Origin of the sequence: Nonomuraea sp. NPDC050328, from assembly GCF_044459405.1 — a bacterium.
Lineage (GTDB): Bacteria > Actinomycetota > Actinomycetes > Streptosporangiales > Streptosporangiaceae > Nonomuraea.
Window position 1 is genome coordinate 220,171 of sequence record NZ_JBITIW010000004.1, and the last position, 112,107, is coordinate 332,277.

Annotated in this window: 106 protein-coding genes, 2 tRNA genes and 3 pseudogenes (2 of these 111 cut by a window edge); 69 read left to right on the forward strand and 42 right to left on the reverse strand. The window is 70.9% G+C overall.

What is annotated here, in order from left to right; translation table 11 throughout:
* The 6 genes from ACIBG7_RS17260 to ACIBG7_RS17285 form a co-directional block, all read right to left on the reverse strand.
* Positions 1-367: the start of an ABC transporter ATP-binding protein gene (locus ACIBG7_RS17260; RefSeq protein WP_397336833.1), read on the reverse strand. Its footprint begins 395 nt before the window's first position; the window shows 367 of its 762 coding nt (coding positions 1-367); the start codon lies at positions 365-367; the stop codon falls past the left edge of the window.
* Positions 368-369: 2 nt separating this feature from the next.
* Positions 370-1,650 carry an ABC transporter substrate-binding protein gene (locus ACIBG7_RS17265; protein WP_397336834.1) on the reverse strand — a complete coding sequence of 427 codons (1,281 nt, stop codon included), beginning with the start codon at positions 1,648-1,650 and terminating at the stop codon, positions 370-372.
* Positions 1,640-2,698, reverse strand: coding sequence for a branched-chain amino acid ABC transporter permease (locus ACIBG7_RS17270; RefSeq protein WP_357928748.1), 1,059 nt, complete (start codon positions 2,696-2,698; stop codon positions 1,640-1,642). Before ACIBG7_RS17270 ends, ACIBG7_RS17265 begins: the two co-directional genes overlap by 11 nt.
* Positions 2,691-3,581, reverse strand: a complete 891-nt coding sequence (locus tag ACIBG7_RS17275) for a branched-chain amino acid ABC transporter permease (RefSeq protein WP_357928751.1) — start codon at positions 3,579-3,581, stop codon at positions 2,691-2,693. The genes ACIBG7_RS17270 and ACIBG7_RS17275 overlap by 8 nt, the downstream gene beginning before the upstream one ends.
* Complete coding sequence (locus ACIBG7_RS17280; RefSeq protein ID WP_357928949.1) at positions 3,578-4,330, reverse strand: ABC transporter ATP-binding protein; 753 nt, start codon at positions 4,328-4,330, stop codon at positions 3,578-3,580. Before ACIBG7_RS17280 ends, ACIBG7_RS17275 begins: the two co-directional genes overlap by 4 nt.
* Positions 4,331-4,395: 65 nt before the next feature.
* Entirely contained in the window at positions 4,396-5,172 is a 777-nt protein-coding gene (locus ACIBG7_RS17285; protein WP_357928754.1) for an ABC transporter ATP-binding protein, read from the reverse strand.
* A 187-nt stretch (positions 5,173-5,359) separates the two neighbouring features.
* Here ACIBG7_RS17285 and ACIBG7_RS17290 point away from each other — a divergent pair, with 187 nt between their 5' ends.
* Together ACIBG7_RS17290 and ACIBG7_RS17295 are read left to right on the forward strand one after the other, a co-directional pair.
* Complete coding sequence (locus ACIBG7_RS17290) at positions 5,360-6,565, forward strand: helix-turn-helix domain-containing protein (RefSeq protein WP_357928757.1); 1,206 nt, start codon at positions 5,360-5,362, stop codon at positions 6,563-6,565.
* 13 nt (positions 6,566-6,578) lie between these two features.
* Positions 6,579-7,796, forward strand: a complete 1,218-nt coding sequence (locus tag ACIBG7_RS17295) for a low temperature requirement protein A (protein WP_397336835.1) — start codon at positions 6,579-6,581, stop codon at positions 7,794-7,796.
* Here ACIBG7_RS17295 and ACIBG7_RS17300 read toward each other — a convergent pair.
* Together ACIBG7_RS17300 and ACIBG7_RS17305 are read right to left on the reverse strand one after the other, a co-directional pair.
* Positions 7,793-8,644, reverse strand: coding sequence for an aldo/keto reductase (locus tag ACIBG7_RS17300; RefSeq protein ID WP_357928762.1), 852 nt, complete (start codon positions 8,642-8,644; stop codon positions 7,793-7,795). The genes ACIBG7_RS17295 and ACIBG7_RS17300 overlap by 4 nt on opposite strands.
* Positions 8,645-8,675: 31 nt before the next feature.
* Positions 8,676-9,263 carry a TetR family transcriptional regulator gene (locus ACIBG7_RS17305; RefSeq protein WP_357928765.1) on the reverse strand — a complete coding sequence of 196 codons (588 nt, stop codon included), beginning with the start codon at positions 9,261-9,263 and terminating at the stop codon, positions 8,676-8,678.
* Positions 9,264-9,294: 31 nt separating this feature from the next.
* On the opposite strand from ACIBG7_RS17305, the gene ACIBG7_RS17310 reads away from it, so the two are divergent.
* Together ACIBG7_RS17310 and ACIBG7_RS17315 are read left to right on the forward strand one after the other, a co-directional pair.
* Positions 9,295-9,882 carry a DUF2867 domain-containing protein gene (locus ACIBG7_RS17310; RefSeq protein ID WP_397336836.1) on the forward strand — a complete coding sequence of 196 codons (588 nt, stop codon included), beginning with the start codon at positions 9,295-9,297 and terminating at the stop codon, positions 9,880-9,882.
* On the forward strand, positions 9,879-10,160 hold the full coding sequence (locus tag ACIBG7_RS17315) for an antibiotic biosynthesis monooxygenase (RefSeq protein WP_357928771.1): 282 nt from the start codon (positions 9,879-9,881) through the stop codon (positions 10,158-10,160). The genes ACIBG7_RS17310 and ACIBG7_RS17315 overlap by 4 nt, the downstream gene beginning before the upstream one ends.
* Here the strand turns inward: ACIBG7_RS17315 and ACIBG7_RS17320 are convergent.
* Both ACIBG7_RS17320 and ACIBG7_RS17325 read right to left on the reverse strand, forming a co-directional pair.
* Positions 10,138-10,407: a hypothetical protein gene (locus ACIBG7_RS17320; protein ID WP_397336838.1), complete on the reverse strand. Its 270-nt coding sequence runs from the start codon at positions 10,405-10,407 to the stop codon at positions 10,138-10,140. The genes ACIBG7_RS17315 and ACIBG7_RS17320 overlap by 23 nt on opposite strands.
* 150 nt (positions 10,408-10,557) lie before the next feature.
* A complete protein-coding gene (locus ACIBG7_RS17325; protein ID WP_357928776.1) occupies positions 10,558-11,640 on the reverse strand; it encodes a LacI family DNA-binding transcriptional regulator in 1,083 nt (360 codons plus the stop codon).
* Between the two features lie 183 nt (positions 11,641-11,823).
* On the opposite strand from ACIBG7_RS17325, the gene ACIBG7_RS17330 reads away from it, so the two are divergent.
* The 3 genes from ACIBG7_RS17330 to ACIBG7_RS17340 are packed head-to-tail and all read left to right on the forward strand — an operon-like array spanning position 11,824 to position 14,994.
* Positions 11,824-12,705, forward strand: coding sequence for a sugar ABC transporter permease (locus ACIBG7_RS17330; RefSeq protein ID WP_357928779.1), 882 nt, complete (start codon positions 11,824-11,826; stop codon positions 12,703-12,705).
* 2 nt (positions 12,706-12,707) lie between these two features.
* Positions 12,708-13,601, forward strand: coding sequence for a carbohydrate ABC transporter permease (locus ACIBG7_RS17335; RefSeq protein ID WP_397336839.1), 894 nt, complete (start codon positions 12,708-12,710; stop codon positions 13,599-13,601).
* Positions 13,602-13,659: 58 nt separating this feature from the next.
* The gene (locus tag ACIBG7_RS17340; RefSeq protein WP_397336840.1) at positions 13,660-14,994 is read left to right on the forward strand and encodes an ABC transporter substrate-binding protein; all 1,335 of its coding nucleotides are present in this window, start codon (positions 13,660-13,662) and stop codon (positions 14,992-14,994) included.
* 52 nt (positions 14,995-15,046) lie between these two features.
* Here the strand turns inward: ACIBG7_RS17340 and ACIBG7_RS17345 are convergent, their stop codons facing one another.
* Both ACIBG7_RS17345 and ACIBG7_RS17350 read right to left on the reverse strand, forming a co-directional pair.
* The gene (locus ACIBG7_RS17345; RefSeq protein WP_397336841.1) at positions 15,047-17,059 is read right to left on the reverse strand and encodes a beta-galactosidase; all 2,013 of its coding nucleotides are present in this window, start codon (positions 17,057-17,059) and stop codon (positions 15,047-15,049) included.
* A 100-nt stretch (positions 17,060-17,159) separates the two neighbouring features.
* On the reverse strand, positions 17,160-18,329 hold the full coding sequence (locus ACIBG7_RS17350) for an FAD-dependent monooxygenase (RefSeq protein WP_397336842.1): 1,170 nt from the start codon (positions 18,327-18,329) through the stop codon (positions 17,160-17,162).
* Positions 18,330-18,389: 60 nt separating this feature from the next.
* Here ACIBG7_RS17350 and ACIBG7_RS17355 point away from each other — a divergent pair, with 60 nt between their 5' ends.
* Positions 18,390-18,959, forward strand: coding sequence for a TetR/AcrR family transcriptional regulator (locus ACIBG7_RS17355; RefSeq protein ID WP_357928793.1), 570 nt, complete (start codon positions 18,390-18,392; stop codon positions 18,957-18,959).
* Here the strand turns inward: ACIBG7_RS17355 and ACIBG7_RS17360 are convergent.
* On the reverse strand, positions 18,956-19,894 hold the full coding sequence (locus ACIBG7_RS17360) for a helix-turn-helix domain-containing protein (protein ID WP_357928795.1): 939 nt from the start codon (positions 19,892-19,894) through the stop codon (positions 18,956-18,958). The two genes, ACIBG7_RS17355 and ACIBG7_RS17360, sit on opposite strands and share 4 nt — an antisense overlap.
* 71 nt (positions 19,895-19,965) lie before the next feature.
* Between ACIBG7_RS17360 and ACIBG7_RS17365 the strand changes: the two genes are divergently transcribed.
* Entirely contained in the window at positions 19,966-20,988 is a 1,023-nt protein-coding gene (locus tag ACIBG7_RS17365) for a saccharopine dehydrogenase family protein (RefSeq protein ID WP_397336844.1), read from the forward strand.
* Here the strand turns inward: ACIBG7_RS17365 and ACIBG7_RS17370 are convergent.
* Positions 20,972-21,589 carry a TetR/AcrR family transcriptional regulator gene (locus tag ACIBG7_RS17370; RefSeq protein WP_357928800.1) on the reverse strand — a complete coding sequence of 206 codons (618 nt, stop codon included), beginning with the start codon at positions 21,587-21,589 and terminating at the stop codon, positions 20,972-20,974. The genes ACIBG7_RS17365 and ACIBG7_RS17370 overlap by 17 nt on opposite strands.
* Positions 21,590-21,695: 106 nt before the next feature.
* Between ACIBG7_RS17370 and ACIBG7_RS17375 the strand changes: the two genes are divergently transcribed.
* Positions 21,696-23,120 carry an MFS transporter gene (locus tag ACIBG7_RS17375; RefSeq protein ID WP_397336845.1) on the forward strand — a complete coding sequence of 475 codons (1,425 nt, stop codon included), beginning with the start codon at positions 21,696-21,698 and terminating at the stop codon, positions 23,118-23,120.
* 5 nt (positions 23,121-23,125) lie between these two features.
* Here the strand turns inward: ACIBG7_RS17375 and ACIBG7_RS17380 are convergent, their stop codons facing one another.
* From ACIBG7_RS17380 to ACIBG7_RS17390, 3 genes are read right to left on the reverse strand one after another with little or no spacing between them, the layout of a single operon-like run.
* Complete coding sequence (locus ACIBG7_RS17380) at positions 23,126-23,749, reverse strand: response regulator transcription factor (RefSeq protein ID WP_357928805.1); 624 nt, start codon at positions 23,747-23,749, stop codon at positions 23,126-23,128.
* Positions 23,746-24,990, reverse strand: coding sequence for a histidine kinase (locus ACIBG7_RS17385; RefSeq protein ID WP_397336846.1), 1,245 nt, complete (start codon positions 24,988-24,990; stop codon positions 23,746-23,748). The genes ACIBG7_RS17380 and ACIBG7_RS17385 overlap by 4 nt, the downstream gene beginning before the upstream one ends.
* 13 nt (positions 24,991-25,003) lie before the next feature.
* Entirely contained in the window at positions 25,004-26,146 is a 1,143-nt protein-coding gene (locus tag ACIBG7_RS17390) for a DUF418 domain-containing protein (RefSeq protein WP_397336848.1), read from the reverse strand.
* A gap of 172 nt (positions 26,147-26,318) precedes the next feature.
* Between ACIBG7_RS17390 and ACIBG7_RS17395 the strand changes: the two genes are divergently transcribed.
* Positions 26,319-27,743: a serine hydrolase domain-containing protein gene (locus ACIBG7_RS17395; protein WP_397336849.1), complete on the forward strand. Its 1,425-nt coding sequence runs from the start codon at positions 26,319-26,321 to the stop codon at positions 27,741-27,743.
* A gap of 34 nt (positions 27,744-27,777) precedes the next feature.
* Entirely contained in the window at positions 27,778-28,497 is a 720-nt protein-coding gene (locus ACIBG7_RS17400; protein WP_357928816.1) for a MerR family transcriptional regulator, read from the forward strand.
* A gap of 2 nt (positions 28,498-28,499) precedes the next feature.
* Here the strand turns inward: ACIBG7_RS17400 and ACIBG7_RS17405 are convergent, their stop codons facing one another.
* Positions 28,500-29,378: a phytanoyl-CoA dioxygenase family protein gene (locus ACIBG7_RS17405; protein ID WP_397336850.1), complete on the reverse strand. Its 879-nt coding sequence runs from the start codon at positions 29,376-29,378 to the stop codon at positions 28,500-28,502.
* An 89-nt stretch (positions 29,379-29,467) separates the two neighbouring features.
* Between ACIBG7_RS17405 and ACIBG7_RS17410 the strand changes: the two genes are divergently transcribed.
* Positions 29,468-30,322, forward strand: a complete 855-nt coding sequence (locus tag ACIBG7_RS17410) for a helix-turn-helix domain-containing protein (RefSeq protein ID WP_397336851.1) — start codon at positions 29,468-29,470, stop codon at positions 30,320-30,322.
* A gap of 2 nt (positions 30,323-30,324) precedes the next feature.
* Here the strand turns inward: ACIBG7_RS17410 and ACIBG7_RS17415 are convergent, their stop codons facing one another.
* From ACIBG7_RS17415 to ACIBG7_RS17460, 10 genes are all read right to left on the reverse strand, one after another.
* Complete coding sequence (locus ACIBG7_RS17415) at positions 30,325-31,503, reverse strand: cytochrome P450 (RefSeq protein ID WP_397337125.1); 1,179 nt, start codon at positions 31,501-31,503, stop codon at positions 30,325-30,327.
* Between the two features lie 97 nt (positions 31,504-31,600).
* Complete coding sequence (locus ACIBG7_RS17420) at positions 31,601-32,362, reverse strand: ABC transporter permease (protein WP_357928827.1); 762 nt, start codon at positions 32,360-32,362, stop codon at positions 31,601-31,603.
* The gene (locus ACIBG7_RS17425) at positions 32,362-33,141 is read right to left on the reverse strand and encodes an ATP-binding cassette domain-containing protein (RefSeq protein WP_357928830.1); all 780 of its coding nucleotides are present in this window, start codon (positions 33,139-33,141) and stop codon (positions 32,362-32,364) included. The genes ACIBG7_RS17420 and ACIBG7_RS17425 overlap by 1 nt, the downstream gene beginning before the upstream one ends.
* 49 nt (positions 33,142-33,190) lie before the next feature.
* The gene (locus ACIBG7_RS17430; RefSeq protein WP_357928833.1) at positions 33,191-33,583 is read right to left on the reverse strand and encodes a DUF1048 domain-containing protein; all 393 of its coding nucleotides are present in this window, start codon (positions 33,581-33,583) and stop codon (positions 33,191-33,193) included.
* A complete protein-coding gene (locus tag ACIBG7_RS17435) occupies positions 33,580-33,915 on the reverse strand; it encodes a PadR family transcriptional regulator (protein WP_397336852.1) in 336 nt (111 codons plus the stop codon). The genes ACIBG7_RS17430 and ACIBG7_RS17435 overlap by 4 nt, the downstream gene beginning before the upstream one ends.
* Before the next feature lie 968 nt (positions 33,916-34,883).
* Positions 34,884-35,867, reverse strand: coding sequence for an aldo/keto reductase (locus tag ACIBG7_RS17440; RefSeq protein WP_397336853.1), 984 nt, complete (start codon positions 35,865-35,867; stop codon positions 34,884-34,886).
* Between the two features lie 92 nt (positions 35,868-35,959).
* Entirely contained in the window at positions 35,960-36,796 is an 837-nt protein-coding gene (locus ACIBG7_RS17445; protein ID WP_397336854.1) for a sugar phosphate isomerase/epimerase family protein, read from the reverse strand.
* A gap of 11 nt (positions 36,797-36,807) precedes the next feature.
* On the reverse strand, positions 36,808-37,617 hold the full coding sequence (locus ACIBG7_RS17450) for a carbohydrate ABC transporter permease (RefSeq protein WP_397336855.1): 810 nt from the start codon (positions 37,615-37,617) through the stop codon (positions 36,808-36,810).
* A gap of 20 nt (positions 37,618-37,637) precedes the next feature.
* A complete protein-coding gene (locus ACIBG7_RS17455; protein ID WP_357928847.1) occupies positions 37,638-38,525 on the reverse strand; it encodes a sugar ABC transporter permease in 888 nt (295 codons plus the stop codon).
* Between the two features lie 4 nt (positions 38,526-38,529).
* Positions 38,530-39,837 (reverse strand): ABC transporter substrate-binding protein, encoded by a 1,308-nt coding sequence (locus ACIBG7_RS17460; protein WP_397336856.1) that lies wholly within the window; start codon positions 39,835-39,837, stop codon positions 38,530-38,532.
* 229 nt (positions 39,838-40,066) lie between these two features.
* Here ACIBG7_RS17460 and ACIBG7_RS17465 point away from each other — a divergent pair, with 229 nt between their 5' ends.
* From ACIBG7_RS17465 to ACIBG7_RS17485, 5 genes are all read left to right on the forward strand, one after another.
* Positions 40,067-41,071, forward strand: coding sequence for an SIS domain-containing protein (locus tag ACIBG7_RS17465; protein ID WP_397336857.1), 1,005 nt, complete (start codon positions 40,067-40,069; stop codon positions 41,069-41,071).
* 76 nt (positions 41,072-41,147) lie between these two features.
* Complete coding sequence (locus ACIBG7_RS17470; RefSeq protein ID WP_397336858.1) at positions 41,148-42,065, forward strand: PfkB family carbohydrate kinase; 918 nt, start codon at positions 41,148-41,150, stop codon at positions 42,063-42,065.
* A 12-nt stretch (positions 42,066-42,077) separates the two neighbouring features.
* On the forward strand, positions 42,078-43,175 hold the full coding sequence (locus ACIBG7_RS17475) for a LacI family DNA-binding transcriptional regulator (RefSeq protein WP_397336859.1): 1,098 nt from the start codon (positions 42,078-42,080) through the stop codon (positions 43,173-43,175).
* A gap of 278 nt (positions 43,176-43,453) precedes the next feature.
* Positions 43,454-43,993: an RNA polymerase sigma factor gene (locus ACIBG7_RS17480; RefSeq protein WP_397336860.1), complete on the forward strand. Its 540-nt coding sequence runs from the start codon at positions 43,454-43,456 to the stop codon at positions 43,991-43,993.
* On the forward strand, positions 43,990-45,147 hold the full coding sequence (locus ACIBG7_RS17485; RefSeq protein WP_397336861.1) for a CU044_5270 family protein: 1,158 nt from the start codon (positions 43,990-43,992) through the stop codon (positions 45,145-45,147). The genes ACIBG7_RS17480 and ACIBG7_RS17485 overlap by 4 nt, the downstream gene beginning before the upstream one ends.
* A gap of 329 nt (positions 45,148-45,476) precedes the next feature.
* Here ACIBG7_RS17485 and ACIBG7_RS17490 read toward each other — a convergent pair whose 3' ends face one another.
* Together ACIBG7_RS17490 and ACIBG7_RS17495 are read right to left on the reverse strand one after the other, a co-directional pair.
* Entirely contained in the window at positions 45,477-45,776 is a 300-nt protein-coding gene (locus ACIBG7_RS17490; RefSeq protein WP_357928895.1) for a hypothetical protein, read from the reverse strand.
* Between the two features lie 222 nt (positions 45,777-45,998).
* On the reverse strand, positions 45,999-46,445 hold the full coding sequence (locus tag ACIBG7_RS17495) for a helix-turn-helix domain-containing protein (RefSeq protein ID WP_397336862.1): 447 nt from the start codon (positions 46,443-46,445) through the stop codon (positions 45,999-46,001).
* A gap of 595 nt (positions 46,446-47,040) precedes the next feature.
* Between ACIBG7_RS17495 and ACIBG7_RS17500 the strand changes: the two genes are divergently transcribed.
* Entirely contained in the window at positions 47,041-49,965 is a 2,925-nt protein-coding gene (locus ACIBG7_RS17500; RefSeq protein WP_397336863.1) for a YbhB/YbcL family Raf kinase inhibitor-like protein, read from the forward strand.
* Between the two features lie 1,111 nt (positions 49,966-51,076).
* On the opposite strand, the gene ACIBG7_RS17505 is transcribed toward ACIBG7_RS17500, so the two are convergent.
* A tRNA-Leu gene (locus tag ACIBG7_RS17505) sits at positions 51,077-51,161 on the reverse strand.
* A gap of 130 nt (positions 51,162-51,291) precedes the next feature.
* Here ACIBG7_RS17505 and ACIBG7_RS17510 point away from each other — a divergent pair.
* From ACIBG7_RS17510 to ACIBG7_RS17520, 3 genes are all read left to right on the forward strand, one after another.
* Entirely contained in the window at positions 51,292-52,566 is a 1,275-nt protein-coding gene (locus ACIBG7_RS17510; RefSeq protein WP_397337126.1) for a M20/M25/M40 family metallo-hydrolase, read from the forward strand.
* Positions 52,567-52,681: 115 nt separating this feature from the next.
* A complete protein-coding gene (locus tag ACIBG7_RS17515; RefSeq protein ID WP_397336864.1) occupies positions 52,682-53,269 on the forward strand; it encodes a hypothetical protein in 588 nt (195 codons plus the stop codon).
* Between the two features lie 276 nt (positions 53,270-53,545).
* Positions 53,546-55,510, forward strand: coding sequence for a chaplin family protein (locus ACIBG7_RS17520; RefSeq protein ID WP_397336865.1), 1,965 nt, complete (start codon positions 53,546-53,548; stop codon positions 55,508-55,510).
* 64 nt (positions 55,511-55,574) lie between these two features.
* On the opposite strand, the gene ACIBG7_RS17525 is transcribed toward ACIBG7_RS17520, so the two are convergent.
* Complete coding sequence (locus ACIBG7_RS17525; protein ID WP_357928919.1) at positions 55,575-55,760, reverse strand: DUF5703 family protein; 186 nt, start codon at positions 55,758-55,760, stop codon at positions 55,575-55,577.
* 195 nt (positions 55,761-55,955) lie between these two features.
* On the opposite strand from ACIBG7_RS17525, the gene topA reads away from it, so the two are divergent.
* From topA to ACIBG7_RS17580, 11 genes are all read left to right on the forward strand, one after another.
* Positions 55,956-58,649: a type I DNA topoisomerase gene (gene topA / locus ACIBG7_RS17530; protein ID WP_357928921.1), complete on the forward strand. Its 2,694-nt coding sequence runs from the start codon at positions 55,956-55,958 to the stop codon at positions 58,647-58,649.
* 94 nt (positions 58,650-58,743) lie between these two features.
* On the forward strand, positions 58,744-59,955 hold the full coding sequence (locus ACIBG7_RS17535; RefSeq protein ID WP_357928924.1) for a metallophosphoesterase: 1,212 nt from the start codon (positions 58,744-58,746) through the stop codon (positions 59,953-59,955).
* Between the two features lie 88 nt (positions 59,956-60,043).
* Complete coding sequence (gene tmk, locus ACIBG7_RS17540) at positions 60,044-62,086, forward strand: dTMP kinase (protein ID WP_357928927.1); 2,043 nt, start codon at positions 60,044-60,046, stop codon at positions 62,084-62,086.
* Between the two features lie 62 nt (positions 62,087-62,148).
* Positions 62,149-63,327, forward strand: a complete 1,179-nt coding sequence (locus ACIBG7_RS17545) for a DNA polymerase III subunit delta' (protein WP_397336866.1) — start codon at positions 62,149-62,151, stop codon at positions 63,325-63,327.
* 113 nt (positions 63,328-63,440) lie between these two features.
* The gene (locus ACIBG7_RS17550) at positions 63,441-63,920 is read left to right on the forward strand and encodes a SigE family RNA polymerase sigma factor (protein WP_357928932.1); all 480 of its coding nucleotides are present in this window, start codon (positions 63,441-63,443) and stop codon (positions 63,918-63,920) included.
* On the forward strand, positions 63,917-64,516 hold the full coding sequence (locus ACIBG7_RS17555) for a permease-like cell division protein FtsX (RefSeq protein WP_397336867.1): 600 nt from the start codon (positions 63,917-63,919) through the stop codon (positions 64,514-64,516). Before ACIBG7_RS17550 ends, ACIBG7_RS17555 begins: the two co-directional genes overlap by 4 nt.
* A 119-nt stretch (positions 64,517-64,635) precedes the next feature.
* On the forward strand, positions 64,636-65,460 hold the full coding sequence (locus ACIBG7_RS17560; RefSeq protein ID WP_397336868.1) for a stage 0 sporulation family protein: 825 nt from the start codon (positions 64,636-64,638) through the stop codon (positions 65,458-65,460).
* Positions 65,461-65,569: 109 nt separating this feature from the next.
* Complete coding sequence (locus tag ACIBG7_RS17565) at positions 65,570-66,985, forward strand: alpha/beta hydrolase (protein ID WP_397336869.1); 1,416 nt, start codon at positions 65,570-65,572, stop codon at positions 66,983-66,985.
* A 57-nt stretch (positions 66,986-67,042) separates the two neighbouring features.
* Positions 67,043-67,116: transfer RNA gene (locus tag ACIBG7_RS17570), tRNA-Thr, on the forward strand.
* A gap of 302 nt (positions 67,117-67,418) precedes the next feature.
* Positions 67,419-67,979, forward strand: coding sequence for an RNA polymerase sigma factor (locus ACIBG7_RS17575; protein WP_397336870.1), 561 nt, complete (start codon positions 67,419-67,421; stop codon positions 67,977-67,979).
* Positions 67,980-67,999: 20 nt separating this feature from the next.
* Positions 68,000-68,656 (forward strand): hypothetical protein, encoded by a 657-nt coding sequence (locus ACIBG7_RS17580; RefSeq protein WP_397336871.1) that lies wholly within the window; start codon positions 68,000-68,002, stop codon positions 68,654-68,656.
* Between the two features lie 864 nt (positions 68,657-69,520).
* On the opposite strand, the gene ACIBG7_RS17585 is transcribed toward ACIBG7_RS17580, so the two are convergent.
* Positions 69,521-70,171, reverse strand: coding sequence for a hypothetical protein (locus ACIBG7_RS17585; protein ID WP_397336872.1), 651 nt, complete (start codon positions 70,169-70,171; stop codon positions 69,521-69,523).
* A 132-nt stretch (positions 70,172-70,303) separates the two neighbouring features.
* On the opposite strand from ACIBG7_RS17585, the gene ACIBG7_RS17590 reads away from it, so the two are divergent.
* The 9 genes and pseudogenes from ACIBG7_RS17590 (at position 70,304) to ACIBG7_RS17630 (ending at position 79,616) form a co-directional block, all read left to right on the forward strand.
* Positions 70,304-72,343, forward strand: coding sequence for a sensor histidine kinase (locus ACIBG7_RS17590; RefSeq protein ID WP_397336873.1), 2,040 nt, complete (start codon positions 70,304-70,306; stop codon positions 72,341-72,343).
* 19 nt (positions 72,344-72,362) lie between these two features.
* A pseudogene (locus tag ACIBG7_RS17595) lies at positions 72,363-72,632 on the forward strand (response regulator transcription factor); the annotation flags it as partial.
* 244 nt (positions 72,633-72,876) lie between these two features.
* Positions 72,877-72,987, forward strand: a complete 111-nt coding sequence (locus tag ACIBG7_RS17600; RefSeq protein ID WP_397337127.1) for a LuxR C-terminal-related transcriptional regulator — start codon at positions 72,877-72,879, stop codon at positions 72,985-72,987.
* Positions 72,988-73,448: 461 nt separating this feature from the next.
* Positions 73,449-73,700: a hypothetical protein gene (locus ACIBG7_RS17605; RefSeq protein ID WP_397336874.1), complete on the forward strand. Its 252-nt coding sequence runs from the start codon at positions 73,449-73,451 to the stop codon at positions 73,698-73,700.
* 139 nt (positions 73,701-73,839) lie between these two features.
* Entirely contained in the window at positions 73,840-74,244 is a 405-nt protein-coding gene (locus tag ACIBG7_RS17610) for a hypothetical protein (protein ID WP_357929451.1), read from the forward strand.
* A gap of 68 nt (positions 74,245-74,312) precedes the next feature.
* Positions 74,313-75,413, forward strand: a complete 1,101-nt coding sequence (locus ACIBG7_RS17615) for a serine hydrolase domain-containing protein (RefSeq protein ID WP_397336875.1) — start codon at positions 74,313-74,315, stop codon at positions 75,411-75,413.
* Positions 75,414-75,525: 112 nt separating this feature from the next.
* Positions 75,526-78,669 carry a BTAD domain-containing putative transcriptional regulator gene (locus tag ACIBG7_RS17620; RefSeq protein ID WP_397336876.1) on the forward strand — a complete coding sequence of 1,048 codons (3,144 nt, stop codon included), beginning with the start codon at positions 75,526-75,528 and terminating at the stop codon, positions 78,667-78,669.
* Positions 78,670-78,687: 18 nt separating this feature from the next.
* A complete protein-coding gene (locus tag ACIBG7_RS17625; protein WP_397336877.1) occupies positions 78,688-79,029 on the forward strand; it encodes a hypothetical protein in 342 nt (113 codons plus the stop codon).
* Positions 79,030-79,073: 44 nt separating this feature from the next.
* Positions 79,074-79,616: a TIGR03086 family metal-binding protein gene (locus ACIBG7_RS17630; RefSeq protein WP_397336878.1), complete on the forward strand. Its 543-nt coding sequence runs from the start codon at positions 79,074-79,076 to the stop codon at positions 79,614-79,616.
* Between the two features lie 31 nt (positions 79,617-79,647).
* Here ACIBG7_RS17630 and ACIBG7_RS17635 read toward each other — a convergent pair whose 3' ends face one another.
* From ACIBG7_RS17635 to ACIBG7_RS17650, 4 genes are read right to left on the reverse strand one after another with little or no spacing between them, the layout of a single operon-like run.
* Positions 79,648-80,277: a response regulator transcription factor gene (locus ACIBG7_RS17635; protein ID WP_357929439.1), complete on the reverse strand. Its 630-nt coding sequence runs from the start codon at positions 80,275-80,277 to the stop codon at positions 79,648-79,650.
* Positions 80,274-81,473, reverse strand: coding sequence for a sensor histidine kinase (locus ACIBG7_RS17640; protein WP_397336879.1), 1,200 nt, complete (start codon positions 81,471-81,473; stop codon positions 80,274-80,276). The genes ACIBG7_RS17635 and ACIBG7_RS17640 overlap by 4 nt, the downstream gene beginning before the upstream one ends.
* A 1-nt stretch (position 81,474) precedes the next feature.
* A complete protein-coding gene (locus ACIBG7_RS17645) occupies positions 81,475-82,179 on the reverse strand; it encodes an ABC transporter permease (protein ID WP_357929435.1) in 705 nt (234 codons plus the stop codon).
* A gap of 30 nt (positions 82,180-82,209) precedes the next feature.
* Positions 82,210-83,115: an ABC transporter ATP-binding protein gene (locus ACIBG7_RS17650; protein WP_397336880.1), complete on the reverse strand. Its 906-nt coding sequence runs from the start codon at positions 83,113-83,115 to the stop codon at positions 82,210-82,212.
* 96 nt (positions 83,116-83,211) lie between these two features.
* Between ACIBG7_RS17650 and ACIBG7_RS17655 the strand changes: the two genes are divergently transcribed.
* From ACIBG7_RS17655 to ACIBG7_RS17680, 6 genes are all read left to right on the forward strand, one after another.
* Positions 83,212-83,817, forward strand: coding sequence for a hypothetical protein (locus ACIBG7_RS17655; protein ID WP_397336881.1), 606 nt, complete (start codon positions 83,212-83,214; stop codon positions 83,815-83,817).
* A 10-nt stretch (positions 83,818-83,827) separates the two neighbouring features.
* Complete coding sequence (locus tag ACIBG7_RS17660) at positions 83,828-84,712, forward strand: sigma-70 family RNA polymerase sigma factor (RefSeq protein ID WP_397336882.1); 885 nt, start codon at positions 83,828-83,830, stop codon at positions 84,710-84,712.
* A 145-nt stretch (positions 84,713-84,857) separates the two neighbouring features.
* Entirely contained in the window at positions 84,858-85,709 is an 852-nt protein-coding gene (locus ACIBG7_RS17665) for a lytic polysaccharide monooxygenase (protein ID WP_357929426.1), read from the forward strand.
* The gene (locus ACIBG7_RS17670) at positions 85,709-86,242 is read left to right on the forward strand and encodes a DUF305 domain-containing protein (RefSeq protein ID WP_357929425.1); all 534 of its coding nucleotides are present in this window, start codon (positions 85,709-85,711) and stop codon (positions 86,240-86,242) included. Before ACIBG7_RS17665 ends, ACIBG7_RS17670 begins: the two co-directional genes overlap by 1 nt.
* Before the next feature lie 77 nt (positions 86,243-86,319).
* Complete coding sequence (locus tag ACIBG7_RS17675) at positions 86,320-86,784, forward strand: hypothetical protein (RefSeq protein WP_397336884.1); 465 nt, start codon at positions 86,320-86,322, stop codon at positions 86,782-86,784.
* 9 nt (positions 86,785-86,793) lie between these two features.
* Positions 86,794-88,257, forward strand: a complete 1,464-nt coding sequence (locus tag ACIBG7_RS17680; RefSeq protein WP_357929420.1) for a peptidase S10 — start codon at positions 86,794-86,796, stop codon at positions 88,255-88,257.
* Here ACIBG7_RS17680 and ACIBG7_RS17685 read toward each other — a convergent pair.
* Positions 88,247-89,350 carry a methyltransferase gene (locus ACIBG7_RS17685; protein WP_357929417.1) on the reverse strand — a complete coding sequence of 368 codons (1,104 nt, stop codon included), beginning with the start codon at positions 89,348-89,350 and terminating at the stop codon, positions 88,247-88,249. The genes ACIBG7_RS17680 and ACIBG7_RS17685 overlap by 11 nt on opposite strands.
* Positions 89,351-89,429: 79 nt before the next feature.
* Between ACIBG7_RS17685 and ACIBG7_RS17690 the strand changes: the two genes are divergently transcribed.
* The 7 genes from ACIBG7_RS17690 (at position 89,430) to ACIBG7_RS17720 (ending at position 96,619) form a co-directional block, all read left to right on the forward strand.
* A complete protein-coding gene (locus tag ACIBG7_RS17690) occupies positions 89,430-90,050 on the forward strand; it encodes an NAD(P)H-binding protein (RefSeq protein ID WP_357929414.1) in 621 nt (206 codons plus the stop codon).
* 48 nt (positions 90,051-90,098) lie between these two features.
* Positions 90,099-90,626 carry a hypothetical protein gene (locus ACIBG7_RS17695; protein ID WP_357929411.1) on the forward strand — a complete coding sequence of 176 codons (528 nt, stop codon included), beginning with the start codon at positions 90,099-90,101 and terminating at the stop codon, positions 90,624-90,626.
* Between the two features lie 63 nt (positions 90,627-90,689).
* The gene (locus ACIBG7_RS17700) at positions 90,690-92,300 is read left to right on the forward strand and encodes an ATP-binding cassette domain-containing protein (RefSeq protein ID WP_357929408.1); all 1,611 of its coding nucleotides are present in this window, start codon (positions 90,690-90,692) and stop codon (positions 92,298-92,300) included.
* A gap of 65 nt (positions 92,301-92,365) precedes the next feature.
* The gene (locus tag ACIBG7_RS17705) at positions 92,366-93,151 is read left to right on the forward strand and encodes a hypothetical protein (RefSeq protein ID WP_357929405.1); all 786 of its coding nucleotides are present in this window, start codon (positions 92,366-92,368) and stop codon (positions 93,149-93,151) included.
* Between the two features lie 152 nt (positions 93,152-93,303).
* On the forward strand, positions 93,304-94,788 hold the full coding sequence (locus tag ACIBG7_RS17710) for a hypothetical protein (protein WP_397336885.1): 1,485 nt from the start codon (positions 93,304-93,306) through the stop codon (positions 94,786-94,788).
* Entirely contained in the window at positions 94,785-95,450 is a 666-nt protein-coding gene (locus tag ACIBG7_RS17715; RefSeq protein WP_397336886.1) for a hypothetical protein, read from the forward strand. The genes ACIBG7_RS17710 and ACIBG7_RS17715 overlap by 4 nt, the downstream gene beginning before the upstream one ends.
* A 56-nt stretch (positions 95,451-95,506) precedes the next feature.
* A complete protein-coding gene (locus tag ACIBG7_RS17720) occupies positions 95,507-96,619 on the forward strand; it encodes a C40 family peptidase (RefSeq protein WP_397336887.1) in 1,113 nt (370 codons plus the stop codon).
* 24 nt (positions 96,620-96,643) lie between these two features.
* Here ACIBG7_RS17720 and ACIBG7_RS17725 read toward each other — a convergent pair whose 3' ends face one another.
* Positions 96,644-97,144 (reverse strand): inorganic diphosphatase, encoded by a 501-nt coding sequence (locus ACIBG7_RS17725; RefSeq protein ID WP_357929396.1) that lies wholly within the window; start codon positions 97,142-97,144, stop codon positions 96,644-96,646.
* A gap of 71 nt (positions 97,145-97,215) precedes the next feature.
* On the opposite strand from ACIBG7_RS17725, the gene dacB reads away from it, so the two are divergent.
* The 13 genes and pseudogenes from dacB to ACIBG7_RS17790 all read left to right on the forward strand — a co-directional run.
* Entirely contained in the window at positions 97,216-98,616 is a 1,401-nt protein-coding gene (dacB, locus tag ACIBG7_RS17730) for a D-alanyl-D-alanine carboxypeptidase/D-alanyl-D-alanine-endopeptidase (RefSeq protein WP_397336888.1), read from the forward strand.
* A 22-nt stretch (positions 98,617-98,638) separates the two neighbouring features.
* Positions 98,639-99,718, forward strand: a complete 1,080-nt coding sequence (locus tag ACIBG7_RS17735) for a zinc-dependent metalloprotease (protein WP_357929391.1) — start codon at positions 98,639-98,641, stop codon at positions 99,716-99,718.
* Positions 99,719-99,915: 197 nt separating this feature from the next.
* Positions 99,916-100,896 carry a tRNA lysidine(34) synthetase TilS gene (gene tilS, locus ACIBG7_RS17740; RefSeq protein ID WP_397336889.1) on the forward strand — a complete coding sequence of 327 codons (981 nt, stop codon included), beginning with the start codon at positions 99,916-99,918 and terminating at the stop codon, positions 100,894-100,896.
* A 10-nt stretch (positions 100,897-100,906) separates the two neighbouring features.
* On the forward strand, positions 100,907-101,464 hold the full coding sequence (gene hpt / locus ACIBG7_RS17745; RefSeq protein WP_357929385.1) for a hypoxanthine phosphoribosyltransferase: 558 nt from the start codon (positions 100,907-100,909) through the stop codon (positions 101,462-101,464).
* Between the two features lie 211 nt (positions 101,465-101,675).
* Positions 101,676-103,676: an ATP-dependent zinc metalloprotease FtsH gene (gene ftsH, locus ACIBG7_RS17750; RefSeq protein WP_357929382.1), complete on the forward strand. Its 2,001-nt coding sequence runs from the start codon at positions 101,676-101,678 to the stop codon at positions 103,674-103,676.
* Positions 103,673-104,242 (forward strand): GTP cyclohydrolase I FolE, encoded by a 570-nt coding sequence (folE, locus tag ACIBG7_RS17755; protein ID WP_357929379.1) that lies wholly within the window; start codon positions 103,673-103,675, stop codon positions 104,240-104,242. The genes ftsH and folE overlap by 4 nt, the downstream gene beginning before the upstream one ends.
* 105 nt (positions 104,243-104,347) lie before the next feature.
* Positions 104,348-105,223 carry a dihydropteroate synthase gene (folP, locus tag ACIBG7_RS17760; RefSeq protein ID WP_357929376.1) on the forward strand — a complete coding sequence of 292 codons (876 nt, stop codon included), beginning with the start codon at positions 104,348-104,350 and terminating at the stop codon, positions 105,221-105,223.
* Between the two features lie 30 nt (positions 105,224-105,253).
* A complete protein-coding gene (locus tag ACIBG7_RS17765; protein ID WP_357929373.1) occupies positions 105,254-105,694 on the forward strand; it encodes a nuclear transport factor 2 family protein in 441 nt (146 codons plus the stop codon).
* Complete coding sequence (gene folB / locus ACIBG7_RS17770) at positions 105,684-106,046, forward strand: dihydroneopterin aldolase (protein ID WP_397336890.1); 363 nt, start codon at positions 105,684-105,686, stop codon at positions 106,044-106,046. The genes ACIBG7_RS17765 and folB overlap by 11 nt, the downstream gene beginning before the upstream one ends.
* Positions 106,046-106,549 carry a 2-amino-4-hydroxy-6-hydroxymethyldihydropteridine diphosphokinase gene (gene folK, locus ACIBG7_RS17775; RefSeq protein ID WP_357929367.1) on the forward strand — a complete coding sequence of 168 codons (504 nt, stop codon included), beginning with the start codon at positions 106,046-106,048 and terminating at the stop codon, positions 106,547-106,549. The genes folB and folK overlap by 1 nt, the downstream gene beginning before the upstream one ends.
* Positions 106,546-107,004: a DUF3180 domain-containing protein gene (locus ACIBG7_RS17780; RefSeq protein WP_357929365.1), complete on the forward strand. Its 459-nt coding sequence runs from the start codon at positions 106,546-106,548 to the stop codon at positions 107,002-107,004. Before folK ends, ACIBG7_RS17780 begins: the two co-directional genes overlap by 4 nt.
* Positions 106,932-107,243: pseudogene (locus ACIBG7_RS17785) on the forward strand (alpha/beta fold hydrolase); the annotation flags it as partial. The gene ACIBG7_RS17780 and the pseudogene ACIBG7_RS17785, both read left to right, overlap by 73 nt.
* 19 nt (positions 107,244-107,262) lie before the next feature.
* Positions 107,263-107,595, forward strand: a pseudogene (locus ACIBG7_RS17790) (alpha/beta fold hydrolase); the annotation flags it as partial.
* Here the strand turns inward: ACIBG7_RS17790 and ACIBG7_RS17795 are convergent.
* Both ACIBG7_RS17795 and ACIBG7_RS17800 read right to left on the reverse strand, forming a co-directional pair.
* Positions 107,552-108,655: an acyltransferase gene (locus ACIBG7_RS17795; protein ID WP_357929363.1), complete on the reverse strand. Its 1,104-nt coding sequence runs from the start codon at positions 108,653-108,655 to the stop codon at positions 107,552-107,554. The pseudogene ACIBG7_RS17790 and the gene ACIBG7_RS17795 sit on opposite strands and share 44 nt — an antisense overlap.
* Positions 108,652-109,809, reverse strand: a complete 1,158-nt coding sequence (locus tag ACIBG7_RS17800; RefSeq protein WP_357929361.1) for an NADH-quinone oxidoreductase subunit D — start codon at positions 109,807-109,809, stop codon at positions 108,652-108,654. The genes ACIBG7_RS17795 and ACIBG7_RS17800 overlap by 4 nt, the downstream gene beginning before the upstream one ends.
* Positions 109,810-109,930: 121 nt before the next feature.
* Here ACIBG7_RS17800 and ACIBG7_RS17805 point away from each other — a divergent pair, with 121 nt between their 5' ends.
* Positions 109,931-110,704 carry a DoxX family protein gene (locus tag ACIBG7_RS17805; protein ID WP_357929358.1) on the forward strand — a complete coding sequence of 258 codons (774 nt, stop codon included), beginning with the start codon at positions 109,931-109,933 and terminating at the stop codon, positions 110,702-110,704.
* 566 nt (positions 110,705-111,270) lie between these two features.
* Here the strand turns inward: ACIBG7_RS17805 and ACIBG7_RS17810 are convergent.
* A protein-coding gene (locus tag ACIBG7_RS17810; protein ID WP_397336891.1) for an aminotransferase class V-fold PLP-dependent enzyme crosses the window boundary here: on the reverse strand, positions 111,271-112,107 show its 3' portion. The gene runs 462 nt beyond the window's last position; 837 of the gene's 1,299 nt are visible here — the last part of the coding sequence; its start codon lies beyond the right edge, outside the window; its stop codon occupies positions 111,271-111,273.

Sequence of the window (112,107 nt, forward strand, 5' to 3'; positions counted from 1 at the left end):
CCGCCCCGGCCCGCCCAGCCGCCGCGGCCCAGAAGCCGGCCCGCCCGTGCCGGTGCGCCCCGGCCAGCACGTTCTCGCGCACCGACAGGCCGGGAAAGACGACCGTGGTCTGGAACGTCCGGGCGATCCCGCAGGCCGCGACCTGGTGCGGCGCCACCCGCGCCAGGTCCTGGCCGGCCAGCCGCATGAAGCCCTCCTGCGGGGTGCACCGCCTGGTCAGGCAGTCGAACAGGGTGCTCTTGCCGGCCCCGTTCGGTCCGATCAGCCCGACCAGCTCGCCCTCGCGAACCACGAGGTCGATCTCCGACAGCGCGCTGACGCCGCCGAAGCGCATGCTCAGCCGGCCGATCTCCAGTAAGGCGTCCACCGTCAGCCGGCCGCGGGCACCGCATACCCCTTGGCCAGGTCCGACTCGGCGGCTTCCTTGAAGATCGTCGCGCCGCCGACCGCGTCCTTGTCCGGCTTGACGACGTAGGAGGCGCGGGAGGCGGGCTTGTCGTAGACGCTGAAGTCCATCGGGGTGCCGCCCAGGCCGCCCTCCCAGGCCTTCTGCGAGCGGTGGGCGGCCAGGATGCCCTCGCGGCTGAGGTCCTTCGCCTCGCACGCCTTCTTCAGCGCGTCCCCGACGATCATGGCCGCGGTCCAGCCCGCGGCGACGCCGCTGTCGAGCGGCTGGCCGGCGTACTTGGCCTGGTAGTCGGTGATCAGCTTCTGGTAGACCGGCAGCGGCGCGCTGATCGGGGCGCCCGCGGTGACGTAGTAGAAGTCCTTGAGCAGCGCGGGGGCGGCCGGGGTCTGCAGGAGCTGCGGGCTGTAGGCGGAGTTGCTGCCGACGAAGGGCACGTCCATGCCGCCGGCCAGCGCGACGCCGACCAGGGAGGCGGTCTGCCGCGGCCCGACCGAGACCAGCACGGCCTTGACCCCGGCCTTCTTGAACGCGGCGACCTGGGCGGTCATGTCCTGGTCGGTGGCCTTGATCTTCTGCTCGACCAGGGTCAGGCCCTGCTTCTCGCTGGCGTACTTGGAGCCGTCGAGCGCGCTCTGGCCGTAGTCGCCCTCGAAGTAGAGGTGGCCGATGGTGTCGCCGGACTTGATGCCCTTCTCGGCCATCAGGAAGTCGACCGCGTTGACCATGTCCACGTCGTAGGTCGTGCCGGTCACCTGGATCGCCTCGCTGCCCAGCAGGCCGGTCGCCCAGGCCATCGGGATGGTGAGGATCTTGTCCGTGGTGATCTTGTCCTTGAGCGCGGTGACCATCGGGGAGCCGATGAACTGCGGGATCGCCGCGGTCTTCGGCGCGACCTCGGCGTAGGAGGCCATCGCCTTCTGCGCGTCGTAGCCGTGGTCGCGCACGACCGTCTCGATCTTGCGTCCGCAGACCCCGCCGGCCCGGTTGAGCTGCTCGAAGTAGAGCTGCTGCGCCTGGGTCAGGCTCTTGCCGAGCGAGGCGTACGGGCCGGTCAGGTCGGTGAGCAGGCTCAGCGTGACCGTGTCGGCGGTGACGCCGGGACCGGTCTTGACGCCGTCCCCGCCCGCGGCGGCCGACGGCTGCGCCGAGGCGCCCCCGGTGGCCTTCTCGCTGGCGCAGGCCGAGGCGGCCAGGGCGAGCACCGCCACCGCGGCGGCGACTGCTGTGCGGTTAACCGGCATGAGAGCTCCTCGTTTCAGGGATGCGGGACACGACGCGGGGCAACTTCGGACGCAGGGAGCGGAACAGGCCGAGCAGGCCGCCCGGCAGGAACAGCACGACCGCCACGACCGCAGCGCCGTAGAGGATGCGCGCCGCCTCGGCGGGGGACAGGCCGCCCGAGCCGGGCGCGGCGACCAGGGGGATGGCGTCGCTGTAGCGGGTGAGCAGTTGCGGCAGGAGCGAGACGAAGACGGCGCCGATCACCGCGCCGCCGACCGAGCCCAGGCCGCCGATGACGATCATGGCGAGGTAGTCGAGGGAGAGCAGGATGCCGAAGTAGTCGGGCACCGTGCGCTGGAAGACCAGCGCGAGCAGCACGCCGGCGGCTCCGCCGTACATGGAGGACAGGACGAACACGCCGGCCCGGTAGCGGGTGACCGGGACGCCCATCACGCCGGCGGCCAGCTCGTGGTCGCGGATGGTGTTCATGGCCCGGCCGGGCCGGCCGCGCAGCACGCCCCGGGCGAACAGCGCCGCGCCGAGCAGCAGCGCGCCGCCCAGGAACCACAGCCGCTCCAGCACCCCGAAGGGCACGTCCAGCACGACGAGCGCGGGGGCGTCGGCGAAGGTCAGGCCGAACAGCTCCATCGGCGGGACGGCCCGGCCGTTGAAGCCGCCGGTGACCGGCTCGGCGTTGAAGAGCAGGTGCTGCCCGCCGAAGATGAGCGCCAGGGTGGCGATGCCGAGGTAGGCGCCCTTCAGCCGGCCGGCGATCGGGCTGAACAGGCCGCCGGCCGCCCCGGTGAGCAGGACGGCGAGCACCGCGGCCAGCGGGGTGGGCAGGCCGAGGTCGGCGGAGAAGGCGACGTAGGCGTACGCGCCGACCGCCAGGAAGAAGGCGTGGCCCATCGAGAGCTGGCCGGTGGCGCCGGTCAGCAGGTTGATGCCGATCGCGCCGACCGCGGCGGACATGGCGAACAGCCCGGTCTGCAGCCAGAAGCCTTCGAGGTAGAACGGGACGGCCACGAAGGCCGCCAGCACCGCCAGGCGGATGATCCACTTAGACACGGGCGAGCTCCTTGGTCCCGAAGAGCCCGGCGGGCCGCCAGAGCAGGATGGCGATCATGATCAGGAAGGGCGCCACGTCGCCGATGCCGCGGCCGAGGAAGGACAGGTCGTTCTGGTAGCCGGTCATGAGCGCCTCCGTGATGCCCACGACCAGGCCGCCGACCAGGGCTCCCGTGGTGGAGTCGAGGCCGCCGAGGATGGCGGCGGGGAAGGCCTTCAGCGCGGCGAGCGAGGAACTGCGGTCGAGCCCGGGCGTCGGGAAGACGCACAGGAAGAGCGCGGCGACCGCGGCCAGCGCCCCGGCGACCGCCCAGGCGCTGAGCGAGACCCGGCCCAGCCGCACGCCCATCAGCGCCGCGGTCTCCGGGTCCTCGGCGGTGGCCCGCATCGCCACGCCCCAGCCGGTGTACTTGAAGGCCAGCAGGAAGGCGGCGATCAGCGCGGTGGCGGTCACCAGCGCGACGATCCGGGTCTCGGCGATGGTGATGCCGCCGATCTGCACCACCCGCGACTCCCACGGGTCGCCCATCGCCAGCACCTCGGTGCCGATCTGCCGGGTCAGCTCGGTGGTGAGCACGATGTCCACGCCGATCGTCACGATCGCCAGCACGCTGTGGTTGGCCGCCTTCGAGCGGCGGATGACCAGGAACTCCACCGCCGCGCCGATCACCGCCGCCGCCGCGATGCCGAGCGCCAGCGCCGCCCAGAAGCCGACGTAGGGATGCAGTCGCGCCACCACGTAGCCGCCGGCCAGCAGCAGCGAGGCGTGCGCGAAGTTGACCACCTCGGTCGCCTTGAAGATCACCACGAAGCCGAGCGCGATCAGCGCGTAGACGGCCCCGATGGAGATCCCGTTGACCAGCAGTTCCAGGAACGTCGTCACGATTCCCCCAGATAGGCGTTGATGACCTTGGGGTCGCTCTGCACCTCGGCGGGTGTGCCGTCGGCGATGCGCCGCCCGAAGTCCAGGACCGTCACCCGGTCGGCCAGCCGCATGACCATGCCCATGTCGTGCTCGACCAGGACGATCGAGATGCCGAGGCTGCGGCGCACGGCCAGGATCAGCTCGGCCATCTCCACCCGCTCGCCGCTGTTCATCCCGGCGACCGGCTCGTCCAGGAGGAGCAGCCGGGGCTCCATCGCCAGCGCCCTGGCCAGCTCGACGCGCTTCTGCACGCCGTACGGCAGGAGCCCGACCGGCGTGGCCAGCCACGGGGCCAGCCCGACGAACTCCGCGATCTCCGCCACCCGGGCGGCGTGGATCCGCTCCTCCTTCCTGGCGTACGGCAGGCGAAGCCCCGCCGCCAGGAAGCCGGAGCGGGTCAGCCGGTGCCGGCCGAGCAGGATGTTGTCGCGCACCGGCAGGTGCGGGGAGAGGGCGATGTTCTGGAAGGTCCTGGCCACGCCGAGCCCGGCGATCTCGTGCGGGCGCAGCGCGGTCAGCTCGGCCGGGCCGAGACGCACGCTGCCCTCGCTCGCCCGGTAGACGCCGGAGAGCACGTTGAAGCAGGTGGACTTGCCCGCCCCGTTGGGGCCGATGACGGCGTGCACGGTGCCGGGGGCGACGGTGAAGCTGACGCCGTCGAGCGCGGTGACCCCGGCGAAGCGCACGGTCACGTCCCTGACCTCCAGCGCTTCCGTACCGTCCGGTTGGTATGTGGAGTGCGCGCGCAGCAGGGCGGGCTCGAACTCGGGGATCACGCCGACCACCGGGCCAGCCCCGGACGCTCGCTCAAGGCGGGTCCGGTGTCCGTGACGCCCAGGTAGCGGCGCCGGACCTCGTCGCTGGCCGCCAGTTCCGCCGACTCGCCGGACAGCGCCACCGCCCCGACCTCCAGCACGTAGGCGTGCGAGGCCAGCGCGAGCGCCATGGCGACGTTCTGCTCGACGAGCAGCACCGAGGTGCCGGTCGCGTTGATGGTCCGGATCGTCTCGGCGATCCGCGAGACCATCTGCGGCGCCAGCCCCAGCGTCGGCTCGTCCAGCAGCAACACCGACGGCTCGGCCATCAGCGCCCGGCCGATCGCGAGCATCTGCTGCTCGCCGCCGGACAACAACCCGGCGTGCTGGCGGGCGCGTTCGGCCAGCACGGGGAAGAGCTCGTGCACCCGGTCCCGCGCCCGGCCGGCCGCACCGCGCGGGGTGCCGAGGCCGCCGGCCCGCAGGTTCTCCTCCACCGTCATGCGGGCGAAGACGCGCCGGCCCTCGGGCACCTGGGTGACGCCCCGCCGTACCACCGCCGCCGCGGCCGTGCCGTCCAGCCGGACGCCGTCCAGGGCGATCTCGCCGCGGGAGACCCGGCCGCGGTGGAAACGGAGCGTTCCCGAGATCGCGCGCAACAGGGTCGTCTTGCCCGCGCCGTTGGCGCCCAGCAGGGCCACGATCGAGCCGGACGGCACCCGCAGCGAGACCCCGTCCAACGCCCGGACGGGACCGTAGTCCACGACGAGGCCGCCGACCGTCAGCTCGGCCATTCGATTTCCTCCCATGCCGCCATGCAGGTCACCCAATCCCCGCCCGGCACGGTCGTCCAGACGCGGCAGGGAAGTCAGGCGCGCTGCCCACCGGGCCGCGGCCCTCGCTGTGCACCTGCACAACGTCAGATCACGAATCGCTACAGAACCTTGTTCTGGGATTGGCGCGGATGGCAGTCTCGGGAGAATGCGTCCCCCCACAGCCGTGGACGACGACGTCCGCCAGACGTTGCGCGCCGCCGCCCGGGCCCTGCTCGGACGCCTGCCCGAGCTGACCGACGAGCTGGTCGACCGGGTGCGAGGCGGTGACGAGACCTACTGCGCCCACGTGCCCTACGACGAGCACTGGGACAGCACGCTCGAAGGCATCCGCCTGGGCATCACGGCCATCCTGCAGCCGCCCGGCGAGCGCCGCGACCTGACCTTCACCGCGCAGATGGCCCGCCGCCGGGCCGAGCAGGGACTGCCGCTCGACTCGCTGCTGCGGCTGTACCGGCTGGCCGGGCAGGTCATCTGGTCGGCGATCACCGAGTACACCGAACGCGAGTGCCCAGAACGCCTCGGCATCCTGGTGCGCGCGGCGAGCCACGTCTGGCACGCCATCGACCGGCAGGCCCTGGTCGCCGGCGACACCTACCGCCGCCGCGAGCGCGAGCTGCTCGAACGCAGCGAGGAACGGGTCGGCGCGCTGCTCGACGCCCTGCTCAACGGCGCCGCGGAGCCGGCCGTCGTGCGCTCCGTCGCCGCCGCGTTCGACCTGCCCGAACGCGGGAACTACGCGGTCGTGGCGGTGCGCTTCCCGCGCCGCGGCTCCGGCCTCGACGGGCGGCGGCCGGTCGAGCTCGGCGCGATCCGGCTGCTGTGGCGGATGCGCGCCGGGCACGAGGTCGCCGTCGCGGTGCTCGGCCAGGCCACGCTGGACGACCTGTGCCGGGAACTCAGCGTGATCGTCGGCGGCGTCGCCGGGGTCAGCCCGGTCGCCGGCGGCCTCGCCGAGCTGGGCCTGGCCTACGAGCTGGCCTGCCTGGCGCTGCGCACCTGCGCCGACCGCGGCCCCGAGATCGCCCGGCTGGACCAGCGGGTGCCGGCCGTCCTGGTCATCAGCCAGCCGGACATCTCCCGGCACCTGGTCGAAGGCGTGCTCCGCCCGCTGCTCGCCCTGGAACCGGCCGACCGTGACACCCTCCTGACCACCCTGGAGACCTGGCTGGCCTGCGACGGCTCCGCCGCCCGCGCCGCCGGCCGGCTGTTCTGCCACCGCAACACGATCATCAACCGGATGCGCCGCATCGAGCAGCTCACCGGACGCTCGCTGAGCCGCCCCGGCGACCTGGTCGACGTCGCCCTCGCCCTCGAAGCCGCCCGCCTGCTCGACCACGGCCAGCCGGACTGATTACGCTCAGTGAGTGACCGCATCGGGGGAGAGGCACGCGAGCTGGCTGGAACTCTTCTTCGACCTGGTCGTCGTGGCCGCCGTGGTGCAGCTCGCGCACCGCCTGCACGACCCCTCCTGGGCCGGGGCCACGGTCACCCTGACGCTCTTCTACGCCATCTGGAGCGTCTGGATCTCCTACACGCTCTACGCCAACGTCGCCGCCACCCGGACCCGCACCCGGTCGATCCTGATCGGCATGTTCGGCATCGCGGTCATGGCCGCCGCCGTGCCCGGCGTCGGCAACCGGCTGCCCGAGGTGCAGGACACCCGCGACTTCGCCTTCGCCGTGGCGTACGTGATCTGCCGCTTCACCGCCGCCGGCACCTTCCGCAAGGCCGGCACGGTCATGACCTCCTGGCCTACCGCCCAGCTCAGCCGCGGCCTGGCGCTCGGGCCGTGGATCCTGTCGATCTGGTTCGACGCGCCGGTCACCTACCAGCTCTGGTTCGTCGGCATCGTGCTCGACATTCTCGTCTCCGTCCGCCTCAGCCGCGACCCCGAGCGGATCATGGCCAGGGTCAGGAAGAAGCAGGCCCGGCACAAGGGCCGCGACCCCCTCGCCACCCGCGGCGTCCTCGACCCGGAGCATCTCGGCGAGCGGCTCGGCCTGTTCACCATCATCGTCCTGGGCGAGGCGGTCATGCAGGTCGTCATCGGCGCGGCCAAGGTGGCCTGGGACCTGGAGCTCGGGCTGGTCGCCGTGGCCGGCTTCGCGCTGGTGGTCTCCCTGTGGTGGCTCACCTTCCAGTACGGCGTGAGCGCCGCCCCGCAACGCCTGGGCGGCGCGGCCCTGCGGCCCAGCGTCGCGCTCACCGCGCACTTCTTCATGACCGCCGGCATCGTCGCCCTGGCCGCCGGGCTCGGCGTCACCGCCGAGAACCCGAACACCGCGCTGCCACCGGCGGTCGCCTGGCTGATGTGCGCCGGCCTCAGCCTCAACCTCGCCGCCTCGGCCGCCCTCGGCACAGCCAACGGCGCCGGGCGGCGCTGGACCTGGGGCTATGCCGTACCGACCGCTCTGCTGCCGCTCGCCGTCGGGCTCTTCGGCCTCGACCTGGACGGCTGGCTCGTGGTGACGCTCCTGGTGCTGGCCCCGCTCTGGCGCATCCGCTACCGCCCGTCCGGCGACCAGACCGGAGCGCGGTCCAGCGCCGGGCCGGACGCCGGACCGCCGCTCCCCGCGACCTAGCTGTCCGACCAGCGCGCCGACAGGGCCGTGACCTGCTCGGGGGTGAGCTTGACGTCGAGCGCGCCGAGGTTGTCCTCCAGGTGCGCGACGGAGGTGGTGCCGGGGATCGGGACGACGGCCGGCGACAGGTGCAGCAGCCAGGCGAGGGCGAGCTGGGCCGGCGTGGCGTCGTGGGCGGCGGCGAGCTGGGCGAGTTCCCCGCCGGGCGCGGTGAGCTCGCCCCGGCCCAGCGGGAAGAACGGGACGAAGGCGATGCCCTCCCGCTCGCAGTACGCGACGGTGTCCAGGTAGCGCTGGCGGGTGAGGTTGAGGATGTTCTGGACGCTCGCCACCGGGGCCAGCTTCTGCACGGCGGCGATCTCGGTCGCGGTCACCTCCGACAGCCCGATGTGCCGGATCTTGCCTTCGGCGCGGAGCGCGTCGAGCTCGCCGATCTGGTCCTCCAGCGGCACGCCGGGGTCGATGCGGTGCAGGTGGTAGAGGTCGATCCGGTCGAGCTTGAGGCGGCGCAGGCTCATCTCCACGCACTGCCGCAGGTACTCGGGACGGCCGACCGCCTGCCACCGGTCGGGGCCCTGCCGGGTGAGGCCGCCCTTGGTGGAGATCACCAGGCCCTCGGGATAGGGGTGCAGGGCCTCGGCCACCAGCGACTCGGCGACGTGCGGGCCGTAGGAGTCGGCGGTGTCGATCAGCGTCACGCCGAGCTCGACCGCCCGCCGGAGCACTCGCAGCGCGCCGGCGTGGTCGGCGGGCTCGCCCCAGATGCCGGGGCCGGTCAGGCGCATGGTGCCGAAGCCGAGACGGGAGACGGGCAGGTCGCCGCCGAGGAGGAAGGGGGTTCGCGTCATGGCGGGACCTCACCACGTTCCACGGAGCTTGTCACCTGGTTTTCCCGGCTCTGGTCTGCTCGGCCGGCGCGGCGCCCTCGACCAGGAACCGGAGCGCGCCCAGGGCCTGGCCGAAGTCGACCTGCTCGGGCGCGAGCAGCCACTGCTGGTGGATGCCGATCCCCGCGCCGATCACCGCGACGGCCAGCGCGTCCACCGGCACCTCGGGCGGCAGCGCCCGGGTCTCCAGCCAGCGCCGGCAGTGCTCGCGCAGCGCGGCGTGGATCTCGGCGTAACGCTCGCGGATGGGGGAGTCGGGCTCCAGCGCCTCGACCAGGAGCGTCACGAACAGCTTGGTGGTCGGCGTGGCCAGCAGCGCCTCGATGCCCACCTCGAACGCCTCGGGCGGAGCCTGGGCCAGGGTGGCGCGCACCCGCTCCATCGAGCGTTCCAGTACGGCCAGCAGCAGGCCCTCCTTGCTGCCGAAGTGCCACGGGATGGAGCCGCGGCTGATGCCGGAGCGGGCGGCGACGTCGATGAAGGTCGTCTGCCGGTAGCCCTTCTCCGCGAACAGCTCGGCCGCCGCGGCGAGGATCAGCTCCCGGCTCTCCTGGCTGGTCTGCTCTCGTCGTGTTGTCACGCCACCTCCTCTGTGCTACGAATCATATTCTATGTTGACCAACACAGGACGTCTGCCGGACACCGCCCACACGGCGCAGCCCTGGCGCATCCACGCCCTCGTCCCCGACTTCCGGCTGGAGGACGTCTGGGCGCTGCCCACCCCCGGCGGCCCCGGCGACCTCGACCGCCTCGTCCGCCAGATGGCCGGCGGGCCGGGCGGCTTCACCGGTGCCGCCCGGGCGCTCTTCGCCCTGCGCTGGAAGCTCGGCCGGTGGTTCGGCTGGGACGCCCCCGAGACCCGCGTCGGCGCCCGCGTCGAGAGCCTGCGCGCCCGGCTGCCCGCCGACCTGCTCGGCTCGCCCGGCCCCGACCTGGCCGCGGTGCCGCTGACCTCGGTGTTCCTGACCGGCACCGAATGGGCGGCCGAACTGGCCAACCGCACCGTGCACACCGTCATGCACATCGGCTGGGTGCCCACCCCCGACGGCGGCCACCGAGGCCAGATGGCCGTGCTGGTCAAGCCCAACGGGGCCTTCGGGCGGGCCTACATGGCCGCCATCCGGCCCTTCCGCCACCTGATCGTCGACCCCGCCCTCGTCCGGCTCATCGGACGCGGTTGGCAGAGGAGTGCCGCATGAAAGTCGGGATGATCGCCCACCACTACCCGCACCCCGACCACCGCGACGCGTTCGTCGCCCGGGTCCAGGATGTCGCCGCGTTCTTCCGGGCCCGGCCCGGGTGCCTGTCGGCCGAGTGCTGGCTGACCGACGACGCGGTCGTGTCCATCGTCCGCTGGGAGTCGGACGCGGCCTTCGCCGCCTCCTTCGCCTCCGTGGGCGAGGCCACCGGCCTGGACGTGGCCTACGACGACCGGGAGGTACGGCCCCGCGAGATCATCCGGCTCGTCGAGCCCTGACCTCGGTCCCGGACAGCCGTTCGTGCAAGGTGCGCCCGTCGGGGTCCGCCAGCGACCACATCGAGTCCAGCGCCACGCTGACAACGAGGTAGTCGGCGAGCAGGGCCGTGATCCGTCGCCAGGTCAGCCCCAGCTCGGGACGCCAGGTGACGCACAGCACGAGCGCGGCGGCGCTCAGCCGGAAGACCTGGTCGGTGCCCCAGGCCCCCGCCACGGTGGCGAACCACTCGGCGCTGAGGAGCGGCACAGGGCCGCCGCACTCTTCCGGTGATGCCAGGTACCAGGGCGTCATGGGTCCAAGGACGGCGATCAGGATGAGCCCGGCGGCCACCCTGCGCCCCACCCGGCCCCGATCCAGGCCGCTCAGACAGGCCGCCAGCCCGAGGTGCGGATCACCCTAGCGAGCCGGTGGCGCGGTGCTGGCGCGGGTGATCAACCGGGTGGGCACGAGGTCGGTGCCGGGTTCGCCGGGCAGGCCCAGGCTGATCTGCTGCAGCACCCGCTCCACGCACCGCCGGCCGACCTCGGTGAAGTCCTGGTGGACGGTGGTGAGCGGGGGCGCGAAGTGCGCGGCGTCGGGGATGTCGTCGAACCCGACGACGCTGATCTGTCCCGGCACCGGGCGCCCGCGCTCGTGGAAGGCGCGCAGCAGCCCGAGGGCCATGTGGTCGTTGGCCGCGAAGACGGCGGTGCAGTCGGGTTCCTCGGCCAGCAGCAGGCCCGCGGCGTAGCCGGAGTCGGGCGACCAGTCGCCGTGCAGGGGTGGCGGCACGGGCCGGCCCGCCTGCTCCAGGGCGGTGCGCCAGGCTTCGGTCCGGCGCTGGCTGGCGTAGGAGGTCTCCGGCCCGGTGACGTGCCAGACCGTACGGTGACCCAGGTCGAGCAGGTGGTGGACGGCCCGCCGCGCGCCGTCGGCCTGGTCGGTGTCGACGACGCTGTAGCGGTCGCCGGCGTCGGAGTCGACCACCACGACGTGCACGCCCGGCGGCAGGGTGACCGTACCGGCGTCGAGCAGGTGGATCTCCAGGATGACGATGACGGCGTCCACCGCGAGTTCGCCCATGCGGGTGAAGGCGCCCAGGACGTTGTCCTGGGTGGGGATGTCGACGGGGATGAGGGTGATCGCGTAGCCCTCGGCGGCGGCGTGGGTGGCGATGGCCTCGACGGTCCGGCTGTTGCCGGTGGAGGCCAGGTTGAAGAGGATCACGCCGATGGTGTTGAACTGCCCGTAGCGCAGGGCGCGGGCGGCGCTGTTGGGCCGGTAGCCCAGTTCGCGCATGGCGCGCAGCACGTGTTCGCGGGTGGCTTCGATGACGTTGGGGTGCCCGTTGGCCACCCGGGAGACGGTTTGGGAGGAGACGCCCGCCAGCTTGGCGACGTCGGCCATGGAGACCCGCTGCTTGCGCCGGCCACCGGGGATGCCCGACCCGCCCCGCTGCGCACCGCCCTTGGGCAGACCGCCGGACTGCTCCGCCGCCATGTTGTCCTCTCGTTCACCGACCTTGACGATCCGTGTGACAGACTGCCACCATACCGCAGAAGTTTACGTAAACATTTCTGCTCCGATGATCTCGGACGACTCCCGACGGCCATCCGCGAGCCCAGGGTCCACGACAATGTTTACGTAAACATCGCACGATCCGGTTCGAGAGGGAGCGAGACGATGGCGACGAGCGGCTGGAGAGCGCGGTCATGGACGGGCTGGCGATTCGTCGGCCCCTTCATGGCCGTCTTCGCGCTGGTGTTCCTGGCCCCGATCGCCTACTCGATCCACCTCAGCCTCTACCGCACCCGGCTCATCGGCGGCACGTCCTTCGTCGGCCTCGACAACTACGCGAAGGCGCTCACCGACCCGCTGTTCTGGGGCGCCTTCGGCCGGGTGGCGCTCTTCCTGGTCGTGCAGGTGCCGATCATGCTGTTCCTGGCCCTGCTGCTGGCGCTGGCCATCGACAGCGGCCGGCTGTACGGCGCGAGCTTCTTCCGCATCGCCGTCTTCCTGCCCTACGCCGTCCCCGCCGTGGTCGCGGCGCTGATGTGGGGCTTCATGTACGGCACGCGCTTCGGCCTGGTCGGCAACCTGAACGAGGCCCTCGGCCTGTCGCTGCCCGAGCCGCTCGCCCCCGAGTGGATCCTGGCCTCCATCGGCAACATCGTGACCTGGGAGTTCACCGGCTACAACATGCTGATCCTCTACTCCGCGCTGCGCGTCGTGAACCCCTCGCTGTACGAGGCGGCGGCGATCGACGGCGCGGGCCAGGTGCGGATCATCTGGGCGATCAAGCTCCCGGCCCTGCGCGGCGCCCTGATGATCGCCACGATCTTCTCCGTCATCGGCAGCTTCCAGCTCTTCAACGAGCCCAGCATCCTCAAGAGCCTCGCGCCGAACGCGATCACCACCTCCTTCACGCCGAACCTGTACGCCTACTCGCTGTCCTTCGCCGGCCAGCAGTTCGACTACTCCGCCACCGTCGCCATCGTCATGGGGCTGATCACCATGGTCATCGCCTACGTCGTCCAGTTGCGCGGCGCGCGGAAGGGAGCCTGACCATGGCCACCACCAGAACCGCCAAGCCTCTGGTCGTCCGCCGCCGGGCCAGGGGCGGCCGGCGCAGCGTCGCGCTGACCGTGCTGACCGGCCTCATGCTCGTCTACACGCTGCTCCCGCTGGCCTGGCTGCTGATCAACGCCACCAAGACGCAGGAGGGCCTGCTCGGCTCCTTCGGCCTGTGGTTCGCCGACGACTTCGCCCTGTTCGACAACATCGCCACCACGCTGACCTACGACGGCGGCATCTTCACCCGCTGGCTGCTCAACACCGTGCTCTACGTCGTGGTCGGCGCGGGCGGCGCGACGCTGCTGGCCACCGTGGCGGGGTACGGCCTGGCCAAGTTCGACTTCCCCGGGAAGAAGGCGGTCTTCGCCGTCGTCATCGGCGCGGTCGCCGTGCCCGGGACCGCGCTGGCGGTGCCGACGTTCCTGATGTTCTCCAACCTGGGGCTGACCGACACCCCCTGGGCGATCATCGTCCCCTCGCTGATCACGCCGTTCGGGCTCTACCTGATGTGGACCTACGCGGCGGAAGCCGTACCGGGCGAGGTGCTGGAGTCGGCGCGGGTGGACGGGGCGGGGGAGTTCCGCACCTTCTTCCGGATCAGCCTGCCGCTGCTGGCCCCGGGGATCGTCACGGTGCTGCTGTTCTCCGTGGTCACGACGTGGAACAACTACTTCCTGCCGCTGATCATGCTCAAGGATCCCGCGTGGTACCCGCTGACGCTCGGGCTCAACAGCTGGAACGCCCAGGCCGCCACCGCGGGCGGTGAGGCGATCTTCCACCTCGTCATCACCGGATCACTGCTCACCATCATCCCGCTGATCGTGGCGTTCCTGCTGCTCCAGCGGTACTGGCAGTCGGGCCTGGCCGCCGGAAGCGTGAAGGAGTGACCGGCGTCCGGCCCGACCGCTCATCCCTCCACAGGTACACCCACGAAAGGGAAGTCCCATGACGATGTCCCGTCGCAGCCTGGCGGGCGCGGCGCTGGCGCTCTGCCTGGCCGCCGCGGCCTGTGGCTCGGGCGACACCGCGACGCCGAGTCCCGCCGCGGCCTCCGACACCGACCTCAAGGCGGCGCTGGAGGCCGGTGGCACGATCAAGGTGTGGGCCTGGGAGCCCACGCTCAAGCAGGTGGCCGCCGGCTTCCAGGCCAAGTACCCGAAGGTCAAGGTCGAGCTGGTCAACGCCGGCACCGGCAACGACCAGTACACGGCGCTGCAGAACGCGATCAAGGCCGGTTCCGGCGTCCCGGACGTGGCGCAGCTCGAGTACTACGCGTTGCCGCAGTTCGCGCTGGCCAAGGGCGTGACCGACCTGAGCGCGTTCGGCGCCGGCCAGCTCGACGGCACCTTCACCCCGGGCCCGTGGAACGCGGTGCGCTCCGCCCAGGGCGTCCACGGCCTGCCCATGGACTCCGGGCCGATGGCGCTCTTCTACAACAAGGAGGTCTTCGACAAGCACGGGATCGCCGTGCCGGCGACCTGGGAGGAGTACCTGGCCGCCGCCAAGAAGCTGCACGAGGCCGACCCCAAGGCCTACATCACCAACGACACCGGCGACGCCGGCTTCACCACCAGCATGATCTGGCAGGCGGGCGGCAAGCCGTACAAGGTGGACGGCACGAAGGTCGGCATCGACTTCGCGGCCGACCCGGGCACGCAGAAGTTCGCCGCCGCCTGGCAGCAGCTCGTCAGCGGCAAGCTGGTCGCGCCGATCAGCTCCTGGAGCGACGAGTGGTACAAGGGCCTGGGTGACGGCACGATCGCGACGCTGGTGATCGGCGCCTGGATGCCGGCCAACCTGGAGTCGGGCGTCAAGGCCGGCGCGGGCAAGTGGCGGGTGGCGCCGATGCCGCAGTGGGAGGCAGGCGGCAAGGCCAGCGCGGAGAACGGCGGCAGCTCGCTGGCCGTCCCCGAGGCCTCGGCGAACAAGAAGCTCGCCTACGCGTTCGTGAAGTACGCCACGGTGGAGGAGGGCGTGCAGACCCGCGTGGACGCCGGCGCCTTCCCGGCCACCACCGCGCAGCTCAACGCCCCGGCCTTCACCGGCAAGGAGTTCCCGTACTTCGGCGGCCAGAAGGTCAACGAGGTGCTGGCGGCCTCGGCCGCGCAGGTCGCCGCCGGCTGGTCCTACCTGCCCTTCCAGGTCTATGCCAACAGCGTCTTCAACGACACCGTCGGCAAGGCGTACGTGGACGGCTCCACCACGCTGCTCGACGGGCTGAAGAGCTGGCAGGACGCCTCGCTCAAGTACGGCCAGGAGCAGGGCTTCAGCGTCCAGTAGCCAGGCGTGCGGAAGGGGCCGGTCACGGGGGTGACCGGCCCCTTCGGCGTCCTCAGCGGGCGCGGCGCAGGACGGTGACCTGGCGCGGGCCCAGAACCGGCCCGCCGATCAGGACCTCGCCGTCGATCCCGTCCAGCTCGACGGGGTCGTCGGTGCGGTTGATGAGGAACCAGTAGTCGGCGTCGGCGCCGGTGCGGACGGCCAGCTCGACCCGGCCGCCGAGGCCGTGCTCGGGCCGCACGCCGCTGACGGCCAGCAGGTGCTCCAGCACCGGGGCCAGCCCGCCGGGCCCGAGCCGGGTGGAGACGTAGGAGGCGGAGCCGGTGCCGGCCAGGCGGGTGGTGATCGCGGGCCGGCCGGCCTGCTCGCCGGTGGTGTAGCCGGCGACGACCTTGACGTCGGGGTCGGCGAGGTCGATCCGGTCGGTCCACAGGCTGCCGCGCACGCCGAGGTCGAGCTCGACCTCGGCCCCGTCGGGCAGCGGCCCGAACTCCTCGATGCGCAGGCCGAGCAGCTCGCGCAACGCGCCGGGGTAGCCGCCGAGCCAGGCATGACCGTGCTCGTCGACGATGCCGGAGAAGTAGGTCGTCACCAGGTGCCCGCCGCCGGCCACGAAGCCGGCGAGCCGGTCGGCCAGCTCCTGCGGCACCACGTGCAGGATCGGCGCGACGACCAGCGAGTAGCCCTCGAAGGCCTCCCGCACGCCGACCACGTCGGCGCGCACGCCGGCCTCCAGGAGAGCGGTGTACCAGTCGAGTGCCTCCTGCCGGTAGCGCAGCCGGGAGGTGGGATGGGAGTCGAGCTCGGCGGCCCACCAGGAGTCCCAGTCGAAGACGATCGCGACCCGGGCGGGCCGGCGGCGCGTGCCGGCGACCGGGGCCAGCGCCCGCAGGGTGGCGCCCAGCTCGACCACCGAGCGGAAGACCGCGCTGTCGGTGCCGGCGTGCGGGACCATCGCCGAGTGGTACATCTCCGCCCCGGCCGCGGACTGGCGCCACTGGAAGAAGCAGACCGCGTCAGCGCCGTAGGCGACGTGTGTGAGCGAGTCGCGGGCCAGGTCGCCGGGGCGCTTGGCGAGGTTGATCGGCTGCCAGTTGACCGCGCTGGTGGAGTGCTCCATCAGGAACCACGGCCGGCCCCCGGCCAGCGAGCCGGTCAGGTTGGCCGAGAACGACAGCTCCTCGCGGGACTGCGGGCCGGCCAGCAGGTAGTGGTCGTTGGCGACGAAGTCCACCTCGGCGGCCCAGTCGGCGTAGTCCATGCCCTTGGTCTCGCCCATGACCATGAAGTTGGTGGTGATCGGGATGTCCGGGGTCAGCTCGCGCAGCAGGTCGCGCTCGGCCCGCAGGTGCTCCTTCAGCGCGTCGGAGGAGAAGCGCTTGAAGTCGAGCTGCTGGGTGGGGTTGGCGTAGGAGGCGGCCAGGCGCGGCGGCAGGATCTCGTCCCATTCGCCGTAGCCCTGCGACCAGAACGTGGTGGCCCAGGCGCGGTTCAGCTCGGCGACGCTCCCGTAGCGTTCGCGCAGCCAGGTGCGGAAGGCTCGGGCGGCGTCGTCGGAGTAGTCGTAGACGTTGTGGCAGCCCAGTTCGTTGGAGACGTGCCAGGCGGCCAGGGCCGGATGCCTGCCGTACCGTTCGGCCAGGGCGCGCACCAGCCGCAGGGCGTGGGAGCGGAAGACCGGCGAGGTGGGTCGCCAGTGCTGTCGCGCGCCGGGCCACAGGGTGCGTCCCTCGTGGTCCACGGGCAGGATCTCGGGGTGTCTGGTGCTCAGCCACGGGGGCGGCGAGGCGGTCGCGGTGGCCAGGTCCACCGCGATGCCGTGCTCATGCAACAGGTCCATGATCTCGTCCAGCCAGCCGAAGTCCCACTCCTCGGGCCGGGGCTGGAGCCTGGCCCAGGAGAAGATCGCCAGGGAGACGATGTTCACCCCGGCGCGGCGCATCTCCCGCACGTCCTCGGCCCAGATCTCCTTCGGCCACTGCTCAGGGTTGTAGTCCGCCCCGTAGCCGATCCGCTCCTCGCCCGAAGGCCAGCGAAGCCACCGGCCGCTGTGGTGTGCAGTCACGTCTGACCCTTCCATATGGTTACGTAAACATCGACGAGTATGGTGGAGCATGGTTACGTAAACAAGCTGGGTGGCGTGCCAGGCACGCCACCCCCGCCTCCTACAGGTAGGACTTGAGCTCGATCCCGTTGGCCGCCTCGCGGATCGGGCCGGCGATGCGCTCGACCATGGCGTCGCGCATGGGCAGCCTGGGCACGAGCGACAACACCTTCATGGAGATCCAGATCGCCACCGCCGACGACATCACCATGCCCTTGAGGTTGGTGTCGGCCAGCTTCTGGTTCGCCTCGGCGAAGGCCCGCATCTCCCGCTCGTAGCCGGCGAAGCCGTCGCCCCGCGCCAGCTCGCCGGCCAGCACGTAGGCGCCGACCAGCGCGAGGCTGGTGCCCTGGCCGGAGGCGGGGGAGGCGCAGTAGGCGGCGTCGCCGACGAGCACGACCCGGCCGGCGGACCAGGTGTCGAGGTGGATGCGGGTGAGGCTGTCGAAGTAGAAGTCCTCGGCCCGCTCCACGTGCTCCAGCAGCGCCGGGACCTCCCAGCCCAGCCCGCTCATGGCCTCGGCGAGCAGCCGCTTCTGCGCGGCGACGTCGTGGCGGTCGTGGTCGAGCGCCGGCGACGACCACAGGAACAGCGCCTTGGCGTCGGTGGCGGCGCGGGTGCTGTAGACCATGGCGGTCCGGCCGGGCGCCACGTGGCAGGCCTCCTCGCGGTCGAGGCCGAGGTGGTTGGGCACGCTGCAGATGGCGACGTAGTGGCCCATCTCCCGGGCGAAGCGCGACTCGTCGCCGAAGGCGAGCCGGCGGGTGGTGGAGTGCACGCCGTCGGCGCCGACCACGACGTCGAACACGCGGGGCGCGCTGTTTTCGAAGGTGACGGTGCCGTCGTCGGCGATGGCGGTGATCGTGTCGTCGAAGACGTACTCCACCTCGTCCCGGGTCAGGTCGAACAGGAGCCGGTTGAGGTCGCCCCGCATGATCTCCTCGTCCTCGCCCTCCCGGCCGCCGAAGATCGCCGCGTCCATCACCGCGACCGGCTTGCCGGCCCGGTTGTAGTGGGTGGCGTGGCGCATGTCGGTGCTGTGCGCCCTGACCTGGTCGAGCAGGCCCATCCGGCGGATCACGTCGAGGGCGGCGCCGCGGATGTCGACCTTGTAGCCGCCGGGCCGGATGGCCGGGGCGCGCTCGACGACGGTGACGGTGTGGCCGTAGCGGCGCAGCCAGTAGGCGGTCGTGGTGCCGGCGATGCTCGCCCCGGAGATCAGGATGTCCATGCCGCGAACGGTACAACCGTGTAAGACGTTTGTGCAAGACGCTTGTGTTAGGTTGTGGTCATGGGAAACAGGGAGGACCTTCTCGCGGGCGCCAAGCTGTGCTTGGTGGAGAAGGGCTACACGCGCACCACCGCCCGCGACATCGCCACCGCCGCCGGCGTCAGCCTCGCCGGCATCGGTTACCACTTCGGTTCCAAGGAGGCGCTGCTCAACGAGGCGCTCTTCGAGGCGATGCGCGAATGGGGCGACGAGCTCGCCGCCGCGCTGGTCTCGGCCGGCGATCCCGGCGTCGCGCCGATGGCGCGGTTCGAGGCGGCCTGGGAGAAGGTGATGGCCTCGTTCGAGACGCTCAGGCCGCTCTGGCTGACCCAGTTCGAGATCGTCGGGCAGATCGACCACCTGCCCGAGGTGCGGGCCCACCTCGCCGCGGGGCTGAACGCCGGGCGGCTCGGGCTGGCCGAGCTCTTCCACGGGGTGGATCCCGAGGCCGAGCCGGAGCGGGCGCGGCGGCTGGGCTCGTACTACCAGGCCATGCTGAGCGGGCTGCTCATGCAGTGGCTCGTCGACCCGGCCTCGGCCCCGACACCGGCGGAGCTGGCCGCCGCCGTCACCGAGATCATGGGCGTCTAGCCGGTGCGGAAGGCGCGCCGGTAGCTGTCCGGCGGCACGCCGACGACCCGCTTGAACTGGCGGCGCAGCGTCGTCGCCGTCCCCATCCCGGTGGCGACGGCGACCGCCTCGACGCTCTCGTCGGTGGCTTCCAGGAGTTCCTGGGCCCGCCGTACGCGCTGGGTCAGCAGCCACTGCAGCGGCGGCTGGCCGAGCGCCGCCCGGAACAGCCGGCCGAGGTGGCGCGTGCTGGTGTTGGCCCGCCGGGCCAGGTCGCTCACGGTGAGCGGCTGGTCCAGCCGCTCCTGCGCCCAGGCCAGCACCCCCGCCAGCGCGTGATCACCGCCGGCCTGCACCGGCGTGGACACGAACTGCGCCTGCCCGCCGGCTCGATGCGGCGCCATGACCAGCCGCCGCGCGACCGAGTTGGCGATGGCCGCGCCGTGGTCGAGCTGCACCAGGTGCAGGCAGAGATCCACCGCGGCGGCCTTGCCCGCCGCGGTGAGCACGCTGCCGTTGTCGGTGTAGAGCACGTCCGGGTCGACCATCGCCAGCGGGTGCCGCGCGCTCAGTTCCTCGGTGTGCGCCCAGTGCGTCGTGGCGTGCCGCCCGTCGAGCAGCCCGGCCGCGCCCAGCACGAACGCGCCGGTGCACAACGAGGCCACCCGCGCCCCGGCCTCGTGCGCCGCCCGCACCGCGTCGACCACCTCGGCCGCGAGCGGCTCGTCGACGTCCGCGCAGGCCGGGACGATCACCGTGTCCGCGCTCGCCAGCCGGTCCAGCCCGTGCTCGGGCTCCACCAGGAACGGCCCCACCCGCACCGGCCGGGGGCCGCACAGCAGCACCTCGTACCAGCCGTTCGTGGCCTCGCGCGGCGGGTTGCCGAAGATCTCGCAGGCCACGCCGAACTCGAAGTGCAGCAGGTTCCCGGCGGCGAGGAGGGCGACGGTAGGCATGTCCGAAAGTGTACGCATGATGGCGTTCCGGACCCTCACACCGGCAGCCCACCGCGCACCAAACTGGGCGCATGACGCACTCCCAGTCCGTGGTGGTCTACGGCGCCACCGGTCACACCGGCCGTTTCGTCGTCGCCGAGCTCCAGCGCCGCGGCTTCACCGCCATCCTGTCCGGCCGCAACGCCGAAGCCCTGGCCCAGCAGGTACGGCAAGCCGCCACCCCCCTGGAAGCCCGCCCGGCCTCCGTGGACGACCCCGCCGCGCTGGATCGCGCCCTGGCCGGAGCCGCGGCGGTCATCAACTGCGCCGGACCCTTCGCCACCACCGCCGCCCCGCTCGTCGAGGCCGCCCTGCGGGCCGGCATCCCGTACCTCGACGTCGCCGCCGAGATCGAGGCCAACGCCGCCACCCTGGCCGGTTTCGCCGCCGCCGAGACCCCGGTGATCCCGGCGATGGCCTTCTACGGCGGCCTGGGCGACCTGCTCGTGACCGCCGCGCTGGGCGACTGGACCTCGGCCGACGAGGTCCACGTGGCCTACGGCCTGAGCAGCTGGCACCCCACGCCCGGCACCCGCGCCGCCGGCCAGGTCTCGCACGAGCGCCGGGCCGGCCGCCGCGTCCGCTTCGCCGGCGGTGCTCTGCAGTACCACGACGATGCGGTCACCCAGCAGGACTGGAGCTTCCCCGAGCCGCTCGGCCGCCGCCCGGTGGTCGCGGAGTTCAGCATGGCCGACATCGTCACCGTGCCCAGCCACCTGCCCGTCCCCGAGGTCCGGACCTACATGACCCTGGAGGCGGCCCGGGACCTGGCCGACCAGAGCACCCCGGCCCCGGCCGCGGTGGACGACCTCGGCCGCTCCGACCAGACCTTCGTGGTCGACGTGCTGGTCACGTCGGGCGGGGAGCAACGCCGGGCCACCGCCCGTGGCCAGGACATCTACGCCATCACCGCCCCGCTGGTCGTGGAGGCCCTCGACCGCGTGCTGTCCGGCCGCGTCCGCGCCAGCGGCGTCGCCTCCGCCGGCGCGATGTTCGACGCCCCCGACTTCCTGCGCTCGCTGGAGCCCTACCTCACCGTCACCCTTCCGTCCTGACCAGGATCCCGGCCCGGGCGGCGGCCAGCGCGGCCTCGGCGGCCCGGTCGGCGGCCTGCTCGTCCAGCGCCTCGCCGGTGTTCAGCAGGCTGTAGTAGAGCGGCGCGGACACCGCCGCGATGACCCGGTGCGGGTCGGTCCCGGGCGGCAGCTCGCCCCGCTCCACCGCGTCGGCGGCGCACCCGGCCCACTCGGCGATCCGGACCGCGTAGAACCGATGCAGCGCCACAGCCGCCTGCTCGTCGCAGAGCGAGGCGGCGATGAGCGCCTTGAACAGCGGGCCCTGCCGGGGATGGGTGAGCGTCCTGACCACGAGCCGGGCGTTGGCCCGCAGGTCGGCGGCGATGTCACCGGTGTGCGTGCGGGGCTGCGACTGCGCGGCCATCTCCTCCAGCAGGTCAGCGGCCAGATGGCCGGGGGTGCCCCAGCGCCGGTAGACGGTGGTCTTGCCGGCTCCCGCGGCGCGGGCGATCTCGGCCAGGTCCAGGGCGTGGAAGCCGCGTGCGGCGAGGGCGTCGCCCGCGGCCTGCAGTACGGCGTCGCGGACGCGGGCCGTACGCCCGCCGGGACGGACGCTGCCGGGCGGCGGGGTGGTGGTCATGAAGCCTCCAAACGGGAATCCAGTTCCCTTAAGGGCGGAGATGGTGCTAGGTTTCTTCCATCGTAACGGAACTACAGACCCGTTTACTGTGTGGAAGGACCCTCTCATGACCATGACCGCACCCGCCCGGGCGCCCGAGACCCCCCGCCTCACCGGCCGCCTCAAAGTGGTCCTCGTGGTGTTGCTGGTCGCCCAGTTCATGCTGGCCGTCGACTTCTCCATCCTGAACATCGCCCTGCCCGCCATCGGCGACGGCCTGGGCTTCTCGCTGTCCGGGCTGCAGTGGATCGCCACCGCGTTCGCCCTGCCGGCGGCTGGTTTCACCCTGTTGTTCGGCCGCGTGGGTGACCTGCTGGGCCGGCGGCGGATCTTCCTTGGCAGCCTGGCGTTGCTCGGCCTGTCCTCCCTGGTCGGCGGCCTGGCCACGACGCCGGAGATCCTGATCGCCGCCCGCGTGGCCCAGGGACTGGCGACCGCCGCGGCCACCCCGGCCGGGCTCTCGCTGCTCACCACCGCCTTCCCCGAAGGGCCGCTGCGCCGCAAGGCGCTCGGGCTCAACGGCGCCCTGATGTCGGCCGGGTTCACCGCGGGCGCCGTCCTCGGCGGCGTGCTGACCGACCTGCTCTCGTGGCGGTGGGCCTTCTTCGTCAACGTGCCGGTCGCGCTGGCCGTGCTGCTGATCGCCCCGGCGGTGCTGAAGGAGTCCCGGCCGGTCACCCGTCCCCGCATCGACCTGCCCGGCGCCGCGGCCGTCACCCTCGGCCTGCTCGCCCTGGTCTTCGGCCTCACCCAGGCCGGTGAGCACGGCTGGACCCACCCCGTCGCGCTGCTCTCGCTGCTCGCCGGCGTGGTGCTGATGATCACCTTCTACTTCGTCGAGCGCCGGACCCGCGAGCCGCTCGTGCCCGTGCACGTTCTGCGCAAGCGGACCGTGGCCTGGGGCAACATCCTCGGCCTGATCGCCTTCGCCACCGAGACCTCGCTGGTCTACCTGCTCACCCTCTACCTGCAGAAGACGCTCGGCTTCTCCGCCTTCACCGCCGGCATCTCCTTCGGCGTCCTGGGCGCGGGCACCGTGATCGGCGGCCTGATCGCGCCGAAGGTCATGGCCAGGACCTCCGCGACCACCGCCCTCGTCGCCGGCGGGCTGCTCCAGGCCGCCTTCACCGCCGCGCTGCTCTTCCTCGGCACAGGCCCAGCCTCACTGGCCCTGCTCCTGCCCGCCACCTTCCTCGGCGGCGTCGGCAACATGCTGGTCATCGTCGGCTTCATGGTCACCGCCACCACCGGCCTGCCCGACCACGAGCAGGGCCTGGCCACCGGCCTGGCGTCCATGTCGCAGCAGGTCGGCATCACGCTGGGCACCCCGATCATGTCCGCGGTGGTCACCGCCGCCACCGCCGGCGCGATGACCGGCGCGGCCATCCTGGACGGCGTCACCCTCGCCATCGCGGTCAACACCGCCCTCGTCCTGCTCGGCGTCCTCATCGCAGCCACCGTCCTGCGCCGCCGTCACCACGCCGCGCGTTGAACCGCCTAGGGCAGCAAGCCTCGGCCGTAGGCGGTGGCCACGGCCGAGGCTCGGTCGGAGACGCCGAGCTTGGTGTAGATGTGGGCGAGATGGGTCTTCACCGTCGTCTCGCTGATGAACAGCGCCGCGGCCGCCTCCTTGTTGGTGGCACCCCGCGCCACCAGGGAGAGCACCGTGCGCTCGCGCTCGCTGAGCTCGGCCGGGGGCGGGGTGCGCACCCGGTTGAGCACGAGGGCGGCCACGGCGGGGGAGAGCACCGACTCGCCCGCCGCCGCGGCCCGCACCGCACGGAAGACCTCGTCGCGCGGGGAGTCCTTGAGCAGGTAGCCGATCGCACCGGCGGCCAGGGCGGGCAGGACGTCCTGGTCGCCGTCGTAGGTGGTCAGCACCAGCACCCGCGCCGACGGCACCCGCTCGGCCAGTCGGGCGATGAACTCGGCCCCGCTGAGGCCGGGCATGCGCAGGTCGGTCAGCACCACGTCGGGCCGCTCGCGCAGCACCACGGCCAGGCCGCGCTCGCCGTCCTCGGCCTCGCCCACGACCTCCAGGTCGGGCTGCTCGACGAACATGCCGCGCAGGCCGTCGCGCACGACAGGGTGGTCGTCGACGATCACCAGCCGGGTGCTCATCGGGGCTCCCGCTCGGCCGCGGCCGGGATGGCGGGGACGGTCACGCTGATCGCGGTGCCCTGGCCGGGGGCCGACTCGACCTCGACCCGCCCGGCGAGCCGTACGACCCGTTGCCGCATGGCGGTGAGCCCGAAGCCGGTGCCGGAGGGCTCGGCCGCGGCGAAGCCCACGCCGTCGTCGCGGATATCGGCCACCACTACATCCTCCATGTACGACAGGGTGACGCCGGTCTTGCCCGCTCGGGCGTGCCGGGCCACGTTGGCCAGCGACTCCTGCACGACCCGGTACACCGTCACCTCGACCTCGGGGTGCAGCAGCCGGGCGGTGCCGGTGACGGTGAAGGCGGCGGCCGTCTCGTGCACCGCGCCCCACTCGGCCACCAGCGCCGACAGCGCCTCCGGCAGCCGGGTCCCGGTCAGCGGGCCCGGCCGCAGGTCGTCCAGCGAGCGGCGCACCTCCGACAGGCTCTCCCTCGCGAGGGTCCGCGCGACGGCCAGGCGCCGCCGTACCGACTCGGCGTCGTGGGCGGCCTCCTCGGCGGCTTCGAGCTGGGTGACGATGCCGGACAGGCCCTGCGCGACGGTGTCGTGGATCTCCCGCGCCAGCCGGCTGCGCTCGCCGGTGACGCCGGTCTGCCGGGCCGCGGCCAGCAGCCTGCCCTGCAGCTCGGCGTTCTCCTGGCCGAGCCGCGCCAGGCGCTGGTTCGCGCTCTCCAGCGCCTCGTTGGCCTCGGCCAAGGCCTGGTTGGCGGCGCGCCGCTGCTCGATCTCCGCCTCAAGGGCACGGATGCTCCAGCCGATGAACGCCGCCAGCGCCGCCCCGGTGACCGCCAGGGCGACCGACCACGGTCCCTCGTTGGACAGCAGGGCGTTCGGGCCGCCCACCGCGACCACGGACGTGACCGCCACCCCCAGGTAGGCGTAGACGCCGGGCAACGTGGCGAAGGCGGTGGGAAAGCAGGCCAGCACCAGGAGCCCGTAGGCCGGATGCCGCGCGAACAGCACCCCGGCCACCGCGACCAGCACGGCGAAGTAGACCGCCATCGGCAGCAGTTCGCGCTCGGGCCAGGCGGGGTGCGCCATGACCATCCACCAGTGCCAGCCGGCCAGCAGCAGGGACAGCCCGGCGTCGACCGCCCGGGCGGTGAGCGGCGCCGACGAGTCGGCCACCGCGATCAGGGCGGCGACGCCGAGCAGGAACAGCAGCAGGGTGCGCCAGGCCTTCTCCCAGTCCTTGACCATGCCGCCCTCGCCCTCACTTGCGCCGGTAGGTCAGGCGCCGCAGCAGCGTCTCGGCCGGTCCGCGCACTCCCGTCCGGCGCATGACCTCGGCCGCCACCACCGTCGCGGCCCACGTACCGAGGGCGAGCGCGACCGTCGCGGCGGATCCCAACCGGCCACCGAGCCCGATCGTATAAGGGGGCAAAAGCGCCACAAAGACCACCGACTGGAGAAGATAACACGTCATCGACCGCTGCCCGCAGGCCGACAACGCGGTCACGATCACTCCGCGCCGGGCCCCGATCCGCTGCGCGAGCAGGCCGATCACCGCCGCGTACCCCAGCCCGGCGGCGATCCCGGTGACCACGTGCAACGCGTTCAGCCCCAGGATCGCGCCGGGGTCGGTGACGTCCACGAACTTGGTCGCGGCCAGCGCCACCGGCAGCCCCCCGGCCACGCCCAGCAGCGGCCCCCACAGCGCGGCCCGCCGTACCAGACCATCCGGTACGGCAAGCAGCTCCCGCCGCCCCGCCCAGACGCCCACCAGCGCGGCGGTGAACACCCCGGTCATGCCGACCGGCGTCATGACCCACTCGATCGGCCGTAGCCCCAGCGCGGTCAGCGGGTCCTCGACCGCGAGCGACCAGAAGATGCTCCGCTCGCCCGACCCGGCCGGCGTGCTGTAGGCCAGCGCGGACAACAACGCGACGGGGACCAGCCACACCGCGCCGAGCACCAGCAATGTCCGGTCGCGCACCCGCAGCAACCGGACCAGCGCGAGCCCGACCAGCCCGTAGACCCCGAGCACGTCCCCGGAGAACAGCAGTAACGCGTGGACCGCGCCGAACAGCAGCAGCCACAGGCTGCGCCGCTTCAGCACCCGCCGGCCCTCCAGGTCGTCGCGCCGCCGGTTCCAGATCTGCACCATCCCGTAGCCGAACAGCGCGGCGAACATCGGGTAGGCCCGCCCGTCGACCAGCGACATGGTCAGCGTCGCGGCCACCCGGTCAGGAAGGTCGTGCTCGACGATGTGCTGCCGGATGCCGTACGGCCGGCCGTACAGGTAGACGGCGGAGTTGGCCACGGCGATCAACGCCAGCATGGCCCCTCTGGCCAGGTCGGGAGCGAGCTGCCGCTCGCCCTCGCCGACCGGGCGCAACCCCAGGGTGGCAACCATGTTCTCTCCTCGACTCGATGTCTCCTCGAGTCTGGAAGAGAGGCCCCTCCCGGCGAATCGTGCGACCGTGCGCACCTGGGCGGCGGACGGACGACACCGCCCATCCTCCATTCGGAGGATGCCGGCGAATGGGCTTGACCTTCCCCCATGGGGAACCTCGCACGATTGCCCCATGACGAACAACGCGCTCCACACCGCCGCCACCCGCCTCCAGGACCAGATCGCCGCCGGCTGCGAGGCCAACGCCATCCCCGGCTTCGCCGCCGGCCTCTACCACGCCGGCGAGCAGGTCGTCGTGGCCCACGGCCTGGCCAACGTCACCACCGGCGCCCCGATGCTCCAGGACACCGGCTTCCTGTTCGGCTCGGTCACCAAGGTCCTCACCACCACGCTCGTCCTCCAGCAGGTCGAGCGTGGCGTGCTCGACCTGGACGCGCCGGTCGTGCGCTACCTGCCGGACTTCGCGCTCACCGAGCCGGGCGTCGCGGACAAGATCCTCCTGCGCCACCTGATCGGGCACACCAACGGCATCGACGCCGACCTGTACTTCCCGGCCGACAAGGGCCGCGACGCCCTGAAGGCCTACGTCCACGGCCTGGCCCGCTCCAGCGGCGCCCTGTTCGAGCCCGGCGAGCAGCTCAGCTACTCCAACGGCGGCATGATCGTCGCCGGCCGCGTGCTCGAAGTGGTGACCGGCCTGTCCTTCCCCGAACTGCTCGCCCGCGACATCTACCGCCCGGTCGGCATGACGGACTCCAGCACCTCGGCGGAGGAGGCCATCCTGCGCAGCACCGCGATCGGCCACTTCCTGGACGTCGAGACGATGTCGGCCCGGCCGACCGGCCTGTTCACCCTGCCCGACACCTGGGGACCGGCGGGCGGCACCCCGATCGGCACCGTCGCCGACCTGCTCGCCTTCGGCCGCACCCACCTCGCCGGCGGCGTGGCCCCGACCGGCGCCCGCATCCTGTCGGCCGAGTCGACGGCCCTGATGCAGCAGGTCTCCTTCGACCTGGACATCCCCAACTCGCCGCCCATGGGCCTGGGCTGGGTCCTGTACCCGTTCGGCGAGACCACCGTCCTGGCCATGTCGGGCGCCTCGCCCGGCGGGGTCTCCATCCTGTGCGTGCTGCCCGAACACGACCTGGTCTTCGTCGCCTTCGGCAACAACCCGGCGGCGCTGCTGCTCCAGGACCAGCTCCTGCGGTGGCTGCTGACCGAGCACCTGGGCGTCGCGATCCCCAGGCTGATCACCGAGGTCGAGCAGGACGTCGACCTCACCCCGTACGTCGGCACCTACCGCTCCGACCAGCTCCGCATCGAGGTGAGCATCGTGGACGGGCAGCTCGAGGAGCGGACGGTCTACGAGCCGGCGGACGCGTCGCAGGAGCACATCTTCACTCAGTTCGCCGGGGGCGCGATCTCCGGGCCGCCGCAGCGGTACGTCCCCATCCGGCCGGGGCTGTTCGCGCCGGCGGACTACCCGCTGGAGTCCTTCGACGGGTACCTGCGGCTGCTGCTGGTCTCCTTCCACGACGTCCGCGACGGGCAGGCCCGCTTCCGCAACGGCGGCGGCCGCCTCACCCGCCGCGCCTGACCCCCGCTCCTCCGCCGGTGGAAGGATGTCCCTCATGTTCACGATCGGCCAGTTGGCGGACTACGCCGGAGTGACCGCCAAGGCGATCCGCCACTACCACGACCGCGGCCTGTTCGCCGAGCCGGAGCGCGACGCCTCCGGCTACCGCCGCTACACCGCCCAGGACGCCGTCACCCTCGTCAAGATCAGGATCCTGGCCGACGCCGGCGTGCCCCTGGCCCGCGCCAAGGAACTGCTCGACGCCGACCCCGACACCCTCGCCGCCGCCATCACCGAGATCGACGCGCAGATCCAGCACCGCATGGCCGAGCTGGCCCGGGCCCGCGAGCAACTGGCCCGGCTGCGCGGCGGCGACCGCCTCTTCGTCACCCCCGAGGTCGCCGACTACCTCGACCAGCTCCGCGCCCTCGGCGTCAGCGAACGCGCCATCCAGGTCGAACGCGACGGCTGGATCCTCATGCAGAACGCCTCACCCGAGGACGCGGCCCGCTGGGTCACCGAGAAGCGCCGGCTGATCGACGACCCCGACTTCCGCGCCCTCTACCTCGACCACGACGCCGCCTTCCACTGGCACCCGGACGACCCCCGGCTCCCCGAACTCGCCGCCCGCACCCGCGCCTGGTTCACCGGCCACGCCTCCGAGTCCGAGACCCAGCCGGTCCACAACGAGGCCGTCGCCCGCCTGGCCGCCCAGACCCAGCCCGGCGCCTCCTCTCCGGCCTGGGACCGGCTCGCCCGCCTGCTCGACGAGTGAGTTCACAGCCCGTCCCGGTCGTGCCAGTGCTGCTGCCAGCGCCGGTCGACAGCCTCGGCGGCGGACTGGTAGCGGATGTCGGTGGACAGGCGGAACACCCCGCCCGCGTCGTGGTTGTCCAGCGAGGCATGGATGACGTGCGCGTTGTGGATCATCACATCCCCGGCCGCGAAACCGGTGACAAGCCACCTGCTGTCGTACTGCTCAGCCAGGGCCGGCAGGTCCGCGGTCATGGACGCGGCCGGGCGCTTCAACGTCCCGGCGGCCTCCTCCGCCAGCACGCGGTGATGGCTGCCCTCCAGGTAGATCAGCGGCCCGCGACTGACCGGGATGTCACCCAGCGGGATCCACGACGACAGCACCTGGTCACTGCCCTCGCGCAGGTAGACCAGGTCGTAGTGGGCCTGCGTCGCGGTGCCGATCCCCGACTCGCCGGGACCGACGTGCCGGATGATCTTCCGCCGGTGCAGATGCAGCTCGTCGGCGCCCAGAAACCACCGGTGAAAGGCCACCAGCCGGGGATCGCGGCACAGCGCCTCGTACTCCGGCCCCGGAACGAGCTCCCCGAACAGCACCCGCCGCAGCACCTCCCGGTCGACCGCCCCGGACGCCGCCGCGATCCCCTCACCCGGGTCGGTCCCCGGCCTGGTCAGCCCGCTGGACGCCAGCCGGGTGAAGTAGTGCCGCCGGAACCCGAGGACGGTCTCCCGGTCGAAGAACCCCGGCAGGAACAGGTACCCGTCGCGCCGGAACCGGGCGCGCAGGGCGGCGAGGTCAGTGCGGTCGGCCACCGGCTCCAGGCGGCCCAGCCGGCGTGGATCGAGCCGGTACCCGTTGGAGGTCAGGACTCCTGTCGAAGCGGCAAGTCGGCTATCGTGCATGCGAATCATCCTTCAGCCTGGGCCGATCACCAGGCCATGGACTGAATCCGCTGGAATCAGGACTCCTGTCGACCAGGGGAGCACAACTCGTGGCCGCCGTCGCCCACTACCTCACCCCGCCCACCGAGGTCCTCGCCCTGGGCCTGGCCGTCACCGGCGTCGGCTGGATCACCGGCCAGCGCGCGAGCCAGACCGGACGCGTGCTGACCGGGTACGCCGGGGTGTTCGTCACCGAGGGGTCCGGCCGGGTCGCCCTCGGGGGACGGCCCGGGCAGCCGGTGACGGCGGGCTCGTTCTTCTGGCTGCCGCCCGGCATCCCGCACACCTACGGCCCCGGGCCGTCGGGCTGGTCGGAGCGCTGGGTGCTGTTCGAGGGACCCGCCGCGGGCCGCTACGAGGACCTCGGTTACCTCGGCGGCGGCCCCGCCCTGGTCGTCCCGGTCGACCGGCGGGAGACGGAGGCCGCCTTCGACCGGCTCCTCGACCTGGCCGGACAGCCCGACACCCTCGCCCGCCACGTGTCCGGGGTCGCCGCCCTGCACACCCTGATCACCACCGTCGGCAGCGAGACCTACCCCGGCTCCGCCGCGTCCGCCGGTTTGTCGGTGCTTTCCCATACCCGGCGGGACATCGGGCGGCGCGCTCTGGAGATCCTCGCCCGCGACGCCGCCCGCCCCGTCAGCATGGCCGCCGTAGCCCGCGAGCTCTCGGTCTCCCGCGACACCCTAGCCACCGCGGTCCGCCGCCTCACCGGCTCGACCCCCACCGACTACCTCACCCGGCTCCGGCTCGACCGCGCCAAGTCCCTCCTGGCCGGAACCGACCTCCCCATCGCCCAGGTGGCCGGCGCGGTCGGCTACCCCGACCCGTCCTACTTCACCAGGGCCTTCACCCGCTGGACCGGCGTCACCCCGACCGCCTTCCGCCGCCAGCAGACCCTCTGACCTCAGACGTCCCAGGCCACCGGCAGGCTCTTGACCCCGTAGATGTCCGCGAACTCCGGCCGAAGCGCGATCTCCTCCTCCGGTACGGCCAGCCGCAACGTCGGAAACCGGTCGAACAACGCCGGCAGCGCGATCCGCATCTCCACCCGGGCGAGCTGCGCCCCCAGGCACAGGTGGATCCCGTGCCCGAAGGCCAGATGCCCGCCCTCCTGCCGCCGCACGTCCAGCCGGTGCGGATCGCTGAACCGCTCAGGGTCCCGGTTCGCGGTGTTGTAGGACAGGATGACCATCGTCCCCGCCTCGATGAGCTGACCGCCGAGCTCGACATCCTCCAGAGCCACCCGCTGAGAGGACCTGGCGACGGTCAGGTAACGCAGCAACTCCTCCACAGCCGTGTCGGCCAGCTCGGGCTCGGCGCGCAGCGCGGCCAACTGCTCCGGGTTGCGCAGCAGCGCGTACGTGCCGAGCGCGAGCGTGTTGGCGGTGGTGTCGAACCCGGCCGCGAGCAGGATCAGCGCGACCCCGCGCAGTTCCTCGTCGTCGAGGTCGGTCTCGGTGAGCTCGCTGAGGATGTCGTCGGTGGGATTGGCGCGCTTGGCCGCGACCAGTTCGGCGAGGTACTCCTGGGTCGCGACGTAGGCCGCGATCAACGTCTCGTCGTCGGTCTCCCCGCTCAGGAAGGACTCGACCTGGCTCTGGAACCGTCCCCGATCCTCGTACGGCACGCCGAGCAGTTCGCAGATGACCATGGCCGGGATCGGCTTGGCGAAGGCGGCCACCAGGTCGGAGCCCGGCCCGGCCTGCTCCAGGGCGTCGAGGTGCTGGGTGGTGATCTCCTCGATGCGCTCGGCCAGCAGCCGCATCCGCCGGGCGGTGAACCGGCCCGCCAGCGGCTTGCGGTACCTGCTGTGCCTGGGGTCGTCCATCAGCAGGAACTCGCCGGGCGGCGCGGGCGGTACCTCGATGTCGCCGTAGTCGATGAGCGGGTGGTGCCGCATGAGCTCCTTGCGCGAGCTGAACCGCGTGTCCACCAGGACGGACCTGATCAGGTCGTAGCCGGTGACCACCCAGCCTTCGTGCCCGTCGGGGAACCTCAGGCGGCTGATCGGGCTGTGCTCACGGGCTTCGAGGAGCTCAGCGGGCGGGTCGAAGGGACAGCCGGCGCGGCGCGCGGTCGGCATGGCGGCGAGGGTGTGGACGGCTTCGCTCACGAGCGTGCTCCAATCGCGATATTACTCGATGGGACTCAGGGATCCGCTTTTCCGAAAAGGCAGGGGGTCAGGACACCTTGCGGCGGTAGATCCGCATCGCGAAGCCGAACACCACGACCAGGAGCCCGACACACCAGGCGAGCGCGATCCAGATGTCGGTCCCGACCGGCTGCTGGTCGAACAGCGCCCGGATCGCGTTCACGATCGCGGTCACCGGCTGGTGCTCGGCGAAGAAGCGCACCGGCCCGGACATGCTGTCGGTGGGGACGAAGGCCGAGCTCAGGAAGGGCAGGAAGATGAGCGGGTAGGAGAACGCGCTCGCCCCCTCGACCGTCTTAGCGGTCAGCCCCGGAATGATCGCCAGCCAGGTCAGCGCCAGCGTGAACAGCAACATGATCCCCGCGACCGCCAGCCAGGCCAGCACGCCCGCCCCCGAGCGGAACCCCATCAGCAGCGCGACCAGCACGACCACCACCAGCGAGATCACGTTGGCGACCACCGAGGTCAGCACGTGCGCCCACAACACCGACGAGCGGGCGATCGGCATCGACTGGAACCGCTCGAAGATGCCGCCCTTCATGTCGAGGAAGAGCCGGTAGGCCGTGTAGGCCACGCCCGAGGCGACCGTGATGAGCAGGATGCCCGGCAGCAGGTAGTCGACGTACGCCCCCGAGCCGGTCTTGATCGCCCCGCCGAACACGTACACGAACAGCAGCAGGAACGCGATCGGCATGATCGTCGTCGTGATGATCGTGTCGGGGCTGCGCATGATGTGCCGCAACGACCGGCCCAGCAGGGCGGTCGTGTCGCTGAAGAAGTGCCTGGACATCAGGAGGCCTTTCCGGGGGTGCCGACGAGGGAGAGGAAGACGTCTTCGAGGGTGGGCTGCTTCTCCACGTACTCGACCTTGGCCGGGGGGAGGAGCTGCTTCAGTTCGGCGAGGGTGCCGTTGACGATGATCCGGCCCTCGTGCAGGATCGCGATGCGATCCGCGAGCTGCTCGGCCTCGTCGAGGTACTGCGTGGTCAGCAGCACCGTGGTGCCGCGTCCGGCGAGCTCCTTGACCGCGTCCCAGACCTCGATGCGGGCCTGGGGGTCGAGGCCGGTGGTCGGCTCGTCGAGGAAGATGACCGGCGGGTCGCCGATCAGGCTCATCGCGATGTCGAGCCGGCGGCGCATGCCGCCCGAGTACGTCCCCACCCGCCGCCCGCCCGCCTCGGTCAGCGAGAAGCGCGCGAGCAGGTCGTCCGCGATCCGGCCCGGATCCTTCAGATGCCGCAGCCGAGCCACCAGCATCAGGTTCTCCCGCCCGCTCAGCACCTCGTCCACCGCCGCGAACTGGCCGGTCAGGCTGATCGACTCACGCACGTCCGCCGCCTTCTTCGCGACGTCGAACCCGTTGACGCTGGCCGTACCCGCGTCGGCCTTGAGCAGGGTGGACAGGATCTTCACCGCCGTGGTCTTGCCGGCCCCGTTGGAGCCGAGCAGGGCGAAGATGCTGCCCCGCGCCACGTCGAAGTCGACGCCGCGCAGTACTTGCAGGTCTTTGTACGACTTGCGCAGCCCCTTGACGTGAATCGCCGGGGCGTGCGCTTGGAGGGTGGTCATGGGGGAGTCCCGTCTCTCTCATCCGTGCTGTCTGTCTTGGCTGTACGGCTTACTGATCGCCTGCTGCTTCCTCGATCGCCTGGTTGAGCCGGTCCCGCTCGCGACTGACCCAGCCCCCGCCCGCGTAGTTGTTCAGGAACGCCTCGGCGAACTCCGCCGGGTCATGCCCGACCACAACCCGCAGCGGCGTCCGATCCGCCGCACTCTGCTCGAACAACTCCACAAGGTCGTCCAGCATCTGCAGCAGGCTCTCGGCGTCGTCGGTCGGCCCGAACTGCGTCATGTACCGCTGCAGCGCCTCGACCGCGGCCCGATACTCCGCCGGCAACCGCTGCACCCGCGCCCGGTAGTTCCGGTACCGCTTCTTGTCCTCCAGCGGCCCCGTGACCTTCTCCAGGTAGTGGCGCAACGAGCTCTTCTTCTCGTTCGGCTCGGTGGTCATCTCCGGCTGTCCCCTTCATGAAGCTGTCCGATGCGTTCGGCAAGGAAGTTCCAGTTCGCCCAGAACTCATCAAGTGCCGCCCGCCCCTCGGTGTTGAGCGAGTACACCTTCCGCGGCGGCCCCTTCTCGGAGGTCACCCTCTCCACGTCCACCAGCCCGCGCTGCTCGATCCGGACAAGGAGGGCGTAGATCGTCCCCTCCGCGATCTCGACGAACCCCTGCTCCCGCAACCGGGCCGTGATCTCGTACCCATACGCGGGCCGGACGGCCAGGATCGCCAGCACGATGCCTTCCAGCGTGCCCTTGAGCATCTCGGTCAACTGCTTACCCACGAGGGCACCCGCCTATTCGGTGTCGCTAGGTACCACTACAAAGTAACACCGACTACCAGTACCTAGCAACACCAAATACCGGCGCTCCCCGACCCTCAGCCCACCCCTCGCCGGGGATCCCACCGCCGGCCGTTACTCACCCCGCAGCTCATGCACACCACCCAGTCCCGAAGCATCCCCTCCTCATCCATGACGGCCTCGCCGGCGACAAGAACCTGCTCTTCCCCGCACCGGTAGCAGTCCCCGTCCTCCTGCAGGTACCGCATCACCCGCAGTTCTTCACCCTCATGCGCCTGCACCCCAACCCACCCGCACCCCGAACAAACCCACCACACCTCAGGCCTGAGCCGCCGCGCCGTCCCACCCCGCCGCCGCGCCCGCCCGTTCGCCAGCGGCACCCACCGCAACCCCTGCCCACACCCCGGGCACCCCGGCGGCTCCGGCTCATCACTCCGCGGCTCATGCAGCGCCACCGTCGGCGTACACCCCCACACCGCCACGGACTCTCCCCGCCCACTCACCCGCAGCCGCCACCCCGTGTCCCCCGTGCCGGCCTCGGCCTCCACGCTCCACGGATGCGGCGGCCGCTCAGGCACCACCCGCGAAACCACCCACCCCGCCGCCCCCAACCACCCCTCGACCGCGGCGACCAGATCCCCAACTCCGGCCCTGGCCACCACCCCCTGCACATGCAGCGAGTACTGGAACCGAAGCGCCTCCCCGCTCTCCTCCCAGGCCCCGATCTCCGGCTGCTCCGGCACCCGAACCCGCGCCCCCGGATCCCCCGAAACCTCCGCAACCAGCCCCCGCACCTGCCCGCAGAGCCAATCCCGAGCCCGATCCAACTCCTCCCGCGCCCCCGGCACCCGTGTCACCACAACCCCCTCCTCGGCCGGCCCCCAAGCAGAGCACCGCCCCTCAGCTCCGGGGAGGCGGAAGAACTACCGAACCCCGGCGGGCGTGAGCGGCTACCAGCGGTGGTGCACCTGTGCGCGGATCCGCCCGTCATAGATCTCCCGTACGGCCCGCAGCGTCGCCTCGGGCAGAGGAGCCAGTGCGGCGGCCGCCGCGTTGGCCCTGGCCTGCTCGGGTGAACGGGCGCCAGGGATGACCGTGGTCACGCCAGGCTGCTGGATGATCCAGCGCAGCGCGGTCTGCGCGGGCGTGGCGCCTTCGGGGGCCAGCGCGGAGAACTCCACGGCCGCCTCGACGCCGGTCGCGAAGTCCACGCCGGAGAACGTCTCGCCCTGGTCGAACGACTCGCCGTGCCGGTTGTAGGTGCGGTGGTCGTCGGCGGCGAAGACGGTGTCCTTGGTGTACGCGCCGGACAGCAGCCCCGAGGCCAGCGGCACGCGGGCGATGATCCCCACCCCCGCCTCGGCCGCGGCGGGCAGTACCCGCTCGATCGGCTTGAGCCTGAACACGTTGAAGATGATCTGCACGCTGGCCGTGCCCGGCCGCGCGATCGCGGTCAGCGCCTCCTCACAGCTCTCCACGCTCACCCCGTAGGCGGCGATCCTGCCCTCCTCGACCAGGGTGTCCAGCGCGTCGAAGACCGCGTCGGAGGAGTAGACCGGGGTGGGCGGGCAGTGCAGCTGCACCAGGTCGAGACGGTCCGTCCCGAGGTTGGCGCGGGACCTGTCGGTCCAGGCGCGGAAGTTGTCGAGGGTGTAGTGGGCGGGGTCGAGCGCCGCCCTGCGGCCCATCTTGGTGGCGACCACGACGTCGGCGTCGGGGCGCTCGCGCAGGTAGGCGCCGATCAACTGCTCGCTGCGGCCGTCGCCGTACACGTCGGCGGTGTCGAAGAAGGTCACTCCCTCCTCGACGGCCGTGTCGAGGAGAGCCAGCGCGTCCTTCTCCTCCACCTCGCCCCAGTCCGCGCCGAGCTGCCACGTGCCCAGCCCGATGACCGACACCCGCCGGCCGGTCCTGCCGATGATCCGCTGCTCCATGCCCTCAGCATCGTGGGCCCGGTGACGGGCTGTCCAATGGCCATGCCGATCGACCTGTCAGGGCGCGGCCCCGCCGCCGGCCGCCTCCTGCCCTATGCCGGCAGCGCGGAGGTCACCGCCGACAGGCAGCGCTCCACGACGGGCCTGGGGTCGAACGCGTAGGCGCCGTCGCCGAAGAGCTCGAAGGTCATGCTCCCGCCGTACCCTCTGCGCTCCAGCGCGGCCAGGTAGTCGGCGAGCGGGAGCTCGCCGTCGCCCCACGCCAGGTGGCCCGCGGGGCTGCCGTCGATGAGATGTACGTGGCGCACCCTGTCGCCGAGAGAGTCGAAGTAGTCGTCGACGCTCTCGCCGGCCACCGCCATGCCGACCGTGTCGAGCACGGCGCCGACGTTCGCCGAGCCGATCTCGTCGAGCATCCTGGCCAGCGTCCGCGAGTCGTTGACGAGGTTCGACTCCACCCGCTGCAGCGGCTCCACCACGCAGGTCACCCCGAGGCTCCCCGCGTAGGCGGCGATCTCGCCGATCGCGTCCACGGAGCGGCGCCATGCCGCCTGCGGAGGCTCGTCCTCGAAGCCGCGGCCCGGGGTCAGCAGGAGCAGCTCCGCTCCGAGCTCCGCGGCCAGTTCGGCGGCGCGGCGGAACATGGCGATGCTCGCCGCGCGCAGCCAGGTGACGGGCGAGGCCACGTTGACCGGGTACATCACCTGCTCGGGCGTGAGGCAGTGCACGCTGAGCCCGCGCGCCTGCGCGCTTCGCCGTACGGCCCGCGCCTCGGCGTCGCTCACCTGCGGGATGTGGAACTGCGGCGCGATGCCCCACAGCTCCAGCTTCTCGCGGCCCAGCTCGGCGGCGTCGTCGAGGAAGCGCTCGAACGGCAGCAAGTGGTAGGCGAAGTTCGAGCCGGTGAGCCGCTGGAGTGAGAGTGTCATGGCGAGCTCCGTCACTTGCCGATGCCGTCGGCGAGACCTTTGACGATGTAACGCTGGCCGAAGATGAAGAGCAGCACCACGGGGACGGCCGCGATCACCATGCCGGCGAAGACGACGGGATACTCCGTGCCGTGCTTGCTCATCAGGCTGGTCAGACCCACGGGAAGGGTCTGCACACCGCTGCCGCTGGTGAACACCATCGCGAAGAGGTACTCGTTCCAGGCGAACAGGACGTGCAGCAGGACCGTCGAGGTGATGATCGGTTTGCTCATCGGCAGGATGATGCGCCAGAAGGCGGTCCACCGGCCCGCGCCGTCCATCTCGGCGGCCTCGTCGACCTCGCGCGGGAGGTCGATCATGTAGGCGCGGATGAGGAAGGTGGTGAACGGCACGCGGAAGGCGGTGTACAGGATGAGCAGCGCCCAGAAGCTGTTGTACAGCCCCATCGCCTGGAACATCTTCACCAGCGGCACGAGCGCCACGGTCGGCGCGAGCATGAGCCCGCCGAGGATCAGCGCGGTGATCGACTTGTTGAAGGGGATGGTGACCCTGGTGAGGCCGTAGGCGGCCCACGCGCTGATGAAGACCGTGGCGATCGTGGAGGTCACCGTGACCAGCACGCTGGTGGTGAGGTAGTCGTTCACCCCCCTGTTCCATGCCTTCTGGTAGTTCGTGAAGCTCCAGTCGACGGGCAGGGCGAACGGGTTGCCAAACAGCTCGGCGTTGGTCTTGAACCCGTTGAGCGCCATCCACAGCAGCGGGTAGAGCACGATCACCGCGAGGCCGAGGAGGAAGGCCCACAGGAAAACGCGTGCGATCACGCCGAGGAAGCTCAGGCGCTTCACCATTCCACCCTTCGTCTGCGAGTGACCCACAGCTGCGCCATGGCGATGCCGAGCGTGACCACGAAGATCACCGTCGCGATGGCCGCGGCGTAGCCGAAGTTGTTGCGGACGAACCCGCTGCGGTAGAGCCACGTGCCCATGACCTGCGTCGAGTTGTTCGGTCCTCCGCTGGTCATGACCATGACCTCGTTGAACACCTGGAAAGCCCCTGAGATGGTCACCATCGTCATGAGCCCGGTCATCTCGCGCACCAGGGGAACGGTGACGTGGACGAAACGGCGGATCGGCCCGGTGCCGTCGATGGCGGCGGCGCCGTACAGCTCGGAGGGGATGCGCTGGATCGCGACGGCGAACAGCAGGGTGGAGTAGCCGAAGCCCTGCCACTGGCTCATCGCGATGATCGCGAACATCGCGGTGCTCTCCTGGCCCAGCCACGACTGGTCGAACAGCCCGAGCCCCACCGCCTCGAGCGCGTGGTTGAGCGGGCCGAGGTTCGGCTCGTAGATGAAGTAGAAGAGCAGGCCGGCGACCGTCAGCGAGATCGCCGACGGGAGGAAGTAGATCGCCCTGAGGCTGCGCCGCCACCGGTCGCTGCGGACGCTCTCGATGAGCGCGGCCAGCAGCAGCGCGCCGAAGACCTGGAAGACGATCGAGACCACCGCGTAGAGCAGGTTGTTCCCGAACGAGGACCAGAAGATCGGGTCGTCGAGGAGCTTGGTGTAGTTGTCGAGCCCGACGAACTCCTGGTCCCCGCTGTAGATGTCCCACTTGAGCGCGCTGAACCCGAAGTTCTGCACGAGCGGCAGGTAGACGAACACCCCGACGAGCACGAGGGCGGGGACGACCCACGCGAGCCCGAGCGTCCGCTGGACGATGGCGCGCACCGGACTACTTGGCAGACTCTGAGGCCTGGCGGACGCTTTCGAGCACCTGCTCGGGCCTCTTGGCGCCGGTGATGAGCGCCTCGCCGCCCGCCAGCCACGCGTCGGCCACCTCGGGAACCGTCACCATGTCCAGCCAGCTGACCAGCTCGGGTGCCTGGTTGACCAGCTCGATGCCCTCGAAGACGGCCTTGCTCGAGGTGTCGGGGGTGACGGCGCCGACGACCGTGCTGGGCTGGCCGTACGGGGGAGCGGAGAGGGTCTTCGCGTTCTCCTGCTCGGTGACGAACTTCATGAAGTCGACGGCGAGCGCGGCACGCGGCGACTTGGCGTTGACCAGGTAGCCCTCGGGCGCCCCTTCGATCGCCTTGGGGTTGCCCGCGGCGCCGGAGGGAACCGGCAGCGGGAAGATGCCGAACTCCTCGGGGGTCAGCCCGCGGCCGGCCGTCGCGTTGTCGAACTCCAGGATCTCCTGGTAGTACATGGCGGCCTTGCCGTTGGAGAAGGCCTCCTGTGCGGAGGTGTAGAGCACGCCGTTGGTGCCGCTGCCCGTGTCGGTGCAGGTGTCGACGAGGGTCTTGAACTGCTTGAGCGCGGCGACGTAGCCGGGGTCGTCCAGCTTGGCCGTCGAGGGGTGGAAGTCGGCGCGCAGGGTGGCGTTCGGCACGTTGTAGGCGAACAGCTGCTGGAGGTAGTGCAGCGCGGGCCAGCCGTCCTTGTTGCCGAAGGCGATGGGCTCGTAGCCGGCCTTGCGCAGGGTGGCGCAGCTGCTGATGAGCTCCTCGAAGCTGGTGGGCGGCTTGACGCCCGCCTTGGTGAAGGCGGCCTTGTTGTAGCCCATGAACTTGCCGTTGTTGTAGAGCGGGATCCCGTAGTAGCGGCCGTCATAGGCGAAGGCCGACAGGGAGGCCTTGCTGAAGGACTTGCCCCACTCGGTGTCGGGGCCGATCACCTTGGTGAGGTCGGCCGCGCGACCGCCGCGGACGTAGTTCTCCGCCCAGTTGCCGGTCCATGAGAAGTAGATGTCAGGCAGCGCGCCGGAGGCGGTCAGTGTCTTCGACTTGTCCTTGATGCTCTGGTCGGTCTCCTGGATGAGCTCGACCTTCACCCCCGGATGGTTCTTCTCGTAGGCGGCCGCGAGCTTCTCGAAGTACGGGCTCAGCGGTTCGCCGGCGAACTTGGTGAGGATGCTGAGCGTGCCGGAGAACTCCGGCTTCGCCGTGACGTCGGCTGCGGGAGCCTCGCCCGAGCCACCGGCACAGCCGGTGAGGGCGAGCGTTCCGAGCAATGCCGCGAACGTCGTCAGTGGGCGCATGGGCTTCCTTTCTCTCGGGGGGAGAGGGGACCGCCGGTGCAGTGGCACCTCAGATCCGCTTGGTGAGGGCTGACTGTACAGACGAACTGATACCGGTACCAGACTCAAGCTCAAGATCTTTAGTGTTGTGGCGTTGAACTGCTGTATTGACGTCGATGGCGGCGCTGTGTCAGCGTGATGGCCGCGTGATACCGGTCTCAGGTTGGCCGCACACTCCCGAAAGGACGCGATGATGCTCGGATTCAACGAGCCCGAATTCCTCTCTCAGACGGCGAGCGCGGTGGCACTGCGCCCCCAGATCGAGAAGCTCGTCGACCGCCTCGTGGACGAGGGGTTCGACAACCTCTTCCTCGTCGGCGCGGGCGGGACATACGCCCAGATGTGGCCGTACGAGCACCTCGCCAGGCGGGCCTCCAGCCTGCCCGTGCGCTCGGCGATCGCGGCGGAGCTGATCGTCTCCGGTGACGCCACCCTGGGTGAGCGCTCCGTGGTGATCTTCACCTCGGTCTCGGGCACGACCGACGACAGCATCCGCGCCATCGAGTACTGCAAGGCCAAGGGCGCCTACACGGTCGGTTTCACCGGCTACGCCGACTCGCCCGTCGCCCAGAGCGTCGACGTGGCGCTCGTCTCCGAGCCGAAGACCTGGCCCTTCGACCTGCAGATGCTGCTGTTCATGGGACGGCTGCTGGCCCGCAGGGGCGAGTTCGACGGCTACGAGAAGCTCGCCGACGAGCTCGCGGGCATCCCCGGCGTCCTCGTCGAGGTCGCGAAGCAGGCCGAGCCCGTGGCCGCCGGCTTCGCCGAGGCACACCAGGACACCGACTACCACTTCCTCGTCGGCGGCGGAAACCTCTGGGGCTTCACCTACCTCTACTCGATGTGCATCCTCGAGGAGATGCAGTGGCTGCGCACCACCCGGGTGCACAGCGCCGAGTTCTTCCACGGCTCGCTCGAGCTGATCGAGAAGGACACCAGCGTGGTCATCTTCCAGGGCGAGGACGAGACGCGCCCCCTCACCGCCCGGGTCGAGGCCTTCGCCAGGCGGGTCTCGGACGACGTCACCGTCTTCGACACGCGTGACTACCCGCTCGAGGGGATCAGCCCCGAGTTCCGCGGCCTGCTCGCGCCGCTGGTCCTCGACACCGTGCTGAGCAGGGTCAGCAAGCACCTGGAGCGCGTCCGCGACCACTCGCTCGACCTGCGCCGCTACTACCGGGTCATGGAGTACTGAGCATCCCTGCGCCCCGTCCGCACCACCTGGGCGGGGCGCGCTCCCTCGCCCTCACTCGCCCGCGCACAGGAGAACCATGAGAGTCCTCGGCTTCGGTGACAACATCGTCGACCGGTTCGTCGACCGCGGCATCGACTATCCGGGCGGCAACAGCGTCAACGTCGCCGTCTACGCGCGCAGGCTCGGCCTGGAAGCGGCCTATCTCGGGGTGTTCGGCGACGACGACCTCGGCGCCTTCCTGCGCGAATCGATCGCTGCCCAGGGGGTCGCCGTCGACCGCTGCGTGGTCAGACAGGGGGAGAGCGGCGTCTCCACCCTGCGGGTGGACGACGGCGACCGGATCTTCCTCGGGTGGAACGGCGGCGGCGTCACGGTCAGCGAGCCGCTGGTGCTCGAAGGCGACCTGCTCGACTACGCGTCGTCCTTCGACCTCGTCCACTCGAGCGTCTACTCGCGCAGCGAGAGCGAGTTGCCCAAGCTGGCAGGGCGCGGCCCGCTCGTGAGCTTCGACCTCTCGAGCGAGGAGGAGTACCGCACCCCCTCCTATCTCGACCGCGTCTGCCCGCACGCCGACCTGGTGCTGCTGTCGTGCTCCCACCTCGGCGACGCCGCGACGCGCGCCCTGCTGGCCGACGCCGTACGGCGGGGCGCGCGGATGGCGCTCGCCACCCGCGGCGTGCGGGGGGCGATCGCCCACGACGGCCGCGTCACGGTGGCGGCGCCCGCGCGCCCGGTGGAGCAGGAGCAGGTGGTCGACACCATGGGCTGCGGTGACGCCTTCCTGGCCGGATTCGCCGTCTCCCTGCTGCGTGGCGGCTGGTCGGCGAAGGCCGAAGGGGCCGCTCCCGAGCCGGACGCGATCGAGCGCGCTCTGCACGACGGCGCCGCGGCCGCCTACGAGCAGTGCTTCGTCGAAGGGGCCTTCGGCCACGGCAGAGCCCCGGACAGGGCGACCGTGGCTAGCATGTGGGCAGCCGCCGAACACGAGAGATGAGGGACGTCATCCATGCCAGCTGACCGGGGCCGTGTGGCGGGGTCGCCGACGATCTCCGAGGTGGCCGCCGAGGCGGGGGTCGGCCGCGCCACGGCGGCCAGGACGCTCGGCGGGTATGGGTATGTCAGCCCCGAACTGCGTGAACGGGTGCTCGCGGCGGCCGAGAAGCTCGGTTACCGGGCCAACGCGCTGGCCCGCAGCATGTCGACAGGGGTGAGCCACACCCTCGGCGTGATCGTCGCCGACATCGGCAACCCGTTCTTCGCCGGTGTCGTGCGCGGGATCTCCGACACCTCACGTGCCAGGGGCTTCGACACGATCGTGCTGAGCACCTACGAGGAACTCGAGGAGGAGGTCGCGGCGACGAACGTGCTCATCGACAAGCGGGTCGACGGCGTCATCATCGCCTCGGCCGCCGTCGACCGTACGGAGGTCGCCCACATCAAGGCGGCGATGGACCGGGGCATCCCCGTCGTCCTCGTCGACCGCGCGGTCGCCTCGCTCGACCTCGACGCGGTCGTCATCGACAACCGTGCAGCGGCGAGGGAGGCCGTGGAGACCCTCATAGCAGCAGGTCACCGCCGCATCGGCTTCGTCTGGGGTCCGCCGGTGGCGCAGGCCCCCGCCACCAGGCGCGGGCTGCTCACCGCCGCCTCCCGCAACCTGTGGACGGACGGCGAGCGCCTGCGCGGCTACCTCGACGCCCTCGACGACGCCCGCATCCCCTTCGACCCCGACCTCGTGATGGTCGGGCGCAAGACGGAGGAGCGGGTGCCGGGGGAGGTCGCCAGAATGCTGGCCCTTCCCGACCGGATCACCGCGGTGTTCTGCACCGAGACCGACGCGGTAACCGGCGCGCTGCGCGCCTTCAGGACGGCAGGACTGTCCTGCCCGCATGACGTGGCGCTGATCGGCTTCGACGACAGCTCGTGGGCGGCGGTCATGGAGCCGCCCCTCACGATGATCGAGCAGCCCGTGCACGAGCTGGGCGCGAAGGCGGCCGAGGTGCTGCTCGACACCATCGCGGGAGCCGAGCCGCGCAGGGAGATGCACACGCTGAGCTCCCGCCTCGTCGTGCGCTCCTCCGTCGCCCCGCTGCGCGGCGCCTGAACCGGGGGTTGGCCGGACTTGGTCACGGGATGTCGGGCACGGGCAAGTCGACCGCCCTGCGGGTCCTGTGTACGCGGCCGAGCCGAGACCGCTGCGGGAAGGTCCCTGCTCATGCCCTCGGCCCCATAGCGTCCGGCAGCGGGCGCGCCGATGGCCTCGATGCGCCGCCGACGGAACACCCGCCGGTCGGCTACAAAGAACTCATGATCGGGATGTAAGAAAGTCCTCCTTCGGACCACTTGCTCTCTGAGTGTCTGTCCCCGACCGAAGGAACCGGCTTGCCAAACCCCCATGAGCGCTTCACCGCGCTCTACAACACCTACCAAGCGCGGGTGTACGGCTACGCGGCAAGTCGCGCCGGACATCAACTCGCGGAGGAAGTGGTCAGCGAGACCTTCCTCGTGGCCTGGCGGCGTCTGGACAGCATCCCCGACCACGCGCAGCTGCCATGGCTTCTCCGCGTCGCCCGCAACATCCTGCGCGACAACTTCCGGCAGGCCGCCCGGCGTCAATCCCTGGAAGCCGAACTGCGAACGTGGATCGACGAGGCAGCCTCCGACGTGGGCGAACACGCCACCGAACGCGTCGCCGTACTGCGTGCGCTAGCCGGTCTGTCCGACGCCGACAAAGAGATCCTCACCCTGACCACCTGGCACGGCCTGTCCAGCACGGAGGCGGCCGAGGTCCTCGGCTGCAGTAAGGCCACCTTCTTCGTCCGCCTGCACCGGGCGCGCCGCCGCCTGCAGTCGGCGGTCGACGCCACCTCTACCGCCACCTTTCGAAAGCCCGTGACTGTTCCAGGAAGGGAACTGCGATGAGCCGCAAGCCCGATGCGACCGACCTGCTCGCCAAGGCCCGCCCGGCTTCGCTCGAGCGCGGATCACGCCTGTCCGCTGACGACATGTTGTCCATGGCCGGCACCAAGGCACCCGTGAGAGCGGCCCTGCTGGAGGCCCCGGTTTCGCGGACCCGGTCGCGCCTGTGGTTCCTTCTGGCGCCGCTGGCAACGGCCGCGGTTGTGGCCATGGTGTTCGCGCTGGTGCCGAAGCTGTCCCCGGCGCCTGCCGTACTCAGCCCGGTGAAGACAAACCAGGAGTTGTTCGACCTGGCCGACAGGATCGAGAAGCTGCCCGCGCAGACCGGCGCCTACTGGCGCGAGGTGAGAATCGACGGCAACTCGCTGTCTGCCGACGGCTACCGGCTCGTGGTCGTCGGCCGCCGCGAGACCTGGCAGCCGCGTAACCCCGCTGACCTGGTGCACACCCAGGTGTGGCGGCAGGACAGTGCCCGCCCGGCCACGGCCGCCGACGAGCGCGCCTGGCGGGCCGCGGGCGCTCCTGCTCAGGTCAAGGGGTACTGCGAGACCAGCGGGCCGTGCGATCCGGTGCCAGTCGCCGACGAGCCGACGGACTGCAGGTACACCGTGAAGTTGGAACCCCGGGGAACCTATCCCGACACCACGGTCAGCGAGTTCACCATGGCGGACCTGGCGGCCCTCCCCACCGATCCGGCCGCGCTCATGAAGCGACTGCGCGCCTACCACGAGGCTTGGAACAGTCGCGGCTTCACCGAGCCTTTCGAGAAGTTCCTGCCCACCACCGTGAACCTCCTGGGCATGCCACTTAGCCCCGCCCAGCGTGCCGCGATCATCCGCGTCCTGGCCGACCTGCCGACCACCAGGGTCGTGGGCACCGTGACGGATCCGCTGGGCCGAACGGGCATGTCGGTGGACTTCGGCGTGGCGGGCGGCTCGGTGGTGATCTCCGACCAGCCGCGCAAGGAGGTGCCGGTCTACGACAGGCAGATCCTCGACCCGGGGACAGGGGCGACCCTTGCGCGCGTCTCCTATGCGGCTCGCACTGCTTTCGGGGCGACCCAGGATGAGGTCATGAGCTACCAGGCCCGCGGCCCCGAGTCGGGCTGGAGCGGACCGCCGGCTTCTCCGCCGAAGGGGTGCAAGAAGGGGGACTGACAGGGATGCCGACCCCGGCGGTGATGCTCTCGCAGCTGGGGTCTACCCGGTGATGGCGTGAGACGTCGCAGGACGTCTCAACCCATCACTGGAGTCGTCCCCCGTGGTCCAGCCCTATCGTGAACCACACGGGACAAGCTGAGTGGGCCTTCGACCTGGCCAAACACCGGCTGGAAGAGCAATTGCCATATCGCTGAGACCAAAGTGAAGATCACGGGCGACACGGGCGAGTGGCGGCACGGCAGCGGGTGGAACGCCAGCATCGCCGGCGGTGGACGGCTGTCCGTCGTCGGCGGCACGGCAGTATGAACCAGCACGTCACAGGCATGTCATGGTCGTTCGGACCGAAGGACGGGAACATCATCCGGAGCTGGGTCTGAACCCGCCCAGAACGGATTGTTCTTGTCGGGATCGTAGATGACCACGCGTCCGGTGCGTTCGAGCGCCCAGGCGATGGCCTCCTGATCAGTATCGAACGGGGGGACTTGGGCGGCGAGTCCCGGCTCACGATCGGGAGTGCCATCCTCGTTGTCGATGTAGCCGGTCCAGACCCAGCGGCTGGACGGATCGTCGCGGTCGGAGAGCTCCAGGTAGAGGTGGGCGGTCCCGCCGCTGGTGTAGTCCATCATTGGACACCTCCTAAGAGCGGGAACTGACACGTGATCGTCCGTCCGGACCGGTACTCGATGCGGCCCGCCACCTCGCTCGTGTGCCAGTATCCGCCGGGGCTGTTCGGGTGCCTCTCGTTGACAGGCTTCCAACTGAACGTGAAGGCGACCTGGTGGTTGCGAGAGCTGGCATGAGCGAAGGCATTCATCAGGCAGGTGTAGGTGGAGCGGCCGAGGTGCCCGCTAGGGCCGCAGGTCCTGCTGCCCCACTGCATGATCCCGTGGTTGGTGGGTCGCGCCCAGCTTGCGGTCGAGAAATCGCAAGTTGTTCGTGTCGGTCGAGAGGATCATGACCATGGTGGCGTCGATGACCGCCGCGGCGTCCAGCCGACTGGTGAGCTCGGCGATCTGCTCTCGGCCTTCTTCGTCGACGTCATGAGTCGGGGCGGCGACGTCTCGTGGGGCGAGGCCCAGAATCATGCGCGCATGGTCGGGCAGGCCCAAGCCGTCCGCGACCCGCTCGAAGACGGCAAGCTCGGTGATGGGGCCGGCCGAACCACGAACCATGGCGCTGATGCGTGGCTGACTGATGCCGGTTGCCACGCTGAGCCGGACCTGGCTGGCTCCGTCGTACTTGACAGCGAGTTTGAGTAAACCGGCGATATCGCGGCTGCCGGCTGGCACGCCCATGAACTCGAAGCCCCCGGAAAATTCCTCATCTCATCCCCGGAACACAACACCGCCCGCGCGCCCGCACCTAGCCTCCTCGACGACGAACGCGTCGCCCATACCGTCGAAGAACGCTCTCCAGTGAGACCGTCTCTCGACGAGGTGTCGTCCCAAGCGCTTGAACGCCATCTGCCAGAACCGTCACCCGACCCTGAGACTCGCACCAGTCCAGAGAACCGGGGAGCCGCCGAAGAGACGCTCCTGGCGCCCCTGCGCGACGCAAGGCCTACAGCTCCCCCCGGCATCCGCGGCCACCTACGATCGCGAGGGATCAAGGCCACCACTCCCGGACGCGCCGACCAGCAGGCCGCCCGCTCGTGGCGAGGCACCCGCGGCGGGCCGCCCACCCGCCACGACAGGCTCGACCGCAATTAACAGGCAGCCATCACCTTGGTCAGCACACTGCTCTGGATCCGCGCTGATCTTCTGGACACGGCCTATCGCCAGATTTCTCGAGGTATGTCCCCTCCCTTGACAGTCCTGCGCCTTGGCAAGAAAGTTAGTAAACCTTCCTAACGACCTCCCTGGTCTCTTCCCCCAGACAGCAGGAGGATTCATGCCATCCGTCAGAACGGTGCGCTCCTTAGCGGGCATGCTCATGACAGGGCTGCTGCTCAGCCTGGTGACGGCGCTGCCGGCCCAGGCCGCGCCGACCCGATACGAAGCAGAGAACGCCGCCCTGTCCCAGGGCGCCGTCGAGAGCAACCACGCCGGCTACTCCGGCACCGGCTTCGTCAACGGCGACAACGTCGTGGGAAGCTACGTCGAGTTCACCGTCCAGGCCGCCGCCGCGGGCCAGGCGACGCTGACCATCGGGTACGCCAACGGCACCACCGCCAACAGGGCCTCCGACATCGCGGTCAACGGCACCGTCGTCTCGGCCAACCGGCCCTTCAACGGCACCGGCGCGTGGAGCACGTGGGCGACCACCACGCTGACGGCTCCGGTCAACGCGGGCGCCAACAAGATCCGCCTCACCTCCACCACCGTGAACGGCAACCCCAACCTGGACTACGTGGACGTCGAGGTGGCCGCAGCCCCCACGGCGCTGCAGGCCGAGAACGCCACGATCGTCCAGGGCGTCGTCGAGAGCAACCACGCGGGCTTCCAGGGCACCGGGTTCGTCAACTACGACAACGTGGCCGGTTCGGCCGTCGAGTTCGACGTCATCGCCCCCGCGGCCGGCAACTACGAGCTGAGCTTCCGCTTCGCCAACGGCACGACCACCAACCGCCCGATGGACATCTCCGTCAACGGCACCCTGGTCTCCGACGAACTGGCCTTCCCCGGCACGGGGGCGTGGAGCACATGGGTGACCAAGTCCGTCACCGCCACCCTGCGCGCGGGGACCAACAAGGTGCGCGCCCAGGCCACCACGGCCAACGGCGGGCCCAACCTCGACCAGCTGGCCACCACCGCCCCCTTCGACAGCGAGCCGCCCACCGCGCCGGCCAACCTGCGCGTCGTGGGCGAGGTCAAGCCGAACTCGGTGGAGCTGTCCTGGGACGCCTCCACCGACAACGTCGGTGTCGGCTCCTACAAGATCTTCAACGGCGGCAACGTCCTGGAGACCGTCAGCGGCAGCATCACCACCTTCGTGGTCGGCGGCCTGACGCCGAACACCGGCTACGTGCTGAGCGTCGCCGCCTTCGACCTGGCCGGCAACGCCTCCCAGGGCAGCAACAGTCTCTCGATCACCACCCCGCCGAGCGACGACACCCAGCCGCCGACCGTCCCCGCCGGGCTGCGCGCCACCACGGTCACATCCTCCAGCATCACGCTCGTGTGGAACGCGGCCACCGACAACATCGCCGTCACCGGCTACAACCTCTACCGCGACGGCGCCAAGTTCGCCACCGTGCCGGACCTGACGGCCACCGCCGACGGCCTGACCGCCAACCAGGACTACTCCTTCACCATCGAGGCCTTCGACGCCAACGGCAACACCTCGGCCAAGAGCGCGCCGCTGACCGTCAGGACCAACGGTACGGCGGGCGGCGGAGACCCCGTCTACGACAAGGACATCACCACCCAGTTCGACCTTCCGTGGGGCATCGGCTTCCTGCCCGACGGCAGTTCCCTGGTGGCCGAGCGCGACCGGTTCGAGATCTACCGCGTGACCGCCACCGGACAGCAGACGCTGGTGGGCAAGGTCACCGAGGCCGTCACCACCGGCGGCGAGGGCGGCCTGCTCGGCCTGGCCGTCTCGCCGAACTTCGCCACCGACCACTACGTCTACGCCTACCACACCTCCTCCACCGACAACCGGGTCGTCCGCTTCAAGTACGAGAACGGCGCGATCGGCGCCCGCGAGGCGATCGTCACCGGCATCTCCAAGAACCGCTTCCACAACGGCGGCCGGATCAAGTTCGGCCCCGACGGGATGCTCTACATCACCACCGGAGACGCCTACGTCCCGGAGCGGGCGCAGAGCCTCACCTCGCTCAACGGAAAGATCCTGCGTGTCACCCCGACCGGCGCGGGCGCGCCCGGCAACCCCTTCCCCAGCGCGCCCCTCGTCTACAGCCTGGGCCACCGCAACCCGCAGGGCCTGGCCTGGGACTCCCAGGGCCGGCTGTGGGCCTCGGAGTTCGGCGACGGCGCACTGGACGAGCTCAACATCATCCAGTTGGGCAAGAACTACGGCTGGCCCGAGTGTGAGGGCACCACGGGCGCCGGCTGCGGCAACGCCGCCTACACCAAGCCCATCCGCACCTGGCCGGTCGCCGACGCCTCACCCAGCGGCCTGGAGATCGTCAACGACTGGATCTACATGGCGGCCGTCCGCGGCCAGCGCCTGTGGGTCATGAAGATCAACGGCAGCACCGTCGACACTCCGCGCGCGTTCTTCAACACCCGTTGGGGCCGGCTGCGCACCGTCGTCAAGACCCCGGACGGCGGCCTCTGGCTGACCTCGACCAACAACGACAAGAGCGGAGGCACGCCGACCGTCCGTGACAACGTGATCGTGCGGCTGAAGTTCGCGGCGCCGCCGTTCTCGCTGTCCAGTACGGCTTTCGCCAACAATGCCACGATTCCCACCAAGTACACCTGCGCCCAGGACAAGGTGTCGGGCAACGACATCTCGCCCCCGCTGGCCTGGGCCAACCCGCCCACGGGCACCCAGAGCTACGCGATCACCTTCATCGACACCGCCAACAGCGGCAAGCACTGGGCGATCTGGGACATCCCGGCGTCCAAGCTCAGCCTTCCTGAGGGGCTCGGCCTGGGGTACAGCGTGCCGAACCAGTCACCGGCCAAGCAGAAGGCGATGAGCAGCGGGAACAAGTCGCTGCAGTACTTCGGCCCATGCCCTGGAGGGTCCACCCACAAGTACGAGTTCACCCTGTATGCCCTGGACACCGCCACCCTGCCCGGGGTGAGCTCGTCGTCCTCGGTGGCAGCGGTGGAGACGGCGATCCTGGCCAGAGACCTGGCCAGCACCAAGCTCGCCGGCAACTCCAACGCCTCCACCAGTTAGCAAGGCAGGCTCGCCCCGGCCGAGGGCCCTCACCCGGCACGGTGAGGGCCCTCGGCTGGAAGGCGAGGCCCTCGGCGGAAGACGGGGTCTCGCCCGTGCATCCGCGGAGGTGATCTCATCTCGGCGCAAGGCGGCGAACGCGAGAAGGCTTTCGGAACTCACCATGGGCCGGGACTTCCTGACCTGTGCCGCACAGCCGGAGAAGGGGCTTCGTAGACCTTGGCCTGGGAACTCACCTCCCGCCGTTGATCCATACGGGGGTTGTGGCACGTCCGGTTCAGGCCGGCGGTGACACACATCTTGAAGACATCGATGCGGGCGACGAGTGTGCTGCCGGTTCCGCATCCGGACCTGGGTCCGATTCGTCGGGCACCTTTGTAGATGCCGAACATGGAGGTGGCGTACTCGGCGTCGACACGCCTGTTGTCGTCGCTCAGGTGCACACGGTGTGCTCTTGCGGTCAGCTGAGACGTAGACGAATCCTTCGCGGGACTCGCTCTGGCCCTGCCGTTGAACCGGGAGTAGAGCGTGGACCAGGGCCCACATCGTCCGTCCCGGCACATCACTCCAGCCCGAGACGGTGCGAAAGCACCACGGGATCCCTTTGAACTGATCCCGCGCCCGCCGACGCAGCGGCCTGATCGCCGCCACGGGAGATGTATTCGATACCCGCCCGCTCGGCATCTGTCATACCGAAACGCGCCATGTCCAGGTTCTAGCTGTCATGATCAGCCCATCCCGGGCCTCACCTGAGGTCCGAACCTCGAACCGCTCCTAGCCGTGGCGAAAGTGCGGCGTGCTCGCCGACGCGTAGCGCACACACACCCGGAGGGCGGAGCTGGTCAGCGGTCTGCTCAGCAGCGGGCCTGAAGCGTAGATGGCGGAGACGAACCGAGAATCGAGCATCGAGCATCTCCCGATGCCGTCCTGGCCACCCAGTGGATGTCCGAGACCCAGACACAACGCGTAGCCGCCATGGCCCAGGTCGTCAAGGGCCCAGCCGACAAGGCCGAGGTCTGCGCGAACATCGGGCTCAGCCTGCTCTAAAGGCCCCAGAAACGACTTGTGGAGGCCCGGATCTCTCCGAACCTCCACATGTGCACTTCGTCGGTGTCCGAGGGGGGACTTGAACCCCCATGCCCTTAACGGGCACTAGCACCTCAAGCTAGCGCGTCTGCCTATTCCGCCACCCGGACTTGGTGCCTGCACGCGGGACCGTCATCCCGCGTCGGCGAAAGCTAGGTTAGCAAACTCTCGGGGGTGAGTCATACCGAGATTCCCGCAGCGGCAGGATGGAGGTCACAAATCGTGAGAAACCAAGGAGCGATGATGGGCGAGGACGAGGTCGTAGACCTGTGCCGTGACCTGATCCGGATCGACTCGAGGAACGCCGGCGACAACGCGGGTCCAGGTGAGCGCGAGGCCGCGGAGTACGTGGCGGGGAAGCTCGCGGAGGTGGGGCTGGAGGCGCGGATCCTGGAGAGCGACACGAAGCGGGCGAACGTCGTCGCGAGGATCGAGGGCAGCGACCCGTCCAGGGAGGCGCTCCTGCTGCACGGGCACCTGGACGTGGTCCCGTTCGACGCGGGCGACTGGAAGGTGCATCCGCTGTCGGGCGAGGTGGCCGAGGGGTGCGTGTGGGGCCGCGGCGCGGTCGACATGAAGGACATGGACGCGATGATCCTGGCGGTGGCCAGGCAGCGGGTGGCGGAGAAGCGGAAGCCGCCGCGTGACGTGGTCCTGATTTTCACCGCGGACGAGGAGGCGGGCGGCGACTACGGGGCGAAGTTCCTGGTCGACAAGCATCCCGAGGTGTTCGAGGGCGTCACGGAGGCGATCGGGGAGGTCGGCGGGTTCAGCGTGACCCACGACAACCGCCGGCTGTACCTGATCGAGGCCGCGGAGAAGGGCATGGCCTGGATGCGGCTGACGGCCAAGGGCCGCGCCGGGCACGGGAGCATGCTCAACAGCGAGAACGCGGTGACCGAGCTGGCGGAGGCGGTGGCGCGGATCGGCCGGCACGAGTGGCCGGTACGGCTGACGCCGACGATGAAGGCGCTGTTCGACGAGATCGGCCCGGGCAAGGACCCGGAGGAGATCGTCAAGGAGCTCGGCTCGCTGTCGAAGATGATCGGCGCGGTGCTGCGCAACACCGCCAACCCGACCATGTTCAGCTCGGGCTACAAGGCCAACGTGATCCCGCAGTCGGCCGAGGCGGTCATCGACGGGCGGTTCCTGCCGGGGTACGAGGAGGAGTTCTTCGCCACGATCGACGAGCTGCTCGGGCCGAACGTGCAGCGGGAGTTCATCCAGAACCAGGCCGCGCTGGAGTTCGCCTTCCAGGGCGGGCTGGTGAGCGCGATGGTCGAGTCGCTGGCCCAGGAGGACCCGGAGGGTACGGCGCTGCCGTACACGCTGAGTGGCGGGACCGACCTCAAGGCGTTCAGCACGCTGGGGATCAGGGGCTACGGTTTCGCGCCCCTGAAGCTTCCGGCCGACCTGGACTTCTCGGGGATGTTCCATGGGGTGGACGAGCGGGTCCCGGTCGATTCGCTCCGGTTTGGGACCAGAGTTCTTGACCGATTCCTGGATCTCGCCTGAAAACCCTTTGCGAGCACGTTGGGTGCTGCTACGGTTACGGACCGTTGAGGGGTGAGTCCGAGGACCGGCCCCGTCAAGGGGCCGGTTCTGGAGCTCGGGAGGTCACGTGGCACGCATGCCGCAGCAGCAGGTGAGGGAGTCTTCCCTCGCTGCTCGGCGCGTGCCCGTGGCTGCTTTCCCCGAGCGAGCCGACCACCGGGAGAGGACCGCCCAGGCGGTCCGGATGGCGCGGTTCGCGGCCGGCGCCCGCACGGTCCTCTCTAGAGCACTCACGGTAGGCGGCCTGATGGTCGCCGGTTGGTTGCTCGCACTGCTCTTCGGAGCGGCTCCGGCCAACGCCGAAGCCGCTCAGACCCAGGCTCGGACGCACGAAGCCTCTCAGGGCGTCACCGGATTCCCCACGGTCGACACCACAACCGCGTCGGTGCCGGACAACACCGAGGCGATGGCCGGGCTCCATGTCGACGGGCTGACCAGCCAGTCGAAGCCCGGCCTCCCAACACCTTCCACCGCCGGCGACACCTCGGGCCCCAACGGCCTGGTGCCCAACGGCGGTGGCAGCGGCCCGTTCGGGCCTGGCATGGGGGACGTCGCGAGGTTCGCTTTCGACCCGCGGCTGCTGGCACAGCGCGCCCCCCTGGCGTGCGTGCTGCCCCCCGTCGTCCGCACAGCGGCGGACGACCCTTCTTTCTCACCTGACTGACCGAGCATGACCGAGCCCGCCTGAGTTCACCTCAGCGGCGAGCGCCGGTCCCGATGACCGTGCGCGTCAGTGCCCGGCACGTCCCCCAGGCAAGTCAGAACCTGGGCGAACCAGCCGGAACGCGGAGCGAGGCCCAAGGCCCCCCGCAGGTCAGTCTTCCTGGTTCGCGTCCCGCGTCCGAGGTCCCGCTGTGCCGTACCCGAAAAGTCGGCTGATCGGCCTCGGCATGCCCGCGAACCGTCAGGTATCCCCCCAAGAACCACTAGGAGCATCTTCATGCGTACGTGGGCCAAGGCATCCGCCCCGGCGGCTCTGCTCGCCGCCGCGGTCATGTCGTTCGGCAGCGGTACGGCTGTCGCCGACACCTCCGGCGACTCCTCCGTCGGCGGCGGCAACCAGGTCAACCTGCCGATCTCGTTGCCGATCGACATCAGCGGCAACTCGGCCGGCATCGCCGGCGAGTCCAACGCCTCCTCCCAGGGCGGCGCGTCGGTGGAGAACACCGGCCCGTCCGGGATCCAGAACAAGACCTCGGGCAACAGCAGCGTCCTGGGCGGCAACCAGGTCAACGCGCCGATCAGCGCCCCGATCAACGCCTGTGGCAACGCCGTCTCGCTCTTCGGCAACTCCGACGCCGGCTGCAAGGGCGGCGCGAGCGTCAAGTCCTCGGGCAAGGGCGGCGCGGGCGGCAACAAGACCAGCGGCGACAGCAGCGTGCTGGGCGGCAACCAGGTCACCGCGCCGATCAGCGCGCCGATCAACGCCTGCGGCAACGCGCTGGCCATCTTCGGCGACGCCACCGCGGGCTGCAAGGGCGGCTCGTCGGTCAAGAACATCGGCACCGGCGCCGGCGGCAACACCACCTCCGGCCGCAGCTCGGTCCTGGGCGGCAACCAGGTCATCGCGCCGATCAGCGGCCCGGTCAACATCTGCGGCAACGCCGTGGCGGTCTTCGGGGACGCCTTCGCCGGCTGCAAGGGCGGCTCGTCGGTCACGAACTCCGGCGGCGGGGGCAAGCCCGCCCACGACTACCACGCCGGTGGTTGGCCGCACGGTTCCAAGGGCAACGACACCGACGGCCGCTTCGGCGCCGGCTCGGGCAACCAGGTGATCGCGCCGATCAGCCTTCCCATCACCGCCTGCGGCAACGCGGTCGGCAACGCGCCCGCCGGGTGCAAGGGCGGCAGCTCGGTCGAGAACACCACGGCCGGCTCCGGTGCCGGCGGCAACACCACGTCCGGTCGTTCCGGTGTCCTCGCGGGTAACCAGGTGGTCGCGCCGATCACCGCGCCGGTCAACGTCTGCGGCAACGCCGTGGCCGTCTTCGGCCAGGCCTTCGCCGGGTGCAAGGGCGGCGCCTCGGTCCGCAACGGCGGCAAGGGCGCCGGCGGCAACCACACCTCCGGCCAGTCGGGCGTCGGCGCCGGCAACCAGGTCGTCGCTCCGATCACGGCTCCGATCAACGCCTGCGGCAACGCCATCGCGGCGCTGGGCCTGTCCGAGGCCCACTGCAAGGGCGGTGCCAGCGTCTCGCCGCACGACGGGCTCAAGGCCGGCGGCAACCGTACCTCGGGTCGCTCCGGCGTCCTGGCCGGTAACCAGGTGATCGCGCCGATCACCGCGCCGGTCAACGTCTGCGGCAACGCGGTGGCCGTCCTGGGCGATGCCGCCGCCGGCTGCCTCGGCGGCTCGCGCGTCGGCAAGCCGGTCGACGAGCACCCCGACGGCTACGACCACTGGGCTCAGGCCAGCACCGGCAAGAAGGCCCAGGCCAGCGGCCTGCTGCCCGCGCTTCCCGTCGTTCCCGCGGTCTCCAGCCTCAAGGACGTCGGCAACATGACCCAGCCCATGCGCGGCGCGGGGCTGCCGGCCGTGCCGGTCGTGGGTGACGTGCCCGGCATGCTGGGCCTGCCCGCGCTGCCGGCGCTGCCCGGGCTGCCCGGTGCGCCTGCCGTACCCGGTCAGCAGGGCAGGGCCGCCGCCACCACCAAGTCGTCCAGCCCGCTCTCGGCGCTCGGCCCGGCGACCTCGCTCGTCTCCGCTACCCCGGTCGGCGGCGCCGTCGGCCAGGCCGCGGGCACGCTGCCCGTCGGCGACCTCGGCCTGATGAGCGCCGCTCAGCCGGCCGGCGTCACCGGGATGAACTCCAGCTCGCTGCTGGCGCTGGTGCTGGGCGCGATGTTCGCCGCTTCCGCGACGCTCTTCGCCACCACCCGCCGCCTGCGCTTCGGCAAGAAGTAAGCAGTGCGCTGACAGACGCTTTGCCCGTTCCGGGGGCGATGGCCCGGGGCGGGCAAAGCCCTGTTTACAGCGTGCTCCTGACCCTGATGATCCTTCTGCGCAGCCGTACGCGGCGGCTTCCGTCGGAATAGATCCTGACCCGGGCCAGTTCCCAGTGTCCGTGTTCGGCATGCTCGGTCAGCAGTTGACGTGCTGCTTCGCGCGAGACACCACGGGGGATGTACACATCCATGTAGGTGTAGTCGGGCACAACGATTAGTCTCCTGGGTGAGTCAGGGCGAGACGCCGCTCCGTGGGCCTTATTCTGCGTGCTTGTGGGTGGACCCGAAAGCGAGTGGGTAGCCCCGGGGGGAAGGCAATTCGGGGGGATCCGGGTTACCTTTCAAATCTGTGCCCAAATCGGGTGGGGATGTAGAACGAAGCGAACAGCGAGGTAGGAAGCAGCGTGCCAGCCAAGAACGGCAGCGGAACCCGCCTGGTGATCGTCGAGTCGCCGACCAAGGCGAAGAAGATCGCCGAGTACCTCGGGCGCGGGTTCACCGTCGAGTCCAGCATCGGTCATATCCGTGACCTGCCGGAGCGGGCCGACGACATCCCCGAGAAGTTCAAGGGGGAGCCGTGGGCGCGGCTTGGCGTGAACGTCGACCACGACTTCGAGCCGCTCTACGTCGTCAACGCCGACAAGCGCTCGCAGGTGGCCAAGCTCAAGCAGCTCCTCAAGGACGCCGACGAGCTCTACCTCGCCACTGACGAGGACCGGGAGGGCGAGGCGATCGCCTGGCACCTCCAGGAGGTCCTCAAGCCCAAGGTGCCCGTGCACCGCATGGTCTTCCACGAGATCACCCCGCAGGCCATCCAGGACGCCGTCGCCAACCCGCGCAGCCTCAACCTGCGCCTGGTCGACGCCCAGGAGACGCGCCGCATCCTCGACCGCCTGGTCGGCTACGAGGTCAGCCCGGTGCTGTGGAAGAAGGTCAAGCCGCGTCTGTCCGCGGGCCGCGTGCAGTCCGTGGCCACGCGCCTGGTGGTCGAGCGCGAGCGCGACCGGCTGGCGTTCACCGCCGCGTCCTACTGGGACCTGCAGGCGCTGTTCGACACCAACAAGCCCGAGGAGTCGCCGCGCGACTTCACCGCCACGCTGGTCAGCGTGGGCGGCAAGCGGGTCGCCCAGGGCCGTGACTTCGGCGCGGACGGCCGGCTCAAGAGCGACGTGCTGCACCTGTCGGAGGACGCCGCCCAGGCGCTCAAGGCCCGGCTGGGCAGCACCGCCTTCCGCGTCAAGTCCGTCGAGCGCAAGCCGTACACGCGCAAGCCGTACGCCCCGTTCCGGACGACCACGCTGCAGCAGGAGGCCAGCCGGAAGCTGGGCTTCTCCGCGAAGTACACGATGCAGGTGGCGCAGCGGCTCTACGAGAACGGCTTCATCACCTACATGCGTACCGACAGCATCACGCTGTCGGAGACCGCCGTCGCCGCCGCGCGCTCTCAGGCGATCAAGCTGTACGGCGCGGCATACGTGCCCGACAAGCCGCGCGTCTACGCCTCGAAGGTGAAGAACGCGCAGGAGGCCCACGAGGCGATCCGCCCGTCCGGTGAGGAGTTCCGCACGCCGGGCGAGACCGGCCTGTCCGGCGACATGTTCCGCCTCTACGAGCTGATCTGGCAGCGCACCGTCTCCTCGCAGATGAAGGACGCGGTCGGCGAGTCGGTCAGCGTGCGGGTGGCCGGGGACGACGTCGAGTTCGCCGCGTCCGGCCGCACGATCACCTTCTACGGCTTCCTCAAGGCCTACGTCGAGGGCGCCGACGACCCGGCGACCGACCGCGACGACTCCGAGAAGCGGCTGCCCAACCTGGTCGAGGGCGACCCGCTCGACCTCTCCCGGCTGGACGTCGCGGCCCACGCGACCAAGCCGCCGGCGCGCTACACCGAGGCGTCGCTGGTCAAGGAGCTCGAAGACCGCGAGATCGGCCGGCCGTCGACGTACGCCTCGATCATCGGCACCATCCTCGACCGGGGCTACGTCTTCAAGAAGGGCACCGCGCTGGTGCCCTCGTTCCTGGCCTTCGCGGTGGTCAACCTGCTGGAGCAGCACTTCGGCAACCTGGTCGACTACGACTTCACCGCGACCATGGAGAAGGTCCTCGACGACATCGCCAACGACCGCGCCGAGCGGGTGCCCGAGCTGCGGAAGTTCTACTACGGCGACTCCGAGGGCGAAGAGGGCCTCAAGGAGATGGTCACCGACCTCGGCGAGATCGACGCCAAGGAGATCAGCTCCTTCCCGATCCGCGGCACCGACATCGTGCTGCGGGTGGGCCGCTACGGCCCCTACCTCGACCGCGACGGCGCGCGGGTCAACGTGCCCGAGGACATGGCGCCCGACGAGCTGACCGCGGAGAAGGCCGAGGAGCTGTTCTCCCGGCCCAGCGGCGACCACGTGCTCGGAACCGACCCGGTCAGCGGCAACACCATCGTGGCCAAGGACGGGCGGTACGGCCCGTATGTCACGGAGATCCTGCCGGAGCCGCCCGCCGAGGAGACGCCGAAGAAGCGGACGCGCAAGGCCGATGCGGCCAAGCCCCGCACCGCGTCGCTGTTCAAGACGATGGCCCTCGACACGGTCACGCTGGAGGACGCGCTCAAGCTGCTGTCCATCCCGCGGGTGGTCGGCGTGCTCGACGGCGAGGAGGTCCAGGCGTTCAACGGCAAGTTCGGGCCCTACATCAAGAAGGGCACCGACTCGCGCTCGCTGGCCTCGGAGGAGGAGCTGTTCACCGTCACCATCGAGCAGGCGCAGGCGTTGTTCGCGCAGCCCAAGACGCGTGGACGGCGGGCCGCGGCCGCGGCGCCGCTGCGTGAGCTGGGCGACGACCCCAACTCGAAGAAGCCGGTGGTCGTCAAGGAGGGGCGTTTCGGCCCCTACGTGACCGACGGGGAGACCAACGCCTCGCTCCGCAAGGGCGACACGGTGGAGGACATCACCATCGAGCGGGCGGCCGAGCTGCTGGCGGAGCGGCGCGAGAAGGCGCCGCCGCCGAAGAAGGCCCCGGCCAAGAAGGCTCCCGCGGCCAAGAAGGCCACGACTGCGAAGAAGACCACGACCGCGGCCAAGAAGGCGCCGGCCGCCAAGTCGTAGCGGTCGTCCACAGGCTGGGCGGGCGGGTGCGGGGTTGTCCACAGGAGGGACCTTCCTGAGCGGCTTCTCAGCACCCGCCTCGTAGCATGTGCCCGTGATTCTCGGTTTCTTCGCGACGATCCTCGTCGTGGTCGCTGGCGTGCACTTCTACCTCTGGCTGCGCCTGGTCAGGAACACCACCCGGCCGGGCCGCGCCCGGCGGGTCCTGACCTGGACGATGGCCGGGCTCGCCGTGCTCGTGCCGGTGACCTTCGTCGCGTCGCGCACCGAGGGCGGGCACTGGGTGGCCTGGCCGGGGTACATGTGGGTGGCGATCATGTTCTACCTGGTCGTCTTCCTGGTGGTGCTGGAGATCCCGCGTTTCGTGGCCGGGCGCCTGCTGCGTGACCCCGCGCCGGTGGCGGTGCCCGTGACCGTCCCCGAGACCCCCGTCGAGGCGCCTGCTCCCGCTCCCGAACCGGTGCCGATGACCCGCAGGCTGCTCATCGGCCGCACCGCCGCCCTGGTCGCCGGGGCCGGCGCGCTGAGCACCGTCGGGTACGGCGTGCGGACCGCGCTCGGCGACCCGGTGATCGAGCCGGTCAAGGTGCTCCTGCCCAAGCTCGACCCCCGGCTCAACGGCCTGCGCTTCGCGGTCGTGAGCGACATCCATCTCGGCCCGCTCACCGGCATCGGTCACTCCGAGCGCATCGTGCGCATGATCAACGAGCTCGAGGCCGACGTCGTGGCGATCGTGGGCGACCTGGTCGACGGTAGCGTGGCGGAGCTGGGCCGGCTGGCCAAGCCGCTGTCGCGGCTGGAGTCGCGCTACGGCTCCTACTTCGTCACCGGCAACCACGAGTACTACACCGCCAACGGCCCGCAGGAGTGGATCGACGAGCTCGACAGCCTGGGGGTGCGCTCGCTGCGCAACTCCCGCGTGGAGATCCGGCACGGCGGGGCCGTCCTCGACCTGGCCGGGGTCAACGACGTCAACGGCACCGAGTACGACGACGGGCCCGACTTCGAGGCCGCCCTGGGCGGGCGCGCGCCGGGCCGCTCGACCGTGCTCCTGGCCCACCAGCCCGTGCAGGTACGGCAGGCCGCGCAGTACGGCGTGGACCTGCAGTTGTCCGGGCACACGCACGGCGGCCAGATGGTGCCCTTCAACCTGGTGGTGCCGATGCAGCAACCGGTCGTCTCCGGCCTGGAGGCTGTCGACGGCGTCCAGGTCTATGTCACCCGAGGGGCAGGCTTCTGGGGACCTCCGGTCCGGGTCGGCGCACCGCCTGAGATCACCCTGCTCGAAATAGGGGCGGGCGGATAGCGGACGTATTAGCCTCAGCGTCAAGCCGGGCATATCCGGCGCGTTCATTTGACATCTGGCCCTGTGAGCACCTGGATACGCTGACACCATGACCGCCCGGAAGCCGGCGCACGTGCTGGCGAACGCCCCCTACCGCAGGCTGTGGCTGGCCATGTCGGTCTGCAGCCTGGGCGACTGGCTCAACATTCTGGCGCTGACCGCGCTGGCCGGAAACCTGATGGCCCCCGGCGACTTCCGCGCGCAGTCGCTGGCGGTGGGCGGCGTCTTCATCGCCAAGATGTTGCCCGCGATCGTCCTCGGCCCGGTGGCGGGCGCCTTCGCCGACCGGTTCGACCGGCGCACCACGATGGTGGTCGCCGACCTGACCCGGGCCGCGCTGGTGCTGTCGATCGCGGCCGTGGTCTGGCTGGCTCCCGGCGCGGCCTACCAGTGGATGATCGTCGCGACGCTGCTGATCGAGTGCGTCAACCTGTTCTGGGTGCCGGCCAAGGAAGCGACCGTGCCCAACCTGGTGGGCAAGGAGCAACTGGAGCAGGCCAACCAGCTCAACCTCCTGGTCACCTACGGCACCGCTCCGCTGGCCGCGGCGCTGTTCGCCGCGCTCTCGCTGCTCGGCGACTTCTTCGGCGACGGCTCGCGGCTGGTCTCGGGCGAGCTCGCGCTGCTGATCAACGCGCTCGCCTTCCTGGTCTCGGCCTTCCTGATCTTCGGGCTCCACGACATCCCGCGGCTGGCCGGCTCGCTCGCCCCGCCCTCGGTGCTCAAGCAGATCGTCGAGGGCTGGCGCTTCGTCGGCGGCAACCGGCTGGTGCGCGGTTTGATCATCGGCATGCTCGGCGCCTTCGCCGCGGGCGGCGCGGTGGTGGGCGTCGCCAAGACCTACGTGACCGCGCTCGACGGCGGCGACGCGGCCTACGGCGTGGTCTTCGGCGCGGTCTTCGTCGGCATGGCCCTGGGCATGTTCTTCGGACCGCGCTTCCTGCGCGAGCTGTCGCGGCGGCGGCTCTTCGGGCTGTCGATCATCGCCGCCGGCGTCGTGCTGGTCGCCATCGCGCTCATCCACAACCTGGTCATCGTGGTCATGCTGACCGTGGCGCTCGGCGCGTGCGCGGGGATCGCCTGGACCATCGGGTATACCCTTATCGGTCTGGAGGTCGAGGACTCGATCCGGGGGCGCACCTTCTCCTTCCTGCAGTCCACCGCTCGGGTGACGTTGTTGCTCGTGGTGGCCGTGGCCAGCCCGCTCGCCGCGCTGTTCGGCTCGCATGCGATCCAGGCCGGCGCGCTGAGCTACGAGTTCGACGGTGCGAACCTGGTCCTGTCCCTCGGCGGGGCACTCGCGATTGTTGTGGGGATAGTCGGATTGCGGCACATGGATGACCGGCGCGGCGTTTCGCTGTCCGCCGACCTGATCGCGGCGGTGCGCGGCGAGGCGTACTCCGACGAGCCCGAGGAGCAGGTGCCCGGGCTCTTCGTGGCCTTCGAGGGCGGCGAGGGCTCGGGGAAGACCACGCAGTCCCGCATGATCGCGATCTGGCTGCGTGACCAGGGCTTCGACGTCGTGCAGACCCGCGAGCCCGGCGCGACCAAGGTCGGCATGCGGCTTCGCGCGATCCTGCTCGACGCCGCGGAGAAGGGGCTGTCGGCGCGGGCCGAGGCCCTGCTCTACGCCGCCGACCGGGCCGAGCACGTCGAGAAGGTCATCCGGCCGGCACTGCACCGCGGCGCCGTCGTGGTCACCGACCGGTATGTCGACTCCTCGCTGGCCTACCAGGGCGCCGGGCGGGCGCTCGACCCCGCCGACGTCTCCAAGGTCAACGCCTGGGCGACCGGCGGGCTGGTGCCGCACCTCACCGTGCTGATCGACACCCCGCCCGAGGTCGGACTGCGCCGGCTCGGCGGAGCCGCCGACCGCATCGAGGCCGAGCCGCTGGAGTTCCACGAGAAGGTGCGGCGCGAGTTCCGGGCGCTGGCGGCGGCCGCCCCCGAGCGCTACCTGGTCGTGGACGGCACGTGGGCGCCGGACGACATCACCCGGGCCATCCAGGACCGCATCCGGGAGATCCTGCCCGACCCGGTGCCGGAGGAGTCCGAGGACGCCACCGGCACGATGCCCGCGATCCGCGACTAGAGCCCTCCGGGTTATCCGGTCACCTGGGCCAAAGCGTCGGAGCGGGCGGCTAGCCTTGTCGCGTGGGCGTATTCGATGATCTCGTCGGCCAGGATCGCGCGACAGCCGTGCTGCAACGCGCCTCCGCGGCCGCCGCGGAGGTCGTCGCCGGCGGGCGGGGCGCGGGCATGACCCACGCCTGGTTGTTCACCGGCCCGCCCGGTGCGGGCCGCGAGAACGCGGCGCGGGCCTTCGCCGCGGCGCTGATGTGCGCGCAGGGCGGTTGTGGCCACTGCGACCAGTGCCACCAGGTCTTCGTCGGCTCCCACCCCGACCTGGAGCACGTGCGCCCGTCCGGCCTGTCCTACGGCATCAAGCAGGCCCGCGAGCTCATCCTGCGCGCGGCCGGAGCCCCGACCCAGGGCCGCTGGCGGGTGATGCTGTTCGAGGGCGGCGACCGCCTCACAGAGGCTGCGGCCAACGCGCTGCTCAAGGCCATCGAGGAGCCGCCGCCGCGCACGGTCTGGCTGCTGTGCGCGCCCTCCGCCGACGACCTGCTGATCACCATCCGCTCCCGCTGTCGCGTGGTGACCCTGGTCATCCCGTCCACCGAGGCCGTCGCCCACGAGCTGGCCACCCGGGACAACGTCCCCGAGGCCACCGCTCGCTTCGCCGCGCGGGCCGCGCAGGGCGACCTCGACCGTGCCCGCCAGCTCGCGCTCGACGAGGGGGTACGGCAGCGTCGTGAGGCCGTGCTGAGCATCCCCGCCACGCTCACCGGCGTGGGCGAGTGCGTCACCGCCGCCGAACGCCTGGTCAAGACGGCCGAGGAGGAGGCCACGGCGGCCACCACCACGCTCAACGAGTCGGAGACCTCCGACCTGCGCCGGCTGTACGGCGAGGGTTCCACCGGCAAGGGCCTCAACCGCGGGCTCGTGCGGGGCGGCGCGGGCGCGCTCAAGGAGTTGGAGGACCGGCAGAAGTCCCGGGCCACGCGCATCAAGCGCGACACCCTGGACGCGGCGTTGCTGGAGCTGGCCGGGTTCTACCGTGACGTGCTGGCCATGCAGTTCGGCGCGCCCGTCGAGCTGGCCAACGACGACCACCGCTTCGACCTCGACCGGCTGGCCCGTGCCTCCACACCCGACGAGACGCTGCTGCGGATCGAGGCGATCATGCAGTGCCGCGAGCGCCTGGAGGCGAACGTCAACCCGCAGATCGCGGTCGAGGCCATGACCCTGTCCCTGCGCGCTCCCCGCTGACCGGAAGTATCTCTCGTCTTTTCTTGCCGAGGGAAGCAGCAGATGACGCCGCCGGACGTCTCTGTCCTGTGGAAGCCGAAGCACTACTCTCCCGTGCCGAGCGCCAGGAGCCCGTGGACGTGGCGAGCCTGTTCGCCGAGCATCAGCTGGGTCTCGTACGGCTCGCGCTGATGATGGTCGGCGATCGGGCGACCGCCGAGGACGTCGTCCAGGAGGCGTTCACGCGCACCCATGCCGGTCGGGCGCGGTTGCGAGATCCGGCCAAGGCGCTGGCCTACGTCCGCTCCGCCGTGCTCAACCAGTGCCGGTCGGTGTTGCGGCGCCGGGCGACGGTCTTCCGGAAGGCGGTGCCGTACGATCCGCCGGTCTGGTCGGCGGAGACCGCCGCGTTGCTGGGGGAGGAGCGGCGCGAGGTGCTGCTGGCCCTGCGCGAGCTGCCCCGGCGGCAACGGGAGGCGCTGGTGTTGCGCTACTACTTCGAGCTGTCCGACCAGGAGATTGCCGAGACCATGGGGATCAGCGGTGGCACCGCTCGGTCGACGATCGCGCGGGGGCTTAAGGCCCTCGCCAGTGCGCTTGGGGAGACGTCATGAGCGTCATGGAAGACCGGCTGCGTGACGCCCTTTCCGCGGCCGGAGCGAGCGTCGAGCCGGCCGGGCTCCGGCCCTTGCGAGTCGTCGACCACCGGCGCGTGCGGGGGCGGTTCCGGATCGGTTACGCCCTGGGCGCCGTCGTGCTGGCCGGGCTCGTCGCCTTCGGCGCCGCCGCCGTCGGCGCGCGCAGCGGGCAGGTCGACGCCATGGCCTTCACCAGTCCGTCGCCGCGCTACCCCGTGGTCGTCTTCCTCTGCAACGCGGTGGAGTATGCGCCGTGCCTCGGCCGGACGGTCACCTCCGAGGAGCGTGAAGCCGTCCGCCAGGCTCTCACCTCGCTGCCGGGAGTCCGGGAGGTCGTCTTCGAGGACCAGGCGACGGCCTATCGCAACTTCCGAGCCAAGCGCAGCGATTCGGAGATCCTTGCCCTGGTCGAGGTGCGCGACATGCCGGAGTCGTTCCTGGTGAACGTCGGCTCCGCCGCCGAGGGCCAGGCGGTGGTCCAGGCGGTCGGCACGATGCCCGGGGTGAACCGGGCGGTCAATCGCCAGTGCATGCCGTTCCTCGGGCTGATCGTCCTCACACCTGGTTGCTGAGCTGCCCGTCGTCGGCGTCCCTCCGGAATCGAGGTGTGAGGTGGGCGCGAGGTGGCAAGGAATGGCCTTATGGACCACCCTCGAGGTCAGGAAGAGAGCCCCCACCCATGGGAATGATCATGGCGGTGAGCTTCAGCCGCTACGGAAGGCTCTATTACCTCGACCCCGGCCCGCACACCCCCAAGGTGGGCGACAAGGTGCTGGTCCCCACCGACTCCGGCCCCGAGGTGGCCGAGTGCGTCTGGGCTCCGCAGTACGTCAGCGAGGACGTCGACGGCCTGCCGGTCTGCGCCGGGGTCGCCAGCGACGAGCAGCTCACCCGAGACGAGGCGAACAAGCGCCGCCGGGCCGAGGCGCGCAGCGTCGCCAAGCGGCTGATCAAGCGGCACACGTTGCCGATGAAGGTCGTCGGCATCGACTTCCTCGACGCGGACAACGTCTACACGGTCTACTTCTCCGCTCCGCACCGGGTCGACTTCCGTGCGCTGGTGCGTGACCTGGCCCGTAACCTGCGGGCCAGGGTCGAACTGCGGCAGATCGGGCCGCGGGACGAGGCCCGGCTGCAGGGCGGCATCGGCCCTTGCGGGCGGGACCTTTGTTGCGCGACCTTCCTCAAGGACTTCGAGCCGGTGTCCGTCCGGATGGCCAAGGACCAGGACCTTCCGGTCAACCCCATGCGGATCGCCGGGGCCTGTGGGCGGTTGATGTGTTGCCTGAAGTACGAGCACCCGCTGTACCAGGAGTTCCGGGCCAGTGCTCCGCGGGTGGGGACGGCTGTGGACACTCCCGAGGGCGGGGGCGTCGTGGTCGGGCACAACGTGCCGTCCGACTCGGTGGTCGTGCGGCTCAACGACGGGGGGCGGCGCTGCCAGTGCTCCAAGGCCAGCGTCTGCTCCCCGCGCAAGCAGTACGAGCAGCAGTACGGCGGCGACCCGGCCACCTGACCGCGTCCGGGGGGTTGATCGCGCTCGCCTGTGGAAGGTTGTCGGGGTGATGTCGCGACCCAGGACCGTCGCCAGGGTGATGTCGCGACCCAGGATTGCCGCTGCCCTCGTGCTGCTTCTCCTGCTGCTCCCTGCCGTACCCGCCTGCAAGGGCGCCAGCCCCCGCCCCCCGGCGCTGACCTGGCACGACTGCGGCGACGACTACGAGTGCACCACCCTCCAGGTCCCCCTCGACCACACCCGCCCGTACGGCCGGCAGCTCACCCTGGCCGTCACCCGCCTGCCCGCCCAGGGCGACCGCATCGGCTCCCTGGTACTCAACCCCGGCGGCCCAGGCGGCTCAGGCGTCGACTACGCCCGCGCAGCCCGAGCCATGCTCAGCACCCGCCTCCTGGACCGCTTCGACATCGTCGGCTTCGACCCCCGCGGCGTCGGCCGCTCCACCCCTGTCGACTGCGTGGACGACGCCGCTTTGGACACCTTCCTCTCCCTGGACACCACCCCCGACACCGCTGACGAGCGCACCACCCTGGCCAAGGCCTCCCAAGCCTTCGCCACCGCCTGCCGCAAGCGATCCGGCCAGCTCCTCCCACACCTCAGCACCACCGCCGTCGCCCACGACCTCGACCTGCTCCGCGCCGCCCTGGGCGAGCGCACGCTCACCTACCTGGGCAAGTCCTACGGCACCCTCCTCGGCGCCGTCTACGCCGACCTCTACCCCCGCCGGGTCCGCGCCCTCGTCCTCGACGGCGGCCTCGACCCCACCCTCCCGCGCCTCCGCCTCCAGCACGAACAGGCCGAAGGCTTCACCACCGCCTTCCGCGCCTACGCCCGCTACTGCCTCGCCGGCCGAGGCTGCCCCTTCCGCAGCAAAACCGTCGACGGCGTCCTAACCGAACTGACCACCTTCCTCCGCCACACCGACACGACCCCTCTGCCGGCCGCCCGCCCCGTCACCGAGACCCTTGCCACCCTCGGCCTCCTCACCCCCCTCTACGACCGCACCTCCTGGCCCGCCCTCACCGAGACCCTCCGCCAGGCCCTCGCCGGCGACGGCACCCTCCTCCTCCACCAGGCCGACCAGCTCACCGGCCGCTCCACCGACGGCGCCTTCTCCAACCAGACTGAGGCCAACCTCGCCGTCACCTGCGCCGACGCCCCCCACCCGCCCGTCTCCGCCTACGCCACCGCCGCCCCTCGTGCCCCGTCTCCCTTCGGCGCCTCCCTCATCTGGAGCTCCCTCCCCTGCGCCTACTGGCCTGTGAAGGCCAAGCCCCTCCACCCCCTCCGAGCCGCCGGCGCCCCGCCGATTCTCGTTCTAGGCACCACCCGTGACCCCGCCACCCCGTACCGCTGGTCCCAGACCCTCGCCTCCGACCTCACCTCGGCCACCCTCCTCACCCACGTCGGCGACGGCCACACCGCCTACTTCAACGGCTCCTCCTGCGTGGACGACCTCGTCGACCACTACCTCACCACCGCCCTCCCACCCCCACCCGGGACCCGCTGCGGCGGTGTCGAGTGAATCCCGGGAGCGAGCAGTGGGGAGATTCCTGTAGACTCCTGCTTGCCTGTACGGCACGCCGCCTTAGCTCAGTCGGCCAGAGCACTTCACTCGTAATGAAGGGGTCTCGGGTTCGAATCCCGAAGGCGGCTCCCAGGTGAAAGGCCCTCTCGGATGATCCGGGAGGGCCTTTTCTGATTCTGCACACCGACCCAGCAGCCGACGGCCGCTGATCGCCTGCGAACCAGGCTGATTCGGTGGACGTGACCGCTCTGGAACCGGGCACGACCCTCGAACTCGGCTTCCACTCCTTCGGCCGACGGCAGGCGCGGTCCTGCCACCCAGGCTGTGTGCGACGCGCTGCAGGCGGCATTCAACCCCTTCTGTTCGCTCTCATAACGTTTTCCCGGCCACTGACCAAGAAGGGATGTAATCGACGAAGGGAGCACGGCCGGTGCGTCGCAGACAGGCGGACATCGCTACGGACGTGGAAGCGTTCGAGGTCTTCTACCGGCGCCACGTCGACGCGATCACGTCGTTCCTCGCCCGCAGGGTCGATGATCCGCACACGGTCGCCGACCTGGTGGCGGAGGTGTTCGTCGCGGTGCTCGACTCCGCCCACACCTACCGGCCCGGGCTCGGCAGCGAGATCGCGTGGTTGTACGGCGTGGCGCGCAACACCCTCTCGGCCGAGCGGCGGCGGGCGTTCAAGGAGACGAGACTGGCCGACCGTCTGGGCGGGCGAAGACCGCTCGACTCCGACGACGTCGCCGAGCTCGAGGAACGGATCGACGCGGAGAGCGTGGCCAGGCGGGCCTTTCAGGCCATGGCCGGACTACCGGACGGTGATCGCGCAATGCTGGAACTGGTCGTCATCGACCAGCTCACGATCAGCGAGGCGGCCACTGCCCTGGGCATCCGGCAGGGGGCCGCCAGGGCCAGGCTGCACCGCGCCCGCCACACGCTCAGGAACGTGCCGGGGATAGCCCCCTTCGTCTTGGAAGGAATGCGATGAACTTCAAGGAGCACGTACTGATGGAACTCAAAGCGGAGATCGTCGCCCGGAACGAGGCTCGCCGCCTGCGCATCAGGAGGCGTCTGCTCGCCGGAGCCGCGGTGGCCGGGATCGCCGCGGCGGCGGCCGTCGCGGTGCCGTTCCTGAACGGGGCGGGGACCCCGGCCTACGCCGTCGCCAAGAACGCCGACGGCACGATCACCCTGAAGATCAATGAGTTCAGGGATCCTGCCCAGGTGGAGAAGGACCTGGCAGCACTCGGTCTGACCGCCGACGTCTCCTACGTCAAGCCCGGCAGCCGGTGCGCCCCCGACCGTGGCGAAACCGACTCCGGCCCCTCGTTCTCCAAGGAGGAACTCGCGAGCAAGGATCCCGAGGTTCGGAAGAGGATCAACGCGGCGATCGACAACTCGCCGAACGGCAAGGCGTTCAAGATGGGCGGTGGCGAGGTGCGGATCAGACCGCAGCACATCAAGCCGGGGCAGACGGCCGTCATGGAGTTCACCGAGAACGAGGACCAGACCTCGGGCCCGGAGAAGCCCAGAGCCCTGTGGCAGTTCAGCGGCTACCTCGTCACCGGTCCGGTCAAGCCCTGCACGGTCATCGACGACCCGTCCTGGAGCCAGATGCCCGACCCCAAGACCAACCCCGAGGCGTACCCGCCGGCCGGTAGCTGACCCCCGCCCGCAGCCGCCATCGATCCGCCGGGGCGGGTGGCCGGCTGGGCGTAGCCGCCGTGCTCGGCGGCTACGCCTGGCCGCTGTACCTCACATCTGGCGTACGAGGCCAAGGTTGGCATCGCCACGGTCGGGGGCTCGTGACGATGTCGAAGACGCCGGAACCCCAGTGATCGACCTCAGAGCCATCGAGGGCGAAGGAGCCGCAGACGTCTGCTCGGCGGTGACGCCATCGACGCCCTGACCGAGCGTGGCGGCGGCACCGATAACCAGGCGCTCGTCGGCTCTAGATCGCTTTACCATCGGGGCAGGGTCTCGTCGAAGGGGTGAGCGTGGGGCAGAAGCGCAGGCGAAGTCCCCAGGAAAAGAAGCTGCTGAGCTACACCAAGGACCGGCGCAACAACTACGGGCAGAGCGACAAGGGCTCGCGTAAGAGAATCCGCCGGAACAAGCGGGCACCTCATCGGGCGAACAGGCGCCACGTATCCCAGATTCTCGATGTGACTGTCGGGCCCGTCGATGCCGTAGCAGAGGAGGCCGCCGAGGAGCGGCTTGCCGTCAAGCGTCCCAAGCGATGGAAGAAGTGGCCGGACACGCCGCTCGGCCTGATGGTTCAGCAGCGGCTTGAGGGCAGGGCGGCACGTGACGATGGGCACGGGGCACGGAACGAACGACGAGCAAGGCGGGTAGGCATTCGACTGCGTCGGCCAACGACGGCAGTTGGGAGCCGTCTTCTCCGGGTGTAGATGACCTTCAACAATGATCTGCGGGCGTGGGCCATTGCTGGCATCGCTTCCTGAGCGGCCTACGAGGGTTGGCTTATACCGCGGCGCTCGGTGAGGCACCCGCAGCACGGTCGGCGCTTCAGCGGGGCAGCACCAAGCTGGGGCGGAGGGTGAGCAGGAGGCCGAGGGTGGCGTAGCCGAGGAGGAGGTGGCCGCCGCCGATCCAGCGGGCCCCGTCCTCGCCGGCCAGGATGAGGGCCGGCATGGTCACCGCGAACCAGCTCTCGGCGATGAGCGGCCACCAGCGCAGCGGGCCGCGCCAGCGTCCCGCCACCGCCAGCTTCACGCCGATGACCAGCATGCCGAGCATGGACAGCGGCCAGAACACGTCGAGGATGCCCATGGCCACGTGGTCCTGGGCGGACTCGGGCAGGAGGCCGTTCAGCAGCGACCACAGGGTGGCCGGCGCGAGCAGGCCGAGTTCGACCTTGAGCATGGCCCGCGAGACGCGCGTGTCGCCCGTGGCGCGGGTCCGGATCTGGACGGCGAGCAGGGCGAACAGGCCGAGCTGGAAGGCGACCCCGGTCAGGCTGCCGATGCGCTCCTCGACGCCGTCGTTGACCGTGCCGAAGAGGAGGACGCTGGTGGCCCAGGCGAGGGTGCCCACGGTGAGCGCGAGGCCGAGCAGGCGCACGGCGGCGGGCGTGATGGATTCGGCGGCGATCGGCTGGTCAGGCTGGGGGACGTCGGTGCGGGCCGTGGCCGGGGTGGTGGTGATCTGCGGATCCATGGGAGTTCCTTTCTGCGTGCTCGCACCAGGGTCGCGGCCGGTGGTCCCGGGCGGGCAGGGTCCGGTGTCCCGGTTTGTCCCGGGACTGCGGTCCCGGGTGGGTCAGGACGCCTTTGGGATGTAATGCGGGGCATGACAGGAACGGGGCGCACCCGGGTGCCGCTCGTGCTGGCCGTCGCGGCGCTGGCCATCGCGGTGGTGACCGTGGCCCTGGACGCGCGGGTGGCGGGCGTGCCGATCCCCGCGGCGGCGCAGTTGGACCCGGGGTGGCCCGCGGCGCTGTCGGGGCTGGCGATGCTCGGGCCCGGCGTGCTGCTGCTGCGCATGTTGCAGCGCCATGCGGTGGCGTGGGTGCTGACCGGCTTCGGGTTGCTGGTGCTGGTCGACGGGCTGGCATCGGCGTGGGCGGCCTACGCCCTCTACGCCGCACCGGGGGCGCCTGGCGCGGCGGGCGCCTACTGGTTCTATTCGCGTTTCGGCGCGGCGCTGCTGCTCGCGCTGCCGGTGCTGATCCTGCTGTTCCCGGATGGACGGCTGCCTTCCGGCCGGGTCTGGCGGCCACTGGCGGTGACGAGTCTGGCGTTGACGGGGCTGCTTCCGGCCCTGCTGGTCGTCGCGCCCATGGAGGTGATGTCGCGTTTCCACGGGGTCGCACTGCCGCCCGAGATCGCGCGGCTGAGCCTGGATCCGCTCGCGGTGCGCCTGCCGTACGCCTGGTGGGAAGCCATCCTGCAGGTGGCCTACGCCTCGATCCTGGTGAGCATGCTCGTGCCGTTCGCGGTGGTGGTGCGGCGCTACCGGGCGGCCGATCCGGAGCGGCGGGCACAGATCAAGTGGCTGATGTGGGCGGCTCTGGTGGACACGGCCGTGCTGCTGGTGCCGCTACGGGTGCCGCCGCAGGTGCCGTCGGTGCTGATGAGCCTGGCGATCGCGGCCACGTCGGCGGCGGTCGTCGTGGCGGTCGCCAAGTACCGGCTCTACGACGTCGACCGGCTGCTGTCGGCCACCCTGGCGTACGGCGTGCTGGCCGCGCTGGTGGTGGCGGTGGACGTGGCGGTGTTCACGGTGGCCGGCAGCGTGCTGGGCGAGCGTGATTCGGCGTTGGCGGCGATCGGGATCGTCGCCTTGCTGTACGCGCCGTTGCGCGGCTGGTTGTGGCGGGGGGCGCGACGGCTCGTCCGTGGCGGCGGGCACGACTCCTACGCCGCGGTCTCGACGCTGGCCGAGCGGCTGGAGCTGGCCACCGATCCGGACGAGCAGCTGGTCGCGGTCGCCTCGACGCTCTCCGAGGCGTTCCGGCTGGCCTACGTGCGGGTGGAGATCGACCGCCCGAACGGCGAGCGTTCCACGGTCCAGCGCGGCACGCCGCGCGGCCCGTCGGTGTCGCTGCCGGTGGCCTACCGCGGCGAGGTGGTGGGCCGGCTGGTGCTGTGCCGCGCCGACCTGAGCGAGCGGGATCAGCGGCTTCTGGGTGATCTCGTACGGCAGGCCGCGGCGGCGGCGCGGGCCACCGAGCTCAGCGCCGACCTGCAGCGCATCCGCGCCCGCCTCGTGCTGGCCCGCGAGGAGGAACGCCGCCGGCTTCGCCGGGACCTGCACGACGGGTTCGGTCCGATCCTGGGCGCGCTGCGGCTGCGCATCGAGACGGCGCGCAACCTGGCGGCCACCGCGCCCGCCCAGGCAGACCGGCTGCTGGAACAGACGGCCGCCGACGTCGGCGACGTACTGGCGGACGTGCGCAGGCTGGTGCACGATCTGCGCCCGCCCGCCCTCGACGAACTCGGCATCCTGCGCGCCATCGAGCAGCAGGCCGGCCGGTTCCGCTCGGCCGCGCTCGACATCCGCGTCAGCGGCGACGGCCCGCTGGACGCGCTGCCGGCGGCGGTGGAGGTGGCGGCCTACCGTATCGTGTCCGAGGCGCTGGCCAACGTGGTCAAGCATGCCGGCGCCGCGCGCTGCGAGGTCACCCTCGGCGTGCGGGACAGGAGACTCGAAGTGGCGGTACGCGACGACGGCGGCGGCATCGACCCCGGCGTGCTGGCCGGAGTCGGCATGCTGTCGCTGCGCGAACGCGCGGCCGAGCTGGGTGGCGACTGCCAGGTCAGTTGCCCGCCCGACGGCGGCACCCTCGTCGCCGCGCGACTGCCGATCCAGGAGGCGGACGGTGCCTGAGGAGACGATCCGCGTGCTGGTGGCCGACGACCACCCCGTCTACCGCGACGGGCTGGCGGTACTGCTCGGCTCGATCCCCGGCATCGACGTGGCCGGGACGGCCGCCGACGGCGCGCAGGCCGTCCAGTACGCCTCGGACCTGCAGCCCGACGTGGTGGTGATGGACGTGCGGATGCCGGGGCTCGACGGCATCGAGGCGACCAGGCGGATCGTCGCCGACAGCCCGCACATCGGCGTCCTGGTGCTGACCATGTCGGAGGAGGACGCCACCCTGTTCGCCGCCATGCAGGCGGGTGCCCGTGGCTACCTGCTCAAGGGCGCGGGCCAGGAGGAGATCGTGCGCGCCATCACGGCGGTGGCCCACGGTGAGGCGATCTTCGGTCCGGCGGTCGCGCTGCGTGTGGCCGAGTTCTTCCAGGGGGTCGCCTCGGCCGGTGATCCGGTGTTCCCGCAGTTGACGCCGCGTGAGCGTGAGGTCCCTTTCCCTGGTGGCGGCCGGGCGGTCCAACTCGCAGATCGCCTTGGCCCTGCAGGTGTCGCCCAAGACCGTGCGCAACAACGTCTCCAACATCTTCGCCAAGCTGCACGTCGCCGACCGCGCCGAAGCCATCGTCCGCGCCCGCGACGCGGGTCTCGGCCGCTGACCTCAGCCGGGGTGGTGGCTGAGAGGTCGAAGGTTTCGGCGAGCCGTCTGGTCTCGCGCTGGTTGTCTGTGATCTTGCGGATGGCGGTTGAGACGGTGACCGGTGTGACCGTCTGCGGCCAGGGCTTTGAAGGCCAGGTACGGCGGGCTTTCCGAGCTGATCCATTCGATTGTGTCGCGTAGGTCGCTCGGGACGGTTTCCCAGAGTTTCCAGATCGCGAAGAACTCGTCGCAGATGTCGTAGATGACGCCGAGTTTTCGGCGCTTCTCTCGCCCGTCCCAGCCAGCCGAGGGATAGAGGGCGACGCCCAGGCTGGGCAGGGCTTTGACGACTTCGGTCCAGATCGAGCCGGCGTCCACGGGATCTCCTCGGAGTGACTGTCTGAGGGATCGGTGGGACGCGGCGGAACGTTGTCAGGGGATTTGAAGTTGTGGACCTTCGCTTCGGTGAATCATCGGTTCGTGGAGTGGCTGACGGAGGAGCCTTGGCCGAAGTATCGGGAGACGACGAGTTACACCGACCTGTGGACGTTCAACGGGAAGTCGTTTCCGTTGACCTTCTGGCGGCGGCCGTTGCAGGCGATGACGGGCGCGTTCGTGGAGGCGGGGTTCTGTCCGGCGGCCATCAGTGAGCCGCAGACGGCGCCGGGTGCGCCTGAAGCGTTCGCGGGGATCAGTTTCATGTGTTTCGTCGCCCAGGTGCCGGCGGCCTGAACAGGGGTGGGAGAGGTATCAGGGGTGGTGTCAGGGCGGTGACGGTCCCGTATCAGGGGGGTCGGCGAGAGTTGGGCCATCGAAAGAACGGCAGCCGGAAAGGCGGCCGGATCGGCTGACAACTCGAAGGAGCACCACCATGACCGCCACCCTCACCGACCAGGACAAGCTCACCCTCCGCACCGCCGCCTGGGGCGCGGTGTCGCTGATGTCGGCGGCCGGGATGGCCACCTCGGCGCACAAGGTCGCCACGCACGGGTCACTGGCGCTGACCTCGGCGACCGGGCTGGTCGGGCACGTGCTGACGAAGGCGCCGAAGGGCGTGAAGTACGGCAAGACGGTGGCGGACCTGGCGGACGTGGTGCTGCCGGCGCTGACGGAGGCGATGGGGCTGCTGAAGCGGCAGGCCCCGGCCGAGGCGGACAACTTCCGGAGCACGGTGATCGTGGCGATCGAGGCTTCGGCGCAGACGCACAAGGGCGAGCCGAGCCCGACCCTGGCCGACATGGCCCGCAAGATCACCGCAGCACTGGATGCCGCCTAGCCGAAGTCCCCAGGGTGGCCCCGCCGCCCTTCGTTGAAACCACTCTGAACATCACTAAGGAGACCCCCATGTCCGCCATCCAGAACCGTCCGGAACTGCAGCAGGCCCTTCAGGAGATCGTCGACTCCGGCTTCGCCGGGGTGCAGGTGCGGGTGAACGACGAGCACGGCGAGTGGGTCGGCAGCGCCGGCGTGCGGAAGCTGGGCGAGACGGAGAAGCCCTCCACCGACGGCCACTTCCGGATCGGCAGCAACACCAAGACGTTCGTCGCCGTCCTGACCCTGCAACTGGTCGCCGACGGGCAGGTCGGGCTGGACACGCCGGTGGACGACTACCTGCCGGAGTACGGGCTGGACCGCGAGATCACCGTGCGGATGCTGCTGCAGCACACCAGCGGCCTGTTCAACTTCACCGGCGAGCACTTCCCCGACGGCACGATCGCGCCGGGCATCCCGTGGGAGGGGCAGGGGTACGTGGACGGCCTGTCGCACACCTACGACCCCGAGGAGCTGGTCCGGCTGGCGCTGTCCAAGCCGGCGCGGTTCGCCCCGGGCACCGACTGGAGCTACTCCAACACCAACTACGTGCTGCTCAAGCTGCTGATCGAGAAGGTGTCCGGCCAGTCGCTGGCCGAGGAGATGCAGGACCGCATCCTCGGGCCGCTCGGGCTGACCGGCACGGTGGTGCCGGGCGCCTCGCCGGAGATCCCGGCGCCGCACGCCCACGGCTACTACCGCTACGAGGAGGCCGGCGAGTGGAAGCTGGTCGACGTCACCCGGATGAACCCGTCCTGGATCTCGGCGGCGGGCGACATGATCTCCACCACCAAGGACCTGCACACCTTCATCGCCGCGCTGACCGGCGGCAAGCTCCTGCCCGCCGAGCTGCTGGCGGAGATGTACGAGGCGTACCCGCAGATCGGTTACGGGCTCGGGGTGTTCGTGCAGCAGACCGAGTGCGGTGACACCGTCATCACGCACAACGGCGGCTTCTTCGGCTGGGGCGCGCTGATGTACGGCTCGCCCGACGGCCGCACCACGCTGACCGCCTCGCTGACCACCGGCGACGCCGAGCTCGACTTCATCGCCACCGCCCAGGCCTTCCAGGCGGCCCAGCAGAAGCTGGTCAACCTGGCCTTCTGCGCCGGCCAGGCCGAGCCGGCGGCGTGAGCGGGGTCCACGGCAGCCTGGCGGAAAGGTCCTCCCCGATCGTCGGGGAGGGCCTTTTCGCATGCCGTACCGCATGTGGTCGTCACTGCGGGGGTTCGGCACAATTGCTCAGATGAAAGTCGGATTGCTTGGACCGTTCGAGGTCAGGAACCACGACGGGGCCGTGGTGGAGGTTCCGGGGATCCGGCTGCGCGCGCTGCTGGCGGCGCTGGCTCTCGAAGCCGGTCGGATCGTCACCAGGTCGAGGCTGGTGGACTGGATCTGGGGCGAACGCCCGCCCGCGGACGAGGTGAACGCGCTGCAGGCGCTGGTGTCCAGGTTGCGGCGGGTGTTGCCGGACGGGGTGATCGAGGCCGACGCCGGGGGCTACCGGCTGGCCGTACCGCCGGACGACGTGGACGTGATCCGGTTCGAGCGCCTGGTGAGCAAGGCCAGGACGGCAGAGCCGGGGGAGCGGGCGGAGCTGCTGCACGCGGCGCTGGGGCTGTGGCGCGGTTCGGCCATGAGCGATCTCGTCCTCCAGGACAGTGAGGTGTTCGACGCCGCGGTCGGGCGGCTGGAGGAGCTCCATCTCGCCGCGCTCGGCGATCGGGTGGACGCCGACATCCGGCTGGGCCGCGGTTCTGAGATGGTGTCCGAGCTGACCGAGCTGGTCGCGAGCTACCCGCTGCGCGAGGGGTTCGTCGCGGCCCTGATGCGGGCGCTGGCCGAGGCGGGACGCGGGAACGAGGCGCTGACGCTGTTCCAGCGGACCCGCGAGCGGCTCGCCGACGAACTGGGCGCCGACCCGTCGGCCGAGCTCACCGCCCTGCACACCGCACTGCTGCGGGGCGAGCTGGGCGAGCGGACGGAACACCGCAGGACGAACCTGCGCGCCGAGCTGACCAGTTTCGTCGGCAAGGACGGCGACGTCGGCGCGGTCGCCGGGCTGGTCATCAACCACCGGCTGGTCACCCTGACCGGAGCGGGCGGCTCCGGCAAGACCAGGCTGGCCACCGAGACCGCGCGGATGGTGCTCTCCGAGCTGCCGGACGGGGCGTGGCTAATCGAGCTGGCCTCGGTGCAGGCGGGCGGCGACCTGGCCCAGGCCGCGCTGACCGCGCTCGGGCTGCGCGACCAGGCACTGCTCGGCGGCGCACGCGGCGGCGAGCCCATGGATCAACTGATCACCGCGCTGCGCGAGCGCACGATCCTGCTGGTCCTGGACAACTGCGAGCACATGATCGAGGCGGCCGCGGCGTTCGCGGACCGGCTGCTGGGCGAGTGCCGGCGGTTGCGGATCCTGGCCACGAGCCGGGAGCCGCTGGGCATCACCGGCGAGGTGTTGTGGCAGGTCGAGCCGCTCGTGCTGCCCTCGACCGGCGCCGGGGCGGAGGAGATCGGGAGCTCGCCCGCGGTACGGCTGCTGCGCGACCGGGCGGAGCTGGTGCGCAAGGACCTCGGCTCGGACCCGGCCGCGCTGGCCGCCATGGCGCGGATCTGCCGGGCGCTGGACGGCATGCCGCTGGCCATCGAGCTGGCCGCGGCCCGGCTGCGCAGCATGTCGGTCGAGCAACTGGCCCGCCGGCTGGACGACCGGTTCCGCCTGCTCACCGGCGGCAGCCGTACGGCACTGCCGCGGCACAAGACGTTGCGCGCGGTCGTGGACTGGAGCTGGGACCTGTTGACCGAGGCCGAGCGCGGTGTGCTGCGCAGGTTGTCGGTCTTCTCCGGCGGCGCGAGCCTGGAGGCGGCCGAGCGGGTGTGCGGGGAGGACGGGGAGTACGGCGGGGAGCTGGTGCTCGACGTGCTGACCACATTGATCGAGAAGTCGCTGGTGGTCGCGGGCGGCGAAGACGTGCCGCGTTACCGGATGCTCAACACCATCCGGGAGTACGCCGCCGGGCGGCTGGAGGAGGCGGGGGAGAGCGAGCGGATCCGCCGGGCGCACCTGGCCTACTTCACCGAGCTGGCCGAGACGGCCGACCCGCACCTGCGCCGGGCCGAGCAACTGACGTGGCTGGCCGTGCTCGACGCCGAGCGCGACAACCTCAGCGCGGCCGCGCGCTGGGCGATCGCCGAGGGCTCGGCCGAGGAGGCGATGCGGCTGGTGGGAGCGGCCGGCTGGTACTGGTACCTGAGCGGCTCCCGCGCCGAGGGCATGGAGTTGTGCGTCCAGGCGGCCTCGCTGGAGGGCGAGGTTCCCGACGAGGTGCGCGCCCTGGCGTACACGCTCGTGGCGATCTTCATCACCGCCGGGCCCGGCCGTGACCAGTACCAGGCCGAGGAGTGGATCCTCGCGGCCCCCCGGTACACGCGGCCCGGGTACCGCAACCCGCTGCTTGGCTTCGTCGCGCCGCTGGAGCGGATGGTGCGCGAGCCCACGAACTTCCTGCCCGCCTTCGACCCGCTGGTGGCCGACGACGATCCGTGGGTGCGGGCGCAGGCCCGGCTCACCCGCGGGCGGTTGCGGCTCACGCTCGGCGGCGACGAGACCGACGTGGACACCGACGCCGAGACCGCGCTGGCGGAGTTCAGCGCGCTGGGTGACCGGTGGGGGACCTCGCTGGCCATGAGCTTCGTGGCCGATCGGCGGGCGATGCGGGGCGAGTTCGGCCGTGCGTGCGAGTTGCTGGCGGAGGCGACGGTGGCGGTGGTCGAGGTCGGTGCGACCGGGGACGCCATCGGGCTGCTGGCGCGGCAGGCGCAGCTCTACTGGCTGCTCGGTGACGAGCGGGCCAGCGCGGCGGCCGTGGCCGAGGCGGAGCGGTACGCGGGTGACATCACGTGGCCGGACACGCTGGCCGAGCTGGAGCTCGCGCTGGCGAAGCTGGCTCGGTGGCGGGGGGAGCCGGAGCGGGTTCGCCGGCACCTGGCCGCGGTGCAGGCGTTGCTGGGTGATGCCGAGCCGAACGACATGGTCAAGGCTCGGAGCATGGACCTGCAGGGTTACCTCGCGGAGGACCTTGAGGAGGCGCGGGCGCACCGGGGCGAGGCGCTTCGGGCGGCGGAGGGGCTTGGGTATCCGCCGGTGCTGGCCGATGCGCTGGTCGGGGTCGCCGATCTTGCGTGGCGGCGGGGGCTGGACGAGCGGGCTGTCCGGCTGCTCGCGGCGGCCGAGGGGGTGCGGGGGACACCGGATCTGTCGCAGCTCGACGCGGCCAGGATGGCGGCCGAGGCGCGCGAGCGTCTCGGGGAGGACGGGTTCGCGGAGGCGATGCGGGCCGGGCGGGAGGGGGACTGGCGGGAACTGGCTGAGGCCACGCTCACCGCCTGAGGCGGCCCTATATAGGGCATGGTGATGTCGGCCGCCGGCATCGCCGAGTCCGCCCACCGGGTGGGGGTGCAGGGCGGGCTCGCGCTCACCTCGGCCACCGGCCTGGTCGGGCACGTGCTGGCCAAGGCGCCCAAGGGCGTGAAGTACGGCAAGACCGTGGCCGAGCTCGCCGACGTGGTGCTGCCGGCGCTCACCGAGTCGGTCGCCCTGCTCAAGCCGCAGGACCCGGCCGAGGCGGACAACTTCCGCGCCACGGTCCTCGTAGCCCTGGACGCCGCCGCCGGCGTCCACCAGGGCACGCCCAGCCCCACGCTGGTCGACATGGCCCGCAAGATCACCGAAGCGCTCGACGCCGCGTGACCGGAGTCGCCCCCAAAGCGGGGCGGATCCGGCACGATGGGGCCATGGAAGAGATGTTGCCTGTGATGACCCGCGCGACGGAGAAGACCGTGGACCTGGTTCGCGGCATCCGCGAGGAGCAGTTCGGCGGGCCCACCCCGTGCTCGGAGTACACCGTCAAGGAGCTGATCGGCCACCTGGAATGGGTGTCCGAGGCGTTCGAGTCGATGGCCAAGGGCGGCTCGATGGTCCCGCAGGGGGAGTACGCCGGCGACTTCCCCGAGCGGGCCCGGCGCACGCTGGCCGCCTGGTCGCGGCCCGAGGCGTGGGAGGGGACCAGCCCAGGGCTGGGCCTGCCGATGAGCACGCTCGCGCAGATGTTCCTGGTGGACATGGTCGCGCACGGCTGGGACCTGGCCAGGGCGACCGGCCAGCCGTACGAGCCGGACCCGGAGGCGGTGTCGCGCGCCTGGCTGTTCGCCGGCCAGATGGCCGAGATGGGCCGGCAGCAGGGCGCCTTCGGGCCGGCGGTGGAGGTGCCGGAGGACGCGCCCGTGTTCGACCGCCTGCTGGGCACCATCGGCCGCGACCCGTCCTGGAGACCGTAAACCGCCGCCCTAAAAACCAGGCCGTACGGCGTCAGGTTAGAAGACCGCGCTGGAAGGCCACGGCCACCGCGGCGGCCCGGTCGTTGACGCCGAGCTTGGCGTAGATGTGCAGCACGTGCGTCTTGACCGTCGCCTCGCTGATGAACAGCCGGGCGGCGGCCTCCCGGTTGGTCGTGCCCTGCGCGATCAGCCGGAGGATCTCCAGCTCCCGGGCGCTGAGCGGGTCCGCCGCCGGCGCCCGGACCTGTCCGATCAGCCGCGTGGCGACCGACGGCGACAGCACCGACTCGCCCCGGGCCGCCGCCTCGACCCCCCGGATCAGCTCGTCGCGGTGCGCGTCCTTGAGCAGGTACCCCGTCGCCCCGGCCTCGATGGCCGGCACGACGTCCCGGTCGGTGTCGTAGGTGGTCAGCACGAGCACCCGGGCCGTGCTGCCGGTCCGGGCCAGTTCCTTGATCGCGCTGACCCCGTCCATGCGCGGCATCCGCAGGTCCATCAGGATCACGTCCGGCCGCAGGGCGAGCGCGAGCTTGACCGCCTCACCGCCGTCGCCGGCCTCGCCGAGCACCTCGAAGCGGTCGTCGCCGGTGAACATGCCCCGGATGCCGTCGCGCAGGATCGGGTGGTCGTCCACGATCAGCAGCTTGATCGGCGTGCTCACGCGTCCTCCCTGGCGACCGCCGGGACGGTGGCCGAGATCGCGGTGCCGCCGCCGGGCTCCGACTCGATCTCCAGGCTCCCGGCCAGCCGCGCGACCCGCTTGCGCATCGAGGTCAGGCCGAACCCGCCGCCGTCGGCGGCCCGGTCGAGGGCGAAGCCGACTCCGTCGTCCCGGACGTCCAGGGTGACCACATCTTCCATGTACGACAAGGTAAGCCCGACCCGGCGGGCTTCGGCATGCTTGGCGACGTTCGCGAGCGCTTCCTGGGCGATCCGCAGCAAGGTCTGCTCGACCTCGGGGTGCAGCGGGCGTGCCGTACCCGTGGTGGTCATCTCCGCCGGTACGGCCTGCAACCCGGACCAGCCGGCGACCACCTCGGCCAGCGCCTCCGGCAGCGGGGCCGTCTCGAGCTGCCCCGGCCCGATGGCGTGCACCGAGCGGCGGGCCTCGGCGAGGCTGTCGCGGGCCAGCCGGGCGGCGGTGTCGAGATGTCCCTGCCACTGCGCCCCGGTCTCCTGGGCGTGCGTCGCCGCCTGGATCTGGGCGATGATCCCGGTGAGCCCCTGGGCCAGGGTGTCGTGGATCTCCTGCGCCATGCGCTGGCGCTCGTCGAGCACGCCGGCCTCGCGGGCCTGGAGGAGGAGCTGGGTGTGCAGGACCGCGTTCTCCCGCATCGCCTCTTCGAGCTGGTTCACCATGCGCTTGCGTTCGCTGCTGCGGGCCGCGGTTACGTCGCCGACCAGGCTGAACAGCGCGACGAGCGAGGTGATCGCGGCGATGAAGAACACGTGGGTGAGGATCGCGGGCAATGTCGGGGCGGGCAGCCCGCCGGTGAAGCTGGTCACGCTGATCGTCGCGGTGGCGGCGATCCCGACGAAGCGCCATCTGCCGGTCAGCAGTTGCCAGGAGGCGATGTAGCCGACGAAGGCGAAGAACCCGGCGAACCAGATGCCCTGGCTGCACAGCGCGGCGATGAGGACGATCAGCCCGGCGACGTAGACCGCGTGGTGGCGGCTGCGGCCCAGCAGGGCGATCCAGGTGGCCGCAACGGCGGCGACGCCGAGCATCAGCAGATGCTCGGCGAGCGTCCGGCCGTCGGTCAGCCAGGTGAGGGCGACCGAGACCGTGAGCAGGAGGTAGGGCACGGTGGCCTGGAGCCGTTCGAGCCGGGCCTCCTGCAGGTCGAGCGAGGTCACGTTACTCCCAGCGGAAGAGCTTGGCGGCGGCGACACTGATGACCACCGCGTACCCCGCCATGATGACCAGGGAGAGCGTGCTGGGGAAGCCACCCGCCCAGACGTCCTGGAGAGCCTGGCGGAAGGCGCCCAGCGGGGTGTATGTCCCGATTTGGGCAAGGATAGCGGGCATCTGGCTGGGCGGCTGGATCAGTCCGGCGAGGTAGGCCATCGGGAAGTAGAGCAGCACGCCGATCCCGTTGGCCGCCCGCCCGTTCGGCGCCAGCGCGGCGATGAGCAGGCCGATCGCGAACATCGCCCCGGTGCCGAGCAGGAAGGTCAGCGTGACGGCGACGGGCGCGCTGGGCAGGTTCGCGCCGAGCACCGTGCCGGCGACCGCGAGCAGCAGCCCACAGGCGGCGACGGCCAGGACGAGCTGCAGGATGAGCTGCACCGCCAGCAGCCGGGCGGGCGGCACCGGGGTGGTGGACAACCGGCGCAGGATGCCGCGCTCGCGATAGGTCGCCAGGGTGGTCGGCACCAGGTACAGGCCGACGAGGCCGACCGCGATGGACAGGGCCATGGGCACCAGCACCGTGTCACCGGGGGCGATCGAGCTCCCGAAGATCACCAGGATGAACAGCGGGATGAGCAGGGCGAACATCGAGCCGGGTTCGCGGACGAGCAGCTTGGTCTCGATGGTGGTGAGCTTGGCGAGCGCGGTCATCTTCGAAGCCTTTCGATGAAACGGGGGGAGTCAGGAGAAGGTGCGGCCGGTGAGGGCGAGGAAGGCGTCGTCCAGCGTGCGCTTGTCGATGCGCAGGTCCGAGACGAGCAGGTTGTGCCGGGCGAGCTGCGAGGTGACCGCGCTGGCGAAGTCCCCGCGGCCGGTGATGACCGTCTTGGCGCCGGTGACCTCGACTGAGGAGACCCCGGGCAGGCCGCCCAGCAGCGCCGGCAGCTCCTCGGCGGTCCCGGTCAGCAGGGTGAAGCGCATCTCGTGCTCGGCCCCGACCAGCCCGGCGGGGGTGTCGAGGGCGACCACGCGGCCCCGGTCGACGACCGCCACCCGGTCGCACAGCTCCTCGACCTCGTCCATGAAGTGGCTGACCAGCACCACGGTCACCCCGCTGTCCCGCACCTGCTTGATCAGCTCCCAGGTGGCCCGGCGCGCCTGCGGGTCGAGCCCGGTGGTCAGCTCGTCGAGAAAGGCCACCCGCGGGTCGCCCACCAGGGCCAGCGCGATGAACAGCCGCTGCTTCTGGCCGCCGGACAGCTTGCCGAAGCGGGCGTTGCGCTTGTCCTTCAGCCCCCACTGCTCCAGCAGTTCGCGCCAGTCGCGCGGCTTGGCGTAGAAGGAGGCGTACAGGTCGAGCGCCTCCCACACCTTGATGTTCTCCGGGAGCTGGGTGTGCTGGAGCTGCACGCCGATCTGCTCGCGGAGCTCGCTGCCCGCCGTACGCGGGTCGAGGCCGAGGACGCTGATCCGGCCGCTGTCGGCCCGGCGCAGGCCCTCCACGCACTCCACCGTGGTGGTCTTGCCCGCGCCGTTCGGGCCGAGGATGCCGAAGATCTCCCCGGCCTCCACCGAGAAGGTCACGCCCTCCAGGACGGACTGGGTGCCGTACTTCTTGACCAGGTCTGCGACTTCGATGACTGCCATGGCAAAAGCATCGCGTCAGAGCCCCTGCTGGCGGATCGCCCCGGCAGCTACCATTCGCCCTGGATGTGGCTGATCGCGTAATCCACCGAATGGTGGATGGCGGAACCGGGGGAGGATGCCGTCGAGAAACTGCGCGGCCTGGTGCGCGAGCGCTTCGGCACCGAGATCGCCCAGCTCGACCGGATGCGCGGCGGCAGCAAGAAGGGCGTCTACCGGCTCACCCTGGGCACCGGGGTCCTGCGGCGGGCGCGGGCCGATCTGGGTGAGGCCGCCGCTCGGGTGGAGCGTCTGGCCGCGGCGGGGGACGAGCTGGCCGCGGTGCTCGGGGACCTGGCGGACGGGATCGAGCCGCGCGCCGAGTGCGGCCTGGTCCACGGCGAGCTGGGCCCCGACCACGTGCTCGTGGACGCCGCGGGCGAGCCGGTGCTGATCGACATCGAGGGCGTGGTCCCCTTCGACGTCGAATGGGAGCACGTCTTCCTGCGCATCCGCTTCGGCGAGCACTACCCGGCGCTCGCGGTGCCCGGCCTCGACGAGCGGCGGTTGCGGTTCTACCGGCTGGCGCAGCATCTCTCCCTGGTCGCCGGGCCGTTGCGGCTGCTCGACGGGGACTTTCCCGACCGGGCGTTCATGGCCGGGATCGCCGAGCATCACACCGGCCAAGCCCTGGCCGTGCTCACACCCGGCGGGCCGTCCTGGTAGGACGGAAGGCGTGACGACGACTGTGGACGAGCTGGCGAGGCGCTTCGAGGACGACCGGGCGCACCTGCGGGCGGTGGCCTACCGGATGCTCGGCTCGCTTGCCGAGGCCGAGGACGCCGTCCAGGAGGCGTGGTTCCGGCTGAGCCGTACCGATGTGAGCGAGGTCGGCAACCTGACCGGCTGGCTGACGACGGTGGTCGGGCGGATCTGCCTCGACCTGCTGCGGGCGCGGGCGGCGCGGCCCGAGGAGGTCGGCGAGGCGCACGTGCCGGACCCGGTGGTCAGCCCGGTGGACGGGGCGGACCCCGAGCACGAGGCCCTGGTGCGGGACGCGGTGGGCCTGGCGCTGCTGGTCGTCCTGGAGGAGCTGGCGCCCGCCGAGCGGCTGGCGTTCGTGCTGCACGACATGTTCGGGATGCCGTTCGAGGAGATCGCGCCGATCGTGGAGCGCAACCCGGCCGCCACCCGGCAGCTCGCCAGCCGGGCCAGGCGGCGGGTACGGCAGGCGCGCGTGGTGCCGGACGCGGATCTCGCCCTGCAGCGCGAGGTCGTGGAGGCCTTCATGGCCGCCTCCCGGGAGGGCGACTTCGACGCGCTGGTCGAGCTGCTCGACCCGGAGGTCGTGTTGCGCGCCGACTACGGCGCCGAGCCGGTGGGCGCCTCCAAGTGGGTGCGCGGTGCCCACCAGGTCGCCGCCACGGCGCTCACCTTCCGCCGCCTGGCCGCCTACCAGCGGCTCGCGCTGGTCAACGGCGGGCTGGGGCTGGTGTCGTTGCCCGGCGGCAAGCCGTTCGCGGTGCTGGGGTTCACCGTGGTGGACGGCCGGATCGTGGAGATCGACGTCCTGGCCGACCCGGCGCGGATGGCCGTGCTCGCCCTCCCCGACCTCGGCTGACCCGGGGCCATCAATGTGCACGGTCATCAAATTTTTCACTTGTCCACCAGCTTTTTCCTGCCCAGAGCTCCCGCAAAGCCACCTCGGAGTGCTTAACTCTTAGGAAGGTTTCCTTTTAATTCCTGCTCACCCCCCAGGAGTTGAAGTGCGCAAAACCATGTTCGCCGCCACTGCGGCGGCGACTGGAGCCCTGGTCCTGCTTCCGGCCAGTGCAGCCAACGCCCACGGCACGATGTCCAATCCGCCCAGCAGGGTCTACGTCTGCAAGAACGAAGGCCCTGAGACGCCCAAGTCCGCCGCCTGCAAGGCCGCGGTGGCCGCGGGCGGCACCCAGGCCTATTACGACTGGAACGAGGTCTCCCTGCTCGAAGCGGGCGGCCGGCACCGCGAGCTCATCCCCGACGGCAAGCTGTGCAGCGCCGGGCGCGAGAAGTACCGTGGGCTCGACCTGCAGCGAGCCGACTGGCCCGCCACCAGCGTGCGCCCCGGCGCGTTCACGCTGACCTACCACGCCACCGCGCCGCACTCGGCGAGCAACTTCGAGTTCTACATCACCCGCGACGGCTGGAACCCCACCATGCCGCTGCGCTGGTCGGACCTGGTGCACATCCGCACCTTCAACGCCCAGAACCCGACGACCTTCACCAACTGGACGATCAACCTGCCGCAGCGCTCCGGCCGGCACATCCTGTACTCGATCTGGCAGCGCGTCGTGGGCAGCAACGAGGCCTTCTACACCTGCTCCGACGTGGACTTCGGCGGCCCGACCCCGACCTCCAGCCCCACGCCGACCCCCACCTCCAGCCCGACGTCGAGCCCCACGCCGAGCCCGACCACCAGCCCCACGCAGCCCGGCGGCACCTGGAAGTCCGGCACCGCCTACCGCCAGGGTGACCGCGTCAGCTACAACGGGTCGACCTACGAGTGCCTTCAGCCGCATACTGCCATCCAAGGCTGGGAACCCCCCAACGTTCCCGCGTTGTGGCGAAGGGTCTGATGAGACGTCTAACCGTGGCCGTCCTGCTGCTGCCGGCTCTGCTCGGCGGCTGCGGGACGGCCCAGCCCGCGGCCGAGCCGGTCAACGCCGACGACGTCATGTTCCTGCAGATGATGATCCCGCACCACCGGCAGGGCCTGGAGATCGTCAAGCTGGCCCGCGACCGCGGCAAGCACCCCGAGCTCAAGACCCTCGCGGCGGCCATCGAGACCACCCAGGGCGACGAGATCGCGAACATGAGCGCCTGGCTGCACGACTGGGACCAGCCGCTGGCCGCCCCCACCGACGCGCACGCCGGGCACGACGTGCCCGAGACCGACCTGCGGCAGATCACCGCGCTGCGCAAGTCGAAGACCTTCGACCGCGACTTCCTCCTGCTCCTCATCGCCCACCAGGACGACGCCGTGCAACTCGCCCTCAAGGAGGGGTACGGCGGAGCCAACCCCAAGGTGAAGGCGTGGGCCAAGCAGGTCGAGAAGTCCCGCCTGCAGCAGATCCAGATCATGAAGGGCCTGCTGGAGCAGATGTCCTGACCTCCCCGGCGCGAGGTGGCGGGTTCCCCCGCACGGGGGAACCGCAGACCCGCCCGCCGGTCGTAGCGTCGGCGGACATGACCCCACCGCTTCCCGCCCGCCCCTGGCCGGCGTGGCTGCTGGCCCTGCTGTTCCTCGGCTACGCGGCAGGCAAGGCCGTCTTCGCCGTGCAGGGCCGTCTGGGCTTTCCCGGCGGGCCGCCGGTTTCGGCGGAGGAGGCGGCCGCCTACTTCCTGGAGCCGGGACCGGCGCAGGGGCTCGCCGCGCTCTCCGGCCTGCTGGGGGCCTGCGTGGTGCTGGCGACGGTCACCCCGCCGGGCCGCCGGATCCCTCGCCGGGTGCTGCTCGCCGCGCTCGGGGTGCTGGCCCTGGCGACCGGCGGCGGCGCGGGCATCATGATTCTCGACGGATTCCTCGGCCTGGGCGTCGGCTGGCGCTGGTACCACGGCCTCCTCGGCGTGGTGGTGCTCGCCCTGCTGGTCGAAACGGTGCGGAGATACGTGCGCAAGGTCCCCGTGCGTACTATCCAAATCGGTACATAATGGTTGCCCATGGCGCAAGAATCCGAGGACAAGCAGGTCAAGCCCGCCGAGCCGAGCGACAACCTGGTCACCACGCGGCACACCCTCCCGACCGGCGCGGCCTACACCGCGACCACCGGAACCTACGTGTTGCGCGAGGAATCGTTCACCGACGGCAAATTCGACGGGCTGAAGGCCAAGGCGGAGGTCTTCGTCACCTCCTACACCCTGGACGGCGCCGACTCCAAGACCCGGCCGGTCACCTTCGCCTTCAACGGCGGGCCGGGATCCTCCAGCGTCTGGCTGCACCTGGGCGTGCTCGGGCCCCGGCGGATCGTCATGGGCGACGCGGGGAGCCTGCTGCCTCCGCCGTACGGGCTGGCCGACAACGCCGAGACGCTGCTGCTGGAGAGCGACCTGGTCTTCATCGACCCGGTCTCCACCGGCTACTCCCGCGCGGCCGAGGGCGAGCAGGCCGAGCCGTACCACGGGTTCACCGGCGACCTGGAGTCGGTCGGCGAGATCATCCGGCTGTGGACGACGCGGAACGGGCGCTGGATGTCGCCGAAGTTCCTGGCCGGTGAGTCCTACGGCACGCTCCGCGCCGCGGCGCTCGCCGAGTACCTGCAGACCCGGTACTCGATGTACCTCAACGGCCTGATGCTGATCTCCAGCGTGCTGGACATGGGCACGATCGACTTCACCCCCGGCAACGACCGCCCCTACGCGCTCTTCCTGCCGACGTATGCGGCCATCGCGCACTACCACGGCCTGCACGGCGACCGCGAGCTCGCCGACGTGCTGCGCGAGGCCGAGGAGTACGCCGAGCGCGACTACCTGTGGGCGCTGGCGCGCGGCACGCGGCTGAGCGCCGAGGAGCGGGCCGCCGCGGTCGCCAAGGTGGCCTCCCTGTCGGGGCTGTCGGAGGACTACGTCGACCGGGTGAACCTGCGCATCGAGCACATCCGCTTCTTCACCGAGCTGCTGCGCGACCGGCGCAGGACCGTCGGCCGGCTCGACGGCCGCTTCACCGGCTGGGACGACGACTCCGGCCGCGAGCACTTCAGCTACGACCCCAGCATGAGCGCGATCATGGGGCCGTACAGCGCGGCGCTCAACCACTACCTGCACACCGAGCTGGGCTACTCCAACGACCTGCCGTACGAGATCCTCACCGGGCGGGTGCGGCCCTGGTCGTACAAGGAGTTCGAGAACGCGCACGTCTTCGTGGCCGACAAGCTCGGCGCGGCGATGCGGCACAACCCGCACCTGCGGGTGCACGTCGCCTGCGGCTACCACGACGGCGCCACGCCGTACTTCGCCGCCGAGGAGACCTTCGCGCGGTTGCCCATCCCGGCGGAGCTGGCGGGCAACATCGAGTTCAAGTACTACGAGGCCGGACACATGATGTACGTCCACGAGGACAGCCGCCTCCAGCAGTCGGCCGACCTCGCCGCCTTCGTCCGGGCGGGCCGTCCCGAGGTCAGCGCCTGACCGAGCGGAGCACGACGAACTTGGGGTCGCCCGCGACGACCTCGCAGTTGCCGAACAGGCGGCGCAGCTTGACGTGGTAGCCGAGGTGCCGGTTGCCCACGACCCAGAGCTCGCCGCCCCGGCGCAGGGCCGCGCGGGCGCCGGTGAACATGCGCCAGGCGGTGCCGTCGGTGACGCCGCGGTGGCTGTGGAAGGGCGGGTTGTTCAGCACGAAGTCCACCGAGCCGGGTGGGAAGCCGGACAGCCCGTCACCGACCACGAACTCGGCCTTGCCGTCGCAGTTGTCGCGGAAGGTCGCCTCGGCGGAGGCGACCGCCTGGTAGGACTCGTCGAGGAAGAGCACCTCCTCGGGCGTCCCGGACAGCGCGGCGGCCAGGCCCACCACGCCGTTGCCGCAGCCGAGGTCGACGACGCGGCCGCCGTCGATCCGCGGCAGGTGCTTGAGGAAGAAGCGGGTGCCGAGGTCGAGGCGGTCGGCGCAGAAGATGCCCGCGTGGTTGGTGACCGTACGCCCGGACAGCACGCCGACGTCGTCCGGCAGCGCGTAGCGCAACGGCCACGGGTTGGCCAGCCGGGGGAGCGCCGGGTCGGGGGTGCAGTGGATCAGCCGCGCCTTGCGCTCGGCGAGCGAGGTCCTGGTGGGACCGAGGATGCGCTCGAACAGCCGCAGCGTCGAGGTGTGGATCTCGGTGACCATGCCGGTGCCCATGATCAGCGTGTCCGCGTGCACCGCCGGGGCCAGCCGGGTGAGCTGGTCCTCCAGCAGCGCGAGGCTCTTGGGCACCCGCACCAGCAGCGCGTCGATGCGCTCGGGCGGCGTGTCGCGGGTGGACAGCAGCCGGACGGCGCCCTGGTCGAGGCCGTTGCGGTCGAGGTTGGCGAGCGTGGCCTGCTGGGTGAGGAACGAGTCGGTGATCTGGGTGAGCGGCCCTTGCGCGGCGAGCGCCGTCGCCAGGGCGCCCCAGCGGTCGCCCACGACGGTCGGCGCGGTGACCGGGGGCAGCTCGCGCAGGAGGTACTCGTCGGCCGCGTCCCAGGCGCGCAACTGCTCGCGGGGGTGGTCGGGGAAGCGCCTGAGCTCGAACTCGTTCATCGGTCCCGAGGGTACCCCGCCACACTCACCCCGCCGGACTTGCCGGGCTTCGCGGCCCGGGGCCGATAGCGTCGCTGACATGCAGATTCTCGTCATCGGCGCAACAGGAATGATCGGCTCGCGGGTGGTCGCGGAGGCGCTGCGGCGCGGGCACCGGGTCACCGGAGCGACGCGCAGCGGCGCGGACGGCACGAAGGTCGTCCAGGCCTCCGACCCGAAGGCCGTCGCCGAACTCGCCAAGGGACACGACGCGGTGGTGATGGCGGTCTCGCCGCCGCGCGACGGCTCGGAGCCGGTCGGCCCCTTCCTGGCCGACGGCCGCGGCGTGCTCACCGGCACGCACGACGCCCGGGTCGGCCGGCTGGTGATCGTCGGCGGCGCGGGCAGCCTGGAGGTGGCTCCGGGGCTGCCGCTGATGGACACCCCCGACTTCCCGCCCGCCTACCGGGGCGAGGCCCTGGCGCAGGCCGCGCTCCTGGACGAGGTGCGCAAGGAGACCAACCTCGACTGGACCTACCTGTCCCCGGCCCCGGAGATCGGGCCCGGCGAGCGCACCGGCGCCTACCGGCTCGGCGGCGACCAGCTCATGACCGGCGCCTCCGGCAAGAGCTTCATCAGCGCGGAGGACTACGCGGTCGCGCTGGTCGACATCCTGGAGAAGGACCTGGGGGTGCGCCAGCGCGTCTCAGTGGTCGGCTAGCGAACGGGGGGCGGAGGTCGCACCACTACAGTGAGCCGCGTGAATTTCATGGGATTGGTAGTCGGTGCGACTTTCGGCCTGGTTTTCGTGCTGGTGAACGCCGGCGAGCCGTTGCCGTTCTGGCTCGCCACGGCGCTGCAGATCCTGGCGATCGTCGGCTATCTGGCGATGTTCGTCCTGGGCCAGCTCGGCTTGAAGAAGCACGGCCGTCCCGAGGCCGACCCGGCCGGCCGGCAGTCGTACGGCAAGGGGTTCTGGATCACCGTCGTGATCGAGTTCGCGCTCATCTTCGGCGGCCTCTACGCGCGCGCCCAGACCGACCTGCCGCCCGAGACGAACGTGGCCTGGATCGCCCTGGTCGTGGGCCTGCACTTCGTCGTCTTCTGGAAGATCGGCTGGGACTTCGTCATCGCCATCCCGGGCTTCATCCTCACCGCCCTCGGCCTGATCGGCCTGGTCATGGTCTTCACCCCCGCGCTCGCCTGGACGCCGATCGTCAGCGGCGTGCTGGCCGGCGTCGTCCTGCTCGGCGGCACCCTGTCGGCGGTGGCCGACCACTACCGCACCGGGCGATAAATGGGATGACCCTCCCCTCGACAGCCGGGTAACCTGCGCGGGGACCTGGGGAGGGAATTCACAATGGGCCACGTCGAGGTGGGTCATCTGACCTACGTGCTGCCCGACGGCCGTCCGCTGCTCAACGACGTCTCCTTCCGCATCGGCGAGGGCGTCAAGGCGGCACTCGTCGGACCCAACGGGGCGGGCAAGACCACGCTCATGCGCCTCATCGCCGGCGACCTGCAGCCGGTGGAGGGCAGCGTGGCCAGCTCGGGCGGGCTCGGCGTGATGCGCCAGTTCATCGGCTCGGTGCGCGACGGCTCCACCGTGCACGACCTGCTGCTCAGCGTGGCCCCTCCCGCGGTACGGCAGGCGGCCGAGCGGCTGGAGCGGGCCGAGCTGGCGATGATGGAGCGCGAGGACGAGAAGACCCAGGTGCGCTACGCCCAGGCGATCAGCGACTACACCGACGCCGGGGGCTACGACATCGAGGTGCTCTGGGACACCTGCACGGTGGCCGCGCTCGGCGTGCCGTACGATCGCGTGAAATATCGGGACGTGTCGACGCTGTCGGGCGGCGAGCAGAAGCGCCTGGTCCTGGAGGCCCTGCTCCGCGGCCCCGACCAGACCCTGCTGCTCGACGAGCCGGACAACTACCTCGACGTCCCCGGCAAGATCTGGCTGGAGCAGGCGCTCAAGGAGACCCCCAAGACCGTGCTGCTGGTCAGCCACGACCGGCAACTGCTGGCCAACGCCGCCGACCGCATCGTCACCGTCGAGTCCGGGAACATCTGGATCCACGGCGGCGGCTTCGGCACCTACGTCGCCGCCCGCAAGGCCCGCAACGAGCGCCTCGACGAGCTGCGCCGCCGCTGGGACGAGGAGCACGCCAAGCTCAAGGCCCTGGTCAACATGCTCAAGAACAAGGCCAGGTACAACGACGGCATGGCCCCGGCCTACCACGCCGCCCAGACCCGGCTGCGCAAGTTCGAGGAGGCCGGCCCGCCCGAGGTCGCGCCCAAGGACCAGCTCATCTCCATGCGCCTCAAGGGCGGCCGCACCGGCAAGCGCGCGGTCATCTGCGAGCGCCTGGAGCTCACCGGCCTGATGAAGCCCTTCGACCTGGAGATCTGGTACGGCGAGCGGATCGCCGTGCTCGGCTCCAACGGCTCGGGCAAGTCGCACTTCCTGCGGCTGATCGCCGGCGAGCCGGTCAACCACACCGGCGTCGCCCGGCTCGGCGCCCGCGTCGTGCCCGGCCACTTCGCGCAGACGCACTCCCGTCCCGACCTGCTCGGCCGCACGCCGTGCGAGATCGTGATGACCGAGCACGCCCGGCTCAAGAACGAGGCGATGAAGACGCTGGCCCGCTACGAGCTCGCCGGGCGGGTGGCCGAGCAGCGCTTCGAGACGTTGTCGGGCGGCCAGCAGGCGCGGCTGCAGATCCTGCTCCTGGAGCTGTCCGGCGCCACGTTGCTCCTGCTCGACGAGCCGACCGACAACCTCGACCTGGCCAGTGCCGAGGCGCTCCAGGAGGGCCTCGACGCCTTCGACGGCACCGTCGTGGCCGTGACGCACGACCGCTGGTTCGCCGAGGACTTCGACCGGTATCTGGTGTTCGGGGCGGACGGCAAGGTGTACGAAGCGCCCGAACCCGTATGGGACGAGAGCAGAGTGGTGCGAGCCCGTTAAAGAGTTGGTACGGCAGGCGCGTGTCCCGCGCTTGCCGTACCAAGAAAGCGGCTACTACCGAATACGTGCGTATCACCGTCCTTGCCCTGGGCCTGCTGTGCCTCGCCGGGTGTTCCACCGGCACCGAGCCGGCGCCCGTCCAGCTCAAGCCGCTCGCCCTCGCCGAGCAGGCCTCGACAGTCGTGAAATCGGGCGACGGTTACGTCGTCAACTGGGCCGGAGTGCTCAGCAACGCCAACCCGTGGCACTTCGGCGAGCACGTCGTGGCCACCGTGGTCGGCCGGGACGCCAAGGGCGCCGAGGTGGTCCGGATGGACCAGCCGCTCGACGCCGTGCCCCCGGGCGGCAAGCTGGCCTTCACCGGCCAGGCGACCGCCGCCGCCAAGCCGGAGAAGGTGAGCATCGAGTACGGCCAGGCGCAGTGGCGGCCGGCCGGGCGCATCGTCTCGTCGTTCAAGGCCTTCCCGGCCTCGCGCGTCCAGACGCTCAAGCAGAAGGACGGCAGCTACCTGATCACCGGCGCGGTGGCCAACCCCTACCGCACCCCGGCGGGCAGCCTCGTCGTCAGCGCGCTGGTGCGCGACAGCGCCGGCAAGCTGCTGGGCGGCGGGAGCACCTTCGTCGACAACGTGAAGGCGGGCTACACACCGCGCTTCCTGCTCACCATCGAGGGGTTGAAGGACCCGGCGGCGGTGGCCAAGACCGAGGTCGTGGTGCGCACCTGGGGCTCGACCGGCCGGCCGTACGAGGAGCTGGCGCTGGGCGGCGCGGTGCCGGTGCACACGGTCAAGCCGACGACCGAACCGTTCCTGCGCGACCGGGGACGTCAGCCTCTTCCGACGGATCAGTAAGCACGTGACGGCGCGGCAATTCGCCAGCAAATAGCCTGATAAATCAGGCATTTGAATGGTGTGATTGACGCGCCGTACAAATTGCCGACCTCTTTTGTCATTGGCGGAGAAAACGTAGAACTGCAAGTTACCGATCCATTACCGTCTGTCGCATGAATGACCGCGTCCTGGTCGAGGCCCTCCGCTCCCGCGACCCGGGAGCCCTCGCCGCGCTCTACGACTCCCACGCCGAAGGCGTCTACAGCTATTGCTGGTCCCTCCTGCTCAGCGGCGACAGCGCCCAGGTGGCCCTGCGCGACACCCTGATCGCCGCCGAGGCGCACATCGCCAGGCTCGCCGATCCCGACCGGCTCCGGCCGTGGCTGTACGCGCTGGCCCGCGTCGAATGCCTGCGCCGCCGCCAGGCGGTGCCACCGGACCGCGAGGCCGAGGAGCCGCCGGAGCTCGACGACCCTGAGGACGCCGACCTGCGGGTCATGGCCTGGAACGCGGTCCGCAGCCTGGCCCCGGAGGACCGGGAGATCCTGGAGCTGACCGCCACGCACCGGCTGCCGATCACCGAGGTCGCCGCCGTCCTCGGCATCGGGCTGCGCCGCCTGGACGAGGACCTCGACGAGGCCCGCGAGCGGCTCAGGGACGCGATCACCGCCGAGATCCTGGCCCGCAAGGGCCCCTACGACTGCCCGCGCCGCGCGGTGCTCCTCACCGGGTTCGCCGGTGAGCTCACGCCCGAGATGCGCGACCACCTCGTCCGCCACCTGGCCCGGTGCACGCTGTGCGCGCCCCACCGGCTGCGCCAGGTCTCCGCCGCCCGCGTCTTCGAGCTGCTGCCCGGCATGTGGCTGCCCGAGTCGCTGCGGGTGCGCGTGCTGAGCTGCTTCGTCGACCCCGAGCTCGTGCCCTACCGCCGCTACGTGGCGCGCCGTTCGGCCGCCCTGGACGCCGCCGGATTTCCCGGCGCGGACGGAGGGCGGGCTCGGCGGTGGACTCAGGCGCTGGTGGGCTCGCTGGCGGGCGTCGCGGCGCTGATCGCCATCGTGGGCGTCTTCCACTACTTCGGGGCCGAGCCGCGTGCCCTGCCCGGGGTGGCCGGGGGCGCGTTGTCGCCGATCGGGGAGTCGCCCGGCATCCTGCTGCCGTGGCAGCCCGACCCGCTGGACACCGCGCTGCACGTCGAGCCGCTGCCCGACAGCCGCGACACCCGCCCGCTGGGACCCGGCGGACCGGGCGGACCTGGCGGGCTCGGCGGACCGGGCGGGCCGGTCGTGCCCGTGGCCGGGCCGGGGGCGCGGGCGCCGATCCCGCCCGTCGCGCCGCCCACGGTCCGTCCGGCGCCGACCGCCCGGCCCACCGGCCCGGCTCCCAGGCCGCAGCCCACGACCGCGCCGGCCCAGGGCGAGCCCGGACGGGCGCCCGGCCGCGACCACCACGGCGGCTCCACCCGCACGCCCTGCCCGCCCAAGAAACCCGCCCCCAAGCCCCCCGCCGACCGCCCGACCGACAAGCCCACGAGCAAGCCGACCGACCAGCCCACGGTCAAGCCTTCGGACCCGCCCCAGACCCCCACCCCGGCGCCCAGCAATCCCCCTGGCACGACCGAGCCGCCCGCCTCCACCCCCGAGCCGTCGAGCACGTGACCTCGGGCGCCGCCTTCGAGGTCCGGCTCGACCCGCAGCTCGGCGCCCGGGTCTGCCCCGGCGAGCTGCCGCCCGCCCTGGCCGCGCTGGTCCCGCGCAGCCAGCGGGCCGACTGGCCGACCTGGCTCGACCCCGGCCCGCGCATGCTCCGCGACGTGCTGGAACTGGCCCGGCTGCAGACCGCGCGCGGCCTGGCCGTACTGTCCTGGCTGGCCGGGGCCGAGACCCCGGCCGACCTCGGCTGGCTCTGGGCCACCCGGCGGCTCACCGGCCCGCGCCAGGAACGCATGTACGGCGCCGCCGCGGCCGTCCCCGACCCCGTGCTCGGCCTGGTCCTGGCCAACTGGACCTGGGCGCTCGACACCCGGCACGGCGGCCGGGTGATCGCCCCCTACCTCGCCGCGACCGCCTACCCCGGCGACGGCCACCAGGCCGCGCACGCCGCCATGACCCTGCTGCAGACCTACGACCGCCACCCCGAGGTGCGTGCCGCGGTCGCCGCCGCCTGGGCGACCGCCAAGGTCGGCACCGACTGGTGCAAGGCCGCCGAACTCCGCGCGGCCTACGGAAGTCCGACCCCGGTCTTCACCTACCCCCGTGGGGCGATCCCGCCGCCGATAGGCGTACGACCCTGGATCGAACGCCTTTTTCGCCTGCGATGATTACAGTGTGTAGTGGTTCAGGTGTGCTCTGTGTGACGAGTGGGCACAGTGAGTCCATGAGCCCGATCCGAGCTGGACTTTTGGCTGCGTGCCTGCTCGTGACGGTCTGCCCCCCGGCCGTTGCCGAGCCCGGCCCATCCGCTGACGACGTCGCCGACGCCCGGCGGGAGGTGCGCAGCCGTACCCGAGACCTGGGGGCGGTCAACGCGCGCCTGGCCGCCGCCCGCGCCCGCCTCGACGCGCTCGCCACCACCGCCGGGCGGCTGGTGGAGGCCTACAACGGGGAGAAGGTACGGCTGGCCCGGGCCGAACAGGCCCACCGCGACGCCCTCACCCGGCTGTCGGCCGCCGAGACCGCGATGGAGGCGGCCCGCGTCGAGGCGGCCCGGCTCGCGGGGGAGCTGTACGGCGGCGCAGACGTGAACCGCCCCTTCGTCGGGATGATCAACACCGACGGCTACCTGCACCGGGTCAGCGTGCTGCAGCAGATCGGCGGCGAGCGCGGCATGGTGCTGGTCCGCATGCGCGACAGCCGGCTCGTCGCCCAGGTGCTGCGCGAGGAGGCCGAACGCGCCCGGCGCGAGCAGCAGGCCGCGGCCGAACGTGCCGCGGCGGCCCAGCAGGCGGCCGAACGCGCGGTCGCCGAGCAGCTCAAGGAGACCGCGGCGCTCAAGGAGGAGCGGGAGGAGCTCGAGAGCGAGCTCGACGCCGCCCGCAGCGAGGCCGAACGCCTCGAACGCCGCAGGGCGGAGACTCTGGAACGGTCCAGTTTCGGCTACGTGTCGCTGGCCAGCGGTTCGGCGCGCGGGGACCTGGCCGCCAACTGGGCGCTCAGCCAGCTCGGCAAGCCGTACGTGTGGGCCGCCGACGGCCCGTCCAGCTACGACTGTTCGGGCCTGACGATGCGGGCGTGGGAGCGGGTGGGCGTCCGGCTCGACCACTGGACGGGCACCCAGTGGACCTCGGGGCCGCACGTGCCGCTCAACCAGCTCCGCCGGGGCGACCTGCTGTTCTTCGGCTACGTCAGCCGTGACCCCGGCACCATCCACCACGTGGGGATGTACATCGGCAAGGGCCTCATGGTGCACGCGCCGCAGACCGGGGACGTGGTCCGCGTCGCCTCGATGTGGCGACGCGACCTCGTCGGCGCCACCAGGCCGGCCGGTTAGGGCCGGCCCGGCGGGACCGGTGGACTAGTGGTGGCCGTGGCCGCCCTGGTCCTTGAGCCGCTGGAAGGAGCGCACGACCTCGGCCTCGGCCTCGACCCGGCCGACCCAGTTGGCGCCCTCGACCGACTTGCCCGGCTCCAGGTCCTTGTAGACCTCGAAGAAGTGCTGGATCTCCAGCCGGTCGAACTCCGGGACGTGATGGATGTCGCGGATGTGCTCCATGCGCGGGTCGGTGGCCGGGACGCACAGGACCTTGTCGTCGCCGCCCGCCTCGTCGGTCATCCGGAACATGCCGACCGCGCGGCAGGTGATGTAACAACCCGGGAAGGTCGGCTCCTGGAGCAGGACAAGTGCGTCCAGAGGGTCGCCGTCCTCACCGAGGGTGTTCTCGATGAAGCCGTAGTCTGCGGGGTACTGCGTGGAGGTGAACAGCAGCCGGTCAAGCCTGATCTTGCCGGTTTCGTGGTCCACTTCGTACTTGTTCCGTTGCCCCTTCGGAATCTCAACGACAACGTCGAACTCCACGGCGGTTCCTCCGCTTCACACCCGGACGGGCGTTAATGTCTCATAGGCGAATACGTACTTGGGAGAGATAGATGCGCGAGCGGTGGTTGGCACTCGCCACACTCGCCATGCTCCAGGTCGCGACCCTCGGCGCGGGCGCTTACGCGATCGCGAACGACGGTTTCAACCTGGACGCGATGACGAAACCGGCAACCCGGACCGAGCCGGTCGCCGAACCCCCCGTCGCACCCGTCATCACCTCCGGACCCGTGCTGGCCACAGGCGGTGACGGAACTCTCCCGACTAAGAGTACTTTGGCCAGCGAACTCACCGGCGCGCTGGGTGACAAAGCCCTGGGTCCCCACGTCGGAGCGGTCGTCATCGACGTCGCGACGGGGGAACGACTCTACGCCGCCAACGCCGACGAGGGCGTCATTCCCGCCTCGACAACCAAGATCGTAACGGGTGCCGCCGCGCTCGCCTCCCTCGGGCCCGACACCCGCCTCACCACCCGCGTCGTCCAGGGCCGCACCGCGAACACGATCGTCCTGGTCGGCGGCGGCGACCCGACGCTGGCCGGCCCGTCGGCCAAATCCTCGGGCGCCTACCCGCGCCCGGCGACGCTCGCGACGCTAGCCCAGCGCACCGCCGAGGCGCTCAAGGACAAGGGCCTCACCAAGGTCACGCTCTCCTTCGACGACTCCCTGTTCACCGGGCCGTCCAGCGCGTCCGGCTGGAAGTCCAACTACATCCCCGACGGCGAGGTCGCGCCGGTCACCGCCCTCATGATCGACTCGGGCAAGGCCAACCCCGCCCAGTCGGCGCCGCGCGTCGCCGACCCGTCCCGGCACGCCGCCACCGCCTTCGCCAAGCTCCTCGCCAAGTACGGCGTGAGCGTCGGCAAGACCGTCGCCGCCGCCACCGCGCCCGCGGGAGCGGCCGAGCTCGCCCAGGTCCAGTCCGCCCCCGTCTACGCGCTCGTGGAACGCACCCTGACCCGGAGCGACAACGACGTCGCCGAGGCGCTCGCCCACCACGTCGGGCTCAAGGAGGGCTTCGGCGGCTCCTTCGACGGCGGCATCAAGGGCGTGCAGCAGGCGCTCAAGCGCGTCGGCGTGACCAAGGGGATCGTGGTCACCGACGGCAGCGGCCTGTCCATCAAGAACCGGATCAGCGCCGGCGCGCTCGCCCAGCTCGTGGCCCTCGCCTCCTCACCCGCCCACACCGACCTGCGCGCCGTCGTCTCCGGCATGCCCATCGCCGGGTTCTCCGGCACGCTCGGCAACGGCCGCCGCTTCACCAGCCCGCAGAGCAAGACCGAGGTCGGCCTGGTCCGCGCCAAGACCGGCACGCTCAACAACGTCAACACCCTCGCCGGCTTCGCCACCACCCGCGACGGACGCCTGGTCAGCTTCGCCTTCCTGGCCGACAAGGTGCCCGTCTACGCCGAACCCGTTCTCGACCGGCTCGCCGCCATCGTCGCGCGCTCCTGAGCTAGCACGTACGGTGGACGGTATGCAGGTGATCGACTGGGATCTGGCCGTCGCTACCGGAACGCGCCTGGTACGCCCAGGCCCGCAGGTGAGCCGCGAAGAAGCCAGGCAAGCTGTATCCGAGCTGCGCACCCTTTCGCGCGAGGCCGAGGGCCACGTCCGGGAGTTCACGCAGATCCACACCGAGACCCCGCCCCAGCCCGCGACCATCGTCGACCGGCCGGGCTGGATCAAGGCCAACGTCGAGGGCTTCCGCGTCGTGCTGGAGCCGCTCACCGAGCGCATGTCCGCTCGCGACAACCCGCCACCCGCCATCGTCAGCGCCGTCGGCTCCCGCATCACGGGCGTCGAGGTCGGCGCCGTCCTGGCCTTCCTCGCCACGCGCGTCCTGGGCCAGTACGAGCTGTTCCTGCCGCCCGACCCCTCCGGCCGCGAGGCCGTCGGCCGGCTGACCCTGGTCGCGCCCAACATCGTCTCCGCCGAGCGCGAGCTCAACGTGCACTCGCGTGACTTCCGGCTGTGGGTCTGCCTGCACGAGGAGACCCACCGGGTGCAGTTCACCGGCGTGCCCTGGCTGCGGGAGTACGTCCGGGGGCAGATGACCGAGTTCCTGCTCGCCTCCGACCTCGACCTGCCGACCCTGCTCGAACGGCTCCGCAACGCCGCCGACACGGTGGCGGACGTGGTGCTGCGCGAAGGCGAGGGCAACCTCATCGAGGCCATCCAGACGCCGGAGCAGAAGGCCATCCTCGACCGGCTCACCGCGGTGATGACCCTGGTCGAGGGGCACGGCGACTACGTCATGGACGCGGTCGGGCCGGCTGTCGTGCCCTCCGTGGTGGACATCCGGGCCAAGTTCCAGCAGCGGCGGGCCGCTGGGGGGCGGGTCGATCGCACGATCAAGCGGCTGCTCGGGCTTGAGCTCAAGATGAAGCAGTACGCGCAGGGGTCGGCCTTCGTGCACGCCGTGGTGGGGAAGGTGGGGATGGAGGGGTTCAACAAGATCTGGACCTCGCCTGAGACGCTGCCGACCATGGACGAGATCTCCGACCCGGACGCCTGGACCCGTCGGGTTGTGGGGACGGACGCGCTTCCGGCCTGACCTTGGTTTCGTGCGGGCTGGGGTTACTGCGGGCACTCTCCCCGTAACTCCGGCCCGCCGTACCCCCTCATCCCTGAGTTTCGGGCTGAGGGGGACTTTGGATGTCCTTCCGAGATCCACCCCAGCCGTCCTCCTCCTTCCTCTCAAAATCCACCCCAGCCCCGTACGGCGGGGCCCGGCACGGCCAGAATGAGCCCATGGGTCCACACCCGGCCGTGGCGGATGTACGGCGAGCAGTGCGGGAGTGCCTGGCCGACCTGAAAGTGGGCGACCTGGTCCTCGTGGCATGCAGCGGCGGCGCCGACTCCCTGGCCCTGGCCGCCGCGACCGCGTTCAGCGCACCGAGGATGAACCTCAGGGCAGGCCTGGTGACGGTGGACCACAACCTCCAGCCAGGCTCGGCCGAACAGGCGAGGAAGGTCACCGACCTCCCCCTCGACGGCCTGGAGTTCGCCGAGATCGCCAACGCCCAGGTGGGCACGGAAGGCGGCCCGGAGGCGGCGGCCCGGGAAGCCCGCTACGAAGCCCTGGCCAAGGCCGCAGACCGGCACGGGGCGGCGGCGGTCCTGCTGGGCCACACCAGGGACGACCAGGCCGAAACCGTCCTGCTGGGCCTGGCCAGAGGCAGCGGTCTCCGCTCCCTGGCCGGAATGGCCCAGGTCAACGGCCGCTACCGCAGACCCCTGCTCGCGCTGAGCCGGGCCACCACGGTCGCGGCCTGCGAGGCGCTCGGCCTGACCCCGTGGGCCGACCCGCACAACGAGGACCCGAGATACACCCGCGTCCGGGTGCGCACCACCGTCCTGCCCACCCTCGAACACGAGCTGGGCCCCGGCGTCGCCGAGGCGCTCGCGCGCACGGCCGACCTGGCGCGGGCGGACGCGGACGCGCTCGACGAGTGGGCCGCGACGGCCTACCACGATTGCGCTCTAAGCGATATCCCGACGCTTGCCGTACCCCCGCTGGAAGCCCTCCCGGCGGCGGTCCGCCGGCGGGTCCTGCGCCGGGCGGCGATCGCCGCCGGAGCGCCCGCCAGCGCCCTCACAGCGGGCCACGTCCTGGCGGTGGAGCGGCTGGTGACCGCCTGGCACGGGCAGAAACGCGTTGACCTGCCCGGGGGTCATGGCGTGGTTCGGCGGTATGGCACCCTGGTGTTCGACCAGCCACCCGTCGAGTAAGGAATCCCAGGTGCACGCAGCCGACATGGGCAAAGACCTGGAGAAGGTCCTCATTCCCGAGGACGAGCTCCAGGCCAAGATCAAGGAGCTCGCGGCCCGGATCGACGCCGACTACGCGGGCCAGGAACTGCTGCTCGTCGGCGTGCTGAAGGGCGCGGTCATGGTGATGGCCGACCTGGCCAGGGCGCTGAGCACGCCCATCCAGATGGACTGGATGGCCGTCTCCTCCTACGGCGCGGGCACCAAGTCCTCGGGCGTCGTGCGGGTGCTGAAGGACCTGGACACCGACATCATGGGCCGCCACGTGCTCATCGTCGAGGACATCATCGACTCCGGCCTGACCCTGCACTGGCTGCTGGAGAACCTGAAGTCGCGCAACCCGGCCTCGCTGGAGATCTGCACGGCGCTGCGCAAGCCCGACGCGGTGAAGGTCCCGATCGACGTGAAGTACGTCGGTTTCGACATCCCCAACGAGTTCGTCATCGGGTACGGCCTCGACTACGCCGAGCGTTACCGCAACCTGCCCTTCATCGGCACGCTCGCACCGCACGTCTATAGCGGCGAATAGCGCGGGAACACAAGGCGACCTGACGTACGTTGGTAGGGCAAGGCCAGTGGCGCGGACGGTGCCCCCGTGCGCGCCGCCGGTGTACCTTCTGACACTTAGAGGATTTCCCTCTGGGTAGTCAGTAGGAGCGGCATCCGCCGCGGCCCCCGGTCACCGAGGGTTTTCAGGCCATGGTCAGGAAGGGACGGGCCCGCAAGGGGTTCCGCATCGGATGGATCTCAAGCGATTTACACGTGGGCCACTGCTGTGGATCCTGGGCATCGTCGTGCTGCTCCTGCTCGTCACCTCGCTCTGGAGCAGCGACGGCAATTTCAAGCAGGCCGACACCTCGACGGCGCTGAAGCAGATCCGGGACGGCAACGTCGCGGTGGCCAAGGTGGTCGACAAGGACATGCGGATGGAGCTCACGCTCAACTCCGCGATCCCGGTCAAGCAGAACGACACCCCCACCAACCGCATTCAGGCCTCCTGGGTCACGGGTCAGGGCCCGCTCCTGGTCGAGGAGCTGGACAAGCAGGTCCAGGCCGGTAAGACCAAGAGCTACACCGTCGAGGTCCCCCAGGAGAACTTCCTGGTCGGCCTCCTGATCAGCTTCCTGCCGATCGTCATCATCGTGCTGCTGTTCCTGTTCATCATGAACCAGATGCAGGGCGGCGGCTCGCGAGTCATGAACTTCGGCAAGTCCAAGGCGAAGCTGATCACCAAGGACACGCCCAAGACCACCTTCGCCGACGTCGCCGGCGCGGACGAGGCCATCGAGGAACTCCAGGAGATCAAGGAGTTCCTGCAGGCCCCCGCCAAGTTCCAGGCGATCGGCGCCAAGATCCCCAAGGGCGTGCTGCTCTACGGCCCGCCCGGCACCGGCAAGACCCTGCTCGCCCGCGCGGTCGCGGGTGAGGCGGGCGTGCCGTTCTACTCCATCTCCGGCTCCGACTTCGTCGAGATGTTCGTCGGCGTCGGCGCCAGCCGCGTGCGCGACCTGTTCGAGCAGGCCAAGGCGAACGCGCCCGCGATCATCTTCATCGACGAGATCGACGCCGTCGGCCGTCACCGCGGCGCCGGCCTGGGCGGCGGTCACGACGAGCGCGAGCAGACGCTCAACCAGCTCCTCGTCGAGATGGACGGCTTCGACGTCAAGGGCGGCGTGATCCTCATCGCCGCGACGAACCGGCCCGACATCCTCGACCCGGCGCTGCTGCGTCCCGGCCGTTTCGACCGGCAGGTCACCGTCGACCGTCCCGACCTGGAGGGCCGCAAGGGCATCCTCAAGGTCCACGGCCGCGGCAAGCCGTTCGCGCCCGACGTCGACCTCGACGTCATCGCCCGCCGTACGCCGGGCTTCACCGGCGCCGACCTGGCGAACGTGATCAACGAGGCCGCCCTGCTCACCGCGCGGGCCGACCAGAAGCTGATCACGATGGAGCTGCTGGAGGAGTCGATCGACCGCGTCATGGCGGGCCCGGAGCGCAAGACCCGGGTCATGTCGGACAAGGAAAAGAAGATGATCGCCTACCACGAGGGCGGTCACGCGCTCGTGGCGCACGCGCTTCCCAACGCCGACCCGGTGCACAAGATCACCATCCTGTCCCGGGGCCGCGCGCTCGGCTACACGATGACGCTGCCGATGGAGGACAAGTTCCTCGCGACGCGTTCGGAGATGATGGACCAGCTCGCGATGTTGCTCGGCGGCCGTGCGGCCGAGGAGCTCATCTTCCACGAGCCCACCACCGGCGCCTCCAACGACATCGAGAAGGCGACCTCGATCGCCCGCCGCATGGTCACCGAGTACGGCATGAGCGAGCAGCTCGGCGCCCGTAAGTTCGGCTCCGGCAACGGCGAGGTCTTCCTCGGCCGCGAGATGGGCCACGAGCGCGACTACTCCGAGAAGATCGCCTCCACGATCGACGAGGAAGTCCGCCGGATGATCGAGACCGCGCACGACGCGGCGTGGGACATCCTCGTCGAGTACCGCGACGTGCTCGACAACCTCGTTCTCCACCTGATGGAGAAGGAGACGCTCTCCCGCGACCAGGTGCTGCAGATCTTCGCCCCGGTGGTCGTCCGCGAGCACCGCCCGTCCTACGCGGGGTACGGCAAGCGGCTGCCCTCCGACCGGCCGCCGGTGCTGACGCCGAAGGAGCAGTCCGGCAACGGCTCGACCGCGGTGTCCTCGCTCAACCCCAAGGCCATCCAGCCGGGGGACGGCGCGTGAGCGTCGATCAGCCACGGATCGAGAAGGCCGTCCGCGAGATCCTGATCGCCATCGGCGAGGATCCCGACCGAGACGGCCTGCTCGACACCCCGTCCCGCGTGGCCCGCGCGATGACGGAGCAGTACTCCGGGCTGCACCAGACCCCCGAAGAGGTCCTGACCAAGGTCTTCGACGTCGACCACGACGAGATGGTGCTGGTTCGCGACATCGAGGTCTACTCGACGTGCGAGCACCACCTCGTCCCCTTCCACGGCGTGGCCCACGTGGGCTACATCCCCAACGAGAAGGGCCAGGTGACCGGGCTGTCCAAGCTCGCCCGCCTGGTCGACGTCTTCGCCCGGCGCCCGCAGGTGCAGGAGCGGATGACCTCGCAGATCGCCGACGCGCTCATGCGGGTGCTGGAGCCGCGCGGGGCGATCGTGATCATCGAGGCCGAGCACCTGTGCATGACCATGCGCGGTGTGCGCAAGCCGGGGGCCAAGACGCTCACCTCCGCGGTGCGCGGAGACTTCCGCAACAGCGACAAGACGAGGGCCGAGGCGATGGCCCTCATCCTGGGCCGCTGACGCCGGGTTTCGAGCGGGCGCCGGGGACTTCCCCGGCGCCCGCTCGCGCTTTCCGGGGGACCCCGCGTGCTGCCCGGGCTTGCCCGAACGCCTAGGCTTGAGCCCATGATGAGGGGATTGCCAGCCGCGGATCGGTGCCTCGTCATGGGCGTGGTCAACGTGACCCCCGACTCCTTCTCCGACGGCGGCCTCTGGTTCGACGAGGACGCCGCGGTCCGCCACGGGCTCGCCCTGGTGGCGGAGGGCGCCGACCTGGTGGACGTGGGCGGCGAGTCCACCCGCCCGGGCGCGGCGCGGGTCTCGCTGGAGGAGGAGCTGCACCGGGTGGTCCCGGTCATCCGCCGGCTGAGCGCCGAGGGCGTCGCCGTCAGCGTCGACACCATGCGCGCCGAGGTGGCCAGGGCCGCGGTCGAGGCCGGGGCGCTGCTGGTCAACGACGTGAGCGGCGGGCTGGCCGATCCCGACATGCCGCGCGTGGTGGCCGCGACCGGCGTGCCGTACGTGGTGATGCACTGGCGTGGGCACAGCCACAGCATGGACAGCCGCGCGATCTACGACGACGTGGTCGGCGAGGTGCGCGAGGAGCTGGCCAAGCGGGTGGCGATGGTGCTGGCCGAGGGCGTCGACGAGAGCCAGATCGTGCTCGACCCCGGTCTGGGCTTCGCCAAGACCGCCGAACACAACTGGGCGGTTCTGGCGGGAATGGAGCGCTTGCTCGATCTGGGCTATCCGTTGCTGATCGGGGCTTCCCGCAAGCGCTTCCTCGGTAGGCTCCTGGCCGATGCCGACGGTTCGCCGCGGCCGTTCGCCCGGAGCGACGCGGCCACGGTCGCGGTCTCAGCACTCGCCGCGGGCAGCGGCGCGTGGTGCGTGCGCGTGCACGAGGTCGGCCCCAACGCCGACGCCGTGCGGGTGGCCGCGGCATGGAAGCGTGGCGGGGCCTCGGCGAGCGGAGCCCCGACGAGAGTGGAGAGCCCGTGAGAATGGTGACCCCGTGAGGCTGGTGACTCTGTGAGCGTGGACACCCAGGCGGTGGAGACGGTCAACCAGGCGTTCTACACCGCGATCGAGAACGCCGACCTCGACAAGATGACCGAGGTCTGGGCGGAGGACTCCGCCGACAGCCAGGTGAGCTGCGTGCATCCGGGCTGGTCGTTGCTGGCGGGGCGCTCCGAGGTGTTGCGCTCGTGGGCGCTGATCATGGCGAACACGACCTACATCCAGTTCGTGCTGACCGATGTGAAGACCGCCGTGCTCGGCGACCTGGCCGTGCTGACCTGCGTGGAGAACATCCTGACCGCGGGCGACGAGGGCGAGTCGAGCTTCGCCGCCGGCAAGGTGGTGGCCAGCAACGTCTACGTCCGCACGGCCGAGGGCTGGCGGCTGTGGATGCACCACGGCTCGCCCGTCCTGCAGACCGATGACGAGGAGGACGACGAGTTTGACGCTTGATCGCATCACCGTGAAGGGCCTGCGGGCGCGTGGGCGGCACGGCGTGCTGCCCGCGGAACGCGAGCTCGGCCAGGAGTTCGTGGTCGACGCCACGCTCTTCGTCGACACGCGCAGGGCCGCCGCGGGCGACGACCTGAGCTGCACGGTGCACTACGGGGAGCTGTCCGAGGCCCTGGTCAAGGTGGTGGAGGGGGAGCCGGTCAACCTGATCGAGACCCTCGCCCAGCGCCTGGCCGACGTCTGCCTCGACAGCGAGCTGGTGCGCGAGGTCGAGGTCAGCGTGCACAAACCGGCCGCGCCCATCCCCTTGCCCTTCGACGATGTGATCGTGACGATCCGGCGGAGCCGCTGATGAAAGCCGTCCTCGCACTCGGCAGCAACCTGGGCCGCCGCTTCGAGACCCTCCAGGGCGCGGTCGACGCGCTCTTCGACGCGCCGGGCCTCGACTACGTCGCGGTCTCGCCGGTCTACGAGACCGACCCGGTCGGTGGGCCGGAGGCGCAGCGCCCCTACCTCAACGCCATCGTGCTGGCCGACACCAAGGTCGACGCCTACACGTTGCTCGAACGCGCCCAGAGCATCGAGAACGCCTTCGGGCGGGAGCGGGCCGAGCGCTGGGGGCCGCGCACCCTCGACGTCGACCTGATCGCCGTGGCCGACCTCGCCTACGACACCCCGGAGCTGATCCTGCCGCACCCGCGGGCGCACGAGCGGGCGTTCGTGCTGACGCCGTGGGCCCAGGTCGACCCCGACGGCGAGCTGCCCGGTCACGGGCGCATCAGCGACCTGCTGGCGGGGCTCGACCAGACGGGGGTACGGCTCCGCCCCGACCTGCGACTCCAGGGGCCGGCTTGAAGCCCACCAGACCCGCACCGCTCGTCGGCCTCCTGGTGGTCGTCGCGCTGGTGACGTTGCTGCTGGTCCGGCAGTTCTACTCCGATCTGCCGCTGGTGCCCTGGACCGCGATCCCGACGGTGGTGCTGCTGGCCATCGGCGAGTTCGTGACCGGCGCCAACACCAAGGCGCGCATCGCCCGCAAGCCCGACACCAAGCCGGTGGAGCCGCTGGCCGTCGCCCGGCTGGCGGCGCTGGCCAAGGCCTCGGCCTACGCCGGTGCGGTGTTCGCCGGGATCTTCGGCGGGTTCGCGCTGCACACCGTCGGGCTTCTGATGCAGGACACGCCGCGCCGGGAGTTCTTCGTCACGACCGGCTCCTTCGTGGCGTGCGTGCTGCTCGTGTGCGCCGCGCTCTACCTGGAGTACTGCTGCCGCGTGCCCAAGCAGCCCGGCGAGGAACGGGAGCAGGCCTGAGCACCAAGGGTCTGGCCTGGACGGAGCGGGCCGGGGCGGCGCCTGCCGTCCTGCTGCTGCACGGGCTGGCCGGGCACGCGGGTGAGTGGGACGCGGTGCTGAGCGGGCTGGGTCATCGGTCGGTGGCGCTCGACCAGCGCGGCCACGGAGCCAGCGAGCGGCGCCCGGCCGACCTGTCGCACGAGGCGCGGGTGGCCGACGTCATCGCGGTCCTCGACGAGCTGGGGCTGGAGCGGGTGGTGCTGGCCGGTCCCCTTCCCGGACCGGGCGGCGGCGGTGGAGTTCCTAGGCGCGGGTTGGGCCGACGGCCTGGCGAGCACCCCGGAGGGCCTGGTGCCGCGCTTCGACCCGGACGTGATGGTCGCGATGATCGCCGAGCACTGCCGCCGCGACTACTGGGCCGAGTGGGCGCGGGTCCGCTGCCCGGTCACGCTCGTGCTCGGCCAGAACGGCATCATCCCGGCCGAGGACGTCGCGCGCATGGGGATCGAGCCGCACGTCGTCGCCGGAGCGGGCCACGACGTCCACCTGGACGCGCCGGAGGCGGTCAGGTCTTCGCTGGTACGGCTGTGCGCCGCCGTCGCCGGGTGAACAGCGCGATCACCGGCACCGTGCAGATCAGCGGCCCGAGGATGGCGATGGGCCGCTCCAGCCACCAGTACAGGTCGGGCGGCACGTCCCGGCCGATCTGCCCGAACAGCCACCACGAGATGCCCAGCGCGATCGCCATGCCGGTGGTGTGGAAGAGGAAGAGCGGCAGCGCGTAGCGGTTGATCGTCTCGTTGACCTTCTTCCACCGCGGCCGGGCCAGCAGCCGTTCCATGGTCGGCCGCAGCACCTCGACCAGCCCGATCTGGAACATCAGCAACGCCACGATGACGAAGGTGGGCGGGGCCATGTTCGACCACTTGTCGCCGGGCACGCCGACCATCGAGCCGGGGTAGATGCCCGAGTAGACCAGCCCGAACAGCGCGAACAACCCGGTCCAGAGCACCGCGTAGTCGTAGCGCCTGGGCAGGTCGACGACGCGCTGGTAGAAGAATCCGGCCTGGTGCGCCAGCCCCCACACGATGATCATGTTCAGCCAGCCGACCCACTCGACCCCGTAGCGGAGCCGGATCACGTCGACCACCAGCGCCGCGCCGCCCAGCCAGACGAGGGTGAGCACGTCGTAGCGCTTGTGCAGCCAGATCGACACCGGCAGCAGGGCGATGAGCACCAGGTAGACCGCCATGAACCAGAGCGGGCTGAGGATGAGCAGCACCACGCGGCCCATCCACTCCACGTCGAAGACCAGCGTGATCACCACGCCGATCGCCACCCAGACCGCCGAGAGCACGAGAGCGGGTACGGCCAGCGCCTGGATCCGCCGCAGGACGAAGGAGCCGATGCCGACGCCCCTCGCGTGCGCCCGCTCCCACGACAGCAGGTGGACGTGCCCGCCCACGTAGAAGAAGAGCGGCAGCACCTGCAGCAGCCAGGTGAGGATCCACAGGCCCGAGGTGAAGCCGAGCGGGCTGGTCGGCATCGGCCCGTCGGGCTCCCACTCCAGGATGGTGAAGGCCCAGTGCCAGACCACGACCACGATGAGGCTGAGGGCGCGGAGCCAGTCGACGTAGGGGTCGCGTTGGGTGGTGGTGGGGGAGCTCACTTGTCGATGTCACCCACGACGAAGAACATCGAGCCGAGGATGGCGACCATGTCGGCGACCAGATGGCCGGGCAACATCTCGCGCAGCACCTGGATGTTGTTGTAGGAGGCCGCGCGCAGCTTCATCCGCCACGGGGTCTTGTCGCCCTTGGAGACCAGGTAGTAGCCGTTGATGCCCAGCGGGTTCTCCGTCCAGGCGTAGGTGTGGCCCTCCGGCACCTTCAGCACCTTGGGCAGGCGCTGGTTCACCGGGCCTGGCGGCAGGTCGCGCATCCGCTCCACGCAGCGCTCGGCCAGGTCGAGGGAGACCTGGAGCTGCTCGAAGAGCACCTCGAAGCGGGCGTGGCAGTCACCGGCCGTGCGGGTCACCACCTTGACCGGGAGTTCGGGGTAGGCGAGGTACGGCTGGTCGCGGCGCAGGTCGAAGTCAACGCCCGAGGCGCGGGCGATCGGGCCGCTCACGCCGTACTGCATGATCTGCTCGCGGCTCAGCACGCCGACGCCCCGGGTGCGGGCCAGGAAGATCTCGTTGCCGAGGATGAGGTTCTCGATGTCGGGGACGCGCCGCCGTACCTCGGTGAGGGTCTCGGACACCCGGTCGAGCCAGCCGAGCGGGAGGTCCTCCTTCAGCCCGCCGACGCGGTTGAACATGTAGTGCATGCGACCGCCGGAGATCTCCTCCATCACCGCCTGGAGCCGCTCGCGCTCGTTGAAGGCGTAGAAGATCGGGGTGATCGCGCCCAGTTCGAGCGGGTAGGAGCCGAGGAACATCAGGTGCGACAACATCCGGTTGAGCTCGGCCAGCAGGGTGCGGGCCCAGACCGCGCGGATCGGCACCTCCATGCCGAGCAGGCGCTCGGCGGCGAGCACCACGCCGAGCTCGTTGGCGAAACCGGACAGCCAGTCGTGCCGGTTGGCCAGCATGATGATCTGGCGGTAGTCGCGCACCTCGAACAGCTTCTCGGCGCCGCGGTGCATGTAGCCGATGATCGGCTCGCAGCCGGAGATGCGCTCGCCGTCGAGGGTCAGCCGCAGCCGCAACACGCCGTGGGTGGACGGGTGCTGGGGGCCGATGTTGAGGACCATGTCCTCGGTGGCCAGCTCCTTGCCCACCTCGGCGGCGCCTGCCCCGATGCCGACCACCCGTTCTGTCATAAGCCCCATGCTGCCACCCAGCCCGGGGGTCTTCCAGCACAGGCCTCGGTCAAGGAACGGCAATAACCCGCATTTCGGGTGTAGCGAGGGGGAGGAATGTCTTGATTGGGGGGATTCAGGGATGAAGAAGGTTCCAGTAGACATCGCAGCGCTGATCGCACGGATCGTGCTCGGCGTGATCTTCGTGGCGCACGGCTGGCAGAAATGGCAGAACGGCATCGACGCCACGACCCAGATGTTCACCCAGGCCGGAGTGCCCCAGCCCCAGCTCGCCGCCACGTTCACCATGGTCGCGGAACTGGTCGGCGGCGCTCTGCTGATCCTCGGGCTGTTCGTGCGGGTGGCGGCGCTTCTGCTGCTGGCCGTCACGATCGGGGCGATGATCTTCGTGCACTTCCGTAACGGGATCTTCATCGCCGACAACGGGTGGGAGCTCGTGGGGGCCCTGGGGGCGGGATGCCTCATGCTCATGGCCACCGGGGGTGGGCGGCTTGGGCTTGACGGGCTCTACCTGGCTCTGCGGCGGCGCAACAAGGCGCGGGACGCCGCCCAGGAGGAGTTGTCCACGGCTCGTCAGGCGCGGGAGGACGCCGAGCGCAAGGCCGCCGAGGCCCGCACCGAGGCCGCGGAGGCCGAGGCGGCCCGAGCCGCCGACCGCGAGGCCCGGCGTGACGCCGTCCAGGAGTCGACCGGGGCCACCCGGGACGTCGCCCGGGACGCCGCCGACGACGCCCGTGACTCCGCCCGCGACGCCCGCCACTCCGCGGCGTCGGCCCAGGCCGCCGAGGAAACCCGCCCCAACACCGTGCCCCAACAGGCCCACGGCCTCTCCGAGGCGGACCGCAGGGACATCGACGCCTTGCTCGCCGACGAAAAGCGCCGAGGCGAATCCTGACCCACCCAATAGCGGGCGGGCCGCACCGGGTCCTGAGGCCGGGGTGGCCGGGCCGCGGTGGCCGGGCTGCGGTGGCCGGGCTGCGGTGGCCGGGCTGGCCGGGCCGGGGATGCCGAGGTGCCGGGCCGGGGTGGTCGGGTTGGCCGGGCCGGGGTGGCCGAGGTGCCGGGCCGGGGTGGCCGAGGTACCCCGGCTTAGGGATGCCGGGTGGCCGAGGTGGCCGGGCTAGGGATGCCGGGGTGGTCGGGGTGGTCAGGGTGGTCGGGGTGGCCGGAGGGGCCGGGGTGAGGAGGCCGGGGTCGCCGCAGCCCGGGGGCCAGGCGGACCCACCGCCCGGCCCACGCCGCCACCCGATACGGCGAGGACCCCGTGCGGTGGCCGCCCGTCCACCGATGCGGCGAGGACCCCGTGCGGTGGCCGCCCGTCCACCGATGCGGCGAGGACCCCGTGGGGTCGCCGCCCGTCCACCGATGCGGCGAGCACCCTGTACGGCGGCCACCGGTCCACCGATGCGGCGAGAACCCCGGACAAGGGCCACCGAGGCGGCGAGGATCCCGCGTGGGGGGTCAGCGGGTGGTGAGGTTGTGGAGGGCGGTGAGGAGGCGGTCGATGTGCTCGTCGGTGGTGCCCAGGCCGATGGAGGCGCGGACGGCTGAGGCGGTGCCGTCCTCACAGCCACCGTCCGCAGTCCCCAGCAGGTGCCGCACGAAGGGATGCGCGCAGAACTTCCCGTCCCGCACCCCGATCCCGTACTCGGCCGACAGAACCTCGGCCACCTCCCGAGCGGTGAACCCGTCGACCACGAACGACACGATCCCCACCCGAGGGTGGTCAGCCCCCCACAGGGAAAGCTCCCGCACCCCGGAAAGGCCCGCGATCCCGGCCCGGAGCCGCCCGATCAGCCGCTCCTCCTCCCGCACGAGCGCCGTCCACCCGGTGGCGGAGAGCGCGTCACAGGCGGCGGCCAGCGCGATGGCGCCGAGCACGTTCGGGGTGCCGGCCTCGTGCCGGGGCTCGGGGTCGTCGTGCCACTCGATCTCGTCGTTGACCGCCCGCACAGCGCCGCCGCCCTTGAGGTACGGCTCGCCCGCCGCCAGCCAGTCCCGCCGCCCGATCAGCACCCCGGCCCCGAAGGGCGCGTAGAGCTTGTGCCCGGAGAAGGCGACGTAGTCGAGGTCGAGCGCGGTGATGTTGAGCCGCCGGTGCGGCACGAGCTGGGCGGCGTCGACGAGGATGCGCGCCCCGTGCCGGTGGGCGATGTGCGCCAGGGCCGCGATCGGCCAGAGTTCGCCGGTGACGTTGGAGGCTGCGGTGACGACCAGCAGCTTGGGGCCGTCGATCCCGGCGAGGGTCTCGTCCACGGCGCGTACGGCCTCGCCGGGGAAGGCGGGCGGCGCCAGCCG

Coding starts and splice junctions, on each gene's coding strand:
- ACIBG7_RS17265 (WP_397336834.1), bottom strand. CDS start 1,650: ATGCCGGTTAACCGCACAGCAGTCGCCGCCGCGGTGGCGGTGCTCGCC.
- ACIBG7_RS17285 (WP_357928754.1), bottom strand. CDS start 5,172: ATGGCCGAGCTGACGGTCGGCGGCCTCGTCGTGGACTACGGTCCCGTC.
- ACIBG7_RS17290 (WP_357928757.1), top strand. CDS start 5,360: ATGCGTCCCCCCACAGCCGTGGACGACGACGTCCGCCAGACGTTGCGC.
- ACIBG7_RS17300 (WP_357928762.1), bottom strand. CDS start 8,644: ATGACGCGAACCCCCTTCCTCCTCGGCGGCGACCTGCCCGTCTCCCGT.
- ACIBG7_RS17310 (WP_397336836.1), top strand. CDS start 9,295: ATGTTGACCAACACAGGACGTCTGCCGGACACCGCCCACACGGCGCAG.
- ACIBG7_RS17315 (WP_357928771.1), top strand. CDS start 9,879: ATGAAAGTCGGGATGATCGCCCACCACTACCCGCACCCCGACCACCGC.
- ACIBG7_RS17325 (WP_357928776.1), bottom strand. CDS start 11,640: ATGGCGGCGGAGCAGTCCGGCGGTCTGCCCAAGGGCGGTGCGCAGCGG.
- ACIBG7_RS17330 (WP_357928779.1), top strand. CDS start 11,824: ATGGCGACGAGCGGCTGGAGAGCGCGGTCATGGACGGGCTGGCGATTC.
- ACIBG7_RS17335 (WP_397336839.1), top strand. CDS start 12,708: ATGGCCACCACCAGAACCGCCAAGCCTCTGGTCGTCCGCCGCCGGGCC.
- ACIBG7_RS17340 (WP_397336840.1), top strand. CDS start 13,660: ATGACGATGTCCCGTCGCAGCCTGGCGGGCGCGGCGCTGGCGCTCTGC.
- ACIBG7_RS17350 (WP_397336842.1), bottom strand. CDS start 18,329: ATGGACATCCTGATCTCCGGGGCGAGCATCGCCGGCACCACGACCGCC.
- ACIBG7_RS17355 (WP_357928793.1), top strand. CDS start 18,390: ATGGGAAACAGGGAGGACCTTCTCGCGGGCGCCAAGCTGTGCTTGGTG.
- ACIBG7_RS17360 (WP_357928795.1), bottom strand. CDS start 19,894: ATGCCTACCGTCGCCCTCCTCGCCGCCGGGAACCTGCTGCACTTCGAG.
- ACIBG7_RS17365 (WP_397336844.1), top strand. CDS start 19,966: ATGACGCACTCCCAGTCCGTGGTGGTCTACGGCGCCACCGGTCACACC.
- ACIBG7_RS17370 (WP_357928800.1), bottom strand. CDS start 21,589: ATGACCACCACCCCGCCGCCCGGCAGCGTCCGTCCCGGCGGGCGTACG.
- ACIBG7_RS17375 (WP_397336845.1), top strand. CDS start 21,696: ATGACCATGACCGCACCCGCCCGGGCGCCCGAGACCCCCCGCCTCACC.
- ACIBG7_RS17380 (WP_357928805.1), bottom strand. CDS start 23,749: ATGAGCACCCGGCTGGTGATCGTCGACGACCACCCTGTCGTGCGCGAC.
- ACIBG7_RS17385 (WP_397336846.1), bottom strand. CDS start 24,990: ATGGTCAAGGACTGGGAGAAGGCCTGGCGCACCCTGCTGCTGTTCCTG.
- ACIBG7_RS17390 (WP_397336848.1), bottom strand. CDS start 26,146: ATGGTTGCCACCCTGGGGTTGCGCCCGGTCGGCGAGGGCGAGCGGCAG.
- ACIBG7_RS17395 (WP_397336849.1), top strand. CDS start 26,319: ATGACGAACAACGCGCTCCACACCGCCGCCACCCGCCTCCAGGACCAG.
- ACIBG7_RS17400 (WP_357928816.1), top strand. CDS start 27,778: ATGTTCACGATCGGCCAGTTGGCGGACTACGCCGGAGTGACCGCCAAG.
- ACIBG7_RS17405 (WP_397336850.1), bottom strand. CDS start 29,378: ATGCACGATAGCCGACTTGCCGCTTCGACAGGAGTCCTGACCTCCAAC.
- ACIBG7_RS17415 (WP_397337125.1), bottom strand. CDS start 31,503: ATGCCGACCGCGCGCCGCGCCGGCTGTCCCTTCGACCCGCCCGCTGAG.
- ACIBG7_RS17420 (WP_357928827.1), bottom strand. CDS start 32,362: ATGTCCAGGCACTTCTTCAGCGACACGACCGCCCTGCTGGGCCGGTCG.
- ACIBG7_RS17425 (WP_357928830.1), bottom strand. CDS start 33,141: ATGACCACCCTCCAAGCGCACGCCCCGGCGATTCACGTCAAGGGGCTG.
- ACIBG7_RS17430 (WP_357928833.1), bottom strand. CDS start 33,583: ATGACCACCGAGCCGAACGAGAAGAAGAGCTCGTTGCGCCACTACCTG.
- ACIBG7_RS17440 (WP_397336853.1), bottom strand. CDS start 35,867: ATGGAGCAGCGGATCATCGGCAGGACCGGCCGGCGGGTGTCGGTCATC.
- ACIBG7_RS17445 (WP_397336854.1), bottom strand. CDS start 36,796: ATGACACTCTCACTCCAGCGGCTCACCGGCTCGAACTTCGCCTACCAC.
- ACIBG7_RS17460 (WP_397336856.1), bottom strand. CDS start 39,837: ATGCGCCCACTGACGACGTTCGCGGCATTGCTCGGAACGCTCGCCCTC.
- ACIBG7_RS17465 (WP_397336857.1), top strand. CDS start 40,067: ATGATGCTCGGATTCAACGAGCCCGAATTCCTCTCTCAGACGGCGAGC.
- ACIBG7_RS17470 (WP_397336858.1), top strand. CDS start 41,148: ATGAGAGTCCTCGGCTTCGGTGACAACATCGTCGACCGGTTCGTCGAC.
- ACIBG7_RS17475 (WP_397336859.1), top strand. CDS start 42,078: ATGCCAGCTGACCGGGGCCGTGTGGCGGGGTCGCCGACGATCTCCGAG.
- ACIBG7_RS17485 (WP_397336861.1), top strand. CDS start 43,990: ATGAGCCGCAAGCCCGATGCGACCGACCTGCTCGCCAAGGCCCGCCCG.
- ACIBG7_RS17490 (WP_357928895.1), bottom strand. CDS start 45,776: ATGATGGACTACACCAGCGGCGGGACCGCCCACCTCTACCTGGAGCTC.
- ACIBG7_RS17495 (WP_397336862.1), bottom strand. CDS start 46,445: ATGGGCGTGCCAGCCGGCAGCCGCGATATCGCCGGTTTACTCAAACTC.
- ACIBG7_RS17500 (WP_397336863.1), top strand. CDS start 47,041: ATGCCATCCGTCAGAACGGTGCGCTCCTTAGCGGGCATGCTCATGACA.
- ACIBG7_RS17510 (WP_397337126.1), top strand. CDS start 51,292: ATGATGGGCGAGGACGAGGTCGTAGACCTGTGCCGTGACCTGATCCGG.
- ACIBG7_RS17515 (WP_397336864.1), top strand. CDS start 52,682: ATGCCGCAGCAGCAGGTGAGGGAGTCTTCCCTCGCTGCTCGGCGCGTG.
- ACIBG7_RS17520 (WP_397336865.1), top strand. CDS start 53,546: ATGCGTACGTGGGCCAAGGCATCCGCCCCGGCGGCTCTGCTCGCCGCC.
- tmk (WP_357928927.1), top strand. CDS start 60,044: ATGACCGCCCGGAAGCCGGCGCACGTGCTGGCGAACGCCCCCTACCGC.
- ACIBG7_RS17555 (WP_397336867.1), top strand. CDS start 63,917: ATGAGCGTCATGGAAGACCGGCTGCGTGACGCCCTTTCCGCGGCCGGA.
- ACIBG7_RS17560 (WP_397336868.1), top strand. CDS start 64,636: ATGGCGGTGAGCTTCAGCCGCTACGGAAGGCTCTATTACCTCGACCCC.
- ACIBG7_RS17580 (WP_397336871.1), top strand. CDS start 68,000: ATGGAACTCAAAGCGGAGATCGTCGCCCGGAACGAGGCTCGCCGCCTG.
- ACIBG7_RS17585 (WP_397336872.1), bottom strand. CDS start 70,171: ATGGATCCGCAGATCACCACCACCCCGGCCACGGCCCGCACCGACGTC.
- ACIBG7_RS17590 (WP_397336873.1), top strand. CDS start 70,304: ATGACAGGAACGGGGCGCACCCGGGTGCCGCTCGTGCTGGCCGTCGCG.
- ACIBG7_RS17610 (WP_357929451.1), top strand. CDS start 73,840: ATGACCGCCACCCTCACCGACCAGGACAAGCTCACCCTCCGCACCGCC.
- ACIBG7_RS17615 (WP_397336875.1), top strand. CDS start 74,313: ATGTCCGCCATCCAGAACCGTCCGGAACTGCAGCAGGCCCTTCAGGAG.
- ACIBG7_RS17620 (WP_397336876.1), top strand. CDS start 75,526: ATGAAAGTCGGATTGCTTGGACCGTTCGAGGTCAGGAACCACGACGGG.
- ACIBG7_RS17625 (WP_397336877.1), top strand. CDS start 78,688: ATGGTGATGTCGGCCGCCGGCATCGCCGAGTCCGCCCACCGGGTGGGG.
- ACIBG7_RS17630 (WP_397336878.1), top strand. CDS start 79,074: ATGGAAGAGATGTTGCCTGTGATGACCCGCGCGACGGAGAAGACCGTG.
- ACIBG7_RS17645 (WP_357929435.1), bottom strand. CDS start 82,179: ATGACCGCGCTCGCCAAGCTCACCACCATCGAGACCAAGCTGCTCGTC.
- ACIBG7_RS17650 (WP_397336880.1), bottom strand. CDS start 83,115: ATGGCAGTCATCGAAGTCGCAGACCTGGTCAAGAAGTACGGCACCCAG.
- ACIBG7_RS17655 (WP_397336881.1), top strand. CDS start 83,212: ATGGCGGAACCGGGGGAGGATGCCGTCGAGAAACTGCGCGGCCTGGTG.
- ACIBG7_RS17670 (WP_357929425.1), top strand. CDS start 85,709: ATGAGACGTCTAACCGTGGCCGTCCTGCTGCTGCCGGCTCTGCTCGGC.
- ACIBG7_RS17675 (WP_397336884.1), top strand. CDS start 86,320: ATGACCCCACCGCTTCCCGCCCGCCCCTGGCCGGCGTGGCTGCTGGCC.
- ACIBG7_RS17680 (WP_357929420.1), top strand. CDS start 86,794: ATGGCGCAAGAATCCGAGGACAAGCAGGTCAAGCCCGCCGAGCCGAGC.
- ACIBG7_RS17685 (WP_357929417.1), bottom strand. CDS start 89,350: ATGAACGAGTTCGAGCTCAGGCGCTTCCCCGACCACCCCCGCGAGCAG.
- ACIBG7_RS17690 (WP_357929414.1), top strand. CDS start 89,430: ATGCAGATTCTCGTCATCGGCGCAACAGGAATGATCGGCTCGCGGGTG.
- ACIBG7_RS17695 (WP_357929411.1), top strand. CDS start 90,099: ATGGGATTGGTAGTCGGTGCGACTTTCGGCCTGGTTTTCGTGCTGGTG.
- ACIBG7_RS17700 (WP_357929408.1), top strand. CDS start 90,690: ATGGGCCACGTCGAGGTGGGTCATCTGACCTACGTGCTGCCCGACGGC.
- ACIBG7_RS17710 (WP_397336885.1), top strand. CDS start 93,304: ATGAATGACCGCGTCCTGGTCGAGGCCCTCCGCTCCCGCGACCCGGGA.
- ACIBG7_RS17720 (WP_397336887.1), top strand. CDS start 95,507: ATGAGCCCGATCCGAGCTGGACTTTTGGCTGCGTGCCTGCTCGTGACG.
- dacB (WP_397336888.1), top strand. CDS start 97,216: ATGCGCGAGCGGTGGTTGGCACTCGCCACACTCGCCATGCTCCAGGTC.
- ACIBG7_RS17735 (WP_357929391.1), top strand. CDS start 98,639: ATGCAGGTGATCGACTGGGATCTGGCCGTCGCTACCGGAACGCGCCTG.
- tilS (WP_397336889.1), top strand. CDS start 99,916: ATGGGTCCACACCCGGCCGTGGCGGATGTACGGCGAGCAGTGCGGGAG.
- ftsH (WP_357929382.1), top strand. CDS start 101,676: ATGGATCTCAAGCGATTTACACGTGGGCCACTGCTGTGGATCCTGGGC.
- folP (WP_357929376.1), top strand. CDS start 104,348: ATGATGAGGGGATTGCCAGCCGCGGATCGGTGCCTCGTCATGGGCGTG.
- folK (WP_357929367.1), top strand. CDS start 106,046: ATGAAAGCCGTCCTCGCACTCGGCAGCAACCTGGGCCGCCGCTTCGAG.
- ACIBG7_RS17800 (WP_357929361.1), bottom strand. CDS start 109,809: ATGACAGAACGGGTGGTCGGCATCGGGGCAGGCGCCGCCGAGGTGGGC.
- ACIBG7_RS17805 (WP_357929358.1), top strand. CDS start 109,931: ATGAAGAAGGTTCCAGTAGACATCGCAGCGCTGATCGCACGGATCGTG.